Origin of the sequence: Croceibacterium salegens, from assembly GCF_009827435.1 — a bacterium.
Taxonomy (GTDB): Bacteria; Pseudomonadota; Alphaproteobacteria; order Sphingomonadales; family Sphingomonadaceae; genus Croceibacterium_B; species Croceibacterium_B salegens.
Genome location: NZ_WTYM01000031.1, coordinates 1 through 105,453 on the forward strand (window position 1 = coordinate 1; position 105,453 = coordinate 105,453).

The window sequence follows — 105,453 nt, forward strand, 5'->3', positions numbered from 1 at the left end:
TTGCCTTCGGCGCGCTTGGCGGCGGCGGCGACCGCTTCGGTCGTCGGGTTGCCGAGCGAGAGCTCGCGGCCGTCGGGGAAGCTGATTTCCGCGGCGCTGGCGCGGGTATCGCCGTCGCGGGCCTGGAAGGCCTGGACGATGATCTTGGTGCCGGCCGGCAGCGAGTTCCTGTTCCAGCCGCGACGCAGCAGAGCCGACGGGGCACCGCCCTCAACGCGCCAGACCTGGCCGTTGGGAAGCTTGATGTGGATCCACGAGTGGGGGTTGACCCACTCGAACTTCACGACCGAGCCTTCCAGCTTGATCGGCTTGTTACGGTCGAATTCAGCGGCGAACGAGTGGTGGGCAACTGCCGCGCCCGCCGCGCCGACCGCCAGCACGGCGCCGATAACGGCGTTGCGCCAGGTCTTGATACGCATGGTGTCTTGCTCCTTGTAATTCAAATGAGGTTCGGCCTTTGCCGTTCCCTTACTTTTCCAGTCCCAGCCGCTTCTTCGCCTCGTCGTCCATCGTGTCGTAGAGATCACCGTAGAGGTACATCTCGGCAAACGGGACGCACTTGAACTCGAGCAGCTGCGCGTTCTCCTCCAACCGCCTGTAAAGCGGCATCTTTATGGTCCACGGCTTGGTGTAGAGGTTCGGATCGTCGAATGTGACCGAGTAATCCAGCACGTTCGGTCCCCGCGGAGTGAACCGTTCCGTGACGGTCGTGGTCGGTGCCACGTAGTTGCCGGCCCGGTCGAGCCAGGTTTCCCCGTTCTGCGCAAGGGTCACCACGACCAGCGTGTTGCCTTCCCACTGGCCGTACGACGTGCCCATCCAGGTATCGATCGGCGGGATGCCGACTTCACCGATGTCGATCACGCGGTTGGCCGAGGCATATTCGTAGGCCATCAGGATGTCGCCGCCGCCCTGAACGATCTGGAACGGATAGCCCATGTAGGTCGCCCGCGGGATGCCCGGGAGATAGCAGGCCTTTTCCGGATCGAGACCGGCGGCGCGCTTCTCGTCACGCGCCTTGCGGGCTTCGTCGGTGTAGGGAATTGAGCCGCCCTGGACGACGCCGAGGCTGGCCGGGATCGCCGCCTGCGCACCGATCGCGCGCTCGGCATCCTTGTTCGGCTGGGTCGCGGCCGAATGCGGCTCGAGGTCCCACTTGGCTTCGTTCATCGCCTGCCAGATGCCGTTGATGTTCGGGTGGCCGTTGATCGTGGCCGGGTCCTGTGCGGACACCGCAGCCGCCGATACGAAACACGCCGCGGCAGCGGCCACCTTAAGAAACTTTCCCATCCCTTTATTTCCTCTCTGACTTCTGCCCTTCGCCTTATCAGCGAAGCGCGTAGGCGACAATCGTGCCGCCTGCGTTGATTGCGACGTATTGCTTACCGCTTTTTCCGCGATAGCTCATTGGGTTGGCGTTGGCATTGCCCGGAAGCGTGACCTCCCAAAGCTGGCTGCCGGTATCCTGGTCGAAAGCGCGGAAGCGCTTGTCGTTGGTCGCGCCGATGAACACCAGTCCACCGGCGGTTGCGGTCGGGCCGGCGCTGCCGGAGTTGCCGACCAGTTGCTTGCCTTCGGGCAGGTCCGGGTTGATGCCGAGCGGCACCTGCCACTTGATCTGCCCGGTGTTTGCATCGACCGCGGTTAGGTTCGACCACGGCGGCTTGTAGCAAGGCGCCTGCGCGCCGACCGCGCGACCTTTGTCGTCGTACTTGCCCGAAATCGGCGCGGTGAAGCTGTGGAACGGGCCGACGCCGTCGATGAAGGAGCGATCGTATTCGGGCGCGACCGCGGCATCGAAGCTGTAGGGTTTGTCGCCGACGACCTTCTCGACCCAGCCGACCAGCGAGCCGTTCTGCGCGTTGGCGAAGACCACGCCGGTGTTCGGGTTGACCGCGGTGCCGCCCCAGTTGACGCCGCCGGTGCCGCCCGGGAACTGGATCGTCGAGCGGGGCGGCGCGTCGGCAGCCTTGAACATGAACGGGGTGTAGGGCCCGACGTTGAAGAAACCGCCGGCCTTCTGCCACAGGTCGCGGCAGGCCGCGGCGTGCTCGGGCGTGGTGTCTTCGGGCGTTACCATATCCTGGTAGGTCATCTCGACGCGGCTCAGCGGCGGAGTGATGGCCGGGAATGGCTGCGTCGGGCTGTAATATTCGCCGGGGACGTCGCCCGGAGGCACCGGACGTTCCTCGACCGGCAGGACCGGCTTGCCGTCACCCGCGTCGAGCACGAAGAACATGCTGGACTTGCCGACGTTGGCGATGACCTTGTGCTTCTTGCCGTCGGGCCCGTTCACCGTGAACAGCGGCCCGGCATAGCTCATGTCGATATCCCAGAGGTCGTGGTGCACCGTCTGGAAATGCCACTTGTACTTGCCGGTCTTGAGATCGACCGCAACGACCGAATTTCCGAACACGTTCGAGCCCGGGCGGTCGCCACCGTAATAGTTGTGCGCCGGTCCGGCGATCGGCAGGTAGGCTGTGCCGGTGCTCTCGTCGACGGTTGCCTGGAAGCCCCACATGTTGGTGCCGCCGCGATCCTTCCACCCTTCGCCCCAGGTGTCGCTGAAGGGCTGGCCGGCATCGGGCGTGGTGTCGAATTCCCACAGCTTCTTGCCGGTCACGATGTCGTAGGCGCGCGGATTGCCGGCATTGCCCTGCGGGCTTTCGAGCGAGGCGGCACCAATGATCGCGACATCGCCGCCTATGGTCGGAACGCCGCCATAGGCGATCGTCACATCGATCTCGCCGCTGTTACCGAACTTGGCCACTTTCTTGCCGGTCGCCGCATCGAGTTGGATCAGGCGCGAGCCAGCCATCACCACGATGCGCGGCGCATAACCCTTCTTGCCGGGCCAGTACGCGACCCCGCGGCCGGACATGCCGCCGCCCGGTCCGGACGCCTTCGGTTCTTCGTAGACCCAGACTTCCGCGCCGGTATCGGCATCGAGCGCGACGACCTTGTTGCCGACGCTGACGTACATCGTTCCATTGATGACCAGGGGGACGGCGCTGTTGAAGCCCTTGAGCGCGTAGGACCACTTTTCGCCCAGGCCGGCGACGTTGGACTTGTTGATCTCGTCCAGCGGCGAGAAGCGATCGGAATCGAGAGTGCGGTTGATCGTCCGCCAGTCGCCGTCGGGCATCGTCGAAGCCTTGTTCGACTGGGCCCCGACCGGGGCAAGGATGCCCATGGCCGCCATGCAGGCCAAGCCGGACACCAGCCCGAATTTCGCGATCTGACGCATTTCCTACAGGCCCCCTCGAGCACCACCGATTTCGCCGAATCCGAAGCCCGGCATATCCTTTTGTTGACTTAGTCCTAATGTGGGTTAGTGACTTTGACAATGCCCTGTCGCTCAACAATGATGCGCGGCGAGGGCGGGGAGTAGAGGCGCATGAAACCAGGACTTGCCGCATTGGGCATGGGCGTCTTTGCCCTCGCCATGCCGGCATGCGTCCTGCAAGCGCAGGAGGCTTCGGCCACCTTTCAACCGCCGCGTACGGAATGGGGCGATCCGGACTTGACCGGCATGTGGCCGCTCGAAGTCGGCCAGACTCCCATGCAGCGCAACCCCCGCTACGGCGACCAGGCCTACCTGACCGACGAGGAATACGAGGCCGCGCTCAAGGCTGCGATCGAGCTCAACCAAGGCGCCGATGTCGAAGAGCGGTCGGACACCCTTGGCGCGGGTAGCTGGTTCGAGCGCGGCAGGGTTCTGCGCCAGACCTCGCTGGTGATGGAGCCGGCCAATGGCCGAATCCCGCCGCTGACCGAGGAGGGTAAGCGCCGCTCCGAGGCCTCGCGTTCGAGCTGGGACAACGACGTCTTCGAGACGATCTTCGACTTCAATTCGCTCGACCGCTGCATCACTCGCGGCCTGCCCGCGACGATGATTCCGTTCCCCTACAACAACGGCGTCGAGATCTTCCAGGCACCGGGCTATGTCGTGTTCAACCACGAGATGATCCACGAGACGCGAATCATCCCGGTGTTCGACCGCCCGCAGCTACCTGACGAAATGCGGACCTGGCTGGGCGATTCGCGGGGCCACTGGGAAGGTAACACGCTGGTCGTGGTCTCTACCAACTTCAATGGCGAGAGCCCGATGGTCATCGTCGGCCCGACCAACCAGAAGCTGATGACCAGCGACCAGCTCAAGGTCACCGAGCACTTCACGATGACCGGGTCCGACACGATCCGTTACGAAGCCTGGATCGAGGACCCCGTGATCCTGACCGCACCGTTCAAGATGGATTTCCCGTGGCGGCGCGACGAGAGCTACGAGAGTTTCGAATATGCCTGTCACGAAGGCAACACGCTGATCCCCGCCTACATCAAGGCGACGAGCCCGCGGTTCGCCGCCGAGCGTGCGGCAGGGATCGCGGCCCGCGAGGCAGCGCACAGGGATGCGGGGAAAATCACGCCGGAATAGGTCGGCAACGCAGCATGTAACTGCCGGTTACCGTAAATAACTCGGCAAGACGGACGAAGTCCGCCACTCGCGCCATGGACGAGGGTGGCCAGACAAGAGGGAAGACGCTTTCGATGAGTGACCTGTTATTCAATTTTACGGAGTGGCTGAGGACGACGTTCCTCGTCGACTTCTCGCTATGGATCTCCGACACATCGCTGAGCATGTGGCTGGTCACCCACTTCTGGGCCATCCCGATCATGCAGGTGGTCCACATCCTGTCGATCGCCGCGGCCTTCGGTGCAATCCTGATGATCAACCTGCGGATCTTCGGCATGGCCGGCATGGACCGGACCTTCGCCGAGACCGAGCGCCGCTACACGCGGTGGATCTGGTGGGCGCTGCTGACGCTGGTCATCTCCGGCCTCGGCATGATTACCGCCGAACCCATCCGCGAGCTGATCAACCCGATCTTCTGGATCAAGATGATCCTGGTGATCGTCGCGATCCTCACGAGCCTGTGGTTCCATCGCGGCGTCATGACCAAGCTTTCGACCGGTGGGGCGATTACCTCCGGCACCAAGGGCGGAGCCGTCTTCATCATTATCTTGTGGTGCGTCATCATGCTGTGCGGTCGCTGGATCGCCTACGCGCCGGTCTGAGGAGTTCTAAATGTCGCTGTATCCGGAACCGACCAACATCTGGGAATCGATCGAGTATTCGGCGCTCGGGACGACGATCGCCGAATCCACGTGGATGTTCCCGACGCTGGAGACGCTGCACGTCATTTCGTTCGTCATCGTGCTCGGCACCATCTTCGTGATGGACCTGCGCATGCTGGGGTGGACCTCGAACAAGTTCGCGGTCACCGCCACCGCCAAGGACACGCTGCCATGGACCTGGGGCGCGTTCGTCTGCGCGGCGATTACCGGCCTGCTGCTCTTCACCAGCAAGGCGAGCAGCTACATGGAGAACCCGTGGTTCATCCGGAAGCTGGTGATGATCGCCTTCGCCGGTCTGAACATGATGTACTTCCACTTCATCACCTATCGCACGGTCACGCACTGGGACCGCGACGCGTCGATGCCGTTCGCGGTCAAGGTCGCGGGCGCGCTGTCGCTGATCTCGTGGGTCGTGGTGGTGTTCTTCGGCCGCGCGATCGGCTTCACGCTCGGCATCTTCGGCTGAGCGCAAACACCATTGAAATTGCGAAGGGCCGGCCGATGCGCCGGCCCTTTTGCTATTCGTCGTCGGGCAGGGCGAAGACGTAGACCGCCGAGCTGGTGACCGGCGGCAACTGCGTCTCCGGGATCACGTCGGGAATTCCGAACGACAGCGGGTTTCCGACACCGGTGACCATCGCGACGTACTGCTTGCCGTCGATCGAATAGGTGATGGCCGAAGCGTTGGGGACGCCGGTGACGCCCGTGCTCCACAGCTGCTTGCCGGTCTTCTGGTCGTAGGCGACGAACTGACGGTCCATCCAGCCGGTGAACAGCAGGCCGCCGGCCGTGGTCAGGATGCCCATGTCGGGCGTCTGGCGGCGGCGGGTCTCCCACAGCACCTTGCCGCTCTGCGGGTCGATTGCCTGTAGCACGCCATAGTTGCCGTCACCGTTGGGCGGAGGGGCATAGACGGCCCTGACGCCGGTGCTGAGCAGGCCCGCGCCGCTGGTCGGTGTCAGGTCGGTGCAGACATCGCGCGCGTTGACGAAGAAGGTCTTGGTTTCCGGGTTCCACGAGGTCGGCGACCAGTTGCGGCCCCCGCCGCCGTGCGGGCACATGAACACCGGCCCCTTGTCGCGTCCCGGCGTCAACTCCGGTTTCACGTGCTTGTCGCCGGTGACGGGGTCGATCCGGTCGATGTAGTCCTGGATGCCCATGTCGAAGGTCTTGAGGTACTTGCCGGTCTTCGCGTCGAGCGCGTCGAACAGCCCGCTCTTGCCGCCAGTGAGCACGACCCGCTCGGTCTTGCCGCCGACCTCGAGCGTGCCGATCACACGGTCGAAGACCCAGTCGAGGTCGTACTGGTCGTTGCGGTTGTGCTGATAGTACCAGACCAGCTTGCCGGTGTGCGGATCGAACGCCAGTGTGCTCTCGGTATAGAGCGCGTCGTTGTTCATGCCCGGCTTGAGATCGCGCAGCGGCGCGGTGTCGTAAGTGTTGCCGACGCCCCACAGCGCCAGCTTGTTGACCGGGTCGTAGCTGCCCGATGTCCAGACCGAACCGCCCTTGCGCTCGTTCGAGGGCTCGCCGTTCCACGTATCGCCGCCTGGCTGGCCGTCCTTGGCCACGGTCTCGAAAGTCCATAGCCGCTTGCCGGTCGCGGCATCGAAGGCGGTGATGATGCCTCCGCCCGGTGCCTGGCTCGCCATGCCCTGCATGATGACCCCGTCGGCGGCCAGCGGCCCGCCCGGGTTGCGCATGCCGTCGCGGTCGGTCAGCGACGTTTCCCATACTAGCTTGCCGGTCTGGGCGTTGAGCGCGATCATCTTGTTGTCGGACGTCGCAGTGTAGAGATTGTCGCCGTAGAGCGCGATCGTCTTGTGCGAGGTCAGCGGCGTGCCCTCGGCCAGCTTGCGCTGGTAGCGCCACAGCATCCGCCCGCTCGCCGCGTCGAAGGCGAAGACCTGGTCGCCGTAGCCGAAGACGTAGAGCACGCCGTTGTGCACCAACGGTTCGTTCATGTTGTTGCCCGCGGGCAGGGCCTGCGCCCAGGCTACGGTCAGCTTGCCGACGTTGCTGGTGTCGATCTGCCCCAGCGGCGAATATCCGTGGCCGAGGTGGCTGCGGCGCCATGCCGGCCATTCGTCGGCCGGCGGGTCGGACAGCAACGCCTCGGTCACCGGTGTGTAACTGGCCAGCGGATTGGGGATCGGCGGTCCCGGCGGCAGCGGGTGGACGCGGGTCGACAGGCCGCCGACGGCGCTGTCCACCGTCGGGGCCGGAAGTGTCACCTCGGAAAGGTTCTCTCCGGCGCTGAGCGGCCCGTCATGCTTCGCGCCGTTCTGCTCCATGATGTATGCGATGATGTTGGTGTAGGTCTCGTCGGGCAGGATACCGCCCTGGCCCGGCGGCATGTTCTCGCGGATGTAAACGCTCAGGTCGTCGAGCGTTGCCGAGCCCGCGCCCCACTTGCCGAGGAACTCGTCGCCCTTCAGCCCCGTGGCGATCTGGCCCTGCATTTCCGCGCCGTGGCAGGCCGCGCAATTCTTCGCATAGGCGAGCTTGCCGGCTTCGGCCTGCGCGGAGAAGCTGGCGAGGTTCTGCGCCAGCCCGGCCGTGCCCAGCGCGGCGAGGGCCGAGGCGGCGAGGAGGAGCGGCACGCGCCGCCCCCGGTGCGACAGCGACATTTGCTACTCCTCCCCTCGTACCTTCGCGGGCTACTTGTCCGTCATGCCCAGCGGAGTGGCCACATCCCGCTGGAACAGCGCGCTGTAGAGTTCGACCTGCGCCGGCGTCATGGTGGGGCCCGCCGCCGACATGTCGTTCGCCTTGAGCAGGAACGCCTCGTTCTCCTTGAGCGTGCTTGCCTTTGGCCATGTCGGCAGACCGGGGCCGTTGGGATTGCCGGTCTTGGCGAAGTTTACCCAATAGCTCGACATCTGGTCGGCCAGCTTGAGGTCTTCCGCACTCCTGCTCGCCACTTCGGGCGAGCTCGGGTCCGGCACTTCGCGCGGCTTGTCGAGGTTGTTGAACATGTAGGCCAGTTCCGACGCGTGGGTCGGGCCCCCGCTCGGCTTGCCTTCGGCGGCCGGCGGGTTGTGCGCGAACTGATACAGGTATGCGCTCTTGCCGATTTTCGCCTGGTCGTCGGCATAGCGGTGCATGAACCAGGCGATTCCGTCGGTGAACGGGCGCGAGGACACTGCCCGCGCCTGTTCGTCGGTCTCCGCTGGGTAAGCCTTCAGCCCGACCTCAGCCAGGTCGCGCCAACGCTGCTCGGCACCGGATTTCCAGTTGGCTGCCGTCATCGGCGGGCCGAAGCCGAAGCTGCCGCCCTCGTTGGCGTTCGAGCCGAGCAAGACGTCGACCTTGTTCTGCCGCCCTTCGGCGAAGGTAATCGACTGGTCTTCCGGCACGATCCAGCCATCGACGATGATGCCTTGCGCGCGGCCGAGCTTGGCGGCGACTTCGTCCGCCGGCAGGGACTGGAGGTCGGCGAGGTTCTTGATCCCGGCCTTTTCCATTGCCGCCGCGGTCTGCGCTTCGGCGGCTTCGCGGGTGACCATCTTGGCGGCAGTGAGGCCGGCCCAGGCGCCGCTTTGCGAAATGGCCTTGTTGAACAGACCCTTGGCGACCGGGGAACCGACCAGTGCGGCCGAGACGCAGGCACCCGCCGACTGGCCGAAAATCGTCACGTTGTCGGGATCGCCACCGAACGCCGCGATATTGGCTTTGACCCATTCGAGCGAAGCGATCGCGTCCGACAGGGCCTGGTTGCCTGAAGCGCCGTTAGGCGAGCCTGCGGTTAGTTCGGACTGCGAGAGGAAGCCGAACGGGCCGACACGATAGTTCATCGAGACGACAATGACGCCCTTGCTGGCGAGCTTGCTGCCGTTGGCGAAGGGCATTGAGCCGCCGCCTTCGGCATAGGCGCCGCCGTAGAACCACACCATGACCGGCAGCTTTTCGCCCGAGGTCTTGGCCGGGGTCCAGACGTTAAGATTGAGGCAGTCCTCGCTTATTGCCGGTGAATCCGGCATGTCGGTCGCCTGGTTCACACCGATCGTGCGGGTCGGGGCCTTGGGCTGGATGCAGGTATCGCCCCACTTCGAACCGTCACGTACGCCATCCCACGCCTTGGGCGGCTGGGCCGGCTTGAAGCGAAGGTCGCCGACCGGGGCCGCGGCGAAGGGAATACCCTTGAACACCGTCACCCCGGCAACTTCGGCCGCGGTGCCCTTGACCATGCCCTGTGCCGTCCTGACCGGCTGGGCCATCGGCCCGTCGGCAGCGACGGCCGGGGTAGCAGAGAGGGCCATGGCGCCGGCCGCCAAGGCCAGCGCCAGGGGAGCGGCGGTAGCGGCGAAGCGCAATCGCGCTCCGCTCACTGAACGCCCCCGACCTCGTCCGTCGTTCCTTCGCCGACTCGTGCTTCGGGCTCGTGCGCCCCGACCAGGCTCGTCTTCAGGCCGCGTTCCGCACGCGAGGAATTGATGTAGTTGCGGACCTGCACGTTGCCCTCGTGGCAGGCGTATTCGAAGAACCCGTAATCGTCGTTGCGCGTCCACGGGAAGCGCGCCGTCCACGGAGCGGTGAAGACCTTCGGATCCGAATAGGTGACTTCGTAGACGATCGAGTTCTGGCCGGTCATCGTGAAGCGCTCGGTCACCTTGGCTTCTTCGCTGGTCGGGATCGTGTTGTTCGGCGGGACGCCCATGGTCGCCATGTTAAGCGGGCTCGGGCCGCGGTCGTAACCGTTGCCGACTACGCTATCGCCGGCCTTGATGTTGGTCGTTTCGACCACCAGCGTGTTCTTGTCTTCCCAGTAGCCGAGAGACTGGCCCATCCACGTGCGCACATTGGCGGGCCAGCGGGTCGCCTGCAGCTTCGCCCAATCCTTCTTGGCCACGACCGGGATGACCCGCGAATCGTGGATCATCTCGAGATCGATGACCACGGTGCCCGGACCCTGTTCGATGCGGATGCCGTTGTTATAGCGGAACGGGAACATCGAGCCCGGGAAGCCGCGCGACACGCAGCGGTCCCAGCTGTCGAAGTCCGACACCCAGTCATAGGGATGCTGGTTCCAGCTCGAGCGGCCGGCCTTGTACTTTTCCTCGCCATAGGCGGTGAATGCCGGGAGCTTGCCGTTGGCGGGCGAGACAAGGAATGCAGTCTGGCTGCCGTTGGCATCGGATTCGACCCAGTGGCCCATACCGATCTTGCCCTGCCGATCCTCTTCCTCGTAGCGCGCCTTTGAGCCTTCGGCCTGCTTGGCGCGCTCGTCGAGCTCTTCCTGATTCAGGTAGAAGCGATCGCCGTAGCGGTCGTTGCGCTGGAAGAAGATGCTAGCGATGTTGTCGATCGGCCAGACGCCGGTGAAGTCCGGATCGCCCCACGCGGTCTTCTTCGGCGTGAAGTCGTCGGGGACCGGAAGCAGCTTGGTCGGGTCGGCCACTGCCGTTTCGGCTAGGGCCGCACCGCCCATCGCGGTAGCTGCAAGGAGCGCCGCTGCGGCGGCGAAGCGGAAGGTGGTCTTGCGATTCATTGGGAGCTCTCCATTCCCTGCGCCCGTTCCTGGCGCGATACGTTGATGTAGTTGCGGATCTGTTCGTTGCCTTCGGTGCAGGCATACTCGAAAATCGAGAAGTCGTCGTCCCTCACCCAGTCGAGACGTGCGGACCATGGGGCGGTGAAGACCACCGGGTCGGTCCAGGTCATGTCGTAGACGATCGAGTCGGGGCCAGTCATCGTGAAGCGTTCCACAAGCCTGGCCTGCGGGCTCAGCGGGGTGTCATTCTCCGGCGGCGAACCGGTGGTGCCGATATTGGTGATCGACGGGCCCGGCTTGAAGTTGGTCGTTTCGACCACCAGCGTGTTGCCGTCTTCCCAATGGCCACGGCTTTCGCCCAGCCACATGTCGATCTGGCGCGGCAGCGACGGGCTGCCATCGGTCGGGATGATGCGCGTTTCGTGCACCATCTCGAGCTGGATCGCGACCACGCCGGGCGACTGGAAGATGCGGATCCCGTTGTTGTACATCACCGGGAACATCGAGGCCGGAAGACCGCGCGAGATGCAACGGTCCCAGCTGTCGAAATCGGTCGGCCAGTCGAACGCCTGCCCGCGCCGCCAGGTCGAGCGCATCTGGCCGGACAGGCGCTTGCCCTCCTCCGCGTAGGGCGGCAGGCGGCCGTCGCTCGGGCTGGTGATCCAGCTGGTGCGTCGGTTGGCCGCGGCGACTTCGGCCCAGTGGCCGATGCCCATCTTGCCCTGGCTGTCTTCGCTCTCGTAGCGCTTGGCGAGGATAGCGACCTGTTCGGTGCGCTCGGCGAATTCCTCGTCGGTGAGGTAGATGCGGTTGCCGTCCTTCGGATCGCGCATCAGCGGCGTGCGGCCGTTGAGGTGGTCGATCGGCCAGCCGCCGCTGATGTCGGGCTCGCCCCACTCGGTCTTGGTCGGCTTGTAGCCGTTCTGCGCCGGCGGCAGGACCGTGAGGTCCTGCAGAGCGTCCTGCGCGATTGCGGGCAGGGCACCGCTGGCGAGCACAGACGCAGCAAGAAGCGTCGTCAGCCTCATTTGCCGGGCAGTGCGAAGGCGACGTAGCGGTTCGGGCCGGGCTTGGACTGGCCGAGCTTGGGCGGGAACAGCCCGTCACCGCCGACCGCGAAGACGACGTATTCCTTGCCGCCTTCGGTGTAGACAGTCGGCACGCCTTCGCTCGCCGCGTCGAGCTGATGCTCCCACAGGACCTTGCCGGTCGCCGCGTCGCGCGCACGGACCTTGCGATCCGACGAGGTGCCGACGAACACGAGGCCGCCGGCGGTCGCGACCGGACCACCGCGCGGAGCGGTGCTGCCGGTGTCGCGAATGCCCTTCTCGGCCAGCATTGTGACCTCGCCGTTGGGAAGGTCCCAAATCTTCTCGCCGGTCTCCATGTTGTAGGCGGTAATCTTCGACCACGGCGGGGCGATTGCCGGCAGTCCGTTGGTCTGCAGCATGAAGTCGACGCCCGACTTGTAGGGCTTCACGTCGCCGCCGCCGTTGGGCATCGCCGCGGCCGCTTCGGGCCGTTCGTCGAGCGTGAGCTTGTCGAAGGTCGGCATCTGCTTGGAGACGACAAAAAACCGCTTCTTGACCGGGTCGACTGCCGAAGAGCCCCAGTTGGCGCCGCCGTTATGGCCGGGCAGCGAGATCGAGCCCTGGATGCTCGGCGGGGTGTAAAGCCCTTCGTTGCGCGCCGTCTTCAGCAGTTCGCGAAGCTTCGCCTGGTCTTCTTCCGAAATGTACGGGTTGATCATGTCTTCAGTAAAGACACCCTGACGTGCGAACGGTTCGGGCCAGGTCGGGAAAGGCTGCGTCGGCCAGGCCTTCTCGCCGGGGACGTCGGAGGCCGGGACCGGCTTTTCCTCGATCGGCCAGACCGGCTTGCCGGTGCGGCGATCGAGCACGAACAGGAAACCGAACTTGGTCGCCTGGATCAGGACCGGGATGTCCTTCCCGTCCTTACGAATGGTCATCAGCTTCGGCGCCTGCGGGATGTCGAAGTCCCACAGGTCGTGATGCAATGTCTGGTAGTGCCAGACGAGCTTGCCCGTCGCGGCATCGATCGCCAGGATCGTATTGGCGAACAGGTTCGCGCCTTCGCGATTGCCGCCATAGAAATCGTAGCGTGCGGTACCAGTCGGGATGAAGACCAGGCCTAGCTTCTCGTCGACGGTCGATTCCGACCAGTTGTGCACGCCGCCGAACTGGTCGTGGTCCTTCTCCGGCCAGGTTTCGTATCCCAGTTCGCCCTTTTCGGGAACGGTGTGGAAGGTCCACTTCAGCGCGCCGGTATGAACGTCGTAGGCGTGGATGTCGGCCGGGGCGGAGGCGAAGTCGTAAGCCGCCGCCGGCAGGGACATGATGATCGTGTCCTTGTAGATCCGGCCCGGATTGTTGGTCATCAGCGGCCGTTCGGGCATCTTGTTCGGCTCGAGACCGGTGCGGATGTCGACCTTCCCGTCGGTGCCGAAGCTGGTGATAGGTTCGCCGTTGTCGGCGTTGACCGCGCGCAGCATGCCATCGTTGAGGAAGTAGAACCGGCGGTCCTTGCCATCCGCGCTCTGCCAGAAGTTCATGCCGCGGCCACCGACCCGGCCACCGTAGTCCTTCGACCACTTCTGAGCGCCTGTTGTCGCATCGAGCGCGACGAGCTTGGCCCCATTCATCAGGTAGACGGTGTCGCCTATCTTTACGGGGTTAAACTGCGGCGCCTGCCCGGGCCCGGTTTCAAAGGTCCAGGCGACTTCGAGCTGCGCGACATTGCTGGTGTCGATCTGCGCCGCCGACGAGTACTGCGACGAATCCGCGCCACCGAGGTACGAATCCCACCCGGCGTAGTCGAAACTGGTCGCGGTGTCGGCGCTGGCCGAAGCCACTTCGCTCGTGCTGCCGGTCGAGGTGCAGGCCGAAGCGAGCAGGGCCGCGGCGCACGCGGCAACGAGGCTGCGCTCACGGCGCGGCGAATTGCTGTTGGTTCTCAAGAATGCCCCAGACGTCATTTGACAGGTTATCTCCCGCGCGCAGCCTAGCCGACACATGGCTCAGACAACAAGGGTGGAATCGCCCTTTCGTTGACAAAATCCGAAAAATTCGCGCGCGGTTGGGGAAAGCTCAGCTTTCGTCATCGCTCGCTGCCGGAGGCACCAGCGCGCGCGGGTATTCGCCCGCTTTGGAGAAGACCGTCGACTCCGTCATCGGTCCCGCGGCCTTGAGCATCACCGTGACATTGTCCGTTGTGCGATTCTGCCAGTACCAGCCATGGATTCCGCTGAACTGCGCGGTGTAGACGCCGCTCTGCGAGGGCGCCTTCTCGATCGAATAGCTCTCGGTCAGGTCGACGCCGCCTTCGAAGGGATGGCTGTGCATGTCGTAATCGACCGGCCCGGTGGCGGCCCATTCGAAACGCATCTTGTCGCCCTCGGCGAGGGTGTACTTGAACTCGCCCGATTCGAACGGGCCAAGCTCGAGCGTGTAGACGTCGTCGGGCCTGGCGATGTCGCCCTCGAGCGGGGCGAGCACGCCGACGCGCTTCTTGCCGCGTTCGAGATAGATGTTCTCGGGCTCCTCCGACAGGACGCTGAGGCCGAGCGCCTTGCCGAGGCCGGTCGGGTCCTTACCGAACTCTGCGGGCATGACGAAAACGACGACGATCGCCGCGGCGACGATTACGGCAACCGCGCCGCCGATGATCACTTTTTTGCGCGAGGGTGCTGCTTCGGTCATGAGGTAGCCAATCCTGACAATTGATAGAGCGTGAGTGCGAGGCCCACGGCGACCAGCAGCCAGTTGGCCAAGCGCGCGCCGCGATCGAAGCTGGGCGAGGTCCGCCACAGATTGAGAAGGAAGACGACGACGGTCAGCACCAGCACCTGCCCGACCTCGACGCCGATGTTGAAACCGATGAGGTTTATGAGCAGTCCGTTCTCGGAAATCGCCAGGTCCTGCAGCTTGGTGGCAAGGCCGAGGCCGTGGAACAGGCCGAAGACCAGCACCACCCAGCGCGGGTCGAAATTCCAGCCGAGCTTCTTGAATGCCCCGAGGTTCTCGGCCGCCTTGTAGACCACCGACAGGCCGATGATCGCGTCGATCACGTAGGGGTTGCCGCCGGTGTGGAGCAGCACACCGCCCATCAGCGTCAGCGAGTGGCCGATGGTGAACATCGACACATAGATCACCACGTCGCGCAGCCGGCGCAGGTAGAAAACCACGCCGACGAGGAAGGCGATGTGATCGTACCCGGTGACCATGTGCTTGGCCCCGAGGTAGAGGAACGGGATGAACGCCGGCCCGTCGATCCCGGCCACCGCCTTCCGGTCGGATTCCGAAACGTCGTGCGCCAGCGCCGCGTCGGCGAGCAGGATGATGGCGGCGATCAGCAGCAGCGGCTTGAGCCGCTCGAAGGTCGACTTAGCCAGTGCTGGTGGCATCGGCCCCGGTCTCCGGAGTTTCCGCAGGATAGGCTTCGTGGCAGGCCGAGCAGACCGAATACATCGTGCCGCCGACCTCGAAGACCTTGTCCGGATCCTTGGCCTTGGCGGCCGCTTCTGCATCGGCGGAGATCTTTATCAGCCCGTCGGCAAAGTCGTTCCATCCCGATCCGCGCGTGTCGCTGTAGGCGGGATCCTTAAGTTCCTTGCCGATTTCGCCGAGCCGGGCCGCGGCCTGAGCGACGTCGGCCCACTCGGCATCGGTCTGCGGCTCGATGTCGTGATCGCCGGATTCGTCGCTGATGAACTGGACCGCGTTCCAGTAAATCTCCGCCGTCGGCTGGACGTCCTGCGCCATGTAATCCTTGATCGGCTTGGCAGGCTCGCCGCTGGTGCAGGCGGCGAGAGCGGTCGACAATGCAAACATAGTCAATGTGCGGCGGATCATTCCGGTCCCCTCGTTGGCTTGCGTGAACGTTCGGGTGAGCCTTCGTTCAACTTCGCTTCATGGCCTTCGCGCTACATCGTGATTGACTTTCGGGGCAAGTGCAAGCAATGGCGGCCTCGGAAACGGACAAAATCAACAAGTGGAGTTGACCGGGGTGATTAAGCCGAATTCGAAGAAGGACGTTCTCTACGCCGTGTTGGCCGCAGTGGCCGGCATTGTCGCAGGCTGCGGCATGCTCGCGGCGAGCGCCCATGCCGAAGAGGCGCCACATCCGGCGCACGTCGACAAGGACGCGGCGCGCGACCTCTTCAACACCTATTCGTGCAGTGCCTGCCACTCGCTGACCGACGCCGGCGCGACCGGCAGCGTCGGCCCTTCGCTCGACGATCCCGCGCTGACCCGCGATTTCATCATCGGCCGGGTCACCAACGGGCAGGGCGCGATGCCGAGCTTCGGCGGCCAGCTCTCCGACGACGAGATCGCGCTGCTGGCCGACTACATCGTCGAGGTGAATCACCAGGCCCCAGCCCAATAAGGCGCGGCTGAACAAGTTGTATCCGGGAAGGGGCGGCCAGTGGCCGCCCTTTCTCGTTCTCGGGCCTAGTTGCCGGCCTGCTGCCGCGCGGTGCGGCTGTTGGGGCCGACCTGTGCGTAATAGTTGGTCACCCCGTCGGGATCGTTGAGCCATACGGTGACGAGGTCGAAACCGGCGAGCTTGTTGAGCGGCGTCTCCACCGCGATTCCGCGCGCCTTGGCCTTGGCGTCGGCCATCGGGGAATCGGTGACCACGTATTGAATCCCCGCGCTGCCGTTGTCGTGCCGCGATGTGTCGGGCGACTGATAAAGGTACAGCGTCGTCTCGCCATTGCGGAACGGGTAGAGTTCGAGCCCGGTCGTGGAGTCGGTAACCGCCGGCAGTTCGTCGAGCCCGACGAACTCGCGGTAGAACTTCCGGCTCACCGCCAGGTCGGACGCGGCGATGCCGACCCCGACGCCGTCGTTCGACCCGTCCTTGGCACCCGGCTCGATGACGATCTCGATCGGGAAGCCGCCCGGATCGTTCACCACCGCCGCTTCGGTGCCATCGGAGCGTTTCTGGAACATCGGAGCGTCGAATCCGGCGTCGCTGAAGCGCTTCATCAGCATGTGCTTGTCGGGATAGGTCAGGCGGAAGTAGCGAATGCCTGTGCCGCCCTTGATCCCGCCGCTCATGTCGTAGAGCCGGTTGCCCTGCTGACCAGCGCTGAGCTTGATCTGCGCCCTGCCGACGCCGGTCAGCAGCATCTGCTGGGTCGCGGTAAGCTGGATCGGGCTGAGCGACTTGAGCGCCAGCGCCTCGGTGTAGAACTTGACCATCTCCGCCGTTTTTTCGCGCGGATAGCGGCGGAACACGTTCATCGCCTCCATCGCCATCAGGTCGCGGGTCGAGCTCATCAGCTGTTCCTGCGTCAGTTCGCCCGGCTTGTAGGCGAGGTCGCTGGCGACGTTCATCTGCGCGCCCTCGGGCGTCCTTACGACAGTGTCCTGCGCCGATGCGGCAGCCGGGATGACGATTGCGGCGCCAAGCAGCCCGCGGACGATAGACTTCATCGCATTCTCTCCAACTGCCGTCCGAATCTTCCTTGGCCTACTTCGGCAGGGCGAAAGTGACGAGCGATTCCATGTTGGCCGGCTTGCCGTCGTCGCGCCGCGACGAGGGGGCGAGGCTCGAACCCGAGGCGAGGATCGCGACGTACTGCCGCCCGTCCTTGCCCTGATAGCTGATCGGGATCGACAGCGCCGGGTACTCGAGCTGCTTCTCCCACAGGACCTTGCCGGTCTTCGCGTCGAAGGCGCGGAAGTAGCGGTCGCCGGTCGCGCCGATGAATACCAGGCCCCCGGCGGTCGCGGTCGGCCCTCCAGAGCCGTTGTTGGCGCCGGTGTCCTGCTTGCCCTTGGGCAGTTCCTCGGTGATGCCGAGCTTGCTCGCCCAGAGGATGTCGCCGGTATTTGCGTCGACCGCGAGCAGGCGGCCCCACGGCGGCTTGAAGCACGGCAGGGTGACCTTGCGCCCGTCCTTTCCGGTGAAGGCGGCCATGAAACCCGAGTAGGCGCCGGGGCCGATCAGGCTTCCGCGGTCGTAGGGCTGGGTCGAGGTCGTGGTGCCGCGGCCATAGTCGCCCTTGGGGTCGCGCTTCTCGATCCAGCCGATCGAACCGCCCTCGCTGGTGTTGACGAAGACCACGCCCGTGCGCGGATCGGCAGCGCTGCCGCCCCACACCGAGCCGCCGTTGTGCGGCATGTTGATGGAGGAGAACGGCTTGCCGTTCACGTCCTTCTTCATGAAGAACGGGGTGAAGCTGCCGGCGTTGTAGAAGTTGCCGCCATAGCTATCGAGCAGCGCGTGGCAGGCGGCGACATGTTCGGAGTTGGTATCCGCCTCGGTGACGATATCGCTCTTGTCCCAGAACCCGCGATTGAGCTGTTCGGGCTTCACCGGCACCGGCTGGGTCGGCGAATACCACTCGCCCGGCACGTCGGCCGAGGCGACCGGGCGCTCGGTCACCCCGAACACCGGCTTCCCGGCCTCGCGGTCGAGGATGTACATGAAGCCCGGCTTGCCGGTCTCGGCCAGCGCGTGGATCGTCTTCCCGTCCTTCTCGATATCCACCAGCACCGGCGGGGCAGGAAGGTCCCAGTCCCACAGGTCGTGATGGATGGTCTGGAAGTGCCACTTGTACTTGCCGGTCGTGGCGTCGACCGCGACGATCGAATTGCCAAACAGGTTCGCGCCCGGGCGGTCGCCGCCGTAGTAGTTGGGCGAGGGGCCGCCGATGGTCATGTAGATGGTGTCGGTCGCCGGGTCGGCCGTGGTGTACCATACCCACATGTTGGTGCCCGAACGGCCCTCGGTCTCGCCGTCCAGCCAGGTCTCGTGGCCGACTTCCCCCGGGTGTGGCACTGTATGGAACTGCCACAGCTTCTTGCCGGTGCGGGCATCGTAGGCCCGGCTGTCTCCCGATGGGCCGAAGGAATCCTCCTGCACCTGGGCGCCGAGCACCATCACGTTGCCGTAGATCGAGGGCGGATAGCCGTAGGGCGTGCCGTCGATCACCGACGAGCCGCCATCGCCGTAGCTGGCATCGAGGTCGCCGGTCTTCGGGTCGAGGGCGAATATCTTGCTGCCGGTCGAATAGAATATGCGCGGTCCAATCTCGCCGTCGCCCGGCCAGTAGCTGACCGCGCGGCGCACCAGCCCGTCGGTAACCGCGTGCCGCCACAGCTCTTCGCCGGTGCTGCCGTCGAGCGCGACCACGGCGTTGCCGAGCGGCAGGTACATGATCCCGTCGACGACGATCGGCACGGTGCCGCCGAGCAGGCCGGCCCCGCCATCGGGGCGCAGGCGGAACGACCATGCCTCTTCGAGCTTGCCGACGTTCTTCGTGTCGATCTGGTCGAGCGGGGAGAACCGGGTGCCTTCGAGGTCGCGGGCGTAGCGCGGCCAGTCGCCCTCCGAGGCCACGTTGTAGGGCTCCTCGGCCCCGGCGGTGAACGGCAGCATAACGGTTGCGACAAGCAGGGCTGCCAGGCGTTTCGACATTGGTATCTCCCTCCGGACGCCGGCTCGTCCCATCCAAGGTCCCCCGGCGCCTCGTTCCTGGTAGGGCTACCGTCTCGGTCCCGAGCGCGCAACTGGATTGCAAGCTAACGATTTTCGCCGCGACGTCTGCTAACACTGCCGGGCACCGGCGCGGGGGCTGCGCGTTGCAGGGGGTGACGTGAGCGAGACGATCCGATCCGAGCAGGCGACGAAGTTCACCGAGCGCCGGCGCAGGCCGCGCTGGGGCGCGCTCGTGCTCATCGGCCTGGCGCACGTGCTGGTCCTGTTCGGGCTGGCCCGTGCCTTCGCTCCCGACTTCACCGCCGCGGTGGTCGAGCAGGCGACTTCGGGGTTCATGGTGACGGTCTATACCCCGCCCCCTGCCGAACCGAGCCCCGACGAGGGCGCGTCGGGTGAGGAGGCCAAGGAGGCCAAGGCAAAGGACGTCGCCGTCCCGCCGAAGCCCAAGCCGAAAAAAACCGATGCGCCCAAGGCGGCATCGACCGGCAAGGCCAACGATTCCGGCGCGCGCGACCAGGGCTCTGGGACCGGGGCCGGCGGGCCGGGCGATGGCACCGGCAGCGGGAATGGTGGTCAGGGATCCGGCGGCGGGATCGCGGCCGGGCCATCGGTGAGGTCCGGCGAACTCAACCAGGCCCGCGACTTCCCCGTGCCCGATGGCGGGCGGCAGGCGCGGTTCGGCAAGTCGGTGACCGTCTACTTCACCGTCACGACCGACGGCCGGGCACGCAACTGCACCGTGGCGCGCACGGAGGTCGATGCGGCAACCGCGGCGCGCGTCTGCCCGCTGGTGGAGGAAAAGATCCGCTTCAACCCTGCCACCAGGGCGGACGGGACTCCGGTCGAGGCGCGCTACGGATACCGGGTCGATTTCAGCGCCAAGTGACTGGCGTCTTGCACGAAACGCCCGAATCCCCGAGTGAGCGGTTGATGAGCAAGATCACTCCGGTCGTGCTGTGCGGCGGCAGCGGAACCCGCCTTTGGCCGCGCAGCCGCAAGGCCATGCCCAAGCCGTTCCTGCCGCTGGTCGGCGAGCAGACGATGTTCGAGGGGACGCTGTCCCGCTGTGCCGACCCCGACCAGTTTGCAACGCCGGTCATTGTTACGGGCAGCGCTCACATGGAACATGTCGAAGCGCAATCCGCAGGCAGCGGGGCGGCCGTTATCGTCGAGCCCGAGGCGAAGAACACTGCCGCCGCCATCGCGCTGGCTGCGCACCGCCTCGATCCTGATGCGGTCATGCTGGTCTGCCCCAGCGACCACCATATCGCCGATGTGCCGGCCTTTCGCGCCGCGGCTGCTGCTGCGGCGAAGCTGGCGGCGCAGGACTGGCTGGTCGCCTTCGGCATTGTCCCGACGGCGCCCGAGACCGGCTACGGCTACCTGCTGCAGGGCGAGCCGCTCGATGGCGGCCGCCGCATCGAGCGCTTCGTCGAGAAGCCCGATCTCGAACGGGCGCAGCAGTTCCTTGCCGACGGCAATTACAGCTGGAACGGCGGCATCTTCGCTTTTCGCGCCGGGTTTTTCCTCGCCGAGCTGGCCCGGCATCGCCCTGCACTGGCCGAGGCGGTCGCGGCGGCGGTCGCGGGCGGCCGCGAGGACGGCGCGCGGTTCCATCCCGATCCCGCCCCTTTTGCGGCCATCGAAGGCGAATCGGTCGACTACGCGGTGATGGAGGAGACCGACCGCTCGGCGATGGTCCCGGCCGCGATGGGTTGGTCGGACATCGGCAGCTGGGCTGCGCTGCGCGATGCGACCGATGCCGACGGCGATGGCAATTCGGTGCGCGGCCGCGCCGAACTGGTCGATTGCAGCGGCGTCTTCGTCGACAGCGACGGTCCGCGCGTCTCGGTCATCGGCCTTACCGATGTCGCCATCGTCGTCGACGGCGACGAAGTGCTGGTCACGACGATGGACGGCGCGCAGAAAGTCGGCAAACTCGGCGGCGCGGCCAACCAGTAGCGACCGCCTGGAGCAACGCCATGATCGCCCAGACTATCCAGCTCGCGCTCGCCCCGGTGTTCATGCTGGTGGCCATCGGCAACATCATGAACATCCTCTCGACCCGGCTCGGCCGGGTCGTCGACCGCTCGCGGCAGCTGCAGGATCGCCACGTCGAGACCGAGGGCCCCGAGCACGACAGGGTGGTGCGCGAAATCCGCCTGATCGACCGCCGCATCGCCTTCATCGGCAAGGCGATCCGCCTGCTGGTCTCCGCCGGCCTCTGCGTCGGGCTGGTGGTCACGCTGCTGTTCATCGAGGAATTCATCGGCGTGAACATGCAGGCGGTGGTGGCGGGCGTGTTCCTGCTCGCCATCGTGCTGATCATGTGGGCGCTGCTGCTGTTCCTGCGCGAAACCCGCGAGGCCACCGAGGCGCTGCGGATTCCCGAGACCTATCTCGAGCTGGAGCGCAAGCTCTAGGGCCGACTCGGAAGGCTCGGGAAGGGCCGGGCCAGGGTCACAAAGTTCTCAGGTGAGAACCTGACGCATTTCAAAAAAATTAAGATATCTCAATAGGTTAGATGGGAAAGGTCACAAATTGGCGGGGTCTCATCACCGGTGTGCGAAGAAAATTCCCGCGGTCCGCGCGTCCCCGCCGGGCAGGGCCTTGGCAGGGGGCGAAGAGGCGAAGGGCGTCGGCAGGATCCTAGACAGATCACCGCCGTGTAGGAAAGCGCTTTCGGCTCGACGAACGGAGAGCCGTCGTCGGCAAGCTCGATCCGACCTAGTCCTTCGGCGCGGCGATCATCTTCTGGCCCGACTGCTCGATTGCACCCCGGACCATCGGTTCCATGAAGCCGAGCGCTGCAGGCAGGTCGATCACGAACACGACCTGGCCGTCTTCGATCTGCACCTGGCCGCGGACTTGCTGGCCGAGAGCGCCGATGGCCATTTCCATCGTGTCCTCGTTGAGCCAGTTGGTGTGAACTTCGGCCACCCCGCCGGGAACGTGGTCGGCGATCTTGTGGCTGTTGTCGCGCAGTCGCTGGCGCACCGTGGCACGGTCGAGGTGGTGCGGAATGGCGACTTGCATCAATTGTTCTCCGAAACGGGTTCGTCGGTCTCGCCATAGCGATAGCCGAGATAGCGGGTGCGGATGGCGAGGTCGTCGAGCGACCCTTCGGCCAGTTGCCGGGTGACGTGATCGATCTCGCCGCTGATCTTGCCGAGGCTTTCGACCAGCTGTTCGTCGGGTGTCGAGCCGGCGCGCTTTTCGCCGCGCAGGTTCGCCGGGATGCGCCGGTAGGCGTCGACCATCTCGGGCAGGTGTTCGCCGACCAGCTTGCGCGTTTCCTGCGCCGCCGGGTGCGACTGGTCGATCGTCTCGAGCTGGAGTCCCAGCGCGTCGAGCTGGGTCCCGATCTGGTCGACCAGCGTGATCGCCAGTGGGGGCAGGGCGGGGCGCTGGTTCTCGAGCCACAGCTCGGTCCGCGCCACCATCTGCCGCACGTCACCCTTGTTGAGGTCGCCGCGCTGCGGAACCTTCATGCGCGGAAACTTGCCGAAGATGAATCCGGCCGCGAGCAAGGCCATGAACGTCAGGACGATGCCGGTGAAGCCTATCCCGTCGATGACGATCCCCGCGATAACCGAGAAGGCGAAGATGCCCGCCGCCGCATAGGCGATGTTGCGCAGCTTCTTGAGCTGGAACTCGCGCCGCATCCGCCGGCTGCCTTCGCCGATCGGCTGCAAGCGCCGGCCCCCGGCGCGGTTATGCGCCAGCGAGCGGCTGGCTGCCGCCATGATCTCCTGCGAATTTCCGGTGCTGTCGGCCATCAGCCCTCCAGCGACAGCAGCGAGGACTGGTTGGTCAGCTTCGACGCCTGGTTCTGACCCTCGGCGCGGGCGATGTAGCCTTTCGACTTCTCGACTTCCTTGCCCAGCGTTTCGACCGTCTGCTTCATGCTTTCGAGCGCGCGAACCTTGAAATTGTCGACCTCGTCCATCGTGTCGTAGATGTTCTGGAAGGCGCGCTGCAGTGTCTCGATCGGGATCGTGCTGCTCGCCGCCTGCTCGTGGATCTTGCCGGTCTGGTCGCGCAGCATCGCGCTGGTCGAATCGATGATACCGGCGGTGGTCTGGTTGAGCTGGGTAATCTGGCTCAGCACCAGCCGCTGGTTGGTCATCGCCTCGGCCACGGTCACCGCGGTGCGCAGCGCGCCGACCGTGGTCGTGCTGGCGCGGTCGACGCCCTTGACCAGTTCGACGTTGTTCTTCTTCACTAGGTCGAGCGCGAGGTAGCCCTGCACGCTGACCGCCATCTGGGTGTAGAGATCCTGCGTGCGCTGGCGCACGTAGAACAGCGCGCTTTCGCGGATCGCCTTGGCCTTGGCCGGATCGATCGCGTCGAGTTCGGCTGCCTTTTCCTCGAGCCGTTCGTCGAGCGTCTTGGAGATGTGAACCATCTGCTCGAGGTTGCCCATCGCTTCCCACAGCTTCTGCCGTTCGACGTCGATGGCGGCGTTGTCCATCAGCAGCTCGTCCTTGCCGCTCGACAGGTGGCCGAGGATCGACTGGATGTGCGTCTGCGCGCTCTGGTAGCGGCGGAAGTAGCTCGTCAGCTTGTTGCCGAACGGGATGATGCCGAGGAACTTCTTGCCCCCGCTCTGCGCCCCGTTCCTGCCCGGGTCGAGGTCTTCCACGACCTTGCGCAGTTCGGACAGGTTGGCGCCGACGCCCGAATCCTTGTCCATCGCCTTGATCGGCCGATCGAGGAAGCGGTTCGACATCCCTGCCGCGGCGGCGATTTCCTTGCGCCCCATGTTGGTGATCTGGTCGACTTTCTTGCCGAACTCGGGCGAGTTGGCGTCGAGCGCGACGAGTTCGGTGACGAACCCGTCGACCTTTTCCTCGAGCTTCGATTTCTTTTCGGCATCGACCGGCACCAGCCCGGCTGCCTTCTCGGCCGTGACGACCGGCACCGGGTCGGGCGGCGTCAGGTGCAGCGCGGTGTCGGTCTTCGTCGCAGTGGCGGTCGGTGCAGTTTCGGCCATGGCGCTCGTCATTCTCCCTCGTATCTCGTCACTGTATTAGGTGCGCAAGACACGTGTTTCAAGTCAGGGCAGTATGGCCGCAGCCCGCCCGGCGACAAAGCCCTTTTGCATGCAGTGCCGAGCGGGTAACCCATGGATATGACAAGCGGGGCAAAGAAACAGACAGCAGACGCCGTTCCGGCTCCAGGAACCGACCAGTCCTTCCGGCACGTCGTGGACACCTGGCAGCACTGGTGGCGCCGCTCGGTCGTCAGCACGGTCGACCAGGCCGGGGTCATCGCCGGCAGGCGTGAGGAATGCGAGCTTTCGGCGCGTTACCTGCTGATGCTGGCCATGAGTGCGGGCATCGCAATCCTCGGCCTGCTGCTGTCCTCACCGGCGGTTGTCATCGGCGCGATGCTGCTGTCGCCGCTGATGGGGCCGATCATCGGCCTCGGGTTTGCGCTGGCAATCGGCGATTTCCAGTGGATCAAGCAGTCGAGCAAGGCGCTCGGGGTCGGCACCGGAATCTCGATCCTGTTCTGCGCTCTGATCGTCTTGCTTTCGCCGCTGCAGACGGTCACGCCAGAGATCGCGGCCCGCACCCAGCCCAACCTGTTCGACCTGTTCGTGGCGCTGTTCTCGGCCATCGCGGGCGCCTACGCGATGATCCGCGGACGCGCCGGCACCGTCGTTGGCGTGGCAATCGCCACGGCCTTGATGCCGCCGCTGGCGGTCGTCGGTTTCGGGCTGGCGACGCTCAACGGCACGGTGTTCTGGGGGGCGCTGCTGCTGTTCTTCACCAACCTGATGACGATTGCCGGGACGGCCTTCGTCATGGCCCGGCTCTACGGCTTCAGCACGCGACTATCCGAAAAGCAGACCAACCTGCAGACGATGCTGATCTTCACCGTGTTCATCGCGCTGGCGATCCCGCTCGGGCTGTCGTTGATCGATCTCGCCAAGGATGCCGCCAACACCCGGCAGATCAACGGCGCGGTACTCTCGCCGTTCAGCAACAAGGCGCTTATCTCGAAGCTCGAAGTCGATCTTCATGGCGAGATGCCCAAGGTTGCCGCCGTCGTCCTGACACCTGAAGTGCGTTCCGAGGCGCTGGCCGAGGTCCAGGCCCGGGTCGACCGGATCGTTGGCACCAAGGTCGATCTGTCGTTGACCCAGGTTCCGGTCGGTAACAGTGCGCAGGCGGCGGAAATGGCCCAGCTGGCGCGCGCCAACGAGCGGCAGGCAGCGGAACTCGCCCATGCCCGGCAACTGGCCGACCGGCTGGCGCTCGTTGCCGGCGTTTCCAATGACCAGGTCGTGGTCGATCGGGAGCGCAAGGTCGCCACGGTCACCGCGCGCGCGCTCGAAGGGGCCAGCCTCGGCGCCTATCGCGAGCTGGAAAACCGCGTCGCCACCGACGAGCCGGGCTGGAAGATCCGCCTGCGTCCGCCGGCGCGTCCGCTCCCTGACATTACCTATGAGGACGACAAGCTGACCGAAGCCGGCGCCCAGGCCCTGGCGCTGGTCGGCTGGGCCGGCCAGCGGGTCGGGGCTCCGATCGTGCTGGGCGGACCCGAGGACAAGGTCGACCTCGTCGCCGCCACGCTCGAAAAGCAGGGTGTCGCCGCGCGCAGGCAGCCGCGTGGGCAGACAGGTCCCGTCACCGCCAGTTGGGCAGCGCCGGATCAGTAGGAAGCATGCCGATGCGCCCCGAACTCCTTGTCCTCGCACTCGCCGCGGTCCTGCTGGTCCTCCACATCCAGGTCGCGATTCGCGCCAAGACCAAGCAGTACGGCATCGACTGGAACATGGGCGCGCGCGACACGGATATGCCCGCGCCGAATCCTGTCGTCGGCCGGCTCGAACGTGCCCGCGACAACTACCTCGAGACCCTGCCGATTGTGATCATCGCACTGTTTGGCGTGGTAATCGCCGGCAAGGCGAGCACGCTGACAGCCACCGCCGGCTGGATCTGGCTCGGCGCGCGTGCAGTCTACCTGCCGCTCTACTGGACGGGCGTGCCCAAGGTGCGGACCCTCGTCTGGGCGATCGGCCTCGCGGCGATACTCACCGTCCTCGGGGTCCTGATATTCGGTTGACCGCTCAGGCGGCGAGCTTGAACGGCTCGATCTCGCCCGACAGGTAGAGCTTCTTCGCCTTGGCGCGGCTCAGCTTGCCCGAGCTGGTGCGCGGCAAGGTGCGCGGCGGGACCAGTTCGACCACGCAGTTCATGCCGGTGATCGAGCGGACCTTTTCGCGAATCTCGTTGTGCAGCTTGCGGCGTTCGTCCGGGTCGGACACGCGGCAATGGACCAGCACCGCGGGAACTTCCTCGCCGTTCTCGGTCTCGACGCTGAACGCGGCGATATCGCCCTGGTGGAAGCCGGGCAGCTGCTCGACCGCCCACTCGATATCCTGCGGCCAGTGGTTCTTGCCGTTGATGATGATCATGTCCTTCGCCCGGCCGACGATGAACAGGTAGCCGTCGGCCATGTAGCCCATGTCGCCGGTGTCGAGCCATCCGTCGACGAGGCAGGCCTTGGTCGCTTCCTCGTCGCGGTAGTAGGAGTGCATCACGCTCGGGCCCTTGCACCAGACCTTGCCGATCTGGTGATCGCCGCGCGGGTTGCCTTCTTCGCCGCGGATTTCGACTTCCATGTCGAGCACCGGCTTGCCGCAGTTGACGATCGCGCGGTAGCGGGCCGGGCGGCTGAGGTCGCGCAGGGAGCCGCTCAGGCGCTCCTCCTCGACCAGCTCGACCCGGATCCCTTCACCCGGCGGCATCAGTGTTACCGCCAGAGTCGCCTCGGCGAGGCCGTAGCTCGGGCAGAAGGCGTTGGCCTTGAACCCGGCATCGGCGAAGGCGTTGACGAAGTTCTGCATCACGTCGGGCCGGATCATGTCGGCGCCATTGCCGGCGAGCCGCCAGCGCGACAGGTCGAAACGCTCGTCGACGTGACTTTGGCTGGAAATGCGGCGGGCGCAGATGTCGTAGCCGAAGGTCGGCGAATAGGAGAGCGTCGTGCCCTGGTTGCGGCTGATCATGTCGAGCCAGGCCAGTGGGCGGCGGGCGAAATCCTCGGTGCGCAGGTAGTCGGTCGAGACCTGGTTGGCGATCGGCGACAGCAGGCAGCCGACCAGCCCCATGTCGTGATACCACGGCAGCCACGAAACGCAGCGGTCGTCGAGCACGAGCTGCATGCCCACTCCGTGCCCGCGCAGGTTGTTGAGCAGCGATCGGTGGGTCACCGCCACGCCGTGCGGGAAACGGGTCGAACCGGAGGAATACTGCAGGTAGCAGATGTCGTCGGGATCGGGGTTCGGCAGGCTGCCGGTGGCGAGCGGCAGGACCGCGAAGTCCTCGTAGCTCATGCCCTCGCAGCCCTGGCGCTCAGCGGCGGCGGCCGCCATTCCGGCAATCTCTGCCGGGTAGAGCAGCATCAAGGGGTCCGAACTCGCCAACTGGACTGCGAGCTGGTCGATGTAGCTGTCCTTGCCGCCGAAGCTCGTCGGCAACGGCAGCGGGACCGGCCAGGCCCCGGCGTATACCGCACCGCAGAACATGGCGGCGAATTCCGTCCCCGTCTGCGCAACGAGGGCGATGCGTTCGCCCGGCTTTACGCCCTTGGCAACCAGTCGCCGGGCCATCGCCAAGGCGTCTTCGCGCAGCTCGGCATAGGGATAGACGCGGGTCAGCTTGCCCCGCGCATCGTGGAAGTTGAGTCCTCTCGAACCCTGCGCGGCATAGTCCAGCGCATCGCCGAAGGTGGCGAAGTCAGAGAAGCGGCGCGGCAGCGCACAGCGGTTCGGCGTCGGCATCAGTGCGGCGTCGTTTTCCATCGTATCTCGCGATTTACCCGTCTTCGTTCTTTCCTTGGCCGGCGCAAGACGCGCAGGCGGGTGAATAGGAGATGAGCGAGCTTCTTTTCGGCCCCTCCCCCGGGACAGCCTTTCCCTCTTGAGCCGGACTGTGGCACGAATAAGGCCGATGAGCGATCATAGTGGTCCAGCCCGCGGACGCAAAAGGCCGCCAAAGCCCCTCGATTCAGCAAGATTCGAGGAATTGGCCCTATCCTACGTCGCAAGGTTCTCCACAAGCGCGGCAAAATTCGAACGCTACCTGGTTCGAAAATTACGCGAGCGGGGATGGGATGGCGAGGGCGATCCGCCGGTCGCGGCAACGGTCGAGCGCTATGTCGAACTCGGCTATATCGACGACGAGGCCTATGCGCGGATGAAGTCCGGAAGCCTGCTTCGGCGCGGCTATGGCGGGCGCAGGGTGCGGCAGGCGCTTGGGGAGGCGGGCATAGCCGAAGACCTGCGTGAACGCGCGATGCCGGGCGAGCGGGCGGCGCGCGAGGCGGCCATGGCCTATGCCACGCGCCGCCGTTTCGGACCATTCGGCCTGGAGGCGCCCGATCCCGATCGCCGCCAGAAACAAATCGCCGCAATGGTGCGCGCCGGGCATGGCTTTGATGCGGCACGCGCGCTAATCGACGCCCCGTCCGCCGCCGAAGCCGAACAATGGCTCGCCGAGGCGGGCGACGAAGAGGACAACTGACCAGACCATGCACCGCGTTGCCTATCCGTTCCTTTCGGCCCTCGGAATCTTGCTGGCGAGTTGCTCGTCGCAGGCCTCTCCTCCGGTGCAGGCGGTCGAAACGACGGGTGTCCACCCGGTTTCGGGGCTCAAAGTCATTCCCCTGACGATTGCCCAGAACGGCAAGACCCACAATTTCCGCGTCGAACTGGCCCAGAGCAGCGAAGAGCAGTCTCGCGGCCTGATGTTCCGCACCGAGCTCGGGCCGGACGAAGGCATGATATTCCCGACGCAAGGGCCGCCGCAGTTCCGCCGCTTCTGGATGCACAACACGGTCATCTCGCTCGACCTGTTGTTCATCGGCCCGGATCACCTCGTCAGCAATATCGCCGCCGACGCGGTGCCGTACTCCGATGCGCCGATTCCTTCCTCGGGCCTCGCCATCGCGGTGCTGGAAATTCCCGGCGGGCGGGCGAAGGAACTGGGCATCATGCCCGGTGCGCGGGTGACATGGTGAGGTCGCGCTTGCCAGCGCCCGCAGTCAGCCGCTAACGGCGGACACATGAGTTTCCTCGGCAAGATATTCACCTGGTGGGATGGCGCCACCTTCGGCACCATGCTGTGGTCGGCGCGCAACGGCGAGCACGTCGGCACCGACGCGCAGGGCAACAAGTACTACCGCTCGAAGAAGGCCGAGAACGGGCGCGAGCGGCGCTGGGTCATCTACGACGGCGCCAACGATGCCAGCAGGGTACCTTCCGAATGGCACGGCTGGCTGCACCATTCCTATGACGAGCTTCCCGAGAGCCACCTGGAACCGGCGAAGATCTGGGAGGCGGACTACTCGCCCAACGCCACCGGCACGCTGGGCGCCTATCGCCCGGCCGGGGCGCTCGAGCGCGGCGGCATGCGCGCAGCTGCGACCGGCGACTACGAAGCCTGGACCCCGGACGCCTGACAATGCGGGCGCTTGCGCTCCTGCCACCCATGCTGGTGCTGGCGGCCTGTTCCGGACAGGCGCCCAAGCCGCAGGCGGTCGAGACCGATGTCCCCGCCGAACTGGCGCAATCGGGTGCGCCGGCCTTTGCCGGCCAGGATTCGATCGGCACCCCGATGGCCGAAAGGGTGGCGACGCTGGGGCTGCTCAACAAGCGCAACAACATCTCGCAGGACCTGGTGATGAAGCCGGGCGAATCGAAGCGCGTCGGCAACGTCGTCGTGAGGCTGTCGGCCTGCGAGAAGACCGCGCCGTGGGAATCGGACCCCGAAGAGGGCGCCTTCGTCCAGGTGCTGGTGCGCGAGCGCAAGGACGTCAGCTCCGACTTTGCCTGGCACACGGTCTTTTCCGGCTGGCTGTTCAGGAACGCGCCGGCGGTCAACGTCGTCGAGCACCCGGTCTACGACGTTTGGATCAAGTCCTGCGCGATGCGTTTCCCGGGCGAAGACGCGCCGGTGGCGTCGCCGTCTTCGAGCAGGAGCGCGAATCCTTCGGGCAGCGAAAGCGCACCCGCGCCGACGCCGAGCCCCTCTGCCAGCCCCTCCTCGCCGACCGCCTGAGCCCAGCTCGAGCGCGAACCCTGCGCCGATCCGAGCAGGGCGAGGTAGCGTGCCTGCGAGACCTCGACCGCGCCCATCGATTCGAGGTGTTCGGTCATGAACTGGCAGTCGAGCAGGCGCATCCTGGCCTTGCGCATGGCTGCGACCAGCCAGGCCAGCGCCACTTTCGAGGCGTTGGGCACGCGGCTGAACATCGATTCGCCGCAGAACACGCCGTCGAAGCCGACGCCGTAGAGCCCGCCGACGAGATCGTCGTCCGACCAGACTTCGATTGAATGGGCATGGCCGACATTGTGCAGCATGCAGTAGCTCGCTTCGATGCGGCGGCTTATCCAGGTTTCCGGATGATCGGGGCGCGGCTCGGCACAGGCGGCGATGACGCGTTCGAACGCGAGGTCGCAGGTCACGGTGAAGCGTTCTTGCCGCAACACCTTGGCCAGCGAGCGCGAGCAATGGAACCTGTCGAGCGGCACGATCGCCCGATTGCGCGGTTCGACGTAGAAGATTTCCGGGTCCTCGCGTCCGTCGGCCATGGGGAAGATCCCGCTGCGGTAGGCCAGCAGGAGTGTCTCGGGCGGGATGGTCTGTGGACCGGGCGAGTGCATGACGCGAATTCATATCACAGCGCCGCGCCAACCGCCTTGCCAATTTGCATTCGCCGCCCTAGAGGCGCGGCTCCCGTGCAGGGGTGTAGCTCAGCTGGTAGAGCATCGGTCTCCAAAACCGAGGGCCACGGGTTCGAATCCTGTCACCCCTGCCATTTTTTCCTCTCCTGCTTTTCGAGCGCCCATCCGGGCGCTCGTCCTCGGCGCCGATCCCCTCCCGGGGCGCCTGCGGGCGGCCGTTCGGCCTTGCGTCCCGCTGGTCGCCGGTCGTTCCATCCCCGGCCAATTGTGGTTGGATGATTCCTAACTGGAAATTGCCGCGCTATTGCCCGCCAATGGCGGGGGACGCTTTAGACAAATTGCGCACGGCGGAATGGCTCGATGCCTCTCGCGTGCGTGGCTACGCGATACTGTTCGCCGTCGCCTCGCTGGTGCTGCTCGCGGTATCGTGGTGGCAGGCACAGGGGAGCGAGGCGAGCGATTTCCTTGCATTCTGGGGTGCCGGTAAAGCTCTTCTCGCGGGCGAACCAAGCTCTGCATACGACCTTTCCTGGCAAGAACGGGTGCAGACTTCCTCCGGATCGACCGGCTGGTACGCCTACGTCAATCCGCCGCCCTTCCTGTTCCTTGTCTGGCCGTTTGCCCTGCTGAGCTATCCGCTGGCGTGGATCGCATGGGTGGTGGTGACCTACGCCGTCTGGGCGCGGGTTTCGGTGAATGCTTTCGCCCGCCTCTGGTTGCTGGTGCTGGTCTTTCCCGGCGCGCTGATAGCGGCGGGGCACGCGCAGAACGGTTTCGTCACCGGGGCGCTCCTGGTCGGCGGGGTGGCGCTGCTCGACCGGCGGCCGGTCCTGTCCGGAATCCTGTTCGGCGCGCTCGTGATCAAGCCGCACCTCGCGCTGCTGGTGCCGTTCTGGCTCGCGGCGGGCGGTCGCTGGCGAACCATCGTCGCGGCTGCCTGTAGCGCGGTCGGGCTCCTGCTTGCCGCCTGGGCGGCACTCGGTACCGACACCATGCTCGCCTACACGCAGAGCTGGGAGGCCAGTTCGGCGATCATGCGCGCGGCGGACGCCGACTTCCTGCTGCGCATGGCGACGCTGTACTCGCAAGTCCGCCTGTTCGCCGGCGGGACGGTGGCGCTGGCAGTGGCCGGCGTCGTGGTGGTGGCGATGATCGCGCTGGTCATGCGTTCGTGGCGGCACATGGGACAGGATGCGATGGCGACAGGCGCCTTCATGCTGGCCGCCACGGCGATCGCATCGCTCTACCTGTTCAACTACGACCTGCCGTTCCTCATCCTGCCGCTGCTGTGGCTGGTCCGCGAAGGGCTGCGCGAGGGGTTCCGGCCGTGGGAGAAGCTGTTGCTCGTCGCCCTGTGGTTCGCGCCATATGCCACGCGAGCTGTGTCCCTGCCGCTCGGGCTCAACCTCATGCCGCTGGCCGCGATGCTCCTCGCATGGCTGGTGTGGACGCGCGGCAACACATCGGATGCATCTCGCCGCTCCTGAGGAACCGAGGTGCGCCCAAGCGGTTTTTTACTGCGACGGGGCACTGGTTCGAGGAGACAGAAATGTCGAGCTACACATTCCGGTCAAGCCGGCCCGACGGCTGGACCCAGCCGCGGCCCCATCAGGACGCATCGCTTCGGTTGATGAAGTACGGTCGCATCCAGCCGATGGAAGAACCGGGCTTCTTCGCCCGGCTGTTCGGACGCTGCTGACGGCGGGCCCCGGCCCGCAATTCCGTCCAGCCATGGCGGCGGGGACGCGCCCGCCGCTGCTTTGCTTCAACTCTCCGGCGCGCCCCTTGCCTTGACGCAGGCGCATCGCTATCTGCACAGCCGACTTCCGACATCGGAACCGCATCGCCCCTCCCGGTCAGCATGGACCGGGGCGGCGCTGAGCCAATGGCGGAAGAGAATTTTTTCAGGTTGAGAAGGCAGGCGAGAGAATGGCCAGGACCAATCCCGCGGAGTTCATCAAGCAGGTGCAGGGCGAAGCCCGCAAGGTCGTCTGGCCGAGCTGGCCGGAGACCTATCGCACGGCGATTTTCGTCGGGATCCTGATGGTGATCCTGGCGGTCTTCTTCCTCGGCATTGATTCCCTGTTCGGCGCCGCAGTGCGCTGGCTGCTGACCCTCGCCTGATCCCAACGGAATTGACGGAAAGCTGAAGCACATGGCCCGCTGGTACATCATCCACGCCTACTCGGGGTTCGAGAACAAGGTCCGCGATTCGATCATCGCCGAGGCCGAACGCATGGGCCTGTCCGAAGCGGTCGAATCGGTCGAGGTTCCGACCGAGACCGTGACCGAGGTCAAGCGCGGCAAGAAGGTGCAGGTCGAGCGCAAGTTCATGCCCGGCTACGTGCTGGCCAAGCTCAAGCTGACCGACGACGTCTATCACCTCGTCAAGAACACGCCGAAAGTGACCGGTTTCCTCGGTGCAGGCGGCAAGCCGCAGCCGATCAGCGAGAAGGACGCGGCGCGCTATTTCGGCGGTGTCGAGGAAGCGAAGAACGCTCCCAAGCGCGAGATCCACGTCGATTACGAGATCGGCGACAGCGTCAAGGTGCTCGACGGTCCCTTCGCCAGCTTCAACGGCCTGGTGGAAGAGCTCGACTTCGACAAGAACAAGGTCAAGGTCAGCGTCTCGATCTTCGGCCGCGCCACGCCAGTCGAACTCGATTTCGAGCAGGTCGAACTGGTCAGGTAGCCGGGCCTGGGGCCGCGCACACTCTATTCATCGCAGGCAACTTGCAAATGTCCGCGCTCGCGGACAAATGCAATCTGGCGCAAAAAAGTCGCAACAATATAGGGATAGCGCCTGAGTGGGGTCGTAGTGAGTGGCATCTGGTGGTTTGGTAACGTTCGATTTGATGAGTCATCGGGAAACCTTCAGGTCGGTTCCGACGACGTAGAACTCGATAGAAGCTGTCAAAGGATTCTCGGCGTGCTGCTCGCCAACGCAGGCCAGGGCGTCGACAAGGATGCCTTGCTCCGGGCCGGATGGCCGGGGCGGCTCGTGCATGAAAATTCTCTGGCCAAGGCAATCGGTCGTTTGCGTATCGCACTGGGTGAGCATGGGGAACGGCTTGGCTCGGTCTATGGGCATGGCTACAAGCTCGACGTAAGTGCGCAGTTGGTCACTCCCGAGCGAGAAGAGGGCTTGCTCGCCACCGTTGGCGCCGCGCTCAGCGATACCCCGGGCCGCAGGCCGTGGCTGGCATGGAGCGCCGGCGCGGCGGGCATGGCCGCGGTTGGCGTGATCTTGTCTTCGAGCGAAAGCGTGGCGGGTATCTTCGGGACTCCCTACCGCACTGCCGACCCGATCGTCGCCGATGCGCCGGACGCCATCGGCAAGATCCTGTGGGTCGACGATCACCCGGAAAACAACGCTTTCGAAAAGCAGTACTTCGAAAAGCGGCGAATCGCCGTGCACTCCGCCGCTAACACGGCAGATGCGATCAAGCTGCTGGCGATCTACGACTACAAGCTGGTGATCTCCGACATGGGGCGCGGCGATGACCGGCTGGCAGGGCTCAAGCTAGTGGAGCAGATGCGCCAGCGCGGTGATGCAACCCCGGTTGTGATCTACACTGTCCGCGCCGATGGCGCGAAGGCGCAAAGTGCCCAGCGTCGGCTCGTTGCCGATGCGGGGGCCCGGAGGTTGGCGGTGACGCCGCAGGAAATTCGGTCGATTGTCGTCGGCGAGTTCGGCAATCCGTCCGTGCGCTAGAAATGTCCCGGAAGGGGACTTTTCCTGCGTCAAACTTGTCACAAATTGTCGCATTCAGAATTTTTCAGAATCCCGGGAAAGATTGAACCGGGATCTGCGAACATGAGCCCCGCACGAGAGTTCGTGGGTATGGGGCGCCAGCAAACAATCTGATCCGGTCGGCTTCCAGCGCTTTTTCGCTCGGGAGACCGTGCCCCTGCCTGCAGCTCACGCAAGACTACGTGATGCACAAAGGAGTTGATCTTGAATTCTGAAGCCGTTTCCAAGGCCTTGAAGAGCCGCACATTCCGCCGCGCCATGTACTGCGGCACCGCATTGCCGCTGGTCGCATTCGCCGTGGCCGCCAACGCCAATCCGATCACCGAGCAGTTCGACAGCGACATCACGGTTACCGCCGACAGTGCGAGCGGCACGCCGATCGCGGTCGAACTCTACAGCTCTGGCGGTTCGATCGACGCCAGCGTTACCGACGTCACCGGCACGACGGTGGGTGGCGATCGCGACTACGTCATTGGCATGGAGACCGACCTCACCGGCTCCATTACCGGCACGTTCAGCACGATCACCGCAACCGGCGCAGGCGAGATTCTCGGACTCGGCGCGACCACCATCGACGGCGACATCACGCTCGACGTGGGCACGCTCGATGTGGACGGTGCCGCATCGGCCGGCATCGCCGCGATCTCGACCAACGGCGACATAGGCATCACCGCCGATACGGTCATCTCGCGCGGCACTGGCGAAGATTCGCAACAGGAATTCTACGAAGCGGTCCTGGGCAATTCGCAGAACGGCTCGGTCAATATCGCCGTCGGCACGTCCGAGACCTACGGCACCTACGGCTCGGCCATCGTCGGGCTCGCCGGCAGTAATGTGGCCATTACTGCCGACGGCGCGACCAATCACGGGGCCGGAGCTGTCACCGTCTACGCCATCGCCGCGGGTGATGTCTCCGCCGATGTCGGAACGATTACCTCGACCGCCGACGACGGACAGGGCGCTTACCTGAAGTCGAATGGCGGGAGCGTTTCGCTCAGCGCCGACACCATCACCGTGGGCGACTTTGCCCAAGGCGCGCGTATCGTTGCGGCCGACGACGTCAAGGTTGACGTCGGAACGATTACCGGTGGGCAGGGCGTGCGTGTCGACCCGACCGCTGGCGATGTCACCATCGCTATCGACAGTGTCGAAACCTATACCTCGGCGGTCAACGCCTCGACCACGTCGGGAGGTGGCCTCACGATCGATGTCGGCGATGCGACCAGTCATCTCGCCGACACAGCCACGATCATTGCCAGTGCAACGGGCGGCGGCACTCTGGCCGTCGCGGCCGACAGCGTAACCGGCGCGGGTGTGGACCACGCCGCGATCGAGGCGACGACCGACAGCGGCGACATTTCGATTGTCGCGGGCGACGTCAGCACCAGCGGCGATGGTGCCATGGGCGTGCTCGCCCAGAGCACCGACGGCAACATCGATGTCTCGGTCGACACCGTCGCGACGACGGGTCTGGGCCTGGGAGCCATCTACTCGGCGGACGGCGTGACCGCGATCTCGACCAACGGCACCGCCACGGTGACCGTGGGCAGCGGCACGACCGAAGGCAAGTATTCGTCGGTCGCTGCGGCGGTCGGTGGAGCCGGTGCCCACGTGACGGTTGGCGATGTGAGCGCCGCCGGACTGCAGGGCGCGGTGGTCTTTTCCAAGAGCTCCGGAGGCAACGCCACCGTGGATGCCGGGACGGTCACCCTGCGCGGCGACCAGCAGGCCGGCATCAACGCCCTGGCGGACGTCGGTGTGGCTACGGTCACCATCGACAGCGTGGTGGACGAGGGTACCAGCACCAAGGGCATTTTTGCCCGCGGCGGATCGGGCGCTTCGGTCACGGCGGGAAGCATCGAGGCTGACGTATACGGTGCCTGGGCCAATGTGACCGGCACCGGCAATGCCAGTGTCGTCACCACTGGCAACACTTCGGTGGGTGCTGGCTACGGCCTGCGCGGCACCGGTACCAACGTCACCATCTCGACCGCGGCCGATACGGTGACTCAAGCAAGCACCAATGCAATCTGGGGCGAGGCCACCGAATCGGTGACCATCGGCAACCAGGGCACGGCGCGGACGACCGGCGGCATGGGCAGCGCGATCTACGCCCAGTCAGGCGGATCCGTCTCGATTACTTCGGCACATGCGGAAGCGGTGGGTCCGGGTGTCGATCCGGGTGTCGGACAGGACGGGCTGCGGGTGCCGCAGGGCGGCATCGTCGCCTTTGCCGACGGCGCGATCGACATCGATGCCGACACGGTGACGGTGGCGGGTGAGTTCCGTTACGCCGTCTATGGCGAGGGCGCCGGCGGCGTGACTATCAACGCCAACGACGTCGAGCTGGCGAGCGCCGACACGGTCGCAGTTGCCGGCAAGAGCGATGCGGGCGACGTCAGCATCACCACCGGCACGGTGACCACCACCGGCGCGAGCGGCGTCGGCGTGTTCGGCCACACCGGTTCGGGCGACATTGCGATCGATGCGGGTATCACCCGGGTCGAGAACGCCGGAATGCAGGGCCAGTTCACCGGCGATGCGGTGGTGGCCACTTCGGACACCGGCAATATCTCGATCACCAGCCAGGATGCCTTCAGTGCGGCGCTTTACGGCTCGGCCATCGTCGGCATTTCCGCCGGCGATGTTGCGCTGGTCAGCGGCAATGCCGAAACGACCGGCGACGGCGGTGTCGCCGTTTACGGCCTGTCGAATAGCGGCAACGTCAGCCTGGCTGCCGAAACGGTTTCGGCAAACAGTACGGCACAGGGTGTCTTCCTCAAGGCTGCGGGCACCGTCACGGCTGAGGTCGGCAGCGTCACGGCCGGCTATGGCCTCTACGCAGTCGGAACCGGCAACGGCGCAATCTCGCTCGACGTCGGTACGGCGCAGGCCTCGAACAATCTCGGCTCGGCGATCAAGGTCACGGCTGCAGGGCCCGTCTCCATAGCCGCCGATGCGGTCGCGGTAACCGGTGCGGGCGCGGATCCCGGCGCGGGGCCGGACGGCCTGCGCAAGGACCAGGGCGGCATCGTCGTCCAGGGCGGCGGCGAGGCGATTTCGATCGATGCCGGTTCGGTTACAGTCGAGGGCGAGCATCGTTACGGCATCACGGCGCGTGGCAACGGTGCGATCACCATCAACGCCGACACAGTCGACCTCGCCAGTGCCGATGCGGTGGCGGTTGTCGCGCGCGGCGGGGCAGGCGACGTCAGCATCACCACCGGCACGGTGACCACCACCGGCGCCAGCGGCGTCGGCGTGTTCGGCAACTCGACCACGGGCAACATCACAATCGATGCCGGAACGACGCGGGTCGAGAACGCCGGAATGCAGGGCCAGTTCACCGGCGATGCGGTCGTCGGTATTTCGGGCAGCGGTTCGGTATCGATCACCAGCGACAATGCCTTCAGTGCGGCGCTCTACGGTTCGGCCGTCGTCGGCATTTCCGACGGCGACGTTTCCATCGTCAGCAATGTGGCCGAGACCACCGGCGATGGCGGGGCGGCGGTGTTCGGGCGGTCCAATTTTGGCGCCCTGACCATGGATGTCGGCTCGGTGACGATTTCCGGCGACAACGCCGGTGCTGTTGGCGCCCGGGCCAATAACGGGGTCGCCAACGTCACGATCGGAGATATTACCGCTACTGGCCTGACGTCCCTCGGACTGACGGCGACCGGACAGATCGTCAATGTGACGGTCAACGGCGATGTCTCGACAACCGGGCGCGGTATCAGTGCAACGGGCTTCGTCGAGAGCAATGTCACCGTAAATGGCTCGATCACGACCACTGAAAGCAATGCATCGGGCGTTGTAACGACGTCCGCCCATGGCGTCGTTACGATCGCCGAGGGTGCGAGCGTCAACGGTGGTGCCGCGGGCGTGGCCATGCTCGGCCAGGCGCAGGGCGGGTTCAGCGAGCTCTACAACTCGGGCACGGTTCACGGCACGGCCGGGGTCGCTGTCCGCGGTCTGCAAGCCGACCCGAACTTCGTTCCCGCGGACTATTACATCCAGAACAACGGCACGCTTTCGTCCGATACAGGCGTCGCGGTCCTGACCGGCGCGGGCGACGACGTCCTCGAACTGACCGAAAACTCGGTTATCGACGGCATTGCCGACCTTGGCGCCGGCTACGACCACCTCGTGCTCGACTTCAACGACAACGCCGCAGCCGACGCGATCGGCCAGGTGGTTTCGACCGTCAATGTCGAGATGCTTTCTGTCGAAAGGGGAAGCTGGCGCGCGGAAGGCGTGGCTTCGGACTACGATGAAGTCGAGATCGAGGAAGGCGCCACGCTGACCGTCGCGCAGGACGCCAACGGCGATTCGTCGATCGGCACCGGCTACGTCGATCTTGGCGGTACGCTGAACCTCGACTTTGCTCACGACACCGACGTGACCGGAGTGCTGATCGAAGGCGCGGGCTCGCTGCACCTCGTCGGCGGGGCAACGGTACTTGTCGAAGACGCCAGCGGCCTGCAGTTCACCGGCGGTACTTTCGTCGAGAACGGCACGCTGCTGCTGACCGATGTCTACGGCGGCGCTGTCACCACCTCGGGTGACGGCACCTTCGAGCTTGGCGACGGCGGAACCACCGGCGATTTCACCGGCGACCTCGTCAACGACGGTACTTTCGTCTTCTCGCGCAGCGACGACTACTCGCTGTCCGGCGCCTTCAGCGGCACCGGCCTGCTGGTCAAGAACGGCGACGGCACGCTGTCGTTCGGCGGGACCTACGACTTTAGCGGAACCACGACGATCAACGCCGGTGCAATCGCGCTGACGGGCCAGCTCGACGCCAACAGCGAGCTCGACCTGTCGGGCGACGGTTCGTTCGACCTGTCGCAGGTCTCCGGCGGTACGCAGGAAGTTGCCGAGCTTTCGGGCACCGGCGGCAACCTCGAGCTCGGCACCACGACGCTGACCATCAACCAGCAGACCAACACCGTCTTCTCTGGCACGATCTCGGGCGACGGGACGGTGAACAAGGAAGGGACCGGCGACCTCAAGCTCGAGGGCGACAGCACCTTCACTGGCTCGGCCAACGTCAACGGCGGCACGCTGTCGGTCAACGGCTCCTATGCCGGCGGCACCTTCACGGTGAACGACGGCGGCTTGCTGGGCGGTAACGGCACGGTCGGCGACACGACGATCCAGGGCGGCGCGCTCGGTGCGGGCAACTCGATCGGCCACCTCACCGTGGCCGGCGACCTCACCTTTACCTCGGCCTCGACGCTCGTGGTCGAAGTCGATCCGGCCGGCAACGCCGACCTGATCGAAGTGACCGGCGCCGCCACGCTCGGCGGGGCGACGGTCAACGTGCTGGCCGGAGCGGGCACTTACGCACCCGTCACCGACTACACGATCCTGACCGCCGACGGCGGCATCTCGGGAACGTTCGGCACGGTCACCACCAACCTCGCCTACCTCGTCCCGCTGCTCAGCTACACGGTCGACACCGTCTCGCTGCGTCTCAGCCGCAACGACGTCGACTTCTCGGGCTACGCCGCGAATCCGAACCAGTCTGCGATCGGCAACTTGATCGAGGATCTCGGCTTCGGCAGCACGCTCTACGATAGCACTTTGTTGCTGGCGCGTGCCGACGTTGCGGACGACTTCGAGACGCTGACCGGCGGGGTCTATCCGTCGTTCGTCGGGGCGATGGTCGAAACGGCCGACATGCTTCGCCGCCAGACGATGGACGCGCCGCGTTCGGGCTCGGGCGCCTACGGCTGGGCCACCGGCCTGCTCGGCAACGTCAAGGGTACGGCGGGCACCGGTATTGCCGGCTACAAGGCCGACAACACCGGCGTTGCCGGCGGCCTCGGCTATGCGATGGCCGGGTTCGATATCTCGGGCGGGGTCGGTTACCTGTCGCAGGATCCGAGCGGCAGCCAGGTCTCCGACAGCAAGGTGACCTTCGCGACTTTGCAGGCGGCCTATGACAGCCCGATCGGCTTCAAGGTGCGCGGCGGCGTCCAGCTCGGCTGGTTCGACGCCAAGTCGAGCCGCAGCACCTCGCTGGGCACGATCAGCAACTCGCTGAGCGGCGCGCTCAAGGGCGACTACACGCAGTACTACGGCGAAGTCGCCTTCGCGGTGCCTTCGGTCGCGGTCTCGATCGAGCCGTTTGCGGGCGTCAGCCACGTGTCGCTCAAGGTCGACAGCTTCACCGAGACCGGCGGCGCCACCGCGCTGACCGTGAACGGGATGGACCGCGACGTGACCTTCGGCGACCTCGGCCTGCGGATCTCGGCACCGTTGCCGGGCGGTGTCACGCCGTACGGCTCGGCGTCCTACCGCATGGCCTGGGGCGACCGCGCCTCGCTCGCCGGCGTTGCCTTCGCCGGCAACACGACGAGCGGCTTGGTCACCGGCCTGCCGATCGCCAAGACTGCAGCGGAGGTCGAAGCCGGCCTGCGCTACACCGCCGGCAAGATCGAACTGGGCCTCGGCTACAGCGGCAGCTTCTCGAAGACCTTCGACAGCAACACCGCGAAGCTGACGGCGACGCTCAAGTTCTGAGGCTGACCGCACGACAGCGAGGAGGGGCGTCCCGCAGGGGGCGCCCCTCTTTGCTTGTAATCGCGGCGGGTTTCGATTAGGGGCGCCGCTTCCCGGTGCTCCGGCCTCGGGAAAACCGCGCGGGAGGAGCGCCTTCGGGCCCTCCGTTATTACCGCTTACCATGAGCCCAGGTCGAGAGACCGAGGCGACAGTGAGAAAGGAGGCCATACGTGGCCAAGAAGATCGACGGCTATATCAAGCTGCAGGTTCCTGCAGGCTCGGCCACCCCAAGTCCGCCCATCGGCCCTGCGCTGGGCCAGCGCGGCGTGAACATCATGGAATTCTGCAAGGCGTTCAATGCCGCCACGCAGGATCTCGAAAAGTCCATGCCGATCCCGACCATCATCACGGTCTATGCGGATCGCAGCTTCACCTTCGTCACGAAGACGCCCCCGGCGAGCTTCCTGATCAAGAAGGCGGCGGGCCTCAAGTCGGGTTCCAAGGAACCGGGCAAGGTTTCGGCGGGCAAGATCGCCCGGTCGAAGCTGGCCGAAATCGCCGAAGTGAAGATGAAGGATCTCAACGCCAACGACATCGAAGCGGCGACGAAGATCATCGAAGGCTCCGCTCGCGCGATGGGCCTCGAAGTGGTGGAGGGCTGAACCGATGGCTAAGCTCAGCAAGAAGCAGAAGGCCGCGGCCGAACTCGACGGCGAGAAGCTGTACGGCATCGAAGAAGCGCTGAAGATGCTGCGCGACATGGCCTCGAAGAAGTTCGACGAGACCGTCGAAGTCGCTATGAACCTCGGCGTCGACCCGCGTCACGCCGACCAGATGGTTCGCGGCATGGTCTCGCTCCCGGCCGGTACCGGCAAGGAGATGAAGGTCGCCGTGTTCGCCAAGGGCGACAAGGCCGACGAGGCGCTCGCCGCCGGTGCCGACAAGGTCGGTGCCGAAGACCTGATGGAAGACATGCAGGCCGGCAACCTCAACTACGACCGCGTGATCGCGACCCCCGACATGATGGGCGTCGTCGGCCGTCTCGGTAAGGTGCTCGGCCCCAAGGGCCTGATGCCGAACCCGAAGCTCGGCACCGTCACGCCGAACGTCGCGCAGGCAGTCAAGGACGCCAAGGGCGGCCAGGTCGAATTCCGCGTCGAGAAGATGGGCATCATCCACTCGGGCATCGGCAAGCTGTCGTTCAAGGACGCCGACCTGAAGGCGAACTTCAAGGCGCTGACCGACGCGATCGTCAAGGCCAAGCCGAGCGGCGCCAAGGGCAAGTACGTCAGGAAGGTGACCGTCACCTCGACGATGGGCCCGGGCCTCAAGGTCGACCTCGCGGAAGTCGAAGGCGCGTAACCTTCTGCGCTACCGCGCTTTGCGCTCCTTGAGCGCGAGCAAGGGACAAGCAAGGGGCCGGCGGAGCGATCCGCCGGCCCCTTTCGTTTGGCGCCCGGCGCTTTGGCGGGGCGATACGTCGACTCGATGCCAAAAGGGGGGGATTCACCCGATAGCCGCGGGGGGGGAAGGGGTCGACAGTCGGGGCCTAATCCGCGTGAGAGGAACTCCCCATGGCACTCAAGGAATACAAGCCCAGTCAGGCATTCAATGGCGTGATCGGCAGGACCTTCGACGTATCCGAACCGTCCTGGCCCTCTCCGAACCGGGCGAAGGAGGGGGTGCCGAACGTCCTTTTCATTGTCATCGACGACACCGGGTACGGACATCTCGGTTGTTACGGCAGTCCGATCAACACGCCCAACATCGATGCCCTGGCGGCCGATGGGCTGCGCTACACCAACATGCATACGACATCGCTCTGCTCGCCCTCGCGCTCGTGCTTTATCAACGGGCGCAATCACCATTCGAACGGCATGAATTGCATCACCGAAGGCGCAACCGGCTTCCCCGGCGGCAACGGAATGATACCGTTCGAAAACGGCTTCATATCCGAAATCCTCCAGCAGAACGGTTACAACACCTATGCGATCGGCAAGTGGCATCTGACGCCGGCCAACCAGGTGTCCGCCGCTGGTCCCTACGACCGCTGGCCGTTGGGCCGCGGCTTCGAGCGCTATTACGGCTGGCTGGGCGGCGACACGCACCAGTATTACCCTGAGCTGGTGCGCGACAACACGCAGGTCGAGCCCGAATACGGTCCGGAGGACGGCTATCACGTCAACATCGACCTGGCTGAGAAGGCTAAGGCAATGATCGCCGACGCCAAGCAGGTCGCGCCGAACAAGCCCTTCTTCATGTACTTCTGCACCGGTGCCGCACATGCTCCGCACCATGTCCCCGCCGAATGGGCGGACAAGTACAAGGGCGTCTTCGATGACGGCTGGGACGCCTACCGCGAAAGGGTGTTCAAGAAGCAGAAGGAAATTGGTGTCATTCCCAAGAACACCAAGCTTTCGCGACACGACCCTGACGTGCAGGACTGGGAGAAGCTCTCCGCCGATGAGCGCAAGCTCTACGCCCGCATGATGGAAGTCTTTGCCGGCTTCCTCGAGCACACCGACCATTATATCGGCGAGCTGCTCGCCTTCCTGAAGGACATCGGCGAGTATGAGAACACGCTGATCATGCTCGTTTCCGACAATGGCTCAAGCGCCGAGGGCGGCGCGACCGGTTCGGTCAACGAGAACAAGTTCTTCAACAACGTCCCCGACAGCCTCGAGCAGAACCTGGCGGCGATCGAAGACATTGGCGGGCCAAAGTACTTCAACCACTTCCCCTGGGGCTGGACCCATGCCGGCAACACCCCCTATCGCCGCTGGAAGCGCGAGACATATCGTGGTGGCGTGTCCGATCCGTTCATCGTGACCTGGCCCAAGGGGATCAAGGCGAAGGGCGAGATCCGCACCCAATTCTGCCATGGTATCGACATGGTTCCGACAGTGCTCGACTGCCTGGAAATCGACCCGCCGGAAGCGATCCGCGGGATCACGCAATCACCGATCGAAGGTTTCAGCCTCAAGAGTACCTTCGACGACAAGGATGCGGAAGCTGTCCACCGGACCCAGTATTTCGAGATGTTTGGGCACCGTTCGATCTATCACGATGGCTGGCGCGCCGTTTGTCCGTGGCCGGGCGATTCCTTTACCGAAGCAGAGCACGAATTCGGCGAGATGATCTCGAATGACATGCTCACCGAACTCGATGCCAAGGGCTGGGAACTCTTCGACCTCACCGAGGACCCGGCGGAGACTACCAATGTCGCAAAGGACAATCCCGCCAAGCTGATCGAGATGATCGGTCTGTGGTACTCCGAAGCTGGGAAGTACAAGGTGTTCCCGATCGACAGCCGGACCACCATTCGCCTCGCCGAGGAACGACCGCAAATCGCAGCCGCGCGGGACAAATACGTCTACTATCCCGGAACCCAGACAGTGCCCTCATCGGTCGGTCCACGCCTGCTGAACGTGGCGCATTCGGTCAGCGTGCATGTCACGATACCCAAGGGTGGGGCCGAGGGTGCGCTGTTCACGGTCGGCGGCAATGATGGGGGCTTCTGCCTCTACATCAAGGACGGCAAGCTGACCTATGGCTACAATTATGTGGCCGACCAGCGGTTCACCATTCGATCCGACGACAAGGTGCCCGAGGGCGATCACGTTCTCAGTTTCGAATTCGAGCCGACGGGCGAAGCCGATGTTGCGAAGGGCAAGGGAACGCCCGGCAATATTTCCCTGTTCTTCGACGGCGAAGCGGCCGGGGAAGGCGAATTGCCGGTGACCATCCCGATCCAGTTCGGACTTGCCGCCAGTTCCATCGTCGGTTGCGACAATGGTTCGCCGGTCATGCTGGAGGATGAATACAAGCCGCCGTTCACCTTCACCGGCCAGATCCACAAGGTGCTGGTCGATATCACCGGCGAGAGCCTTGAAGACAAGGAACACCTGATCGAGGCCTATCTCAAGGCCGCGATGGCGAGGCAGTAGGACTGTCCATCGCTTCGGATGGACACGGGGACCGGCGGAGCAATCCGCCGGTCCTTTTCCGTTTGTGCTACCCCTCGCGCCTGCCGAGTTGCCGCGAATAGACCCAGCCGATGCCGATCAGGCTGACGCCGAGCGCGAGGAAGCTGGCGATGCGCAGCAGCCCCTCGAGGCCAGCGGCGTCGACCAGGAACACCTTGCCGACCGCGAGCAGCATCAGCACCAGCGAACCGATGCGCCAGCTGCGCTGGCCGCTGCGCGATCCCCACCACAGGAAGGCGAGCGCCAGAACTATGCCTAGCAGCGAGCGCAGCAGGTCCTCGCTCTGCCCGACAAAGCCGTCGGTCAGGACCGTCCCGGCGAACAGGTGGCGCAGTTCTGACAGCGCGAGCAGGGCGATGAGCAGCATCATCGCCCCGTCGCAAACCGGGCGCAGCGCGATGAACGCTTCGGGCAGGAGGCGGCGCGCGTCCCAGAGCGCGATCAGTGCCAGAGCATAGGCTAGCGCCAGCCAGTCGAACATCGGCGCCGGGCCGATGGCCTGGTGCGTGGTCAGCGGATTGCGCAGCAGCAGGGTGAACACCGTAAAGTGGGCGAGGAGGAGGGCGATGCCGAGCGCCTCTCCCGCCTTGGCGTGTGCCTTGCCGAACCGCGAAGCGGCAAGCGCGGCGGCTGCGAGCAGCAGGTCCCACAGCGCACGCTCCGCCATGCCAAGTTCGCGGAACCGGGCGATGTCGTCGATCGCCAGCGCGTGCTTGAAGACGATGTGCAGGCCGATCGTCGCCGCGGCGAGCCCCGCTCCGGCAAGTACACGGCGCTGCATGTCACTCGCCTCGCGCAATGACCACCAGGCGAGCAGCGCTGCCGTCGCCACTGGGGCGATGTGGAGAAGCGCGTCGCGCACCGACAGCGTGGCGACTGTCAGCATTGGCGGGCCGGTGAGCGCCTCAATGCCGCGCGACAGCCACTGCCCGACCTCCGGCATAGCCCAGATGCCAGCTACCGCGCCCACCGTCCAGCCGGCAGCGCCACGTTCACGCCACGCCAGTGCCACCCCGATGGCTCCGAGCGCCGCAGTCCATGCCAGCCAGCCGCCGGGCATGACTTGTGCGACCAGTCCATAGGCGACGAGCGCGGCGAGCGCTTCGGCGGCACGGAGGTGGCGTTTGCGAACCTCGAACCAGGCCAGCCCGGCAAAAGGCGCCATCACCGCAGCCCAGCGCAGCAGCGCACGGGCTACGTCAGTCGCAGCGGTGCCGCCGCCGAGCCGCTCGATCTCGCGTTCGCTGATTGGCAGGTCGGCCAGCAATGCAAGCAGTGCGACGATCGCGGCGACCCAGGCGAGCTCCGCCAGCGGGCGTGTGCGTCGGCGGGAGAACAGGACCAGCAAGCCACCGGCAACGATCGCAGCGGCGACAGGTGCGAACCATTCCGGGCTCAGCATCAGCAACGCCGCAAAGGCGAGCAGCGCGGTGCTGGCGAGCGGCATCGACAGCAGCCGGTCCGTCGTCCCGTCGCGCCAGCAGCGCGCCGCGGCGAGTGCGGGGAAAAGGCCGAGGCCGGCGCAGGCGGCGGCCATGCCGGGCTCGCTGTCGTTGGCGTACCACGATCCGAACAGCCAGTAGACCGCCGCAGCCAGGGCCGGGGCGGCGAGCGAGACCTGCCACAGGTCGAGCTGGCGCGCGCGGCCAAGCCACAGCGCGGCGAGCGGCACGGCAAGGAAGATCGCGGCATACCCGGCGCAGACCGCGGCGAACGGTCCGGCAGGGGGAATGTCCCAGCCGAACAGCAGCCACACGCCGAGCGCGGCGGCGACCCCGCTCCCTTCGCGCACACGCGGATCGCGCCAGCCGAGGAACGCCAGCGCAGCTCCCAGCAACAGGTAGAGGCCCCAGGTCAGCGGGGCGTTGCCGCCCTGCTCGACCAGCGCCGCCATCTGCAGGGTGCCGAGCACCGCAGCGGCGAGGCGGGTTACCCGGTGGTTGGGATCGCCGGCGATAGCCAGCGGCAGCACGACGCCGACCGCCGCTATGTAGAGCCCGAGCGAGCCAAAATCGCCGTTCCCAGCGACGCCGCCGAGCAGCATCAGCCCGCCCCAGACGAAGGCCGCGGCGAGCGCGAGGTAGCCGAGCCACGGGCGGCCCTGCCTGCCGCCGGTCCAGGTCAGCCCACCGGTTACCAGCGCGAGGTAAAGCGTGAGCACAGGCACATTGGCCTCGTCGCTCGCCACGAGCGCAGGTGCGGCGAACCCGCCGACCAGCCCGAGCACCGCGCAGGGCAGGCCGAAGCGGTAGGACAGTGCAATCGCCGCAGCGGTGATCGCAGCGAGTCCGCCGAAGGCCACCGCCGGGCCGATCAGGCCGTAGCGCGTGCCGGCGAGGTAGAAGGCGGCGTAGAGGGTCGCGAGCCCGGCCCCGGCGAGCGCCTGTCGCACCCGCGGGTCGGCAATGCGGTGTTCCTGGCGGTAGGCCAGCTCGGCGGCAGCGAGCAGCAATACGCCGAAAGCGAAACTGAAGGCGACGCGGACGGGCGGCGTGAGCAGCCCGGCCTCGATCGAGTATTTGACCAGGAAGATACCGGCGAGCGCAAGCGCGATCCCTCCGCCCCAGATTGGCAGGCGGCGTCCAAACACGTCCTCGAAGTCGAACGTCAGGCGGCGTTCGGCAAGGCGGTCGAGCAGGCTCGGCCGGGGTTCGAATGCAGGCTCCGGTTCAACCGGGGATTCGGCGGTCGTGGGCTCCGGTTCGGGCGGCGGCGTGGGAGCGGGCGTGGAGGTCGTGACCGTGCGCGCCACCTTGGGCACGGAGGGTGCCGGTACGGTAGCGGGCGAGGGTTCGGCCAACGGTGCGACACCGCGCCATTCGAGGTCGCCCAGTTGCCGCTCGAACTCGTCGATCCGCCGCTCAAGACCCTTGAACGAGGACCACAGCTGCCAGACGATGACCGCCAGGCCGAGGAATAACAGGAACTCCATCGTGACCCCCTCCCGGCGCGGATGCTAGCCGCGGCGCTGCCCGATGCAAGCGGGGTCGCATCGCCGCCGTGGATTGGCGCGGTCCGGAGTTGGGAGGCCGGAGTGCTGGCGGTCGTGGGCTGCCGCTGGTAGGCTCACTGTCCGCCGCAACGAAAGTCTGTCCGATGCGCCACCGTCTCTATCCGCTGTCCGACCTCGAGGACATTCCCGGCACCACGGTGTTCACCGCCCGGCGCAGCCGCCAGGCCTATCACCTGCACAAGTTCTGCATGTCGCTGATGGAAGCCGCCAATCGCGAGGCCTTCAAGGCCGACGAGCGCGCCTATCTCGACCGTTTCCGGATGAGCGAGGAGCAGAAGCAGGCGGTGCTCGAACGCGACTTTCCGCGCTTGATCGACCTCGGCGGCAACATCTATTTCCTCGTCAAGCTGTCGAACACCGACGGCTGGAGTGCGCAGCGTGCGGTCAGCTCGATGACCGGCATGACGCCCGACGAATACGCCGACATGATGAGCGCCGGGGGCCGTTCGCCCGAGGGGCTGAAGTCGATCCGCGAGCAGCAGCAGCGCGAATTCGGCGGGGAGGGCAAGTAATGGCCCGGATCACCGCCGGGATCGGCACCAGCCACGTCCCTGCCATCGGCGCGGCGATAGACCTCGGTCGCACCGCCGACGACTACTGGGCGCCGGTCTTTGCCGGGTACGAGTTCGTGAAGGCATGGGTGAAGGACAACACGCCCGACGTCGTCATCCTTTGCTACAACGACCATGCCAGCGCGATGATGCTCGACATCGTGCCGACCTTCGCGATCGGTTTCGCGGAAGAATTCGAGCCCGCCGACGAGGGCTGGGGCCCGCGCCCGGTGCCGACGGTAATCGGCCATCCTGACCTCGCCGGGCACATCGCCGAACAGCTGGTGATCGACGAGTTCGACATCACCATCATGAACGACATCGCGGTCGACCACGGCCTGACCGTGCCGCTCAGCCTGGTCTTCGGCCAGCCCGAGGAATGGCCGTGCAAGGTCATCCCGCTGGCCGTCAACGTCACCCAGTTCCCGACCCCTTCGGCCGAGCGCTGCTGGAAGCTCGGCGAGGCGATCCGCGACGCGGTCGAATGCTACCCCGAGGATATCGAGGTGCAGGTCTGGGGCACGGGCGGGATGAGCCACCAGCTCCAGGGCCCGCGCGCCGGGCTGATTGCGCCCGAGTTCGACAACGCCTTCCTGGAACGCCTTGCGGCTGGACCCGACGGCACGAGCGAGTTGCGCGGCATCACCCGCCTCGACTTCCTGCGCGAGGCCGGGACCGAGGGGATCGAGCTGATCATGTGGCTCATCATGCGCGCGGCGATGGGGCCAAACGTCGATGAGTTGCACCGCTTCTACCACGTTCCTGCCAGCAACACGGCGGTCGGCCACGTGGTCATGAAACCCAAGGCGCAGTTCCGCCACAAGCTCGGCGAGGTCGAGGCGCGGAAGGCGACGGCGGCCTAGGACCAGCCCGGTTTCATGCCGTAGGGACACTCGGTCATCAGCGCCTCGATGCGGGTCAGGAGCCCCTGCTCGATGCGGAAGGCCTCGGCGATCATCCAGCTGAAGGGGCGGTCGAGACCGGCGCTGACGGGAGTGCAGTCGGCCAGTTCGTACTCGCGGATCGTGCCCGAGTGGTCGAAGAAGGCGAACGAGAAGACCAGCCCGCGCTCGACATCGACCACAGGGAAGCGGCGGTCGCGGATGCGGTCGACGAAGGCAAAATATCCGGTCTCGAACTGCTCCTTCGCCGACATCGCGCGGAAGGCTTCGAGGTAGGGCGTCTTGCCGGCGCTGGGTGAAGGCTGGACGCCGGTGGTGCGAAAGCCGTTCTCGATACGGATGCAGTCGTCGGCAAAGGGATAGTGGCCCTTGCCGTCGTTGCATTCGAGGCCGGTGAAATAGGCGTCGGCAATAGCGACCAACGCATCGCGAGAAGCCCGCTCGGTGGGGTCGATTTCGGCCAGCCAGCGCGGGTCAAGGGTCGAGGCGTCGAGCGCGGCCGGTCCGTCGCCGAAGGCTCCGCCGGTGCCAAATGGGGCAGGGCGGGCAACCAGCGCCTCTATCTCCCCCTCGGCCACGCGCAACGCCATGATCGAGCGGGTGCGGCCCTCGGTCAGCGTGGCGAAGCAGGCGGCTTGTCCGGCATCCGGATCGAGGAACGTGTGGCAGTAGGGACCGATCCGGTCGGTCGTCGCCCACAGGCCCTCGCCCACGGGCAGTACCTGCCCGTTTTCGGTGTAGCGCCAGCCGGCAAAGCGGGTTGCCGCTTCGGGCGATCCCGCCAGGTCGAGCACTTGGTCGAGCAGGGCCTGCAGGTGCCCGCGTTCGCCGCTCATATCCCGCCCGGCGTCCAGTCGAAGCCGCGCTCGCCGAGTCCCTCGCACAGCGTATCGACGCAGGAATCGAGCGCATCGCGGTCGGTCGAGCGGATGACAAAGTTGGCCCCGGTCTTGCCCTCGCGGAAGAACGGGTAGCTGCCGATCTGGCACCCCTCGTGCGCCTTCTCGACTTCACTTAGCAGGTCGGCGACCTGGCTCTCCTGGATCCACCCGCCGACCGTCTCGCTGAGCAGCGGGGCACCGCCTTCCAGCGTGCCGGTCAGGGCATCGAGCATCTGAGCGGCGATCGCCGGGACGCCCGCCATCATGTGGATGTTGCCGATGCGGATGCCCGGTGCGCCGGACATGCGGTTCTCGATCAGGTCGGCGCCTTCCGGCACGCGGGCCATCCTGAGGCGCGCTTCGTTCATCCCGCCCTTGGTGACGTAGTAGGCCTCGAGGATCTCCCGGGCGCGCGGATCGATGACCACGGGCACGCCAAGGGCATGGGCGACGCCATCGACCGAGATGTCGTCGTGCGTCGGGCCGATCCCGCCGGTGGTGAAGAGGTAATCGTAGCTCGTCCGGAGCGCGTTGACCGCCTCGGCGATGCGCTCGATCACGTCCGGGACGACGCGAACTTCGGACAGGCGGATGCCCTGGACCTGCAGCCAGCTTGCCACCTGGGCAATGTTCTTGTCGTGCGTGCGGCCGGACAGGATCTCGTCGCCGATCACGATCAGCGCGGCGGTCCAGATCCGCCCGGCCCCGGCCATCACGCCGCCTCGGTCTTGGCCGGCAGTCGCTCGAACTTCAGCACCCCGTCATCGACCGGACGCTTCCTGAAGTCCTTGCAGTCCTCGAGGTAGTCCTGGTTGAGCCGCCACGGCAAAGTCGGCGCGCTCTTGGGGATGAGGTGCTTGGCCCGCTGCAGGTAGCCTGAGGAGAACGGAAACGGCTCGATTTCCTCCATCCCGTGGTCTTCGGGCAGGCGTGGAACGGCGATGACGGCGCGCTTGTCGTGCATGCGGTTGAGCACGCGGCAGATGTAGTCGGAGTTGTTGTCGGCCCGCAGCGTCCAGCTGGCGTTGAGGTAGCCGAACACGATGGCGAGGTTGGGCACGTTCGAGAACATGCAGCCCCGGTAAAACCAGCGATCGGGCCAGATCAGCGTCTCGCCGTCGAGGCTGACGTCGACCTTGCCGCCGAGCGCGAGCCGCAGGCCGGTGGCGGTGATGACGATGTCGGCTTCGAGAAGTTCGCCCGACTTGAGACGGATACCGCCGGCTTCGAAGCTCTCGATGTGGCCGGTCTTGATCGAGGCGGTGCCGGCCTTGAGCGCGGCGAACAGGTCGCTGTCGGGCACCAGGCACAGGCGCTGGTCCCACGGCGGGTAGGGCGGCTGGAAATCGTCGAGCGGGTAATCCTCGCCGAGCTCCTGCTTGAGCATCCCGGTGAGGAAGTTGGCGACCTTGTCCGGCTCGTTACGGGCGCGCTTGAACAGGTAGTCGCGCAGGCGAATGTTCTTCTGCCGGGTGATCCGGTAGGCGAGCCATTCGGGCAGGTACTTGCGCAGGTTGTTGGCGATCTTGTCGCGGCTTGGCCCGGCGGCCATCCACGTCGGCGTGCGCTGGAGCATGGTGACGTGGGCGGCCTTGTCGGTCATCGCCGGAACGATCGTCACCGCGGTCGCGCCCGATCCGATCACCACGATCTTCTTGCCCGCGTAATCGAGCCCCTCGGGCCAGAATTGCGGGTGGATCACCTGTCCGCCGAACTTGTCGATGCCCGGCAACTGCGCATCGTGCGGGTCGTCGTAATCGTAATAGCCCGAGGCAAGGTAGAGGAAGCGGGAAGTGACGTGCTGCCAGCCGCGCGGGTCCTCGACCGTAAGGTGCCACATCGCCTCGTCCGAATGCCAGTCGGCGGAGACGACCTTCGAATCGTAACGGATGTGATCCGCAATTCCGCGTTCGTGGACGATGCGGTCGAGGTATTCGCGGATCGCCGGGGCGTCGGCGATGGCCTTTTCATGGACCCACGGCTCGAACTTGAAGCCGAGGGTGTGCATGTCGCTGTCGCTGCGGATGCCGGGGTAGCGGAACAGGTCCCATGTGCCGCCGATGTTGCTGCGCCGCTCGAACATGGCGAAGCTTCGTTCGGGGCACATCAACTTCATGTGGGCGGCCATCGAGATGCCGGAAATGCCGGCGCCCACGATGGCGACATCGATATCGGGTTGGGGGTTCATCCGTTCCTCTTCCGGTTCGGATTTGAAACTAACCCTTTCGCGGGCGATTGCCACCCCCCGGCAGCGTGGATCAGCCGTTTCCGTTGCCGTTCGCGGTGGTGAACATCGAGCGGTCGGGCAGGTCGTCCCAGTCGATGGCGAAGCCGTCGGCGCTCTTGCCTTCGACCTGGTCGCGCGCGGCCTGGACGGTGTTGGCCATCAGGCAGGAGATGGTCATCGGCCCGACGCCGCCGGGCACCGGAGTGACCGCGCGGGCGTGCTGCACCTCGTCGAACTTGACGTCGCCGACCAGCTTGGTCTTGCCGTCCTCGGTCTTGCGGCGGGTGATGCCGACATCGATGATGACCGCGCCGGGCTTGACCCAGTAGCCCCTGACCAGCTCCGGCGCGCCGGCGGCGGCGATGATCACGTCGGCCTGGCGGCAGATATCGGGCAGGTCCTTGGTTTCGATGTGCGTCACGGTCACCGTCGCCTCGCGCTCGAGCATGAGCATGGCGATCGGCTTGCCGACGATGTTGGACTTGCCGATCACCACCACGTCGAGCCCGGTGAGGTCGTCGAACACGGTGTCGAGCAGCTTCATCACGCCGAAGGGGGTGCACGGGATGATCCCGCCGGTCCCGGTCGACAGGCGTCCGACGTTGACCGGGTGGAACCCGTCGACGTCCTTGGAGGGCGCGATGGCGCGCAGCACCAGCCCGGTGTCGATGTGCGCGGGCAGCGGGACCTGCACGAGGATGCCGTTGACCGCGTTGTCGGCGTTGAGCCTGGCGATCAGCGCCAGCAGCTCCTCCTGCGAGGTCTCGGCCGGCAGCCGGTGCTCGAAGCTGGTGATGCCGAGTTCCTGCGACTTCTTGATCTTGCGGCCGACGTAGACTTCGCTCGCCGGGTCGCTGCCGACCAGCACCACCGCGAGGCCCGGGCGCGGCAGGCCTGCCGCAACCATAGCGTCGATCTGCGCCTTGGTTTCTCCGTCGAGCGTTTTCGCGACGGCTTTGCCGTCGATAATGTCAGCCATCGGATCAGTGCTTCGCTTCGTAGTCGTTGATCCATTCCGCCGAAGCCTTGAGCGCCCCGAACGGATAGAGGTGCAGGCGCACGCGGCCGAGCTCGGGGGTCAGGCCCTTTTCGAGGCTGGCGACCAGCTTGTCCGGGCCCGCGCTGCCGATGAGGTTGGTCAGCGACACGCCGTACTTCTTCATCACCGAGGCCGAGGCGCCGACGCCGCAGCGCTTGGCGAAGCCGAGCAGGCGCTTGATGCCCGCCGGGCCGGGGATGCCGAGGCGCACCGGCACGTCGATCCCGCGCCCGCGCATTTCCTTGATCCATTCGACGATGGCGTCGTCGTCGAAGGCGAACTGGGTAACGACCAGCGGGACCATGCCGTGGGCACGGACTGCGGCGAGCTTCTTTTCCATCCACACCCACAGGTCGGACTTGGAGACGTTGGGGTGGCCTTCGGGATGGCCGCCGACGCCGACGATCTCGATGCCGTACTTCTCGAGCACGCCGCTCTCGATGATCTGCAGCGAATCCGAGAATGGGCCTTCGGGCTCCGGCGGATCGCCGGCGATGATGAAGACGCGCTTCACGCCGGCCTTGCTGCTGATGTCGCTGACGTACTTGTCGAGTTCCTCGAGCGAGGTCAGGCGGCGCGCCGAGAGGTGGACGATGGGTTCGAAGCCGAGCTCGCGGACAAGCACTGCCGCTTCGACCCGCTGCTCCATTTCCTCGCCGGGGAGGAAGGTCACCGCGATCTGCGTCTTGGGACGAATCAGCGGCGCCGCTTCACGCAGGCCTTCGATTTCCTTGGCGGTCATTTCCAGCGAATAGCCGTCGACCATGTTGTCGCGCGGCTTCTCCCAATTGGGGTGGATCGCGGCGTATGACATCAGGCTTTCTCCTCTCTTGCGCGCGACTCCCTAGGGCCGCACGACACTTGCGAAAAGCCCCTAGCGCAATCGCATTTCTTCGTATAGACGAAAATTTCACACCTGCGAATTCCTAGGGAGAGAGGCGAGCAAATCGCCATGTTGTTGTTCCTGCCCGGGCTGGCGTGCGACGCGCGCATCTATGAGCCGCAGCTTGCGGCCTTCGCCGATTCGCGGGCGGTGAACGGCTACGGGCTGGCCGACACCCTGCAGGACATGGCGCGCATCGTGCTCGACCAAGCCCCCGATTCGTTCGACCTGCTCGGCCATTCGATGGGCGGCCGGGTCGCGCTCGAGGTCTACCGCATGGCCCCCGAACGCGTCCGCCGACTGGCTTTGGTCAGCACCGGCATCCACCCGCTGAGGGATGGCGAACCGGCCAGCCGCCGCGCCTTGCAGCAGGTCGGCTGGGACAACGGGTTCGAGGCGCTGATCTACCAGTGGCTGCCGCCGATGGTGGCCGAGGCCAATCGCGCCGACCCGGCGATCTACGGACCGCTGCACCAGATGAACGTCGAGGCCGGACAGGAGGTGTTCGACGCGCAAATCCACGCATTGGTCAACCGGCCCGACGTGATGGACCTGCTGCCGCAGATTTCCTGCCCGACGCTGGTGATGACCGGCGAACTCGATACCTGGGCTCCCCCGGCCCAGCACGAGACTATCGCCGCGGCGATCCCGGGCGCCGAACTCGTCATCGTTCCGGGCGCCGGACACATGATCCAGCTCGAGGCGCCCGAGGGCGTCAATTCCGCCATTGCAGGCTGGCTCGCGAGGCCGGCCTGAAGTTTCGAAGTAAACCGTTACAACCCCCTTTCGATTGGAGAGGCAAAGACAATGAGTGATCAGAATCTGCAGCAGAAGCTGGATGCAGCGGGCGACGTCGTCGAACTGCTGCGCAACCAGCAGGTCGGCCCGAACCCCTACCCGGGCGTTCCGGCCGAATATTCGAACTGGCGCAACGAGCAGCGCGCCTGGTCGAAGAGCGCGGTGCTCTTCAACCAGAGCTACCACATGGTCGAGCTCTACGTGCGCGGTCCGGATGCCTTCAAGCTGCTCGAATACCTCGCCATCAACAGCTTCAAGAATTTCGCGGTCAACAAGGCCAAGCAGTTCGTTCCGGTGACCCCGGACGGCTACGTCATCGGCGACGTGATCCTGTTCTACCTCGCCGAGGAAGAGTTCAGCCTGGTCGGCCGCGTGCCCGCCATCGAGTGGGTCGAATTCCACGCCCAGTACGGCGACTGGGAAGTGACCGTTGAGCGTGACGAGCGCACCGCGATGCGTACCGATGGCGTGCGCAAGAACTATCGCTTCCAGCTCCAGGGCCCGAACGCGATGAAGATCCTCGGCATTGCCATGGGCGAGACCCCGCCGGACCTGAAATTCTTCAACATGGCGCACATCGACATCGGCGGTAAGGACGTCATCGCGCTGCGTCACGGCATGGCCGGCCAGCCGGGCTACGAACTGTTCGGTCCGTGGGAAGACTACAAGGCGGTCCACGCCGCGCTGGTCGAAGCGGGCAAGAACGACGGCCTGACCCTCGTCGGCGGCCGCGCCTATTCGTCGAACACGCTCGAATCCGGCTGGCTCCCGAGCCCGCTGCCGGCGTTCTACACCGGCGATTCGCAGATGATGAAGGACTTCCGCGCCTGGGCCGGTGCCAACTCCTATGCCGGCATGTGCTCGGTCGGCGGCAGCCACGTTCCCGACAGCGTCGAGGGCTACTACCTCACGCCGTGGGACATCGGTTACGGCCACATCGTCAAGTTCGACCACGACTTCGTGGGCCGCGAGGCGCTCGAGAAGATGGCGACCGAAACGCACAAGACCAAGGTCACCCTGGCGCTCGATCCGGAAGACGTGCTGCGGGCGATGAGCTCGATGTTCGCCAACGGCGACCGCGCCAAGTACTTCGAGTTCCCGAGTGCGGTCTACGCGATGCACCCGTTCGACCAGGTGCTGTGCGACGGCAAGCAGATCGGCGTTTCGACCTGGATCGGCTACTCGTCGAACGAAGGCTCGATGCTCTCGCTCGCGATGATCGATCCGGACTACGTCGAGTTCGGCAAGGAAGTGACGCTGGTCTGGGGCGAACCCAACGGCGGCACCAGCAAGCCGACGGTCGAGCCGCACGTGCAGACCGAGATCAAGGCGATCGTCTCGCCGGTGCCGTACTCGTCGGTGGCGCGCAACTCGTACGCCGACAGCTGGCGCCAGTCGGGCAAGGGCGTCTCGTAAGCCCCTTCGCAAGCCTGAATTAAGAGGAAGGGCGGTCTGCGAGGGCCGCCCTTATCTTTTGCATCCGGCGAAACCGCGCTAGGCAGTGCGCCATGCTTGCGCGACTGCTGTTCCTCCTCGCCCTGCTCCTGCCGCTGCCCGCCGCCGCGCAGGAGGGTCCCAGTTCGCTCGAAGGCTCGTGGGCGCTGGAGATTGCCGGAACGGTGATCTTTCGCTTCGACCTGGACCGCGACCCCAAGACCCGTGAATGGCTCGGTACCTGGCAGCGCCCCGAGAGCTTTGCCAGCGACGGCGATCGATTCGCCCAGATCGTCATGCCGGCGCGGATCCTGCGCTCTTTGGCCGGTACGGTCGAAGGCGACTCGGTCGAGGTCAGCTTCAACGACCCGCGGCCCGGCGCGGTGCCCGATGTCTTCCGCTTTCGCCTGATCGATCGCGATGCAGCCGAGATGGTCTATGTCGGCACCGGCCTCGACCCCTACATTATGCAGCGGGTCGGCCCCGATACGAAGCTCGGACCGTTCAAGGAGGGTGTCACCTACGCCCGCCGCCTCACGCGCCCCAATGGGGCGAAGAACGACCTCGGGCCCTTACCGGCTATCGAGCCCGAGCCCGAGCCCGAGCCGGAAGACCTGCCGGCCCTGCCGCCTGTGACCACGAATCCGGAGAACCTGCGAAATCCACCGGGCGCCCCGGTCGGGCGCTAGGCCGCCTAGAAGGTCTTCCTGATCCCTACCCGGACCTGCCGCGGTTCGACGATGCGGCTATTGCGGTCCTCGACACCGTCGACCGGTTCGCCGGGGAAGCGGGTCGCGTAATAGTAGTCGATGTCGTCCCGCTTGGAATCGAGCGCGTTGAGCAGCTCGGCGTAGACTTCCCAGCCGTGCCCGCGCTGCGGCGTCCACGCGGCGCGGAAGTTGAGCAGCGTGGTCGGCTCGCCGCGCTGGGAGTTGTCCTCGATGATCGGGTGCGGACCAAGGTAGCGCACGCGCATCGAGGCGTTCCAGTCGGGAAACAGCGCCGACACGCCGATCTCGCCCGAGCTTTCCAGCGCCCCGGGCACGAAGTCCTCGCCCTTGGGCAGGCCGACGTAGCGCGAGTGCGTGCCGGTCCACACGCCGTCGAGCGCGAGCCAGCCGTTGGGTTTCCAGAACGCGGTCAGTTCGTAGCCGCGGCGGCGGCCCGGATCGCTCGGTTCGACCGCGCCGGAATCGCCGACGTAGATCAGTTCGCTGGCGATGAAGCTCCACCAGTAGACCCCACTGAGGATCAGCCCGCCGCGCTCGAAGCGGCCACCGACTTCCTTGAAATGGCCCTTCACCAGGCCGGGGGCGGGCGAGACCGGGTTGGTGACGCCGCGCGCATCGTTGGAATGGAACCCCTGCCCGTAGTTGGCATAGAGCGCGATCCCCGGTGCGATCTCGTAGTTGGCGCCGACCTTGGGGGCGAACAGCGAATCCTTGACCGTGCCGCCCCACGCCCCGCCGGCCAGCGGGGTGGTCTTGAAGCGGTAGAAGTCGCCGCGCCCGCCGCCGATGACCATCAGCCCCATGACCGGGCGCCAAACGGCCTCGGCGTAGACGCCCGCGCTGGTCTCGTTCACCGAGAAGGTCGAGTAGGTGTAGTCGTAGGCCCCGGCGATGGTGTGATCGAGCCCGACCGTGCCGATGTCGTCGGCGCGCAGTTCGGTCCCGCCGCGCAGTGAAAGGGTGTCGTTCAGCGTGAAGTTGCGCTCGATGCGGCCGCCGTAGCCCCACAGATTGTCGTACTGCCGCCGCTGGTCGCCGTTGACCGGGTCGTCGAGGTAGAAGGTGAAGTTGTTGAGCAGGCTCCAGTCGTAGTGCTGGGCCCAGGCGGTCAGCTTCCAGTCGTCGTCGGTGTAGCGGACGGTGAAGGTCTCGCGTTCGGTGCGCCCGGTCAGGGTCTTGTCGAGCGAACCGTAGCGGTCCTTGATCAGCGTGCCGACGGCGCGTTCGGGGATCTGCTCGGTCGGGTCCCAGGTCGCCCAGAAGCCGTTGAAGCTGGCCTCGAGCTGGCCCATGCCGAGCGGCACCGAGTATTTTGCGAAGGCCGAGTAGCCCTTGTAGCTTTCGGGCAGCTCCCACGGGCCGTTGTTGAACTTGGCCTGCCCGGCGAAGGCGAGGTCGCCGACGCCGACCTTGAATGACCCCCCGGCGACGGCGCGGTAGTAATCGTACATCCCCGCCTCGACGAGCGCGAAGGGTTCCATCTCGTCGCGGGTGGTGATGAAGCTCGAACCGACGAAACTGAAGTCGCCGGTGTCGGCGCGGTAGGGGCCCTTGCGGTAGTCGACCCGCTCGACGATTTCCGGAATCAGTCCGTTGACGTCGAGGTAGCCCTGGCCGTGGCCGTGGGTGCGGAAGTTCATCGGCATGTCGTCGATGTACAGCGCGTAGTCGGTGCCGTGGTCGAGATTGAAGCCGCGCAGGAAGTACTGGTTGGCCTTGCCGCCGCCGGAGTGCTGCGTGGCGATCAGGCCGGGGGTGGATTCGAGGACCTCGCCCGGGCGTGATAGCGGGCGGAGCGAAATGTCGGCGCCGGTAACGCCGCCCTCGCTCGCAGCTCCCGCCGTGCCGATGCGCTGTTCGCCGCGTCCGTAGACCACGATCTCGGGCATGTCGGTGATGATGTCGGGATCGGCGGTCGTGCCGTCGCTGTCGTCCGCGTCCTGCGCAAGGGCAGGCTGTGCGAACACGGAAAAGGCCGTCGCGGCGAGGAAGGCGGCCATCCTGTTACGAGCTGTTGCGTGGCCAGAATACAGGCGGTTCAAGATGTTTTTGCTTTCGGCAATTACGGCTGGGGTGCGGTGTCCCAGCGATGCCTCGCCAAACCAAGTTAATTACGGTAATCGCCCGTAACAGGGCGTTACAGGGAAGCCGGGGTGGAGCAGGACAGCGCATTCGCCGAGGAAGTGCAGCGGATCACGGCGGCCAACGTCGTGGGCCGCAACGGGCGCCTGCGCGAGCTGTTCGACTTCCTCGCCGCGCGCGGTCCCGGGGCACCGCCCGCAAGCCAGGCGGAGATCGCGCAGGAGGTGTTCGGCCAGATGGGCGCGGAGGGCGACGATGCCACCGCCCGGGTCTACATCCACCGCCTGCGCAAGCGGCTCGAGCGGTTCTACGAGCGCGAGCCGGGTGACGGCGCGCGGCTGGTCCTGCCGGCCGGCAGCTACGGACTGGTGCTCGAACAGTCCGACGGCGTCCCGGCCCCTCCGGTCCAGCTCTGGCGCAAGTGGCGCTGGGCCCTGCCGGTCGCGGCGGTCCTCGCGCTCGCGCTGTCCTTCGCGGCGGGCCGCGAGACCAGCTCGCCCGGAACGGCGGCGGAGGGGAACGCGATCTGGCAGCCGTTCCTCGATTCCGACCGCCCGATCATGGTCGCGGTCGGCGACTACTACATGTTCGGCGAGCTCGATCCCTTCGATCCGGAAAGGAGCCGCCTGATCCGCGATTTCGCGATCGATTCGCCGACCGACCTCGCCCGCGCGCAGGAAACCGATCCGGCCCGCTACGAGAAGGCCGAGGACGTCGGCCTGACCTACCTGCCGTTCTCGACCGCTTACGGGCTGCGTTCGATCATGCCGGTGCTCGCGCGCCATCCCAAGCCGGTGCGGATCATGCCCGCCTCGCAAGTCGACAGCAGCACGCTGCGCGACTTCAACGTTGTCTACGTGGGGCTGGTCAGCGGCATGGGCCTGCTCGAGGACGTCAACTTCATGAACTCCGACCTGCAGGTCGGCCAGACCTACGACGAACTCGACGACAACAGGACCGGGAAGAAGTTCAACAGCGGCGAAGCGCTCAGCCGTGTCTCGCCCGAATACTACCAGGACTTCGCCTACATCACGCGCTTCCACGAACCGGGCGGGGCGTTGCTCGCGGTGGTCGCAGGAGCGCGCGACACCGGCCTGCGCGGCATCGCCCCGATCGCCGCCGGGCACGAGTTGCCCAGGGCGCTACGACAGGTGGCCGACGGTAACGACGACTTCGAGGCGGTGTTCCGTATCACCGGCCAGCAGGGTGCCGACCTCGGCCAGACATTGGCGTTGGCCCGCCCCCGCGAAGGCAACCGCTAGGCGCTCAATCGCCGCTGCGGACGAAGCGCAGATCCTTGAAGTCCCATGAGAAGTCGGTCTCCTTGGAAACCGGCAGCATGGTGAAGCCGGTGACCTTGCCATCCTCGACGATGAAATCGACGAAGGCGTCGGCCATCAGCCGCCGCTCCGGCCACAGCGCGGAGAAGCGCGTCCCGTCATAGGGGTTGAGCGGGCCGTCGAGCATGTCGCCATGCGGCAGGTCGAGCCACAGCTTGCCGTCGCGCTGCGATACGGTCGCTTCGCCGAACCACGGGTCGCGGAAAGTGCCGGTGAAGCCGGCCAGCGCCACCGGAGGTGCCTTGGCACCCTTGGGCGGCGCAACGCTGTCTTCGATCGCCGAGACGTTGGATTGCTGTTCGGTCCAGCGCTTGGCTGCATCGGCAATGTAGTCGTGCGAGGGCAGCGGACGGGCGACGAGCATGTCCTGCATGAGTTGCTGCGCCACGGAACTGGCGCCGCTCGAATAGGTGTTGGTCATGGCGATGGTCGCCACGCCCTCTTCCGGCGCGATCATCAGGTACGAGGTCGCCCCGAAGGAGCCGCCCGAATGGCTGGCCACGACCCGGCCGAGCATGTCGCCGACGAACCAGCCGAGCGCGTAGCCGGAGAGGTGCTTCTGCTTCGTCTCGTCGAACGGGATCGAGGTTCCGGTCGGCGTGACCAGCGTCCACAATTCCTTGACGCTTTCCTTGGAGAGCAGCTGGTGATCGGCGTCGATGGCCCCGTTGTTGAGCCACATCCTCGCCCACTTGGCCATGTCGCCGACCGGGCAGCCGATCGACCCTGCGGAATAGAACGAATCGTTGAGGATCATCTTCGGGTTGAGCACCTCGTGCCCGTCGCTGCCGGGGAAGGGGGCGTGCTCGGTGATGCGGTTGGACTTGGTCAGGCGCTCGCTGGCCATCGCCGTGCAGCGGCTCATGCCGAGCGGGGCGAACAGTTCCTGGCGGACGAAGTCTTCCCACTTGCGCCCGTCGATGCGACGGACGAGGTCGCCGGCGAGCACGTAGAGCACGTTGTCGTAGGCGTATTTCTCGCGGAAACCGGTGGCTGGCGGGATCGCCTTGAGCGAGGCGATGATGTCGGCCGGGGTCGATCCCTCGGCCGGCGAAAGCAGCAGGTCGCCCGCGCCGAGGCTCAGGCCCGAGCGGTGGGTCAGCAGGTCTCGCACGGTGAAATGCGCCGTCACCCACGGATCGCCCAAGTCGAATTCGGGCATGTACTGCACTAGCGGGTCTTCCCAGTGGACCTTGCCGCGTTCGACCAGCAGCGCCAGCGAGGCGGCGGTGAAGGCTTTGGTCAGCGATTCGATCGGCCAGAGGGTGTCGGCGTCGATTGTCTCGGGCTTGCCGAGTTCGCGCAACCCGAACTGCCGCTCGATGACGGTGCCGTCCTTGTCGACGACCGCCACGGTCAGGCCGATGAGTTCGAGTTCTCCCATGGCCCGCGCGCCGGTCGCTTCGACCTTGGCGGGATCGATTGGCGGTCCGGCCAGTGCCGGGGCAGGGAGGACGAGGGCGAGGGCGGTCAGGATGCGGAGTGTTTTCATGCTCCGCCCCTTAGCCGATCATTCGCCCGGGTCGAGGGGTCAGGTTTCGTCGAGCAGGCTTGCGGTACGTGCCAGCATGTCCTGCACCCGCTCGCGCATGGCCGCATCGCAACGGACCTTGGGAATGGCGACCGAGAGCGAACCTGCGGGCTCGCCGGAAATCGTCACCATGCGGCCGATGCCGATGATCCCGAGACTGAATTCCTCGTCGGTGCTGGAAAAGCCGGTCTTGCGGATCTCTGCCAGCTCGCGGCGCAGGGCCTTCTCTTCGGTGATCGTCGACGAGGTGAACTTCTGGCGCTCGGTCTCGGCGAAATAGCGGTCGAGTTCGGCGTCGCTAAGCCCGGCGAGCAGCGCCTTGCCGCTGGCCAGCGCATGCATCGGCAGGCGATCACCGGTCGGTACGGCATAGCGCAACGCCTGGTGGCTCGATTCGGTCACCAGCGCCTCGACCTCCCAGCCATCGCGAACAAAGAAGCTGGAAGTCTCGTTCAATTGCTGGCGCAGCGTGCGGACCACAGGCGCGGCGCGGTCGGCGAGCGAGAAGCTCGTGCCGTGCAACTGCAGCTTCTCGAGCCCCTTGCCCGGCGAATAGCGCCGTCCCTCGCGCACGAGGTAGTCGCGCTCGACCAGCGTCGCGAGCAGGTACGACAGGCTCGACACCGGAATGCCGAGCGCGGTGGCGATTTCCTGCGCCACCAGCGGGCGCGGGTGCGCGACCACGTACTCGATGATGTCGAGCGTGCGGGTAGCCGACTTGACCTGGCTGGCAGTGGGGGACGTCGTCGCCATCAGGCGCGCGCCCCGGATCGGCCGGATGCGATGGTGCTGATCACAATCAGACTATCCTCTCAAGAAGGTAGCCCGTTGTTTCATATATGCGAAATTACCGCAAGAGCGAAAACATTGCACGTCCAAGGCGGTGAAGGAGATCTTACGCGCTTCTCAGACTAGGGCGCAACCCACGCTTTCTATCTTCCCGTACTTAAGGTGGTAGTGGATGTACTGCCGCATCTCCTGCACCTCGCCTTTGGCGATGGGGAAGAACTGCTGCATCCCGCGCGCGTCGAGGATTTCGCGGGTCAGGTCGGCGGTCGCCTCGATCCGCACGATCGCTTCGACCGCGGCCAGTTCCTCGCTCCCGGCGAAGCGCTCGATCTCGACGGTCTCTCGCACGTAGCTGTGCATGAAGCCGTAGAAATCCTTGAGCTGGTCGCGCGTGGTGATCTCGATCCCGAAGAACGCCATGCGCGGGTTTTCGGCGTAGAAGTCGAACACCGCGTCATAATCGCGCGCGTTGAAGGCGGCGGCGTAGCGCTCGTAGTCGTCGCGAGTCATCTTCCTCTCCTTGCGCGCAATAGTAACGAGCGTTAGCAAGGCTACAAGGTACCCCGCGAGGGCCACAGGAGAGGGCATTGCCAGACAGTTTCGATTACATCGTCGTGGGCGCGGGCAGCTCGGGCTGCGTCGTCGCCGCGCGCCTGAGCGAGGATCCGGGCACGCAGGTGCTGTTGCTCGAAGCGGGCGGGCGCGACGACCATCCGTACATCCGCATGCCGCTGGGTTTCCTCAGGGCGATGACCAAGCCGCAGTTCAACTGGACCTACTGGACCGAGCCCGAGCCCAACCTCGGCGGCCGCAGGATGCCGTTGCCGCGCGGGCGGGTTATTGGCGGCTCCGGCTCGATCAACGGCATGTTCGCGATGCGCGGTCACCCCGGCGACTACGACCAGTGGGCGCAGATGGGCGCGCGCGGCTGGTCCTACGCCGACGTGCTGCCCTACTTCCGGCGGCTCGAGGATTCCTGGCGCGGCGAGGGCACCTATCACGGTGAGGGCGGGCCGGTGCGGATCAAGTCGATCGACCTGCCGGTGCTGCACCACGAACGGATGATGGAGACCGGGCGCAATCTCGGCTTCCCGCTCAGCGAGGACCTTGGCGGGGCCGATCCCGTCGGCTTCGCGCGCGGCGAGATGACCGCCGACAAGCGCGGCCGCCGGGTCAGCGCGGCGACCGCCTACATCCGCCCGGCGCTGGGCCGGCAGAACCTCGACGTGCGCTCGGGCGTGCTGGTCCGCCGCGTGGTGTTCGAGGGCAAGCGCGCGGTCGGCGTCGAGATCGAGGGGCCCGTCGGCCCTCAGGTCGTGAGAGCGCGGCGCGAAGTGATCCTCTCGGGCGGCACCTACAACTCGCCGCACCTGCTCATGCTATCGGGCATCGGCCCGGCAGCGCACCTGAAGGAGCACGGCATCGACGTGCTGCACGACAGCCCGGGCGTCGGGCGCAACCTGCAGGAGCATCCGACCGCGAGCCTCGAATGGCATGCGACGCAGCCGGTCACTTTCCTGAGCGAGCTGCGCTGGGACAAGCTGGCGTTCAACACGCTGCGCTGGGCGGTCCTCGGCACCGGGACCAACACCTACCAGGTCAATTCGTGCAACGTCGTGATCAAGACGCGGCCCGAGCTCGACCGGCCCGACATGCAGATCATGGTCAACCCGATCCGCTTCGACGCGCAGACCTGGTTCCCCGGCCTGAAGAAGCGGCAGGACGACGTGTGGTGGGCCGGGGTGGTCCAGCTCCATCCCGAAAGCCGCGGCTGGGTCGAACTGAAAAGCGCCGACCCGCGTGAAGTCGCTGCGGTCACGCTCAACATCCTCGACACCGAGAACGACCGCCGGCAATTGCGCGATGCGATCCGGCTGACGCGCACAATCTACAACACCGAACCGATGGCCGAACTGGTCGGCGAGGAGAAGACGCCGGGCATCAACGTCCAGTCCGACGACGAACTCGACGCCTACCTCACCGCCGCCTGCTACGTCGGCCAGCACCCGACCAGTTCCTGCTCGATGGGCATGGGCGACAAGTCGGTGGTCGACAGCGATTTGAAGGTCATCGGCGTCGAAGGCCTGCGCGTCGCGGACGCCTCGGTTATGCCGACGGTGCCGGGCGGCAACACGATGATCCCCTCGATCATGGTCGGCGAGAAGGCGGCCGACCTCATTCGCGGCCAGTCGCTGCCCGCCGCCGAGTTGCCCCAATGAGCCGGACCGAGCAGGAGCAGGCGAACCTCGATTTCGTGCTGGCGATGTTCGAACAGGTGCTCAATCCGATGGATTCGAGCGCCGTCGAGCGCTTCATCGGCAAGGATTACATCCAGCACAACCAGATGGCCGAGCCGGGCCGCGAGGGGCTCAAGGCCTTCCTCGACATGATCAAGGCGCAGACGCCCGAGGCGGTCCACGACGTCAGGCGCGCCTTCGTCGACGGCGACCACGTGACGGTGCATTACCACGTGCGCCGCTGGCCGGGCGACATGGGCTGGGCGGTGATGGATATCTTCCGGCTCGAAGATGGCATGATCGCCGAACATTGGGACGTGATGCAGGACGTTGTCGAAGGCGGTCCGAACCCGCTCGGGCCGTTCTGATGTTAGGAATTTCGTCATTGCGAGGAGCCGAAGGCGACGCGGCAATCCAGAGCGTCGCGCGCAACCGCGCTGGATTGCTTCGCTCCGCTCGCAATGACGAACCGAGGGAAATGAAATGAGATTCGAAGACAAGGTCGTTCTCGTCCTCGGCGGCAATTCGGGGATGGGACTTGCCGCCGTGCAGGCCTTCGCGGCCGAGGGAGCCAAGGTCCATTTCACCGGCCGCAACCCCGATACGATCGCCGAGGCCGAAGCTTCGATCCCCGGCGGGAAGGGCTACCAATCCGACATCGCCGACATCACCGCCACAGAGGCGGTTGTGGCGCAGATCGAGGCATCCGACGGGCGGATCGACGTGCTCTACATCAATGCCGGCGTCGGCGGCTTCGCCCCGCTCGAAGGGATCACCGAGGCGGACTGGGATCACGTCCACTCGATCAATCTCAAGGGCTGCGTCTTCGCCTTGCAGAAGGCCGTGCGGATCATGGGCGAGGGCGGCTCCATCGTCGTCACCGGCTCGATCGGCGCGCACGGCCCACTCGAGGGCAACGGCACGTATGCCGCGGCCAAGGCGGGCCTCGCCATGGCGATGAAGGTCTTCGCCAAGGAGCTGTTGCCGAGGAAGATCCGCCTCAACATGGTCTCGCCCGGACCGATCGATACCCCGCTCCTGCACCGCAATCCGGGTATGGGGCCGGAGGACGTCGCGCGGCTCAAGGAGATGATGATCGCCAATATCCCGATGCACCGCATGGGCGAGAGCGACGAGGTCGCCAAGGCGGTCCTGTTCCTCGCCAGCGACGATGCAAGCTTCATTACCGGCGCCGACCTGCTGGTCGATGGCGGCCTTATCGAGTTGAGCTGACATGCCCGAATTCAACGACACGACCCCGTTCCAGCCGCCATTTTCGGACATCGATAACCCGCGGCTCGAATTCGTCATGGAAGTGCGCCTCACCTTCCCTGAGGTCTACACCATGGCGCCGCACCCGTTCGGCGGGATGCGCAGTGCGGTATTGGTACAAGGCGGCACGTTCGAAGGTCCGCAACTCAAGGGAAGGGCGGTGCCCGGATCGGGCGGCGACTACGCTTATTTCCGGCCCGACGACGTGGCGGTGTTCGACGCCCGGTACCTGCTGCAGGAAGACGACGGAACGATCATCCTGCTGCACAACAAGGGCTACCTCTGGGGCCGCAAGCCTGACACCATGGCGCGCCTGCGCGACTGGGCCTTCAACAACGGTACGCCGGTACCGCACGACGAATATTACCTTCGCGGCAACCCGACGTTCGAATGCCCCGTCGGCAAGCACGATTGGCTGACCAAGCACGTGTTCATCGGCGTCGGCGAGCGCAAGGCGGACGGCAACCTGCTGCGGTACTACGCGCTGGTTTGACAGGCGGGGCGGAGCAAGCGCTCCAGGCCTTAGGACCGAGGTAGTTCCGCCAGTTCCGGCAGGGGCAGGTTCGCCAGTTCCCTCGCCTTGTCGAATGGCAAGCCCAGCGCAGACAGCACATGTCCTGAAATCAGTTCCGGATAGTCTTCGGGAGTCTTCTCGTGGAGCATGTTCGACATCGCTGCCAGGCAGGTTCCAAGAACGAGGTCCCGGCCCAGCGCGCTGTTCCTGAGCTTGAACTGTCCGGCTTCCATGCCCTCCATGATCGTCACTTCGGCCTGACGATAGGTCTCGGCGCCAAAGATGATTCCGTTGGCACTGATGTTGATCAGGGACTTGGCCCAGGAGGGATTGCTCCTGGCCCGGCGCAAGTAGAAACGGATCGCGCAGCTTGCCCGCTCGGCCGGATTCTCGAGCTTGCTGATCGTGAGAATGGTTCGGTTGAGGAAATCGTGCGTCAACTCATAGGAGATGGCTTCGCGCAGTTCGGCTGTGCCACCGAAGTGATTGTAGAACGTCGCCCGCGTTACCTTGGCCGCGCGCGCAATGTCTTCGACCCGCAGTTGCGTGCCGGGCTCTTTCCCGAGCAGATCGAATCCCGCGGCGAGGATCGCCGACCGGGTCCTGGCGCGACGTTCTTCGCCTGCCTGTGCCCGGCGTCCATTATTGGACACGTTGTCAATTTTCGTGCGACCCATGGATGAGACTTTATCACTCCGGAGCGGACATCACAAATCAAAATCGTTCATATATGCGAACTTTCATTGTTGCGGATTGATGTCAAATTTTACAGTTTTGTTGCGAATTACAGTTCCATAGAACGAATCGCCTTGCCTGGACTTTGTTCACAGTCCTGAATTTCGATACTGAAAACTGCATGGAGCGTTGAGAACGTTCGGGTTTTACATCTTGTAAAAATGCCTGCGGTTGTCTAGTTCTTTCCATGCGACCCGAAGGGCGGCCCGGCAATTGCCTTCCGCTCTGACTTAGGGGCCCCCGACTTGGGCGGGGGCCCTTTTTCTTGTCTTGCCCGATGACAGCCGGTCACTTCGCGTCGAAGCTGAAGTCCTTCCGCGGCGTGTAAGTGGCATTCATGCTCGGCGGCAGGCCGCTGTCCGCGACGACGACGCGGTGCTTGATTAGCCACTTGCCATCGACCTTGACGAGCTTGTCGTATTCGCGGCCCTGTTCGACGAAGGTCGGCGGGGCGGATATGTCCTTGTTCTGGATTCCCGTCCACAGGACCTTGGCGGTTGCCGTGTCCCCGTCGACGTCGATCACCGGGTTGGAAATGACCATGTGAAAGGTGCCGACGTTGGTCGGCGCTTCGCCATCCTCGTCCAGACCGGCGTAGATCGCCTCGATCTCCTTCTTCCCGTTGGCGACGATGCCGTTGACGTCGAACACTGCATCGTCGGTGTAGAAGTCGTTGAACGCGGCCGCGTTGTCGGTGCCGAAGCCTTCGTAATAGCGGTTGAGCAGGTCGGCGATCGCCATCTTGTCGAGCAGCACCTGCTCGGCGGCATCCTCCGCTGTTTCTCCCGTGCCTTCGCTGCATCCCGCCAGCAGCAGGGCTGCGGTGGCGATTACAAATCCTGCTTTCATGTCTCTCTCCCTTCACGGCGATCATTGCAGGATGGTGGGTAAACACAAGCAGGGCAGTGGACCTTCGCGCGTCCCCGGATTAGCCTGCCAAGTTCCGAGGGAAGGAGAGCCCTCGTTAAAAGAAAGAAGCGACTGCGGTCGTTCTGGGGGAGAGAAACTGATGCCTGCATTGATTGCACTTGCCGTTTCCGTCGGCCTTCTTGCCGTTGTCGATACCTGGTTGTTCGTCGGACCGCTCGCCAGCTTCCTGCCGGGGCTGGTGTGGATTTCGTTCATCGCCTGGGGCTGCCATTTCCACTCCGGCGGCGGGGTCAAGGGCAGCACGACGGCGATCGTCGGCATGAGCTTCGGCGCCCTCGTCGGCATGGTCGCGGTGATCCTCGCCGGCGGAGCGCTGGCCGGACTCGGTGACCTTGCCGCGCCGGTCGCGGTCGGCCTTGGCGCCGCGGTAATCTGCCTCGCCAGCGCCATTCCGCTGCTGGCGACCATCCCGGCGAGCGTCTACGGCTTTGCCTCCGTCGCCGGCCCGATCCTGCTCGCCAACATGTCCGCGACAGACGCCATCGTGCCGACGATCGTGTCGGTGATCATCGGCACGGCCTTCGGCTACGTGTCGGAAATGCTCGCCAACGCCCTGACAAAAAAGGAAGGCGCTTCTGCTGAAGCGACCGCCGACCCGGCCTGATCCGGTAATCAGGCCAGGGACTGGCCCCGCCGGACACGATCCGGCGGGGCTTTTTCATGCCTATTCCTGCCCGGTCAGGTCGGTCCAGTTGGGCGACTTGTAGGGCGCGGTCCAGCCGACCGCCTCGATCTCGTGGATCTGTCCGCCCCAGACCTTGTAGATGTGCACCGCGGGCATATCGAACGGGTTGAACTCCATGTGCCGCACCGGCGTGCCGGGGACGCCGATCAGTTCGAAGTCCTTCTTGGTGAAGTCGTGCTGGAAGTGGCTCTGGCCCCAGACCAGCCCGGTCACCGGATCGGCGATCTCCACCCTGCGATGATGTATCGCGGAGATGTATTCCCACATGTTGGTGTCCATCTGCGCCGCGCAGCCGAGCCCGCCGAGGTAGGCGAAGGCCGGGTCGGCCTGGCCGTTTCCGGTCACCAGCGGGCGGCTCATCGGGTTGCGCGCGGTCTGGAAGCCGTTCTCGCGCCGCTCGCAATCGTCGGCCATCGCCGAATGCTTCGAGTTGTTGTTGTCGAGCGCGTTGTAATAGCTCTTGCCGAGCCAGATCATCCGCCCGCGCGAATCCGCGTATTCGTAGGGCACCGGGCGCAGCAGGGCCGGGCGCGGGGCTTGCAGGTTGGCGAGTTGGCCAGGGGAGAGCGCGTTGCCGATGATGTGCTCGGCTTCGACGATCCTGCCGCCGTCGCGCTTGAGCCTGACGGAAAACATGACCGGCTTGCCGTCTGCTCCGGGTGCGACGGTCATGACGCCGACTTCCTGGCTGATCGGGTCGGCGACGGGGATCTTGTAGTCGCCCGGCGCGCCGGTCAGGCTGGCCCACAGCCCTTCGCCGGGTGCGATCCGCTTGAGGTTCTCTACCATGACCACGTCGCTGGCGAGCGGCGCCTTCGAGGGATCGTGCGCGACCATCGCCGAAAGGTAGGTGTCGGCCATGTCGAGCAGGCACTGCCGGTCGCAGTTGCCGTCGTCCTGCGCGGCGGAGGGGGCGGCGAACAGCGCGGCAGTAGCGGCAAGCAGCCAGGTCTTGGACTTCATGAAAGGCTCTCCGGTATCTTGGGATCGAGCGAGTAGTCGGGGCGACCCCGCCAGACGAACAGCGGCCAGAAATAGGCGCGCCAGGGCCACGCAAGGATGGCGTTGAAGACGATCGTGAGGATCCCGAAGGTGTATTCGACCACGCCGGGGTCGAGCACGAAATTCCAGTAGCAGATCACCACGTTGATCGGCACCAGCGCGACGATGGTCGCCGGCATCCAGCGGTTGGCGAGGATCGTCACGCCGAGCACGACCTCGATCACCTTGATCCAGGTGAACAGCCCGCTGTCGATCAGCGCCTGGGTGAAGTCGATCGCCGGCTGGTGGCTGCCCATCGGCTGCCAGCCCTCGATGAGGAAGTGGGCAAGGCCTGAAAAGAGAAACCAGCCGCCGAAGATCACGCGGCTGGCGTGGTAGACGTACCTGAACATGCCCCCTCCCGCGCAGCGTCAGGCGCCGCCGGACCTTACTTGTGAACCGACAGCGTGATGCCTTCTTCCGTATGCATGATTTCGCCGGCGTCGCGTTGCTCGGCCCGGGCCTCGCGCTTGGCGGCGAGGAAGGGGCTGGTGCCTTCGATATAGCCGCGGGTCTGCTCGTTGCCCTCGATGCAGGCGTATTCGTACTGCACGTAGTCCGAATTGCGGGTCCACGGGAAATCGTACTTGAACGGCGCGGTCAGCGTGACCGGATCGCTCACCCATGCTTCGTAGTGGATGTGATCCGGATTGGTCAGCGTGAGCTTTTCGACCATCTTCATCTGGTCGCTGCTGGGGATCGAACGCCCGTTCACCCCGCTGCCGCCGATCGGCTGGCCGGGAAGGAAGTTGGTGGTCTCGATGACCAGCGTGTCTCCTTCCCAGTGCCCGACCGAATAGCCCATCCAGCTCTTCACCGGCGCGGGCGGCGGGCCCTTGCCTGCCAGCGGGATGATGCGCGCGTCGTGGATCATCTCGAGCCGGATCACCGCGTAGCCGGGAGACTGCCAGACCTCGATCCCGCTGTTGTAGGCGCCGGGGGTCATCGCCCCGGGCAGGCCGCGGGCGATGCAGCGGTCGTAGGGGCTGAAGTCGGTGACCCAGATGAAGGTGTCCTCGCTCCAGCTGCTCTTCATGTTCTTGGAGCCTTCGAGACCCGCAGCCGTCGGGGGCGGCACGCGGCCGTCGGCCGGCTCCATGATCAGCGAGGTCTGGCGCATCGGCTGGCCGCGCTCGGTCCAGTGGCCCATCCCCATGCGGTTGGCCTTGACCTCCATGTTGTAGAGCTTGAGCTGCTCGTCGGCAGCCTTCTGCGCGGCAGCGTATTCCTCGTCGGTGAGCCAGGCCTTGGTCCCGAGCGGGGCTGGGCGCTGCGCCGGCGTGCCGCTGAGATTGTCGATCGGCCACTTTCCGGTCAGGTCGGGATCGCCCCACTCGGTGCGTGGGACGCTCCACCCCGGCGGCGACTGGTATATCGGATCCATCGCCGTGGCATTGACTTGATCCTCGGCAGCGACAGGCGCCACCGCCACAATGGTGAGGGGCAGCGCCAGCGCGATACCGACCATTCGCAGACTCATCGAAACTCTCCCCAGTTTTGCCGGAGAGTATGCACCGCTGGTCTGGCGATGCAACTTCGTTGATTCGGTCCGCTCAGCCCTGAAGGACGGAATTGTCGAGCTTTTCCCGGCTCACCCATGTCCCGTGGACCTGACTGCGCAGCGCGAGGCCCGTCTTGATCCTGGCGATCGGCCCGGCCTCGACGTTGTCGGCCTCCATGATCCAGAGCTCGGAGAGATATTCTCCCGGAATCTGCTGCGATGGGTCGGGGTTCAGTGGGATATCGATCACGCTCATCACCCAGCCGCCGTGGCCGGTTTCGCACGAGGGGACGTAGGCCGGCTCGCTGATCGCGGCGCCGGGGGGCAGGCCCATCAGGCTGACGCGGCCGTTGCCCGGTTCGAAGCGGATCAGCGCGTTGAAGTTCGCGCCGACCGGGCCGCCCGGCATCGGCGGCCCGCCCTGCGGGTTCATCGTCAGGTACCAGCAGCGATTGTAGGGTCGTCCCTGGTCGGCGTCGGCGAGGCGGCAGAGGTCGCCCGGCGGGCCGATTTCCTTGGTCTCGAGCGTCGGAGTGGCCTTGCTAATGTCTACCGTCCAGCGCGTGACCGCGCCGTGGATCGTCTGCTGTTCGCGCTGGATTCCGCCGGCCTCGCGCATGAAGGCGAAGGCGTTGGTGTCGGTCAGGCACAGGTCGATGTGGATGAGGTCTCCGTCCTCGTAGGCGTTGACCTCGTGGAAGCACGAGACGCCGACCGGCCCCTCGATCCACTGGATGTCCTTCACGTCTCCATAGCGCTTCATGATCCCGAGATAGCTGGGCAGGTCCTGGTGGTGCGCCCAGTGCGCCCCTCCGGCCTTCAGGCGGTCGAGGTCGGCCAGCGTCGGGAAGATCGGGAAGACGGCGTAGTTTTCGGTGATCACGAAATCGTGGATGGTGGAGCAATAGGGCTGCTGGAACCACTGTTCCGAGACGAGATTGCCGTCTTCATCGGCGATGCAATAGGCGACATCGAGGCTGCACAAACCGCCGGCCTCGTAGCCGAAGAAGAACAACTCGCCGGTGACCGGGTCGATCCGCGGGTGGGCGGTGAAGGTCTCGGATTTGAGCTTGCCGCCGTAGTCCCAGCGCCCGGCGGTCTCCAGTGTGTGCGGGTTGATCTCGTAGCCGAGCCCGTCCTCCTTGGTCATCAGCAGGCGTCCGCCGTGGAACACCGGGGTGGTGTTGGCAACGGTGCGGTCCTTGCCCGCGACGCTGGGATCGTCGGTGAAGGGGTTGCGATAGCGCCCGAACAGCGCTTTGCGCGCGTCCTTTTCGGCCAGGTAGCGCTCGGTCTCGACATACTTGATGTCGAAGTCGACCGCGCCGTGATCGAAGTTGAAGCGCGCCACCATGCCGTCGTGATTGAGCGCGATGTCGTCCTCGAACATTGGTGCGTGGGCGTTATCGGGCACGGCCCGGAAGAACGCGCCTTCGATCTCGGCGGGGATTTCGCCCTCGACGACGAGGTTGCGCCGGGAAATCTCCATGCGGCGCGGGGTGTTGCTGCCGATGAAGTGGATCGTCTGCGGATCTGCAGCCATGGCTGATAACTCTCCCAATGATTCTTGGCTTATGACCGTAACGCCTGTTACAGTCTGCGCAAAGCTTCGGCATTGACCGGGCGCAAAATGAGGGGGTGGACCTTGGTCGAGGCTGATACCGACGATCGCCGCTTGGTTTTGAGCGAGCCTGAGGGGCGCGTGGGCACGCTGCACAGGCTGCTCAAGCTCAACAATCGCCTGCTGGCACCGTTCTCGACCCACCTCGCGCACCGCTATGCGATCAGCCTCAACGAATTTCGATTATTGATGGCGATCGGTCGGCTCGGCGCCAGCGCCAGCCACGAGCTGGCCGAGCACACCGGGGTGAACGCGATGAGCGTCAGCCGCGCGGTCAGCACGCTGGAACGCCACGGCCGCATCACGGTCGAAACCGACCCGGCCAACCGCCGCCGCAAGGTCCTGCGTCTGACCGGGGAGGGCGAGCGGCTCTACGAGGTGATGCTGCCGCACACCCAGGTCGTCGCAGACTACCTGCTACGCGGCATGGCCGACGAAGACCTGGCGACGCTCGACGCGATCCTCGGCAAGCTCATCGCCCGCCTAGAGGCGACCGACACCGAGGGGCGTTCGCAGTTCATCGAAGAAACCAAGCCCGCCGGCGAGGGCTAGTAGCCGAAACCCTTGATCAGCGCGTCCAGCCCGGCCTCGAACGTCTCGTCGATGTCGGCCAGCCCAGTCGTCCTGACGGGGCCGCTGCGGCTGGTCGCAAAGCTGTTCCAGCCGATCACCAAAGCTTGGATCGAACGCTGTGCCTTCAGTCCGCGCTCGTCGCCGATCCCGGCCTCGTCGAGCAGGCCGAGGAACTTTGCCTGCATTTCCTGGTCGAGGTTGGAGACTGACGGACGTGCGCCGATGAGGGCGAGCACGTCGCGCGTCGATCGCTGCATCCGCCACAGGATCAGTCCGAAGGCGTGGAGCCAGTCGCGTCCCTTGAGACCGGGCGGGATCTCGTCGAGCGCGCCCATGAACAGATGGTGGCTCATCAGCGCCAGCAGGTGGCCCTTGTCGCCGACGTGGCGGGTTAGCGCCGGGGCGGTGGCGTTGAAGCGCCGGGCGATCTTGCGCAGGCTGACCTCGGCGAGGCCTTCCTCGCACATCACGGCCACCGCCTCGCGCACGATCGTATACCGGTCCAGTTTCATGCCGCCCCTCATAACGGCGAAAGCGGGCATGCCAAATTTTCCCGCACCGGATTTGTGGCGCCCAGGCTCGCACGGTGGCAAGTTCGGCTATCGAGGAGAGCCGCATGAACCACGATGAGCGCCGCGCGATCGAAGCCGACTGCACGCGGCTGATCAACCACTACGTCAATCTCAACGATGCGCAGGACTGGGAAGGCTGCGCCGCGCTCTACACCGAAGACGCGGTGTTCCGCCGCCCGAGCGGGGGCGATCCGGTGCATGGGCGCGAGGCGATCCTCGCCAGCTTCCGCGCCCGCCCGGCGCGCGCCCAGCGCCACGTAATCGCCAATGTCGTCGTCGATGTCGAAGGCCCGGCGACCGCGCGCGCCTTCAGCGTGATCGTGCTGTACATGGGGCAGCCTGCGGAGGGGGACGAACTGCCTGTGCAGGACGCGAACAGCCCGCTGATCGGCTGGTTCCGCGACCGCATCGTTCTCACACCTCACGGCTGGCGTTTCGCCGAGCGGACCGGCGGGCTCGACTTCCGGCCCTGACCGGGCGGTACCAATGTACATTTGACGAAGGCGCGCAACCGCTTATCGTCGGCTGAAATCGGCGACGGGAGACGCTGGAAGTTACAAAGGATTCTTACACTGGCAGCAGGCCTCGCGGTCCTGATCGCGAGCGCCGCGCCGGCGCACCATTCCGGCGCCATGTACGACCAACTGAAGACCACGACCCTCACCGGTACGGTCCGGCAGTTCCAATGGACCAACCCGCACTGTTTCATCCAGCTCGTCGCCAAGGACGACAAAGGGCAGGACGTGGAGTGGAGCCTGGAAATGACCGCGCCGGTTCACCTGCAGCGGCTTGGCTGGCGCAAGTCCTCGCTCAAGCCGGGCGACAGGATCACGGTCAAGTTCCACCCTCTGCGCAACGGTGAGCCGGGTGGGAACGTGCTGGAGGCCTTCACGGCGGATGGCAAGCCGGTCGGCAAGCCGGCATGAGCGTTCGGCTCGTCCCTTTCGGCGCAGGTGCCGCGCTGTTGGCGTTGCAGCCTGCTTTCGCGGCCTCGGAAGGCGCGTCCTGCAAGGCAAAGGACCCCGCCGCGTTTGAGGCCTGGCAGGGCGTCTGGGCGGTCGAGGGGATCGATGCCGCCGATCAGGGACTCAGCGGCCGGAGCGGCCAGGCCGATTACAAGCTGATCGGCCTCAATGCTCCTTGGAACGACGAAGGCTGGGGCCGCATGGCGGCGGTGCTCAGGGAAGCCAGCAAGGGCAACATCAAGCAGGGCGGCTGGGGTTTCCCGATGATGATGGATTCCTTCTCGGAATTCACCTTCGTGATTTCGCCGTCGCAGACCGCCATCATCAACCAGTACCGCGAGGTCCGCTCGATCTACACCGACGGGCGCGGGCACGTGCCCGAAGAGGATGCCTGGGCAACCAACTGGGGCGATTCCACCGGTTGCTGGGAGGGGGATACGCTTGTTGTCGACACGGTCAGCGTGCGCTTCGATCCGGCGTTCAATTATGCCGCTCCGCCCCTGTCCGAGCAGGCCCATTTCGTCGAACGCATCCGCATGGTGGCGCCGGACCGCATGGAAGACGTGATGACGATCACCGATCCGCTCTATCTCGAAAAGCCGTGGACGGTTTCGCTTACTTTCATTCCGGCGGGCCTCGACCGGCTGACCCTCGATGCCTACGACGATCGCAACGACACCGAAGCGCAGACGATCACGTCCTCGACGCGTACGGAGTTCACTGGCGTGCCGCTGCCGAGCGGAATTACGCTCAGTCACACGCAACTGGATGCGGTGGCAGGCACCTACACCCTCGACGGCACACCACTCGAAGTGGTGTTCGAACGGCACGACGAACGGCTCTACCTGAAGCCTCCAGGTGCCGACGTGTGGATTCCGATGTTTGCCAAGGGTCCGCAAAATTTCGTCTCGCTCGACGGCGGAGACGTGAATTTCACCCTCGACGCGAACGGTAAGGTAGCCGGCTTTACCGGCAAGAGTCCGACCGGAGAACCGACCACCGCGACGCGCAAGGCGCCCTGATCAGGCGACCGCGGCTTCGACCTTGGGCTTGACCCTCAGGGCCGCCGGCAGGGCGAGGCACACCAGCGCGCCGAGGATGGCAGGTCCCGCCGCGGCGAGCAGGAATTCGCGGGGTTCAGCGCCAGTGGTCAGCAGGAACTGTCCGATCATCGGACCGGCAATCGCCCCGGCGCGCGCGACGAGGACGCCAACCCCGAGCGCGGATGACAGGAGGTGGCTCGGCATGAGGAACGCGGCCAGCGCCGGCAGCGCCATGGCGGCCCCCGTCACGCCGCCCATCGCCAGCAGGATGAACGGGGTCCAATCCTCGGGAGCAACGACGCCAAGACCTATTGCGAGCAGCGCGGCGGCCATCATCAGGTAGGTCCCAACCATGACCCAGCCGGGTCGCCAACGGTCGATCAGGAAGCTCATCGCCAGACCCATCACGAAGCCCGCGCCCTGCATCAGACCCGAGATCCTCGCCGCCGCGTCGATTGTGTAGCCGGCCCTGGGCAGGATCGTGGGGATCCAGTTGGAGAGCAGGTAAAGGTTCACGGCATTGAGCGTGAGAGCGACGGCAAAGACCGCGAACGGGAATGTCCACGGGTGCTTGAAGAGTTGCAGCTGGGGAACCTTCGCGGCCTTTTCCGGCACCGCTTCGGTCGCAGCGACGTTGCCGCCGAGGACGAAACCCAATGCCACGGCCAGTGCTGCCGCGAACAGCCCGGGAATGACGAACAGGCCTTCCCAGCCGCCCATGCGCACGACCTCGGGTGCGGTCAGGCCTGCCCCCATCGCGCCGAGCGTGATCCCGGCCGAGACCAAAGCCATGACGAAGGCCTTGCGGCCCGCGGGCGCCAGCTCGGCGGAAAGCGCGGTGCAGTTGGGCAATGTCGCGCCGAGCGAGAGCCCGGTCAGGAAGCGCCAGAATGCAAAGGCGGTAATCGATCCGGCGGTCGCCGTACCGAGCGTCGAAACAGCGGCCAGCACACAACCGAAGACGATCATCGGTTTGCGCCCGAACCTGTCGCCCAGCGGCGCAAAGATTGCAGATCCCGCTCCCATGCCGACCAGCACAGCGGAAAACACCACGCCGAACAGCGCCGGCGACATGCCGAGCGAGGTCTCGAGGTGTGGAACCGCCAGCGGCATGGCGTTGAGGTCGTAACCGTCCATCACAAAGACGCCGGCCAGCAGGACCTGGGCTAGGATGCGCCTTGCCCCGCTCATGCGCGCGAATCCCACGGCGAGGGCATGTGATAGGGCACCGTGATGAAATTCGCCTCGATCTGTTCGATCGCACCCTCCCTGATCTTGAACGCTTCGGACAGGTAGAACGTATGCGGCCGGCGGATCGGGCTGGTTACCTTCGTCCCGTCGGTCAGCTCGTATTCGCCCAGCTTGCCGCAGTGATCAATGAACCCGTGCGCCAGGACGATGCCGCGCTCTTCGTCGACCAGCGGAAAACGTCGGCCGCGCAGGCGGTCGTCGTAACGGTAGTTGCCCTGCGCGAACTGCTCCTCGCAGCCGAGGTGCGCGACGGGGACGAAGAAGTCGGGGTTGTTGGTGGTCTGCACGCCGTTCTCGATCCGGTTGCAGCCGGGATGGAACCTCGTGCGGATCGTGCCGTCGTTGAGTTGCAGCGTCGAGAAATAGCCGTCGGCCAGTGCGATCATTTCGTCGCGTCTCGAACGCTCGGCTTCGGGGACCGGGGTTTCCATCACCGGCTTCGTTTCGAACTTCGGGTCGGGGAAGACCAGCGCCTCGTCCTTCTGCCGCACGACGATGGTTTCAACTTCTGCGAATGAAGCGCTTGAATAACGGATTCGAATGCATGCACCGGACGTATCGTTCGTCTCGGTAACGGTGGTGAACAGCGCGACCTGCCCGGTCTGCTCGTCGGCAAAGCGCAAATCGTAAGGTCCGATGCCGGTCACCGTCTGCCATAGCCCGTCACCCTGTTCGAGCGCGACGTTGTTTTCGGTGGTCAACGCCCCGTCTGCCCAGTCGAGCCGAGTGTGATCCTGCGCCAGCAAGGCGGCAAGATAGCGGTCGAGCGCCCCGTAGAGCTCGTGACGTGTTGCCAATCCCTCTCTCCTTTCGCACCCCGTTTTGGCAGGGGTCGCTTGACTCCATGCCCTGCTAGCTGAAAAGTAACGACCGTTAAAGTCGCATGCAAAGCGGCAGGGAGAGAGAATGGATCCGCAAGGCAAGATCGCCGTGGTCAGCGGGGGCAATTCCGGGCTGGGCGAGGGCGGGGTGAAGCGCCTGCTCGAAGCCGGCGCGACAGTCGTTTCGCTCGACGTCGCGGGCACGGCGCCGGACGGCGCCGACTTCGTCCATTGCGACGTCGGCGACGAGCAATCGGTCGCCGCCGCCGTGGCGGAAGTGCTCGCGAAGCACGGCCGGATCGACATCCTGCTCAACAACGCCGGGATCGGCGGCCTCGGCCAGGTGGCAAGCGCGGAAGGGCCCGGCGACATGGCCAACTTCCGCAAGATCATCGGCGTGAACCTCGTCGGCGCGGCGCAGGTCGTCGCCCACGTCGGTCATGCGATGACGAAGAACGAACCCTCCGGCCCGGACGGCGAGCGCGGGGTGATCGTCAACACCTGCTCGATCGCCAGCTTCGAAGGGCAGGAGGGGATGGGCGCCTACACTGCGACCAAATCCGCGCTCCACGCGCTGACGCTGGTCTGGGCGCGCGACCTCGGCAAGTTCGGCATCCGCGTCAACGGGGTCGCGCCGGGCTTCATGGACACGCCGATGGTGGCCATGCTGCCCGAGGCGATGGTCACCGAACTGCTCGCCGACAACGAATTCCCCAAGCGCGCCGGACGCGCCGACGAATATGCCGCAGTGGTCGATTTCCTGATCCGCACCCCGCTGGTCAACGGCGAGGTGATCCGCCTCGACGGCGGCGCCCGTCCTCCGGCGCGGACCAAGTGGGCATCGAGCTAGTAGAGAAGGCCTAGATGGAAGAACTCCCCCTCCCGCCGGGCTTCACCGCCCGGAAACTCGACCAGGTGCGCAAGGCCTTCGAGGCCGCGCTGGGGGCCGACAAGGTCTTCTTCGAGGACCTCGACCGGCTGACCTACCAGGACAAGTTCGCGATCGACGAGGATGCGCACCATCCTTCGGGTGCGGTCGGCCCGACCACGGTCGAGGAAGTCCAGGCGATCGTTAAGATCGCCAACCAGTTCGCCATGCCGCTGTGGCCGATCAGCCGGGGCAAGAACTTCGGCTACGGCACTTCGGCGCCGGAACTGGCCGGATCGGTCGTGGTCGACCTGTCGGGCATGAAGAAGATCGAGTTCGACGCCGCCAACGGCGTCGCCACGATCGAACCGGGCGTCGGCTTCTACGACCTCTACGACTACCTGCAGGCGAACGGGCTGCCGTTCTGGCTCTCGACCCCGGGCAACTCGTGGGGTTCGGTGATCGGCAACGCGCTCGATCGCGGCGTCGGCTACACGCCCTATGGCGAGAACACCAAGTTCCTCTGCGGGCTGGAGGTCGTCTTGCCCAACGGCGAGCTGGTGCGCACCGGGATGGGCGCGTTCGACGGCGCCGATACCTGGGGCCTCTACCCGTTCGGCTTCGGCCCCGGCTGGGACCAGATGTTCGTCCAGTCGAACTTCGGCATCGTCACCAAGGCAAATGTCTGGCTGATGGAGGAGCCGGAAAGCCTGATGGGCATGGACGTCGAATTCGACCGTCCCGAGGACCTCAAGGCAATGGTCGACTGCATCGGTCCGCTGCGACGGGAGGGCCTGCTGCGGCAGAGCCCGAGCATCGGCAACTGGTTGCGCGCCGCCTCGATCCTGACCACGCGCGACGAGTGGACCGACCAGCCCGGCGCGCTGTCGGACGACGTGATCGACGCGATCCGCAAGCGCTTCAACATCGGCTGGTGGGGCGTTTCGTTGCGGCTCTACGGCCGCGAGGAAATGAACAAGGCGGCCTACAAGGTGCTCGAAAGCGAGATCGGCAAGATCAAGCCGATGCTGGTCAAGCCGACGAGCTGGGTGAAGGGCCAGCCGATGGAGCGTTCCGGCTTCACCGGCACGCCGATGACCTTCCCGCTGCAGAACGTGAACTGGTACGGCGGGCGCGGCGGGCACATCGGCTTCTCGCCGATCCTGCCGCAGGACGGCGACAAGGCGCTCGCCCAGTTCCAGCGGACCTACGCCCGCTACAAGGAATACGGGATGGACTACCAGGGCAGCTTCGCCTTCGGCGAGCGCCACCTGATCAACGTCAACGCGATGATCATCGACAAGGATGACGACGCGAAGATGGCCAAGATCGACACCTTCTTCCGCGCGCTGGTGGCCGACGCCAAGGCCAACGGGTACGGCGAATACCGCACCCACCTCGATTACATGGACCTAGTCGCGGGCAGCTACGGCTGGAACAACAACGCGCTGCGCAGACTCAACGAGACTGTAAAGAACGCGCTCGATCCCAATGGAATCATTGCCCCGGGCAAGAGCGGGATCTGGCCCAGCAGGCTGGCAGGGGAGCGCAAATCATGAACCTCAAGATAACTTCAGGTGTCTTTGCCGGGGCCATTTTGCTGCTCTGCGCGACGCAGGCGAACTCGCAGGCCGGGGCCGATGCCGTGTCCGCCCAACCCGCGCAGCGGGGCGGGGCCGCGCCGATGCCCAAGCCGCTCACCGTGTCCTCTCGGCCCAACGCAACGGGCGGCGAGAGGGCTTATCTCGAGAAGTGCGCCATGTGCCACTCGGCGCCGGGCATGGGCGTCGGCCTGATCGGCCGGCGCAGCGACACGCCCGACCTCGAGAAGCGCGACAACCTGACGGTCGACCTCGTCACCACCTTCGCGCGGCGCGGGATCGGCAACATGCCGGCAATCACTCGCGGCGAAGTCTCGGACGAGGAACTCGTCGCAATCGCCCAATATCTTGCCGCCGGCCCGCACGAGGCCTCGCAATGATCCGCACCACGCGCCGCACCGCGCTGATGGGCGCGCTCGCCGTGCCGACCGTCGCCGGCCTCGCGCAATGGCGCTGGCGGCATGGCGAGCGCTCGCTGCTGCTCTACGACGACAGCCTGGCCGCGGGCCGCCGCTTCGCCGCCGCCGGTAACGAGCGCGGCGGGCAGGTCATGGCGATCGAAGGCGACCGCGTGCGCCTCGCCCGTGAGGTTCTGGCCGCGAAACCGGCACTCGTCGCCGGGGTCAGCCGCCACGCCGATTTCATCCTGCTTGCCGATGTCGCCCGCGAACACGGCTACCGCCCCGCCGCCACAGTCTACGGCCGCGCCCGCCAGTGCGCCGGCCACGAATGCCAGCCCGGCTGGCAAGCCGTCGGCCGCATGGCGCGCATGGCCGGCGGATCGTGGATCGAGGCGCTGGCCGACTACGCCGCGAAACCGGGTGAGGCGGCGGGAAGGGCGCTTGGAGGGCTTGTGGCTGGGCCGGTCGATGCGGGACTGGTGTTGGGCTGGGTGCTGGCGCCGCGTTGAAGTTTGAGGTGCTGCACTTCGACGCACTGGTTTGCTTCGCTACGCTCGCAATCACGAACGGGTTTTCGTCGTTGCGAGGAGCGAAGCGACGAAGCAATCCAGAGCGGTGAAGCGCGAATTCCAGCCGGCTGTCTACATCGTAGCCAATCGCCGCAACGGCGCGATCTACACCGGCGTGACGTCCGACCTCGTTCAACGCATCTGGCAGCACCGCGAGGGCGTGGCTGACGGATTCACAAAGCAATATGGCTGCAAGATGCTCGTCTGGTACGAGTCACATTCCACGATGGAATACGCGATCCTGCGCGAGAAGCAGATCAAGGGCGGTCCACGGCGCAGGAAGCTGGAACTGATCGAGCAGGCGAACCTGAAGTGGCGTGGCTTGTATGCGGAGATTTGTGCCTGACCGCCCTGGATTGCTTCGCTTCGCTCGCAATGACGAGACAACCTATGATCGTCATTGCGAGGAGCGCAGCGACGAAGCAATCCAGAGCGGATCGCGCTACCGCCGAATAATCAGCGACTCAGGCCGCTTCCTCGCCACCCAATGCCCGCGTCCCGGGAAGTTCTTCAGCACCTCGCCGTCCCACAGCCGCACGGTGCGGCGTTTGAAGCGCCATTCGCCGTCGGCTTCCTTGACCGCGTGGTCGTCGTACCAGCCGGTGAAGCGCAGGAGGTAGGGCGGTTCGCCCTCGCATTCGGTGACGAAGGCAAAGCCGCGCATTTTCACGCTGCCGTCATCCTGCGGCATGTACTGGACCTGCGTTACATGGTGCTGGCGGCCGGGGAAGCCCGGCGCGTTGGCGTAGTGCTTCATCAGCCCGCGGATGCCCTCGTGGCCTTCCCAGATGTCGGGATCCTCGAACACTTCCTCGCTCATCACGCAGTCCGCGGTAAAACAGGCGACGAGACCTTCGGCGTCTCCCGTGTCGAGCGCCCACGAATAGGCGGCGATCAGGTCCTGCAGGCCGAGGCGGTCCTCGACGGATAGCTTGCTCAAGATGACTCTCCCGGTTGTTGAATCAATCGTAACACCCGTTATGATCGCCGCCAAGTAAGGAGAGGATTCTTGGGCAAAGTGATCGTGTCCGGCGCGTCCGGGCAATTCGGCATGGCGGCGGCGCGGATGCTGCTGGAGCAGATTCCGGCGGAGGACCTGATCGTGTTCAGCCGCTCGCCCGACAAGCTGGCGGAATTCGCCGAGGCCGGGGCCAGCGTGCGCGCGGGCGATTTCGACGACCCTACCTCGCTCGTCGGGGCGATGCAGGGCGGCGAGAAGCTGCTGCTGATTTCGACCGTGCGTGTCGGCAGCCGGGTCGAGCAGCACACCGCCGCGGTCGAGGCGGCGAAGGCGGCCGGCGTGAAGCACGTCGTCTACACCTCGCTGCTCGGGGTGCGCACGCCGGGCAATCCTTCGGTCGAAGGCTTCGACCACATCGCCACCGAAAAGATGATCGAAGCCTCGGGCCTCGCGTTCACGCACTTGCGCGACAGCCTCTATGCCGAGGCCGTGGCCACCGCGATGGCGATCCCGGCGCTGGCCGCCGGTCACAAGCCCGAGAACTCGGGCGCGGGCCGCGTGCCGATCGTCAGCCGCGACGACTGCGTGGCGACTGCGGTCGGCGTGCTGACGCAGGACGGGCACGCCAACACGGCCGTCGACGTCACCGGACCGGAGATGTGGACCCTGCCCGACGCGATGGCGCTGGTCTCCGAAATGGCCGGCAAGCCGATCGTGGTCGAGCCTGTCGATGACGAGGGCATGTTCCGGTACTTCGACTCGCTCGGCGTTGCCCGCAAGGCCTCCGACGTCGTGCCCGACGGGCCGATCCCGTGGGCAAGCGAGGGCATGGTGACCTTCGGCCAGTCGATCCGCGAAGGCTTCATGGACGTCGAGTCCAACGACGTCGAACGCATCACCGGCCGCAAGCCGCGCACGCTGCGCTCGGTGATGGAGCAGTATCGCGGGGCGTGGCCGCAGTGAGGGCACTCGTTGCGCTTGCCGCGCTGGCGCTCGCCGCCTGCGATACCAACTCGGTCGATACTTCGACCTATGGCGCGGGCGACAACTGGGACAACCCGGGCGGCGACTGGGCGGAGAGCCATTTCTCACGGCTGACCGACATCTCGGCCGACAATGTCGGCCAGCTCGGCCTCGCGTGGGAATTCGACCTCGGCACCAACCGCGTGCAGGAATCGACCCCGATCGTCATCGACGGGGTGATGTACGCCAGCGGCAATCTCGGCCGCGCCTATGCGCTCAATGCCGCGACCGGCGAGGAATTGTGGAGCTTCACCCCGGAGGTCGACATGCAGGCCAACCGTGCCGCGTGCTGCGACCAGGCCAATCGCGGCCTGGCGGTGGCGGGCGGCAAGGTCTTCACCGCGGCGCTCGACGGCATGCTTTACGCGCTCGACGCCAAGACCGGCGAGGTGTTGTGGAAGGTCGACACCATCGTCGACCACGAACGCGCCTACACTAGCACCGGCGCGCCCGAGCTTGCCGGCGATCTGGTCGTCATCGGCAACGGCGGGGCGGAATACGACACGCGGGGCTACGTTACCGCCTACAATGTCTCCGACGGCACGCAGGCATGGCGTTTCTGGACCATCCCGCACGATCCCAGGGACGGCCCGCAGGAATCGCCCGAGCTCGAGGCGGCGCTCGAGACCTGGAGCAAGGACACGCGCTGGGATATCGGCGGCGGCGGCACGGCGTGGGACGCGATCACCTACGATCCGCAGTTCGACCAGGTCATCGTCGGTGTCGGCAACGGCGGTCCCTACCCGATGAAGATCCGCAGCCCCGGCGGCGGCGACAATCTCTATCTCGACAGCCTCGTCGCGCTCGACCGCAAGACGGGGGCGATGAAGTGGCATTTCCAGGAAACCCCGCAGGACCAATGGGACCTGACCGCGACCCAGCCAATGATCCTCGCGCAGTTGGACGTCGGCGGCGAACAACGCCCGGTCATCCTGCACACGCCCAAGAACGGTTTCTTCTTCGTGGTCGACCGCGAGACCGGCAAGCCGCTCGCCGCCAACCCGATCGTGCGGACGAGCTGGGCCGACACGTGGGACCTTGCGACCGGCAAGCCGCATCTGACGCCGGAGACGAGCGACTACAGCAACGGGCCGCAGATCATCTTTCCGGCCAGCCCGGGCGCGCGCAACTGGTATCCGGCGGCCTATGACCCGGGCCGCAACATCTATTTCGCCCACGTCATCGACATGGGGAACCTGTTCTGGGTACCCGGTCCCGATCGGCCCGAGCGGATCAAGGGCGGGATGAACGCCGGCGTCGCGGCGATCTTCGGTGCCGACCTGCCCAGTGTACTCGCCACTCTGCCTCCGCTGATCCAGGAGCAGGTCAAGGCACTTCCGACCTACAAGACGGCGATGGATCTGCCGCAGTCGAACGAGGTGCGGGCGATCGATCCTCTGACCGGCAAGACCAGGTGGTCGATCCCCGGCGACGGCTACCAGGATCGCCACGGCGTGCTCGTCACGGCCTCCGGCCTCGTCTTCTACGGCGACCTCGCGGGCAAGCTCCACGCGGTGGATGCGGAGACCGGCAAGGAGCTGTGGAGCGTCGATACCGGCAGTTCGATCATGGCCGCACCGATGACCTACCGCGTCGACGGGGTGCAATACGTCGCCGTGCAGACCGGTTTCGGCGGCGGCGGCTGGGGCTTCGTACCGCCCTATTCGGCCGCCTACCAGCGCGGCAACGCCAACCGGCTGCTGGTGTTCAAGGTCGGCGGCGGCGCAGTCCCGCTTCCGGCAAAGCTCCCACCGCTCGAGCCCGCGCCGGCTCCGCCGCCGCAGCTTTCCGGCGTGACCCCGGCGATGATCGCTGAAGGGCAGGCGACGTTCACCGCCAACTGCGCCGCATGCCATTCGAACCAGCCGCGCGCCGGCCTTCCCGACTTGCGGCGCATGTCCGGCAACATTCACGATGCCTTCGATACGATAGTGCTCGACGGCGCGCTGGTTGCGAACGGCATGCCGGCATGGGACGACCGCCTGAGCAAGGACCAGGTCAAGGCAATTCACGCCTGGCTGATCGACACGCAGGGCAAGCTCCGCGCGCGCGAACTCGAACTGCAGAAACGCGGCGAGCCATTGGATTCGCCCAGCGCCGCGATCCTGAGTAACTTCTGACACAAAGACCCGAGTCTCTCGGGCGAGAGGAGATTTGTGATGACCCCCCAAGGCGTAATGATCCGCAATCCGGACAAGCTCTTCATCGGCGGCGAATGGGTCGCCCCGCTGTCGGGCGAGAGCATCGAGGTCGAAAGCCCGGTGACCGAGGAAATCGTGGCCCGCGTCGGCGCTGCCGGCAATGCCGACATGGACCGCGCGGTCGCCGCCGCTCGCAAGGCGTTCGACGAGGGCCCCTGGCCGACGATGCCGCCGGCCGAGCGCGGCGCGATGCTGATGAAGATGGCGGACGTGCTCGAACGCCGCGTGCCCGAGATCGCCGCCGCCTGGTGCGCGCAGATCGGCGGGCTCGAGCAGCGTTCGGTGATGATGCAGATGGGCTCGGTCATGGGCATGCGCGGGATTGCCGCGCTTGGCGAGAGCTTCCCGTGGACCGAGAAGCGCAAGGGCCTGATGGTCGATACCGCGGTGATCGCGCGTGAGCCGGTCGGAGTCGTCGTCGGCATCGCCCCGTGGAACGCACCGTTCGGCATCATGCTCAACAAGGTCGCCTATTCGCTGATCGCCGGCTGCACGATCGTCATGAAGCCCTCGCCGGAAACCCCGCTCGAGGCTTACATCATCGCCGAGGCGGCGGAGGAAGCAGGCATCCCGGCAGGCGTGGTCAACCTCGTCCCGGCCGACCGCGAGGCCTCGGACCACCTGATCCACTCGAACGACATCGACAAGGTCAGCTTCACGGGCTCCTCGGCGGCAGGCATGCACATCGCCAGCGTCTGCGGCTCCAAGATGACCCGCGCGACCTTCGAACTCGGCGGCAAGTCCGCGGCCATCGTCCGCGACGACTTCCCGATCGAGGACGCGGCCAACATCCTCGGCAACACCATCACCATGATGAGCGGCCAGATCTGCGCCATGCTCAGCCGCGCGATCGTCACCAAGGACCGCCACGACGAACTGGCCGAAGCGATCGCCAAAGTCATGAAGGGCGTGAAGATCGGCGATCCCTCGGACCCCGAGACCCAGCTCGGCCCGCTGGCGATGAAGCGGCAGCTCGACCGGGTCGAAATGTACATCGAGGAAGGCCGCAAGTCGGGTGCCGATCTCGTCACCGGCGGCCACCGTCCGCCGCACATGAACAAGGGCTACTACATCGAGCCCACGCTGTTCGCGAACGTCGACAACAAGAGCCGCATCGCCCAGGAAGAGATCTTCGGCCCCGTGCTGTGCCTGATCCCGGCCGAGGACGAGGAAGACGCGATCCGCATCGCCAACGAGAGCAACTTCGGCCTCAACGGCTCGGTCATGACCACCGACGCCCAGGCCGCCTACGACATCGCCCGCAAGGTGCGGACCGGCGTCGTCGGCCAGAACGGCATGCGGATGGAATTCGGCCAGCCGTTCGGCGGCTTCAAGCAGTCGGGCATCGGGCGCGAGGGCGGCGAGGAGGGCCTCTGGGCCTACCTCGAAACCAAGACCATCCTGCTCGACGCCGAACCCGCGCTTTGATTTCCCCCTCCGGTCCGGCATAAGTCGGACCGGAGAGTTGGGGGAGGGCACTGATGAAACGGATTCTGCTCGCGCTGGCAGCCGCGGCGGCGCTTGGGTCATGCGTAGCCGATGCCCCTCCAGAGCAGGTCGCAGCCGTCCGCCATGATCGCCCCAACATCCTGCTGATCATCGCCGACGACATCGGCATGGACGGCATGACCGGCATGTATCCCGGCCTGATCGACGAGTTGACCGAGCGTTACGGCCCTTCGGGCTTCAACAACCCCGAGTATCGCCGGATCGCGGGACATCCCGCCTCGACCCCGGTGATGGACGCCTTCGCGCGGCAGTCGATGACCTTCAGCCAGGCTTGGGCCGAACCGTTCTGCTCGCCGACGCGCGCTTCGCTGCTGACCGGGCTCAACGCCTCGCGCCACCGGGTGCAGACATACGCCGACGCGCTCGACCAGCATCACGACAGCTTCGTGCGCATGCTCCATGACGCGGGCTACCGTACCGGGGTGTTCGGCAAGTGGCACATGGCCGGGCTGCCGGCCGCTCCGAACAGCGGCGGCAAGGACTATCCGGGCATGAAGCCCAAGGAGGCCGGGTTCGAGCGGTTCGAAGGCAACATGCACGCCGCGCTGAGGACATACTGGGACTACGAAATCCACGAGCAGGACGATGCCACCGCGCCGGACGAGTTCCGCACCACCGGTGAGCGGACCGCCTCGCTGCCCGGTATCGCGCCGACTACCTTCGCCGGGGTGGTCAAGACCGCCGACGCGATCGACTGGATCAGGGCGCAGGAAAAGGCCGACCCGAACCGGCCATGGTTTGCCTGGGTCGCTTTCAACCTCAGCCATGCGACGATCGTCCAGCGCCCCAGCGCGATGATGATCCCCAATGCCGACACGCTCGACGCAAAGACCCGCGCCGAGGTTGAGGCATGCGGCGGCAAGTTCGGCACGATGGAAACCGGCGACTGTTCGGGCGAGACCCAGTTCCGGGCCATGACCAACGCGATGGACACGCTGATCGGCCACTTGCTCAGCGCGATCGACGATCCCGACACCTATGTGATCTTCGTCGGTGACAACGGCACGCCGATGTACGGGCGCCCCATGCTCGACTTCATCGACAACATGTACATCACCCGCAAGGATCGCGGGAAGGGCAGCGCCTACCAGGGCGGCGCGCTGGTGCCGATGGCCATTCGCGGGCCAGGCGTGAAGTCCGGGACGAGCAGCGGGCAGATCACCCACGTCGTCGACCTGTTCTCGACCATCCTCGACATGGCCGGCCTGCCGGTGCCGCAAAAGGTCGCCGACGAGACCGGGGCGCGGACAATGGCGCTCGACGGACGTTCGCTGTTCCCGATCCTCACCGGCAAGGCGAGCGCCAACCGCGATCCGTGGAGCGATTTCGTGGTCACGGAATCGACCAACCTGATGGTGGATTCCATCAAGGTCGTCGGCATCCGCAACGCGAAGTACAAGCTGACCTGCACCAAAGAGGCGGCGGCCTGCGAGTTCTACGACATCGCCGGCGACCCGCTCGAGCAGTACCCGCTCAGGAAGCCGGCGAGCTGCACCGCCTACACGGCGCTGCCCAAGAGCGATCCGGCGTGGAACTACTGCCGGATGATGGACGAGGTGCGCGGTGGCTCTATCCTCGGGCAGGACGCCTAGCCGGCGTTTTGGGCAGAGAAGGCGGCGCGCACGCTGCCCTTCACCCTCCGCCCGCGCAGCCACATCATCACGCCGGTGACGGCCAGCCCGGCAGGAATCAGCCCGCCGAGGAAGACCAGCACCTGCCACCACACCGGCATGCCGTTGCCGTCGTGGATTCGGCGCATCAGGCGGGCGGTCGATTCCGGTTCGGCGGGAGGAGGCGGAGTGGCTTCGCCGCTGGCGTCGGACACCGTCACGGGAGCGTCGAGCCCTTCGTAGCGCAGCGACCACGCCGCGTCGGGCTCGGTCGGCCACGACAGCGAAAGCAGCGGGCCTTCGCCCAGCGGCTTTGCGGCGGCAATGACGGCGTCGGGGCTCATCATCACCTGTTCGATCGGCGCGGCGCCGAAGCCGCGGGGGCCGCGCGGCGGGCCGCCGGGATCGCCCGACAGCGCGCCGAAGAACGCCGGAAAGCTGATCCACGCGCCGGTGAAGCTGAGGATGGCGAGCGGGATGGTGATCCAGAATCCGCCCTGGTGGTGCAGGTTGCCGCTGGTCGTCGGCATGCGCTTCCAGCGCAGGCCCCGGGTGAATCCGCCCTTGAACGGCCACCACAGCCACAGGCCGGTGAGCGAGGAAATCAGCATGGCGACGCCGATCCAGCCGACGACCTTGCGGCCGACCTCGGGGATCATCAGCGAACCGTGGATGACATGCATCACTCGCACAGCGCCTTCTCCGCTGTTGGCCTTGTCAAGCACGCGCCCGTCGACCGGGTCGAGCCAGAGCTGCGTGCGCACCGGGCGTCCGCGCTGCGGGCCGGGTTGGGCTGCGGTGGCCATGACCGCACCGGCGCCTTCGGGCCAGCTCAGGCTGAGCAGCGTTTCGCCCGACTCGAGCGCCTGGCGCGCCGCGGCGGCGTAGAATTCGGCGTTCTGCTGCGGCACGGCCGCCGACGAGCGCTGCGGGTTGAGCGCATCGTTGACCCACTCGTCCCACACCAGTGCCGAGCCGGTCAGGCACAGCGGGATGATGACGATTGCGAGCAGCAGCCCGATCCACTTGTGTACCTGGAACCACGCCCTGCGCAGCCGCACCGTCGCCGAATTCGCACTCGCCACTTGAGAACCCCTCGCAATAGAGCGTCCCTCCAAGCAGACCTGAGAACGATTCGCAAGAACTACCGGAAAGTCCCGGGCATAGCGCGGCGGCGGAGCTTCCGGGCCGGGCGAGGCGGGCGTATCCTGTGCGCCATGGAGATAGCGAGGGCACTCCGGGCATCAGGCGTCGCAGCCGCGCTGCTGGCGCTTTCGGCCTGCGGTGGCGGCACCAAGTTCCGTCCGGTCAGCGATGTGCCGGTGCGCATCGGCCCGCCTTACACGGTGCGCGGGGTGACCTACACGCCGCGCGCCGAGAGCAACTACGACCGGCTCGGCTATGCCACATGGTACGGCCCCGAATCCGGCAACCAGACCTCCAACGGCGAGCGCTACCAGCCCGACTGGATCAGCGCCGCGCACACCACGCTGCCGCTGCCGAGCTACGTCGAAGTGACCGACCTCGACACCGGCAAGCGGATCATCGTGCGGGTCAACGACCGCGGGCCGTTCTCCGGGCGCGGGCGGATCATCGACCTGTCGCGTGGTGCGGCGGAAGAATTGGGTATGTTGCGCAAAGGCGTCGCCCCGGTCCGCGTCCGCGCGGTCGAGCCGTCGAAGAAGGACCGCGAGCGACTGCGCGAAGGCAAGCCGGCGAAAGAGCCGGGCCGTATTTCCGAAGGCGAACTGAGAAAACTCAGGGAGCGGCTGGCCGCGGGGGCAACTAGTCCCTAACGTGTCCTCGCAAGCCGGGCTGGGGGGTTCGGCACGGGGGGCACACAATGCACGGCAGCAGCGCAGAGCCTGAGCGGGATACGTGGCGGCCGAACGCGGGGTGGCTCGCGCTTGCCGCCTTCGTCCTTTTCAATTCGCTTGCCACAAACCTTTTCGAGATCGCGAACTCCATACTTCACTTCGAGGAACAGGCCCTCGCTGTGCCGAACCCCCTCGATCGCGCGATCGACGATGCGGCACGCATGCTGATGTACGGTGTCGGGGTAGTCATCCTGTGGCGGATGGCGGACCGTCGGAGCGTGTTCCTGCTCGGACTGGGTCTGGTCAGCCTGACCCCATTCCCGCTCTTCACAGCACCATTGGAACCACTCAGCAGGGATGTGATCGCCGCTGCCTTCAATTTCATGATCGTGCTTTCCTACGCGTTTCCAGCGTTTGCTATGGCTTTCCTCGAAGAATCCGGAATCCGCCTGCCCGCAATACTGAAGTGGATCGTGCGCCTCGGCATGGTGCTGGCTTCGCTGCTTTGGATGATGAACGTACTCGCCGGCGCGACCACGCTGTTGGATGCGGTCCCGCGGACCTGGCTGGCGTTCCCGCAGCGGCTCTCGACGCTGCCCTATGTGCTGACCATGGGCACCCTCTTGTACGGCTGGATCAAGGCCGACAGTCAGGCCGGGCAACGCATGTTCCTGCTGTTTGTCGCAGTCAGCATGAGCATCCTTGGCAACCTGCTTTTTGCCTACTTCGACAAGGGAACGAACGTCTTTCCCCGCGCGGTAATAAACATATCGAGCGTCACCCGCGTGGCCGGCTCGCTGCTGTTCGCCTACGCCATCCTCAAGCACCGCGTGATCGACCTCGGCTTCGCTATCAACCGCACGCTGGTCTACGGCGCGGTGGCCTTCACGATCCTCGTGGCGTTCGGACTGGTCGAATACCTCGCCAAGATTACCATCCCGCACGCCTGGCCGCAGGCCGGGTCGGTGTTCACCGCGATCATCGCAGTGCTGCTGTTCCTCAGCTTCCACCACCTGCACCACTGGTTCGAGCACCACATCGAGCGGCTGTTCTTCCACAAGTGGCACGTTTCCGAGGGCGAATTGAAGCGCTTCATCGGCAGTGCAGGGCAGTTCACGAAGGCGGAAGCGCTGTGCCGCGAATTCGTCGCCGAACTGCGCCGCTATGCGCAGACTTCCGAAGTGGCGCTCTACCTGCGCCGCGATGACGGGGACTTCTGCCTCGAGACCGGCGCGCTTCCTTCAGCGGCAGAATGCTACCCCGAGGAAGCCCGCGCCTTCGCGCTTATGCGCACCGAACGCGAACCGATCGAGCTGGCCCACGCGCACAGCGGCCTGCCCGGCGAACTGGCGGTGCCTATGCTCGACCAGCAGGGCCTCGCCGGGTTCGTTCTCTTTGGCGCCAAGCCCGACGGCTCGCACTTCCGGCCCGACGAGGAAGAGAACATCGGCTGGGCCGCGCACCAGGTCGGCCTCGACCTGCAGGCCTTGCGGGCGAAAATGCTCGACGGCAAGATCGTCAACCTGCGCGACCGCCTGACAGCGACCGAGGCGGAGCGCGACAGGCTGCTGGCCTCGCTCGCGACAAGCAAGGCCTGAGAGTCAGAGCTTCTTGTCGTTGGGGTCGATCGGCGGGTCGCTCTTGAGCATCGGGTCCCAGTGCTCGGCAATCTTGCCGTTTTCGATGCGGTAGAGGTCGAACCAGGTCGAGTAATAGGTCTCGCCGTCCTTGTCCTTCTCGGGCCTCACGAAGCTGGTCGTCACATAGTCACCCTCTGCGATCAGCTGGATCAGCGGCAGTTCGAGCGTGTCGGCAATCGGCCGCTCGGGGCGGGTCTTGCGGATGTAGTCCTGCACGCCCGCCAGCCCCTGCCCGGCGTTGGGATTATGCTGGACGTAGTCATCGGCGATGAACTCGCCGGCGCGGTCGGCGAGGCCGGCCTGCAGCACGATGCGGTACATGTCGTAGACCAGCCTCTTGTTGGCGGCGAGCTTCGGATCGGGGCTGGCGAGCAGCGCCGCGTGGTCCTCGGCGACCGTGGGCGGGGTGGCGGTCATCTTCGTAGATTCCTCTCCGGAGGCGGCAGTGGCGAAGGGCAGGGCACAGGCCGCCATCAGCAGGGCCAAACAAAAGCTTTTTCGCATCGGCGGCGGTCTCCCTTTAACAGCGGCAATGCCAAAGGCGGGATGACAGGGCAAGCAAGCTCCGCTACATCGCCCGGACAAAGTCAACGAGGGAGGGACTCGGATGCCGCGCAAATTGAGGATGCTGTTGGCCGCACCGGTGCTGCTGGCGGCGGTTCCGGCTTTCGCGCAGGACACCACTGGCGACGGCACAATCGACGGCACGCCGATCATCGTCACCGGCAAGGGCCTGGCGGTAACGCCGGCCACGCCCGCCTACGACGTGCAGGACATCGACCGCGAGGAAATCGTCGCCACCGGATCGGGCCGGCTCGAGGATGCGTTGTCGAACGTCGCCGGGTTCCAGCAGTTCCGCCGCTCGGACAGCCGCTCATCGAACCCCAGCGCGCAAGGCGTGACGCTGCGCGCCATCGGCGGCAACGCCACTAGCCGCGCGCAGGTGCTGCTCGACGGCGTGCCACTGTCGGATCCGTTCTTCGGCTACATCCCTTTCAACGCTGTCGATCCCAACCGGCTTGGCAACATCCGCGTGACCCGCGGCGGCGGCACTGGGCCGTTCGGTGCGGGCGCGCTGGCGGGGACGATCGAGCTCGACAGCGCCGATGCTGGCGAACTCGGGTTGGTGCAGGCCTCCGCGCTGATCAACGACCGTTCGGAAACCGAGCTGTCGGCGACGATCGCGCCCGAACTCGGCAACGGTTACGCTTCGCTCGGCGGGCGCTGGGACCGCGGCAAGGGCTTCTGGACCACACCCGACGACCAGCGCGTCCCGGCCAGCGTGCGGGCCAAGTACGACAGTTGGTCGGTCGGCGGCCGGGTGGTGCAATCGCTCGGCAGCGACGTGACCGTGCAGCTGCGCGGCGCGGCGTGGGACGACGACCGGGTGCTGCGTTTCGACGGGGCCAATACCGGCAGCGAGGGGCAGGACGTCAGCCTGCGCCTGGTCGGGCGCGGCGACTGGCAGTTCGACGTCATCGGTTACGCCCAGTGGCGCAACTTCTACAACGTCGTGGTATCCTCGACCCGCTTCGTGCCGGTGCTCGACCAGAAGGACACCCCGGCCGAAGGACAGGGCGGCAAGATCGAGATCCGCCCGCCGGTCGGTGATGCGCACACCCTGCGCCTCGGTGGCGACTTCCGGCGCAGCGCGGGCGACCTGTTCGAGGACGCCTATTCGGCCTTCTCCGGCCTGCGCACCGAACAGCGCTTCGCCGGGGGAGTGAACACCGATTTCGGGCTGTTTGCCGAGGACGACTGGGAACTCGGACCGGTGACCCTGACCGGCGGCGTGCGCGCCGACCGTTACTCGATCCGCGACGGATACTACAGCACCGCGAACGACGCCGGGACGCCGACCGGCTCGACCACCTTTGCGAACCGCTCCGACTGGGAATTCTCCTGGCGCGGCGGGGCAGTGCTCGAGATCGCCGAGAACCTCAAGCTGCGCGGTGCCGCCTACAGCGGATTGCGCCTGCCGACGCTAAACGAGCTGTACCGTCCCTTCGTGGTCTTCCCCGTCACCACGCTGTCCAACGAGAACCTGACGCCCGAGAAGCTGGAAGGCTGGGACGTCGGCTTCGACTGGCGCCCGCTGCCCGAAGTGCGCCTGACCGCTACCGTGTTCGACAACAAACTGAAGGACGCGATCACCAACGTCACCATCGCCACAAACTTGCGCCAGCGGCAGAACATCGATGCCATCGATGCCTCGGGCGTCGAGTTTGACGCAGCGCTGAAGTTTGGCGATTTCGGCTTCGACGGATCGCTCGCCTATACCGAGGCGACCCAGCGCGGCAGCGGTTTCGCAGCGGCACTCGACGGTTTCCGCCCCTCGCAGACTCCGCGCTGGGCGGCCAGTGCGACGGCAAGCTGGCGTCCGATGGACGGTCCCACCGTCGCGCTCACGCTGCGCTATGTCGGCAAGCAGTTCGAAGACGACCAGCAGACCGACGCACTGCCATCGGCGACCACGCTCAACGCATTCGTCGAAGTGCCGCTGTTCGATCAGGTGAGCTTCGTTGCCCGCGCAGAGAACCTGTTCGATGCCACGATCATCACCCGCAACCAGGGCGGATCGATGGACCTCGGCGCGCCCCGCACCGTTTGGGGCGGTTTCCGCTTCGGATTCTAGGCCCGGACGAAACAAGGGCCGCCAGTGGCGGCCCTTGCGTGGCTGGTTCGCTGAAAGCGGCTATTCGTCGGGCTGGCGCGGCGGGTTGCCCTGCTGCTCTGCCTGGCGGCGCTTTTCGGCGTCCTGCTGCTGCTGCTGCTGCTGCTCCTGCTGCAAGTCGTGCTGGCCGGAATCGCCCGGCTGCTTGGCGGGCTTGTTCTTGCCCTGCTCCTGCTGCTGGTTCTTGCGATCGTTCATTTTCAGTACTCCTGATACGGCACGCCGAAGGGGGGTGGCGACCTGTCAGAACAACGGCTTGCGCAGGCCCGGTATCCCCTTCCGGCCGGGGTTTGCGCTGGAACGCCCGTCAATCGCGGCGAGATTGGCGGTCTTCCGAGAGGGTGCATTTGAGAATTGCAAACTCGGCGCTTGCGCCGGTGGCGAGGGGCAGTAACTCTGCCGCCGCAAGGAGAGACGATGGCTGACACACAGGTGCTCGAAGTGCGCAATCCGCGCACCGGGAAGGCTGATCACACTATCGCGGTGGCAAGCCGCGAAGAAGTGGCGGCCAAGGCCGCGCGTCTGCGCGCCAACCAGCCGGTGTGGGAAGCGATGGGCGTGGGTGCGCGCTGCGGGGTGATGGCGCGCTGGCTCGGCGCGGTGAAGGCGCGGGCGATGGACATCGGGGAGGCCGACGCGGTCGACACTGGCGGCTGCCACACCAGCTACATCCAGGGCTTCATCACCATGGGCAACATCGGCGGCTGGCTTGAGGATGCGCCCAAGGCCTTCACCGATCTCGAATGGCAGGGCATGAGCACCTCGATGCCGACCGTGGAGATCGAAAGCCAGGTTGTCGCCTATCCGATCACCGGCGTCATCAGCCCGTGGAACGCGCCGTTGATGCTCGCGCTTCTCGATGCGATCCCGGCGCTGTTCGCGGGCAGCGCGGTCCTGCTCAAGCCGAGCGAGGTCACCCCGCGAGTGATCGAGACTCTGTTCGAGACGGTGCGTGAAGTGCCCGAGCTGGCGGCGGTGTTCGACTACGTCACCGGCCCGGGCGATGTCGGCCAGGCGGTGATCGCCGAGGCCGACACGATCTGCTTCACCGGCTCGGTTCTGACGGGCCGCAAGGTCGCGGTTGCCTGCGCCGAGCGGCTCATTCCGTGCAACCTCGAACTCGGCGGCAAGGACCCGTGCATCGTCACCGCCACCGCCGACCTCGACCGCGCGGCGACAGCGGTGCTGCGCGGCGCGGTCTATGCGACCGGGCAGGTCTGCTATTCGGTCGAGCGGGTCTACGTCCACGAAAGCGTGCACGACGCCTTCGTCGAAAAGCTCGTGGCGCTGGCGAAGGAGGTCCGGCTCAACGCCGACAACCCGCGCGCCGGGCACATCGGCCCGTTCACCTTCGCCCCGCAGGCCGCCATCGTCATGCGGCACCTCGAGGATGCCAGGGCCAAGGGCGCGACGGTCCTGACCGGCGGCGAGATCGAGGATATCGGCGGCGGGCTCTACCTGCGCCCGACGGTGCTGACCGGCGTGACGCACGAGATGGAGATCATGCAGGACGAGACCTTCGGCCCGTGCATCCCGGTAATGGCCTACAGCGACACCGAAGAGGCGATCCGTCTCGCCAACGACACGCACTTCGGCCTTACCGCCAGCGTCATTGCCGGTGATGCCGAGGAGGCCAAGGCGATCGGCAAGCGGATCAACGCGGGGGGCATCTTCCTGCAGGACACCTTTCTGACCTTTGCGAAGCTGCGCACCTTCGGTTCGGACAGCTTCGGCTGGTCGGGCTACGGCGCGCCGCGCATCGGGCCGGAAAGCCTGCGCCGCTTCCTGCGCCGCAAGAGCCTGTTGACCCAGACGGGCAAGGTGGCGGACATCCAGGACGATCATCACCTCGGAAAGCCGGGCGCATGAAGATCACCGCCGCTGTCAGCCGCGATCCGGAGAGCCACGCGCCCTCGCTCGAAGAGCTCGAACTCGAGGCCCCACGTCCGGGTGAAATGCGCATCCGGCTCGTCGCCACGGGCATCTGCCACACCGACCTGCACGAACACCCCGGCCGCCATGCGCCGCACCCGATCGTGCTCGGGCACGAAGGCGCGGGCGTGGTCGAGGAACTGGGCGAGGGGGTGACCGGCTTCGCGGTCGGCGACCATGTCATTCTCAGCGGCAACTCGTGCGGCAAGTGCCCGAGTTGCCTCGGCAACCGCCCGACCTATTGCGACCTCGCCATGCCGCTGTGTTTCGGTGGGCAGCGGCTCGACGGCTCGACCTCGCTTGCTAAAGAAGGTGGGGGCGGAAAGGTCCATTCGCACTTCTTCGGCCAGTCGAGCTTCGCCACCCACTGCCTCGTGCCGCAGCGCACGGCGGTGAAGATGGACAAGGACCTGCCGCTCGAAAAGCTCGGTCCGCTCGGCTGCGGCGTCGTCACCGGCGCGGGGGCGGTGATCGAAGCGCTCAAGGTGGGCTACGGCGACACCATCGCAATCTTCGGGGTCGGCGGCGTGGGCCTCAGCGCAGTCATGGCGGCAAAGCTGGTCGGGGCGAAGCGCATCGTCGCCATCGACCTCAACCGCGAACGGCTCGTCCTCGCACGCGAACTCGGCGCGACCGACTGCATCGCGGCGGACGAGGACGGCGTGGTCGAGAAGATCCGCGCCGTCACGGGCCGCGGCGTGCGCTTCACTTTCAACACCACCACCGTCCCCGAGGTCCACACCTGGGCGCTCGAGGCGCTGGCGATGAACGGCACCGCCGGGTTCGTCGCTGCACCGCGTGGGGAGTGGTCGCCAAAGATGTTCGCCATGCTGGCGGGCGGGCGTCAGCTGCGCGGCATCCTCGGCGGCGATGCGCATCCGGGCCTGTTCCTGCCGCAGCTCGCCGAATACTGGCGCCAGGGCCGCTTCCCCTTCGACCGCCTTCTGACCTTCTACCCCTTCGCCGAAATCGACCGTGCCTTTGCCGACGCCGAGAGCGGCAAGGCGATCAAGCCGGTCCTGCTGATAGGAGACGCCGCATGATGCCGCCCGACCTGCGCACGAAGATCGCCGCCTTCGGCTACGAGCTGACGCCCGAACTGCTCGGCGGAACGAGCATGATGTTCAGTCAGCTTTTCAAGGGCATGGACAGCGCCACGATGGAAGAGGCCGACTACGCCTACGGCCCGCACGAGCGCAACAGGCTCGACATCTACCGCCGCGAGGGCGTGAGCGGGGCGCCGGTCTTCGTCTTCGTCCACGGCGGCGGCTTCATCATGGGCGACAAGCGCAACGAGGCGAGCCCGTTCTACCGCAACGTCGGCGATTTCGCCGCGCGACAGGGCTGGATCGGAGTGACCATCACCTATCGCCTCGCGCCCGAACACATGTGGCCTAGCGGTCCGGAGGACCTCGGCCTGCTGGTCGGCTGGCTGCGCGAGAACATCGCCAGGTACGGCGGCGACCCGGAGAAGATCGTCCTGTCGGGCCAGAGCGCCGGCGCGGTGCACGTCGCCAGCTACGTCGCGCACCCGGCGCACCATGCTGTGCCCGGAGGCGGTATTGCCGGGGCGGTCCTGATGAGCGGCATCTACGACACCGTCGGGACCGAGCCGAACGACATGCACCGCGCCTACTACGGCACCGATCCGGCCAGGTACCCTGCGGCGAACTGCGTACCGGGCCTGCTCGATACCGAGATCCCGCTGTGCCTGACGGTCAGTGAGTTCGATCCCGAGGCCTTCCGGCTCGAGGCGGCGCGCCTCGTTGGCGCTTGGGGCGAGGCCAAGGCCGGATACCCGGAGATGCACTACCTCGCCGGGCACAATCACCTGAGCCCGGCTCAGAGCCTCGGCTCGCCCGTGACCGACACCGAAGCGCTGCTCGCGGATTTCGTCGGCCGCGTGACGGCCTGACGTCACGCGGCGGAAACAATCGCGGCACATGGCGCATCGATGCTGAACGTCCTCGTCCTGTGCACCGGCAATTCCGCTCGCAGCATTCTCGGCGAAGCCTTGCTCGACCGACTTGGCGAGGGGCGGGTGCAGGCCTTCAGCGCCGGGAGCCGCCCGGCCGGGCAGGTCAATCCCGGCGCGCTGCGGCTGCTGCAGCGCGAGGGGTTCGATACCGATGATTTTCGCTCGAAATCGTGGGGCGAGTTTACCGGACCCGACGCGCCCGACATCGATCTCGCGATCACCGTGTGCGGCAACGCCGCGGGCGAGGCCTGTCCGGTGTTCCCGGGCTCCCCTTTGCGCGCGCATTGGGGGCTGGCCGATCCTGCTGCGGTCGAGGGCAACGAGGCGCAAGTCGATGCCGCGTTCTGGGCGACCTGGCGGCTGTTGAGGTTGCGCGTCGAGGCCTTCCTCGCCCTGCCGCTCGAAACGATTGACCGCAGTGCGCTGCAGATTGCGCTGGCGGATATCGGCGCGATGGAGGGCGCCGCGTGAACCAACTGGCGCGCAAGCTAGCGGCGGAGGGGCTGGCGAGCTTCTTCCTCTTCTCCGGCGTGATCGGTTCCGGCGTGATGGCCGAGGCGCTGGCGGGCGGCAACATCGCCGTGGCCCTGCTCGGCAACACGCTGGCGACCGGCGCGATCCTGTTCGTTCTGATCGTCGTCTTCGGCCCGGTATCGGGCGCGCACATGAACCCGGCGGTTTCGCTGGTCATGGCCCTGCGCGGGGAGATGTCGTGGCGCGATTGCCTGCTCTACGTGCTGGTACAGCTGGCCTTCGGGATGCTCGGCGCCTTCGCCGTCCACCTGATGTTCGACCTGCCGATCCTGCAGTACTCGGCAAAGGCGCGCAGCGGCATCGGCCAATGGACGGGCGAACTGATCGCCACCTTCGGCCTGATTTTGACCATCCTCGGCACGCTGCGCTACCGCCCCGAATGGATCGCACCCGCGGTCGCACTCTACATCACCGCCGCCTACTGGTTCACCTCTTCGACCAGCTTCGCCAACCCGGCGATTACCGTCGTCCGTTCGCTCAGCGACAGCTTCGCCGGGATCGCCCCGGCGCACGTGCCGCTGTTCGTGGTGGCGCAACTTAGCGGGGCGGCCCTCGCCGCCGGGGTCGGCCGCCTGCTGTTCGATCCCGACTAGTCGCCGAGCGGGAACGGGCTGTCCGCGGGCAGCGGGTCGGTGGTCGTCCAGTTGCGGCGCGCCTCGTGCGGCAGGAACGAGAAGAAGGCGTTGATCGCGTGGATCTGGCCGCCCCAGATCTTGAACGCCTCCAGCGTTACCAGTGCATTTCCGGGGCCGTAGCTGTTGGTGTCGCCGAAGTTCATCCAGAGCAGGACCGTGCCGGCCTCTTCGTCGACCGCAGCGACGCTGGCGGCAATGTCGGGGTGCAGCATCAGCGGCGTTGCGTACATCCCGCAGTCGTAGAACGGGCAGCCCGCGCCCGAAGTGATGACGCCGTTCTCCACGCGGTAGGTTTCGCTGGCGAAGCCCGTGCCGGACGTGGTGAAGTTCCCGATTCTCAGCCCCTCGGTATAGGACAGCGCCGCCTGCACCATGTCGGCACGGCTCATCGCCGCGCCCGGCGGGACGGTGGTATCCATGCCGCGCACCGGTTCACCCAGCACCTTGGGCTGGAAGCGGTCGCCGGGCTGGACCTTGTGGACGATCGCCTCGACCCCGGCGATGCGGCTGTCCTTCACGTGGAGCACGACCGAATAGAGCACCGGGATCGCGCCTTCGAGCAGGTGGACGTGCGCCGCGGCGACTTGCGCCCCGGTGTCGAGATAGTCGTGGCGGAAGGTGCCGATGCCGGTGACGGTCTGCCATTCGCCCTCACCAAACGGGACCTCTCGCGTGTTCTCGGTCATCCGCACGTCGGGAGTGGTCGGCACGCGGCCGGGCTCGTGCGCGACCAGCGCTTCGATGTAGCCGTCGAGCAACCCCTTGAGGCAGGCGCGGTCGCAGTCCTGTGCGCTAGCCGGGGTGGCGAGGACGAAAGCGGCGAGCGCGGCGAGCAGGCGGAGCGGCCGCAAGGTCAGTTCCCGCTCGCGCAATTGATGCACAGGGCAGCCTCGGGCCGGGCAGCCAGCCGGTTTTCCGAGATCTCCTCGCCGCATTTGACGCAGGTGCCGTAGTCGCCGTCCTCGACCCGGTCGAGCGCGCGGCGGACCGAGGCGATTTCCTGCGCCGCCAGCGCCGCCTGCGCTTCGAGCGTCTCGTCGTCCTCCATCTGCACTGCACGTTCGGAGCTGTCGGGATCGTGCGGCTCGTCGAGGTCGCGCTGGATGTTGTCGAGCCGCTCCTCCAGCTCCGCGAGCCGGGCCTCGAGCATGGCTTTCGCTTTCGCCAGGTCGGTCATGCCGCCGCCACCCAGCTGCCGTGGAAGCTCATCGGCAGCGCGAAGGGCAGCTTGATCGTGGCGATTGGCGGGCGGCTGACGTCGTTGCCGTCGAGGATCATGAGGTCGGTGCGCTTTTCGATGAAGCGGTCGACGACGGTCAGGACATAGCCGTCGCCCTCGGGCGAGTCCGGGGTGCGCGGCACGAAGACCGGCTCCTGCGCGGCGGCAGCTTCGAGGTCGTGGTAGACGATCTCGCCCGTATCCCAGTCGATCTGCGCGATGCCCATGCGCGGCGGGTCGCGGAAGGCGAAGTAGCCGATGCGGTACTTTTCCATCGCATAGCGGTCGTCGATCTTGGGCATGTCGCCATAGGCGCCCTGCAGCGGCTCCATGGTCACCGCCTCGTCGCCGTCCTTCGAAAGGTCGAAGGTAATGCGGGTGATCTGCGTCACCGTCTCGGCCATGGTCGGGAAGTTGCCGTTCTTGTCCCTGAAGAAGCAGAAGCAGTTGCCCGGGCTGACGGGGGTGTCGACGATCACCCTATCGCCGTCGGTGTAGGCGTTCATGATATGGCCCATCACGATGCCCGGGATGTCGAACCAGCGCATCTGCTCGACCGAGCCATTGCGCGGCATGATCCCCCACTTGCTCGGCAGGTCGGGGTCGTACTGGTAATACTGGTCGCCCGCGCGCAGCCGCTTCTCGTCGGCGACCAGCGGCATGATCGGGAACACGACATGCTCGCGCGTCACCGCGAAATCGTGGCTCAGGCCGGGGTATGGGGTGTGGAACAGTTCCTCGCGGATGAGCGTGCCGTCCTTGTCGAAGACGTGGAGACTGGCTTCGGTGGTCGGGCCTCCCGCGGCGAACACGCCATAGCTCCACCATTCGCCGGTGTGCGGGTCGATCTTCGGGTGCGCGGTCAGCGCGGTCGACTTGAGATCGCCGAAGTCGGGAATGTCGAGCGTGTCGAGCGTTTCGGGGTCGAGCCGGTAGGGTCGCGAATCCTCGCGCAGCGCAAAGACCTCGCCGTGGTGGGCGAAGGCATAGGTGTTGCCGGTGTTGTCGCGCTCGGGGAGGTTGGAGACGCTTTCGTCGTCGGTATACTTGTTGCGGTAGTGCCCATAGAGGCGCCGCCGCGCCGCGCGCTCGGCCTTCAGCCGCTCGGTCTGGACGTAGCGGCTCTTGAAGCTGACGTGGCCGTTCTCGAACCTGAACATGGAGAACATCCCGTCGCCCGCCAGGATGATGTCGTCCTCCAGGCTCGGATACTGCCGGTCGGCCCCGGTACGGTAATAGGCGCCCTCAAGTTCGGGCGGGATCTCGCCCTCGATCTCGCACTCGAACACGTCGGCCTCGAAGCGCATCGGCATGCGGTTCTGGAAGCCGAAGCTCGCATAGGGGTGAAAAATCTCGGGCATGGTCCTCTCCGTTATCTCGACGTACCGTATCGTCATTGCGAGGCGCCGCAAGGGCCCGCGGCAATCCAGGGCGTCAAGCACCGCGCTGGATTGCTTCGTCGCTTCGCTCCTCGCAATGACGAAATTTGTGATTAGTATCGCCTCCGAAATTGAGAGGGAAATTGCGAATGCCTGAAAATCCGTGGCCCGATGGCGTGCCCAAGGTCATGCCGGCGCAGGACCGGGGCGAGATCGAGGAACTGTTCGCCCGCTATGCCTGGGGCATCGACCTCGCCGACGAGGAACAGGCCATCGCCACCTTCGCCCGCGAGGCGGAATTCGACCACCTGTGGCAAGGCAAGGTCAAGGGCCACGAGGCGATCCGCAAGAACCTGCGCAGCCTGTGGTACGACCGCCAGCACTGGTGGTACGGCCGCCAGCACCTGATGAGCCACTTCATCATGGACCCGATGGAGCAGGGCGCGCGGGTGCGCTGCTTCTTCCAGATCATCCAGTGGAACGCCGACTACAACACCAACTTCGTGTTCGGCATCGGCACGCGTGACGACCGCCTGATCAAGGAAGACGGCCGCTGGGTGTTCTACCGGCTAAAGGTCAACGCCTGGACCGCAGTCGACCAGATCCCGTGGAAGGGCGACCGAACCCTGCCGATGCGCCCGCCCTACAAGAGCGAACCCGCCGACACCCGCCCGTTCGACGAGCAGACGAACGACGGGTGGTGATCCTGACGCAATCGGACCACGCAAAGTGCGAAGCCCAAGAAGGCAATGCAATAATAACTGGCTTGATCAGCCATATTCCGGACTGCTTGTCAAACCCGCCAATCCGTTGCAGGGTTATAGACAAGGACAAAAAGGGGGATTCGCAGTCCCTGCAGAGGGGATGATCGTCATGCGCAATCTGCGTGGCCTGTTCGTATTTGCCTTGCTGCTTCCTGCGTCGCTAGGGTCCGGCGCGGTCGCACAGGAGAGCCACGACCATAATGAAGTGTCTGCGGGGGCTCCCGTAACGCTTGGCAAGGCCACCCGCTGGTCCGATCCCAAGACTTGGCCCAACGGCAAGGTCCCGGCCAAGGGCGATGCGGTCACGATCGACCGCGGCATGAATGTCATCCTCGACGTAAATCCGCCGGAACTGCGCAGCCTGACCATCGACGGCAAGCTCAGCTTCGCGGACGATCTCGACATCGGGCTTGAGACCGAGTGGATCTACCTGCGCCGCGGCGAGCTGCAGATCGGCAGCGAGGCCAAGCCCTTCCGGCACAAGGCCACGATCACGCTGACGGACAACGTGCCGAACGAAGACATCAACACGATGGGCGACCGCGGCATCTTGAACATGGGCGGCACCCTGAACCTTCATGGTGACCGGAAGAACGCCTGGACAAAGCTCGCGAACACGGCCGACGCCGGCAGCAATAAGATCGAGGTCCTGGATGCCAGCGAGTGGCGCAAGGGCGACCGGATCGTACTTGCCTCTACCGACTTCAATCCCCGGCAGGCCGAAGAGCGGACAATTATCGCCATCAGCGGCAATGCCATCACGCTCGACCGCCCGCTGGAGTACATGCACTTTGGCAAGATCACCTACGGTGTCGACGAGCGCGGCGAAGTCGGCCTGCTGACGCGCAACATCAAGGTCCAGGCTTCGGACGACGCCGAGAAGACCTACTTCGGCGGGCACATCATGGCGATGGCCGGCGCGAAAATGTACGTCTCTGGTGTCGAGCTCTATCGAATGGGGCAGAACATGCACCTCGCCCGCTATCCGATCCACTGGCACATCATCGGCAAGGCCTCCGGGCAATACATCGAGAACGCCTCGATCCACGACACCTACAGCCGTTGCGTTACGGTGCATGGAACCGACGATGTTCGTGTCGAGAATAATGTGACGTTCAACACCGT

General features: G+C 65.7%; 99 protein-coding genes, 1 tRNA gene and 1 pseudogene. 57 read left to right on the plus strand and 44 right to left on the minus strand.

Annotated elements, in window-relative coordinates:
* The 3 genes from GRI89_RS05080 to GRI89_RS05090 all read right to left on the minus strand — a co-directional run.
* A partial coding sequence (locus tag GRI89_RS05080; RefSeq protein ID WP_159792858.1) for a DUF6152 family protein occupies nt 1-419 on the minus strand: 419 nt, incomplete at its 3' end.
* Nucleotides 420-468: 49 nt separating this feature from the next.
* Nucleotides 469-1,290 (minus strand): hypothetical protein, encoded by an 822-nt coding sequence (locus GRI89_RS05085; protein WP_201290868.1) that lies wholly within the window; start codon nt 1,288-1,290, stop codon nt 469-471.
* Nucleotides 1,291-1,327: 37 nt separating this feature from the next.
* On the minus strand, nt 1,328-3,247 hold the full coding sequence (locus GRI89_RS05090) for an outer membrane protein assembly factor BamB family protein (RefSeq protein ID WP_159792860.1): 1,920 nt from the start codon (nt 3,245-3,247) through the stop codon (nt 1,328-1,330).
* Between the two features lie 150 nt (nt 3,248-3,397).
* Here GRI89_RS05090 and GRI89_RS05095 point away from each other — a divergent pair, with 150 nt between their 5' ends.
* From GRI89_RS05095 to GRI89_RS05105, 3 genes are all read left to right on the plus strand, one after another.
* Nucleotides 3,398-4,435 (plus strand): hypothetical protein, encoded by a 1,038-nt coding sequence (locus tag GRI89_RS05095; protein ID WP_159792862.1) that lies wholly within the window; start codon nt 3,398-3,400, stop codon nt 4,433-4,435.
* Nucleotides 4,436-4,548: 113 nt separating this feature from the next.
* Nucleotides 4,549-5,076 (plus strand): DUF6644 family protein, encoded by a 528-nt coding sequence (locus GRI89_RS05100; protein ID WP_159792864.1) that lies wholly within the window; start codon nt 4,549-4,551, stop codon nt 5,074-5,076.
* Between the two features lie 10 nt (nt 5,077-5,086).
* Nucleotides 5,087-5,602: a hypothetical protein gene (locus tag GRI89_RS05105; protein ID WP_159792866.1), complete on the plus strand. Its 516-nt coding sequence runs from the start codon at nt 5,087-5,089 to the stop codon at nt 5,600-5,602.
* A gap of 52 nt (nt 5,603-5,654) precedes the next feature.
* Here the strand turns inward: GRI89_RS05105 and GRI89_RS05110 are convergent, their stop codons facing one another.
* The 8 genes from GRI89_RS05110 to GRI89_RS05145 all read right to left on the minus strand — a co-directional run bounded on the left by GRI89_RS05110 (nt 5,655) and on the right by GRI89_RS05145 (nt 15,501).
* The gene (locus tag GRI89_RS05110; RefSeq protein ID WP_159792868.1) at nt 5,655-7,766 is read right to left on the minus strand and encodes an outer membrane protein assembly factor BamB family protein; all 2,112 of its coding nucleotides are present in this window, start codon (nt 7,764-7,766) and stop codon (nt 5,655-5,657) included.
* Nucleotides 7,767-7,796: 30 nt separating this feature from the next.
* Nucleotides 7,797-9,467, minus strand: a complete 1,671-nt coding sequence (locus GRI89_RS05115) for a carboxylesterase/lipase family protein (RefSeq protein ID WP_159792870.1) — start codon at nt 9,465-9,467, stop codon at nt 7,797-7,799.
* Nucleotides 9,464-10,627 (minus strand): hypothetical protein, encoded by a 1,164-nt coding sequence (locus tag GRI89_RS05120; protein ID WP_159792872.1) that lies wholly within the window; start codon nt 10,625-10,627, stop codon nt 9,464-9,466. The genes GRI89_RS05115 and GRI89_RS05120 overlap by 4 nt, the downstream gene beginning before the upstream one ends.
* Nucleotides 10,624-11,658, minus strand: coding sequence for a hypothetical protein (locus GRI89_RS05125; protein WP_159792874.1), 1,035 nt, complete (start codon nt 11,656-11,658; stop codon nt 10,624-10,626). Before GRI89_RS05125 ends, GRI89_RS05120 begins: the two co-directional genes overlap by 4 nt.
* Entirely contained in the window at nt 11,655-13,607 is a 1,953-nt protein-coding gene (locus GRI89_RS05130; RefSeq protein WP_159792876.1) for a pyrroloquinoline quinone-dependent dehydrogenase, read from the minus strand. Before GRI89_RS05130 ends, GRI89_RS05125 begins: the two co-directional genes overlap by 4 nt.
* 130 nt (nt 13,608-13,737) lie before the next feature.
* A complete protein-coding gene (locus tag GRI89_RS05135; RefSeq protein WP_159792878.1) occupies nt 13,738-14,349 on the minus strand; it encodes a hypothetical protein in 612 nt (203 codons plus the stop codon).
* On the minus strand, nt 14,346-15,053 hold the full coding sequence (locus GRI89_RS05140) for a HupE/UreJ family protein (protein WP_159792880.1): 708 nt from the start codon (nt 15,051-15,053) through the stop codon (nt 14,346-14,348). The genes GRI89_RS05135 and GRI89_RS05140 overlap by 4 nt, the downstream gene beginning before the upstream one ends.
* Nucleotides 15,034-15,501, minus strand: a complete 468-nt coding sequence (locus GRI89_RS05145) for a hypothetical protein (RefSeq protein ID WP_159792882.1) — start codon at nt 15,499-15,501, stop codon at nt 15,034-15,036. Before GRI89_RS05145 ends, GRI89_RS05140 begins: the two co-directional genes overlap by 20 nt.
* A 154-nt stretch (nt 15,502-15,655) precedes the next feature.
* On the opposite strand from GRI89_RS05145, the gene GRI89_RS05150 reads away from it, so the two are divergent.
* A complete protein-coding gene (locus GRI89_RS05150; RefSeq protein ID WP_328598105.1) occupies nt 15,656-16,036 on the plus strand; it encodes a c-type cytochrome in 381 nt (126 codons plus the stop codon).
* 65 nt (nt 16,037-16,101) lie between these two features.
* Here the strand turns inward: GRI89_RS05150 and GRI89_RS05155 are convergent, their stop codons facing one another.
* Together GRI89_RS05155 and GRI89_RS05160 are read right to left on the minus strand one after the other, a co-directional pair.
* Nucleotides 16,102-17,091, minus strand: a complete 990-nt coding sequence (locus GRI89_RS05155; RefSeq protein WP_159792886.1) for a VOC family protein — start codon at nt 17,089-17,091, stop codon at nt 16,102-16,104.
* A gap of 37 nt (nt 17,092-17,128) precedes the next feature.
* Nucleotides 17,129-19,081, minus strand: a complete 1,953-nt coding sequence (locus tag GRI89_RS05160; protein ID WP_159792888.1) for an outer membrane protein assembly factor BamB family protein — start codon at nt 19,079-19,081, stop codon at nt 17,129-17,131.
* Nucleotides 19,082-19,259: 178 nt separating this feature from the next.
* Between GRI89_RS05160 and GRI89_RS05165 the strand changes: the two genes are divergently transcribed.
* Genes GRI89_RS05165 through GRI89_RS05175 form a run of 3 tightly spaced genes read left to right on the plus strand, consistent with a single transcriptional unit; the run spans nt 19,260 to nt 21,525 of the window.
* Nucleotides 19,260-19,988, plus strand: a complete 729-nt coding sequence (locus tag GRI89_RS05165) for an energy transducer TonB (RefSeq protein WP_159792890.1) — start codon at nt 19,260-19,262, stop codon at nt 19,986-19,988.
* Between the two features lie 44 nt (nt 19,989-20,032).
* Entirely contained in the window at nt 20,033-21,064 is a 1,032-nt protein-coding gene (locus GRI89_RS05170; RefSeq protein WP_159792892.1) for a mannose-1-phosphate guanylyltransferase, read from the plus strand.
* A gap of 20 nt (nt 21,065-21,084) precedes the next feature.
* Nucleotides 21,085-21,525 (plus strand): DUF2721 domain-containing protein, encoded by a 441-nt coding sequence (locus GRI89_RS05175; RefSeq protein WP_159792894.1) that lies wholly within the window; start codon nt 21,085-21,087, stop codon nt 21,523-21,525.
* A gap of 304 nt (nt 21,526-21,829) precedes the next feature.
* Here GRI89_RS05175 and GRI89_RS05180 read toward each other — a convergent pair whose 3' ends face one another.
* The 3 genes from GRI89_RS05180 to GRI89_RS05190 are packed head-to-tail and all read right to left on the minus strand — an operon-like array spanning nt 21,830 to nt 24,098.
* Entirely contained in the window at nt 21,830-22,138 is a 309-nt protein-coding gene (locus GRI89_RS05180; RefSeq protein WP_159792914.1) for a polyhydroxyalkanoic acid system family protein, read from the minus strand.
* On the minus strand, nt 22,138-22,881 hold the full coding sequence (locus tag GRI89_RS05185) for a hypothetical protein (RefSeq protein WP_159792916.1): 744 nt from the start codon (nt 22,879-22,881) through the stop codon (nt 22,138-22,140). The genes GRI89_RS05180 and GRI89_RS05185 overlap by 1 nt, the downstream gene beginning before the upstream one ends.
* Nucleotides 22,881-24,098, minus strand: coding sequence for a toxic anion resistance protein (locus GRI89_RS05190; RefSeq protein ID WP_159792918.1), 1,218 nt, complete (start codon nt 24,096-24,098; stop codon nt 22,881-22,883). The genes GRI89_RS05185 and GRI89_RS05190 overlap by 1 nt, the downstream gene beginning before the upstream one ends.
* A gap of 132 nt (nt 24,099-24,230) precedes the next feature.
* Here GRI89_RS05190 and GRI89_RS05195 point away from each other — a divergent pair, with 132 nt between their 5' ends.
* Complete coding sequence (locus GRI89_RS05195) at nt 24,231-25,772, plus strand: DUF389 domain-containing protein (protein WP_235912811.1); 1,542 nt, start codon at nt 24,231-24,233, stop codon at nt 25,770-25,772.
* An 11-nt stretch (nt 25,773-25,783) separates the two neighbouring features.
* The gene (locus GRI89_RS05200; protein ID WP_159792922.1) at nt 25,784-26,179 is read left to right on the plus strand and encodes an MAPEG family protein; all 396 of its coding nucleotides are present in this window, start codon (nt 25,784-25,786) and stop codon (nt 26,177-26,179) included.
* Between the two features lie 4 nt (nt 26,180-26,183).
* Here GRI89_RS05200 and GRI89_RS05205 read toward each other — a convergent pair whose 3' ends face one another.
* Nucleotides 26,184-27,920, minus strand: a complete 1,737-nt coding sequence (locus GRI89_RS05205) for a fatty acyl-AMP ligase (RefSeq protein ID WP_159792924.1) — start codon at nt 27,918-27,920, stop codon at nt 26,184-26,186.
* A 223-nt stretch (nt 27,921-28,143) separates the two neighbouring features.
* Here GRI89_RS05205 and GRI89_RS05210 point away from each other — a divergent pair, with 223 nt between their 5' ends.
* The 4 genes and pseudogenes from GRI89_RS05210 to GRI89_RS17940 form a co-directional block, all read left to right on the plus strand.
* Nucleotides 28,144-28,641: a regulatory protein RecX gene (locus GRI89_RS05210; protein ID WP_235912812.1), complete on the plus strand. Its 498-nt coding sequence runs from the start codon at nt 28,144-28,146 to the stop codon at nt 28,639-28,641.
* Nucleotides 28,642-28,648: 7 nt separating this feature from the next.
* The gene (locus GRI89_RS05215) at nt 28,649-29,137 is read left to right on the plus strand and encodes a DUF192 domain-containing protein (protein WP_159792928.1); all 489 of its coding nucleotides are present in this window, start codon (nt 28,649-28,651) and stop codon (nt 29,135-29,137) included.
* 45 nt (nt 29,138-29,182) lie between these two features.
* Nucleotides 29,183-29,578 carry an NADH:ubiquinone oxidoreductase subunit NDUFA12 gene (locus tag GRI89_RS05220; RefSeq protein ID WP_159792930.1) on the plus strand — a complete coding sequence of 132 codons (396 nt, stop codon included), beginning with the start codon at nt 29,183-29,185 and terminating at the stop codon, nt 29,576-29,578.
* Nucleotides 29,579-29,799: 221 nt separating this feature from the next.
* A pseudogene (locus tag GRI89_RS17940) lies at nt 29,800-29,982 on the plus strand (DUF2155 domain-containing protein); the annotation flags it as partial.
* 35 nt (nt 29,983-30,017) lie between these two features.
* On the opposite strand, the gene aat reads toward GRI89_RS17940, so the two are convergent.
* Complete coding sequence (gene aat / locus GRI89_RS05230; protein WP_159792932.1) at nt 30,018-30,782, minus strand: leucyl/phenylalanyl-tRNA--protein transferase; 765 nt, start codon at nt 30,780-30,782, stop codon at nt 30,018-30,020.
* Between the two features lie 79 nt (nt 30,783-30,861).
* Between aat and GRI89_RS05235 the strand changes: the two genes are divergently transcribed.
* From GRI89_RS05235 to GRI89_RS05275, 10 genes are all read left to right on the plus strand, one after another.
* Nucleotides 30,862-30,937, plus strand: a tRNA-Trp gene (locus GRI89_RS05235).
* A 237-nt stretch (nt 30,938-31,174) separates the two neighbouring features.
* A complete protein-coding gene (locus GRI89_RS05240) occupies nt 31,175-32,290 on the plus strand; it encodes a glycosyltransferase family 87 protein (RefSeq protein ID WP_328598098.1) in 1,116 nt (371 codons plus the stop codon).
* Between the two features lie 62 nt (nt 32,291-32,352).
* Complete coding sequence (locus tag GRI89_RS17780) at nt 32,353-32,502, plus strand: hypothetical protein (RefSeq protein WP_201290869.1); 150 nt, start codon at nt 32,353-32,355, stop codon at nt 32,500-32,502.
* Nucleotides 32,503-32,732: 230 nt separating this feature from the next.
* Nucleotides 32,733-32,927 carry a preprotein translocase subunit SecE gene (gene secE, locus GRI89_RS05245; protein ID WP_159792936.1) on the plus strand — a complete coding sequence of 65 codons (195 nt, stop codon included), beginning with the start codon at nt 32,733-32,735 and terminating at the stop codon, nt 32,925-32,927.
* Nucleotides 32,928-32,958: 31 nt separating this feature from the next.
* Nucleotides 32,959-33,495, plus strand: a complete 537-nt coding sequence (nusG, locus tag GRI89_RS05250; RefSeq protein ID WP_159792938.1) for a transcription termination/antitermination protein NusG — start codon at nt 32,959-32,961, stop codon at nt 33,493-33,495.
* 126 nt (nt 33,496-33,621) lie between these two features.
* Complete coding sequence (locus tag GRI89_RS05255) at nt 33,622-34,518, plus strand: response regulator (protein ID WP_159792940.1); 897 nt, start codon at nt 33,622-33,624, stop codon at nt 34,516-34,518.
* A gap of 243 nt (nt 34,519-34,761) precedes the next feature.
* Nucleotides 34,762-41,085 carry an autotransporter-associated beta strand repeat-containing protein gene (locus tag GRI89_RS05260; protein ID WP_159792942.1) on the plus strand — a complete coding sequence of 2,108 codons (6,324 nt, stop codon included), beginning with the start codon at nt 34,762-34,764 and terminating at the stop codon, nt 41,083-41,085.
* 210 nt (nt 41,086-41,295) lie between these two features.
* Nucleotides 41,296-41,727, plus strand: coding sequence for a 50S ribosomal protein L11 (gene rplK, locus GRI89_RS05265; protein WP_328598099.1), 432 nt, complete (start codon nt 41,296-41,298; stop codon nt 41,725-41,727).
* A gap of 4 nt (nt 41,728-41,731) precedes the next feature.
* Nucleotides 41,732-42,427 carry a 50S ribosomal protein L1 gene (rplA, locus tag GRI89_RS05270; protein WP_159792944.1) on the plus strand — a complete coding sequence of 232 codons (696 nt, stop codon included), beginning with the start codon at nt 41,732-41,734 and terminating at the stop codon, nt 42,425-42,427.
* Nucleotides 42,428-42,639: 212 nt separating this feature from the next.
* Entirely contained in the window at nt 42,640-45,012 is a 2,373-nt protein-coding gene (locus GRI89_RS05275) for an arylsulfatase (protein WP_159792946.1), read from the plus strand.
* Nucleotides 45,013-45,079: 67 nt separating this feature from the next.
* On the opposite strand, the gene GRI89_RS05280 is transcribed toward GRI89_RS05275, so the two are convergent.
* On the minus strand, nt 45,080-47,983 hold the full coding sequence (locus tag GRI89_RS05280; protein WP_159792948.1) for a DUF2339 domain-containing protein: 2,904 nt from the start codon (nt 47,981-47,983) through the stop codon (nt 45,080-45,082).
* Between the two features lie 164 nt (nt 47,984-48,147).
* On the opposite strand from GRI89_RS05280, the gene ligA reads away from it, so the two are divergent.
* Both ligA and GRI89_RS05290 read left to right on the plus strand, forming a co-directional pair.
* The gene (gene ligA, locus GRI89_RS05285; protein ID WP_159792950.1) at nt 48,148-48,576 is read left to right on the plus strand and encodes a protocatechuate 4,5-dioxygenase subunit alpha; all 429 of its coding nucleotides are present in this window, start codon (nt 48,148-48,150) and stop codon (nt 48,574-48,576) included.
* A complete protein-coding gene (locus GRI89_RS05290; protein ID WP_159792952.1) occupies nt 48,576-49,478 on the plus strand; it encodes a class III extradiol dioxygenase subunit beta in 903 nt (300 codons plus the stop codon). The genes ligA and GRI89_RS05290 overlap by 1 nt, the downstream gene beginning before the upstream one ends.
* On the opposite strand, the gene GRI89_RS05295 is transcribed toward GRI89_RS05290, so the two are convergent.
* The 5 genes from GRI89_RS05295 to GRI89_RS05315 form a co-directional block, all read right to left on the minus strand.
* Nucleotides 49,475-50,353: a hypothetical protein gene (locus GRI89_RS05295; RefSeq protein ID WP_159792954.1), complete on the minus strand. Its 879-nt coding sequence runs from the start codon at nt 50,351-50,353 to the stop codon at nt 49,475-49,477. The two genes, GRI89_RS05290 and GRI89_RS05295, sit on opposite strands and share 4 nt — an antisense overlap.
* A complete protein-coding gene (locus GRI89_RS05300) occupies nt 50,350-51,111 on the minus strand; it encodes a competence/damage-inducible protein A (protein WP_159792956.1) in 762 nt (253 codons plus the stop codon). The genes GRI89_RS05295 and GRI89_RS05300 overlap by 4 nt, the downstream gene beginning before the upstream one ends.
* Entirely contained in the window at nt 51,111-52,586 is a 1,476-nt protein-coding gene (locus GRI89_RS05305; RefSeq protein ID WP_159792958.1) for a flavin-containing monooxygenase, read from the minus strand. The genes GRI89_RS05300 and GRI89_RS05305 overlap by 1 nt, the downstream gene beginning before the upstream one ends.
* A 70-nt stretch (nt 52,587-52,656) precedes the next feature.
* Nucleotides 52,657-53,604, minus strand: a complete 948-nt coding sequence (gene folD / locus GRI89_RS05310) for a bifunctional methylenetetrahydrofolate dehydrogenase/methenyltetrahydrofolate cyclohydrolase FolD (protein WP_159792960.1) — start codon at nt 53,602-53,604, stop codon at nt 52,657-52,659.
* A 4-nt stretch (nt 53,605-53,608) separates the two neighbouring features.
* Nucleotides 53,609-54,478: a methylenetetrahydrofolate reductase gene (locus GRI89_RS05315; RefSeq protein WP_159792962.1), complete on the minus strand. Its 870-nt coding sequence runs from the start codon at nt 54,476-54,478 to the stop codon at nt 53,609-53,611.
* A 138-nt stretch (nt 54,479-54,616) separates the two neighbouring features.
* Between GRI89_RS05315 and GRI89_RS05320 the strand changes: the two genes are divergently transcribed.
* From GRI89_RS05320 to GRI89_RS05330, 3 genes are all read left to right on the plus strand, one after another.
* Nucleotides 54,617-55,303 carry an alpha/beta fold hydrolase gene (locus tag GRI89_RS05320; protein ID WP_159792964.1) on the plus strand — a complete coding sequence of 229 codons (687 nt, stop codon included), beginning with the start codon at nt 54,617-54,619 and terminating at the stop codon, nt 55,301-55,303.
* A gap of 51 nt (nt 55,304-55,354) precedes the next feature.
* Nucleotides 55,355-56,761 (plus strand): syringate O-demethylase, encoded by a 1,407-nt coding sequence (gene desA, locus GRI89_RS05325; protein WP_159792966.1) that lies wholly within the window; start codon nt 55,355-55,357, stop codon nt 56,759-56,761.
* A 92-nt stretch (nt 56,762-56,853) separates the two neighbouring features.
* Complete coding sequence (locus GRI89_RS05330) at nt 56,854-57,468, plus strand: hypothetical protein (RefSeq protein WP_159792968.1); 615 nt, start codon at nt 56,854-56,856, stop codon at nt 57,466-57,468.
* A gap of 5 nt (nt 57,469-57,473) precedes the next feature.
* Here GRI89_RS05330 and GRI89_RS05335 read toward each other — a convergent pair whose 3' ends face one another.
* Entirely contained in the window at nt 57,474-59,510 is a 2,037-nt protein-coding gene (locus tag GRI89_RS05335; protein ID WP_235912814.1) for a TonB-dependent receptor, read from the minus strand.
* A 153-nt stretch (nt 59,511-59,663) separates the two neighbouring features.
* On the opposite strand from GRI89_RS05335, the gene GRI89_RS05340 reads away from it, so the two are divergent.
* Entirely contained in the window at nt 59,664-60,854 is a 1,191-nt protein-coding gene (locus GRI89_RS05340; protein ID WP_159792972.1) for a helix-turn-helix domain-containing protein, read from the plus strand.
* Nucleotides 60,855-60,858: 4 nt separating this feature from the next.
* Here the strand turns inward: GRI89_RS05340 and GRI89_RS05345 are convergent, their stop codons facing one another.
* The 3 genes from GRI89_RS05345 to GRI89_RS05355 form a co-directional block, all read right to left on the minus strand.
* A complete protein-coding gene (locus GRI89_RS05345) occupies nt 60,859-62,424 on the minus strand; it encodes a serine hydrolase (RefSeq protein ID WP_159792974.1) in 1,566 nt (521 codons plus the stop codon).
* Between the two features lie 39 nt (nt 62,425-62,463).
* Nucleotides 62,464-63,216: an IclR family transcriptional regulator gene (locus GRI89_RS05350; RefSeq protein WP_159792976.1), complete on the minus strand. Its 753-nt coding sequence runs from the start codon at nt 63,214-63,216 to the stop codon at nt 62,464-62,466.
* 153 nt (nt 63,217-63,369) lie between these two features.
* A complete protein-coding gene (locus tag GRI89_RS05355) occupies nt 63,370-63,762 on the minus strand; it encodes a nuclear transport factor 2 family protein (RefSeq protein WP_159792978.1) in 393 nt (130 codons plus the stop codon).
* A 77-nt stretch (nt 63,763-63,839) separates the two neighbouring features.
* Between GRI89_RS05355 and GRI89_RS05360 the strand changes: the two genes are divergently transcribed.
* The 4 genes from GRI89_RS05360 (at nt 63,840) to GRI89_RS05375 (ending at nt 67,254) form a co-directional block, all read left to right on the plus strand.
* Nucleotides 63,840-65,471, plus strand: a complete 1,632-nt coding sequence (locus tag GRI89_RS05360; RefSeq protein ID WP_159792980.1) for a GMC family oxidoreductase — start codon at nt 63,840-63,842, stop codon at nt 65,469-65,471.
* Nucleotides 65,468-65,857 (plus strand): nuclear transport factor 2 family protein, encoded by a 390-nt coding sequence (locus GRI89_RS05365; RefSeq protein WP_159792982.1) that lies wholly within the window; start codon nt 65,468-65,470, stop codon nt 65,855-65,857. Before GRI89_RS05360 ends, GRI89_RS05365 begins: the two co-directional genes overlap by 4 nt.
* Nucleotides 65,858-65,972: 115 nt before the next feature.
* Nucleotides 65,973-66,722: an SDR family oxidoreductase gene (locus GRI89_RS05370; RefSeq protein WP_159792984.1), complete on the plus strand. Its 750-nt coding sequence runs from the start codon at nt 65,973-65,975 to the stop codon at nt 66,720-66,722.
* A gap of 1 nt (nt 66,723) precedes the next feature.
* Entirely contained in the window at nt 66,724-67,254 is a 531-nt protein-coding gene (locus GRI89_RS05375; protein ID WP_159792986.1) for a DUF3237 domain-containing protein, read from the plus strand.
* 29 nt (nt 67,255-67,283) lie between these two features.
* Here the strand turns inward: GRI89_RS05375 and GRI89_RS05380 are convergent, their stop codons facing one another.
* Both GRI89_RS05380 and GRI89_RS05385 read right to left on the minus strand, forming a co-directional pair.
* Entirely contained in the window at nt 67,284-67,952 is a 669-nt protein-coding gene (locus GRI89_RS05380) for a TetR/AcrR family transcriptional regulator (protein ID WP_159792988.1), read from the minus strand.
* Nucleotides 67,953-68,298: 346 nt separating this feature from the next.
* A complete protein-coding gene (locus GRI89_RS05385) occupies nt 68,299-68,859 on the minus strand; it encodes a nuclear transport factor 2 family protein (protein WP_159792990.1) in 561 nt (186 codons plus the stop codon).
* Nucleotides 68,860-69,019: 160 nt separating this feature from the next.
* Here GRI89_RS05385 and GRI89_RS05390 point away from each other — a divergent pair, with 160 nt between their 5' ends.
* Complete coding sequence (locus GRI89_RS05390; RefSeq protein ID WP_159792992.1) at nt 69,020-69,544, plus strand: DUF1097 domain-containing protein; 525 nt, start codon at nt 69,020-69,022, stop codon at nt 69,542-69,544.
* 60 nt (nt 69,545-69,604) lie between these two features.
* On the opposite strand, the gene GRI89_RS05395 is transcribed toward GRI89_RS05390, so the two are convergent.
* From GRI89_RS05395 to GRI89_RS05410, 4 genes are all read right to left on the minus strand, one after another.
* Nucleotides 69,605-70,588: a hypothetical protein gene (locus GRI89_RS05395; protein WP_159792994.1), complete on the minus strand. Its 984-nt coding sequence runs from the start codon at nt 70,586-70,588 to the stop codon at nt 69,605-69,607.
* The gene (locus GRI89_RS05400; protein ID WP_201290870.1) at nt 70,585-71,019 is read right to left on the minus strand and encodes a hypothetical protein; all 435 of its coding nucleotides are present in this window, start codon (nt 71,017-71,019) and stop codon (nt 70,585-70,587) included. Before GRI89_RS05400 ends, GRI89_RS05395 begins: the two co-directional genes overlap by 4 nt.
* A 35-nt stretch (nt 71,020-71,054) precedes the next feature.
* Nucleotides 71,055-72,146, minus strand: a complete 1,092-nt coding sequence (locus GRI89_RS05405) for a hypothetical protein (protein ID WP_159792996.1) — start codon at nt 72,144-72,146, stop codon at nt 71,055-71,057.
* Between the two features lie 73 nt (nt 72,147-72,219).
* A complete protein-coding gene (locus tag GRI89_RS05410) occupies nt 72,220-73,710 on the minus strand; it encodes a carotenoid oxygenase family protein (protein ID WP_159792998.1) in 1,491 nt (496 codons plus the stop codon).
* An 87-nt stretch (nt 73,711-73,797) separates the two neighbouring features.
* On the opposite strand from GRI89_RS05410, the gene GRI89_RS05415 reads away from it, so the two are divergent.
* Nucleotides 73,798-74,340: a MarR family winged helix-turn-helix transcriptional regulator gene (locus GRI89_RS05415; RefSeq protein WP_159793000.1), complete on the plus strand. Its 543-nt coding sequence runs from the start codon at nt 73,798-73,800 to the stop codon at nt 74,338-74,340.
* Here the strand turns inward: GRI89_RS05415 and GRI89_RS05420 are convergent.
* A complete protein-coding gene (locus GRI89_RS05420) occupies nt 74,337-74,873 on the minus strand; it encodes a TetR/AcrR family transcriptional regulator (protein WP_159793002.1) in 537 nt (178 codons plus the stop codon). The two genes, GRI89_RS05415 and GRI89_RS05420, sit on opposite strands and share 4 nt — an antisense overlap.
* 74 nt (nt 74,874-74,947) lie before the next feature.
* Between GRI89_RS05420 and GRI89_RS05425 the strand changes: the two genes are divergently transcribed.
* From GRI89_RS05425 to GRI89_RS05435, 3 genes are read left to right on the plus strand one after another with little or no spacing between them, the layout of a single operon-like run.
* A complete protein-coding gene (locus GRI89_RS05425; protein WP_328598100.1) occupies nt 74,948-75,406 on the plus strand; it encodes a nuclear transport factor 2 family protein in 459 nt (152 codons plus the stop codon).
* A gap of 21 nt (nt 75,407-75,427) precedes the next feature.
* The gene (locus GRI89_RS05430; RefSeq protein ID WP_268891735.1) at nt 75,428-75,859 is read left to right on the plus strand and encodes a DUF6152 family protein; all 432 of its coding nucleotides are present in this window, start codon (nt 75,428-75,430) and stop codon (nt 75,857-75,859) included.
* Nucleotides 75,856-76,920, plus strand: a complete 1,065-nt coding sequence (locus GRI89_RS05435) for a hypothetical protein (protein ID WP_159793006.1) — start codon at nt 75,856-75,858, stop codon at nt 76,918-76,920. Before GRI89_RS05430 ends, GRI89_RS05435 begins: the two co-directional genes overlap by 4 nt.
* On the opposite strand, the gene GRI89_RS05440 is transcribed toward GRI89_RS05435, so the two are convergent.
* Entirely contained in the window at nt 76,921-78,132 is a 1,212-nt protein-coding gene (locus GRI89_RS05440; protein WP_159793008.1) for an MFS transporter, read from the minus strand.
* Nucleotides 78,129-78,989, minus strand: coding sequence for a hypothetical protein (locus GRI89_RS05445; protein WP_159793010.1), 861 nt, complete (start codon nt 78,987-78,989; stop codon nt 78,129-78,131). The genes GRI89_RS05440 and GRI89_RS05445 overlap by 4 nt, the downstream gene beginning before the upstream one ends.
* A 109-nt stretch (nt 78,990-79,098) precedes the next feature.
* Here GRI89_RS05445 and GRI89_RS05450 point away from each other — a divergent pair, with 109 nt between their 5' ends.
* The 5 genes from GRI89_RS05450 to GRI89_RS05470 all read left to right on the plus strand — a co-directional run bounded on the left by GRI89_RS05450 (nt 79,099) and on the right by GRI89_RS05470 (nt 82,798).
* Nucleotides 79,099-79,863 carry an SDR family oxidoreductase gene (locus GRI89_RS05450; RefSeq protein ID WP_159793012.1) on the plus strand — a complete coding sequence of 255 codons (765 nt, stop codon included), beginning with the start codon at nt 79,099-79,101 and terminating at the stop codon, nt 79,861-79,863.
* A gap of 14 nt (nt 79,864-79,877) precedes the next feature.
* On the plus strand, nt 79,878-81,440 hold the full coding sequence (locus GRI89_RS05455; RefSeq protein WP_159793014.1) for an FAD-binding oxidoreductase: 1,563 nt from the start codon (nt 79,878-79,880) through the stop codon (nt 81,438-81,440).
* Nucleotides 81,437-81,862 (plus strand): c-type cytochrome, encoded by a 426-nt coding sequence (locus GRI89_RS05460; protein WP_159793016.1) that lies wholly within the window; start codon nt 81,437-81,439, stop codon nt 81,860-81,862. Before GRI89_RS05455 ends, GRI89_RS05460 begins: the two co-directional genes overlap by 4 nt.
* Nucleotides 81,859-82,392: a hypothetical protein gene (locus GRI89_RS05465; RefSeq protein ID WP_159793018.1), complete on the plus strand. Its 534-nt coding sequence runs from the start codon at nt 81,859-81,861 to the stop codon at nt 82,390-82,392. Before GRI89_RS05460 ends, GRI89_RS05465 begins: the two co-directional genes overlap by 4 nt.
* A gap of 106 nt (nt 82,393-82,498) precedes the next feature.
* Nucleotides 82,499-82,798: a GIY-YIG nuclease family protein gene (locus GRI89_RS05470; protein WP_328598101.1), complete on the plus strand. Its 300-nt coding sequence runs from the start codon at nt 82,499-82,501 to the stop codon at nt 82,796-82,798.
* Between the two features lie 96 nt (nt 82,799-82,894).
* Here GRI89_RS05470 and GRI89_RS05475 read toward each other — a convergent pair whose 3' ends face one another.
* Nucleotides 82,895-83,392, minus strand: a complete 498-nt coding sequence (locus tag GRI89_RS05475; RefSeq protein ID WP_159793022.1) for a nuclear transport factor 2 family protein — start codon at nt 83,390-83,392, stop codon at nt 82,895-82,897.
* A 78-nt stretch (nt 83,393-83,470) separates the two neighbouring features.
* Between GRI89_RS05475 and GRI89_RS05480 the strand changes: the two genes are divergently transcribed.
* The 4 genes from GRI89_RS05480 to GRI89_RS05495 are packed head-to-tail and all read left to right on the plus strand — an operon-like array spanning nt 83,471 to nt 89,738.
* Nucleotides 83,471-84,376, plus strand: coding sequence for an NAD(P)H-binding protein (locus GRI89_RS05480; RefSeq protein ID WP_328598106.1), 906 nt, complete (start codon nt 83,471-83,473; stop codon nt 84,374-84,376).
* On the plus strand, nt 84,373-86,556 hold the full coding sequence (locus GRI89_RS05485) for a PQQ-dependent dehydrogenase, methanol/ethanol family (RefSeq protein WP_328598102.1): 2,184 nt from the start codon (nt 84,373-84,375) through the stop codon (nt 86,554-86,556). Before GRI89_RS05480 ends, GRI89_RS05485 begins: the two co-directional genes overlap by 4 nt.
* Before the next feature lie 39 nt (nt 86,557-86,595).
* Nucleotides 86,596-88,065, plus strand: a complete 1,470-nt coding sequence (locus tag GRI89_RS05490; RefSeq protein ID WP_159793026.1) for an aldehyde dehydrogenase — start codon at nt 86,596-86,598, stop codon at nt 88,063-88,065.
* A 53-nt stretch (nt 88,066-88,118) separates the two neighbouring features.
* Nucleotides 88,119-89,738: a sulfatase family protein gene (locus tag GRI89_RS05495; RefSeq protein ID WP_159793028.1), complete on the plus strand. Its 1,620-nt coding sequence runs from the start codon at nt 88,119-88,121 to the stop codon at nt 89,736-89,738.
* On the opposite strand, the gene GRI89_RS05500 is transcribed toward GRI89_RS05495, so the two are convergent.
* Nucleotides 89,735-90,841 (minus strand): PepSY-associated TM helix domain-containing protein, encoded by a 1,107-nt coding sequence (locus GRI89_RS05500; protein WP_328598103.1) that lies wholly within the window; start codon nt 90,839-90,841, stop codon nt 89,735-89,737. The genes GRI89_RS05495 and GRI89_RS05500 overlap by 4 nt on opposite strands.
* A gap of 132 nt (nt 90,842-90,973) precedes the next feature.
* Between GRI89_RS05500 and GRI89_RS05505 the strand changes: the two genes are divergently transcribed.
* Both GRI89_RS05505 and GRI89_RS05510 read left to right on the plus strand, forming a co-directional pair.
* Entirely contained in the window at nt 90,974-91,552 is a 579-nt protein-coding gene (locus GRI89_RS05505; protein ID WP_159793032.1) for a septal ring lytic transglycosylase RlpA family protein, read from the plus strand.
* A 47-nt stretch (nt 91,553-91,599) separates the two neighbouring features.
* Complete coding sequence (locus tag GRI89_RS05510) at nt 91,600-93,171, plus strand: GAF domain-containing protein (RefSeq protein ID WP_159793034.1); 1,572 nt, start codon at nt 91,600-91,602, stop codon at nt 93,169-93,171.
* A gap of 3 nt (nt 93,172-93,174) precedes the next feature.
* Here GRI89_RS05510 and GRI89_RS05515 read toward each other — a convergent pair whose 3' ends face one another.
* A complete protein-coding gene (locus GRI89_RS05515; RefSeq protein ID WP_159793036.1) occupies nt 93,175-93,630 on the minus strand; it encodes a nuclear transport factor 2 family protein in 456 nt (151 codons plus the stop codon).
* 190 nt (nt 93,631-93,820) lie between these two features.
* Here GRI89_RS05515 and GRI89_RS05520 point away from each other — a divergent pair, with 190 nt between their 5' ends.
* Nucleotides 93,821-95,848: a TonB-dependent receptor gene (locus GRI89_RS05520; RefSeq protein ID WP_159793038.1), complete on the plus strand. Its 2,028-nt coding sequence runs from the start codon at nt 93,821-93,823 to the stop codon at nt 95,846-95,848.
* Nucleotides 95,849-95,908: 60 nt separating this feature from the next.
* On the opposite strand, the gene GRI89_RS17785 is transcribed toward GRI89_RS05520, so the two are convergent.
* Nucleotides 95,909-96,085, minus strand: a complete 177-nt coding sequence (locus GRI89_RS17785; RefSeq protein ID WP_201290871.1) for a hypothetical protein — start codon at nt 96,083-96,085, stop codon at nt 95,909-95,911.
* Nucleotides 96,086-96,304: 219 nt separating this feature from the next.
* On the opposite strand from GRI89_RS17785, the gene GRI89_RS05525 reads away from it, so the two are divergent.
* Genes GRI89_RS05525 through GRI89_RS05545 form a run of 5 tightly spaced genes read left to right on the plus strand, consistent with a single transcriptional unit; the run spans nt 96,305 to nt 100,924 of the window.
* A complete protein-coding gene (locus tag GRI89_RS05525; protein WP_159793040.1) occupies nt 96,305-97,756 on the plus strand; it encodes an aldehyde dehydrogenase family protein in 1,452 nt (483 codons plus the stop codon).
* Entirely contained in the window at nt 97,753-98,862 is a 1,110-nt protein-coding gene (locus GRI89_RS05530; RefSeq protein WP_159793042.1) for an NAD(P)-dependent alcohol dehydrogenase, read from the plus strand. The genes GRI89_RS05525 and GRI89_RS05530 overlap by 4 nt, the downstream gene beginning before the upstream one ends.
* Nucleotides 98,859-99,734 (plus strand): alpha/beta hydrolase, encoded by an 876-nt coding sequence (locus GRI89_RS05535; RefSeq protein WP_159793044.1) that lies wholly within the window; start codon nt 98,859-98,861, stop codon nt 99,732-99,734. Before GRI89_RS05530 ends, GRI89_RS05535 begins: the two co-directional genes overlap by 4 nt.
* Nucleotides 99,735-99,773: 39 nt before the next feature.
* Nucleotides 99,774-100,268, plus strand: a complete 495-nt coding sequence (locus GRI89_RS05540) for an arsenate reductase ArsC (RefSeq protein ID WP_159793046.1) — start codon at nt 99,774-99,776, stop codon at nt 100,266-100,268.
* 5 nt (nt 100,269-100,273) lie between these two features.
* Nucleotides 100,274-100,924 carry an aquaporin gene (locus GRI89_RS05545; RefSeq protein ID WP_159793061.1) on the plus strand — a complete coding sequence of 217 codons (651 nt, stop codon included), beginning with the start codon at nt 100,274-100,276 and terminating at the stop codon, nt 100,922-100,924.
* Here GRI89_RS05545 and GRI89_RS05550 read toward each other — a convergent pair.
* The 3 genes from GRI89_RS05550 to GRI89_RS05560 are packed head-to-tail and all read right to left on the minus strand — an operon-like array spanning nt 100,921 to nt 103,546.
* Nucleotides 100,921-101,817, minus strand: coding sequence for a hypothetical protein (locus GRI89_RS05550; RefSeq protein WP_159793048.1), 897 nt, complete (start codon nt 101,815-101,817; stop codon nt 100,921-100,923). The two genes, GRI89_RS05545 and GRI89_RS05550, sit on opposite strands and share 4 nt — an antisense overlap.
* A gap of 2 nt (nt 101,818-101,819) precedes the next feature.
* The gene (locus GRI89_RS05555; RefSeq protein WP_159793050.1) at nt 101,820-102,143 is read right to left on the minus strand and encodes a TraR/DksA family transcriptional regulator; all 324 of its coding nucleotides are present in this window, start codon (nt 102,141-102,143) and stop codon (nt 101,820-101,822) included.
* Complete coding sequence (locus GRI89_RS05560; protein WP_159793052.1) at nt 102,140-103,546, minus strand: carotenoid oxygenase family protein; 1,407 nt, start codon at nt 103,544-103,546, stop codon at nt 102,140-102,142. The genes GRI89_RS05555 and GRI89_RS05560 overlap by 4 nt, the downstream gene beginning before the upstream one ends.
* 167 nt (nt 103,547-103,713) lie before the next feature.
* Here GRI89_RS05560 and GRI89_RS05565 point away from each other — a divergent pair, with 167 nt between their 5' ends.
* Nucleotides 103,714-104,268, plus strand: coding sequence for a nuclear transport factor 2 family protein (locus tag GRI89_RS05565; RefSeq protein ID WP_159793054.1), 555 nt, complete (start codon nt 103,714-103,716; stop codon nt 104,266-104,268).
* A 169-nt stretch (nt 104,269-104,437) separates the two neighbouring features.
* A partial coding sequence (locus tag GRI89_RS05570) for a G8 domain-containing protein (RefSeq protein WP_201290872.1) occupies nt 104,438-105,453 on the plus strand: 1,016 nt, incomplete at its 3' end.

What these genes read in the sequence shown, in the direction of transcription:
- GRI89_RS05085 (WP_201290868.1), bottom strand. Translation starts at nt 1,290, where the DNA reads ATGGGAAAGTTTCTTAAGGTGGCCGCTGCCGCGGCGTGTTTCGTATCG.
- GRI89_RS05090 (WP_159792860.1), bottom strand. Translation starts at nt 3,247, where the DNA reads ATGCGTCAGATCGCGAAATTCGGGCTGGTGTCCGGCTTGGCCTGCATG.
- GRI89_RS05095 (WP_159792862.1), top strand. Translation starts at nt 3,398, where the DNA reads ATGAAACCAGGACTTGCCGCATTGGGCATGGGCGTCTTTGCCCTCGCC.
- GRI89_RS05100 (WP_159792864.1), top strand. Translation starts at nt 4,549, where the DNA reads ATGAGTGACCTGTTATTCAATTTTACGGAGTGGCTGAGGACGACGTTC.
- GRI89_RS05105 (WP_159792866.1), top strand. Translation starts at nt 5,087, where the DNA reads ATGTCGCTGTATCCGGAACCGACCAACATCTGGGAATCGATCGAGTAT.
- GRI89_RS05110 (WP_159792868.1), bottom strand. Translation starts at nt 7,766, where the DNA reads ATGTCGCTGTCGCACCGGGGGCGGCGCGTGCCGCTCCTCCTCGCCGCC.
- GRI89_RS05120 (WP_159792872.1), bottom strand. Translation starts at nt 10,627, where the DNA reads ATGAATCGCAAGACCACCTTCCGCTTCGCCGCCGCAGCGGCGCTCCTT.
- GRI89_RS05125 (WP_159792874.1), bottom strand. Translation starts at nt 11,658, where the DNA reads ATGAGGCTGACGACGCTTCTTGCTGCGTCTGTGCTCGCCAGCGGTGCC.
- GRI89_RS05135 (WP_159792878.1), bottom strand. Translation starts at nt 14,349, where the DNA reads ATGACCGAAGCAGCACCCTCGCGCAAAAAAGTGATCATCGGCGGCGCG.
- GRI89_RS05140 (WP_159792880.1), bottom strand. Translation starts at nt 15,053, where the DNA reads ATGCCACCAGCACTGGCTAAGTCGACCTTCGAGCGGCTCAAGCCGCTG.
- GRI89_RS05145 (WP_159792882.1), bottom strand. Translation starts at nt 15,501, where the DNA reads ATGATCCGCCGCACATTGACTATGTTTGCATTGTCGACCGCTCTCGCC.
- GRI89_RS05155 (WP_159792886.1), bottom strand. Translation starts at nt 17,091, where the DNA reads ATGAAGTCTATCGTCCGCGGGCTGCTTGGCGCCGCAATCGTCATCCCG.
- GRI89_RS05160 (WP_159792888.1), bottom strand. Translation starts at nt 19,081, where the DNA reads ATGTCGAAACGCCTGGCAGCCCTGCTTGTCGCAACCGTTATGCTGCCG.
- GRI89_RS05170 (WP_159792892.1), top strand. Translation starts at nt 20,033, where the DNA reads ATGAGCAAGATCACTCCGGTCGTGCTGTGCGGCGGCAGCGGAACCCGC.
- GRI89_RS05175 (WP_159792894.1), top strand. Translation starts at nt 21,085, where the DNA reads ATGATCGCCCAGACTATCCAGCTCGCGCTCGCCCCGGTGTTCATGCTG.
- GRI89_RS05180 (WP_159792914.1), bottom strand. Translation starts at nt 22,138, where the DNA reads ATGCAAGTCGCCATTCCGCACCACCTCGACCGTGCCACGGTGCGCCAG.
- GRI89_RS05185 (WP_159792916.1), bottom strand. Translation starts at nt 22,881, where the DNA reads ATGGCCGACAGCACCGGAAATTCGCAGGAGATCATGGCGGCAGCCAGC.
- GRI89_RS05190 (WP_159792918.1), bottom strand. Translation starts at nt 24,098, where the DNA reads ATGGCCGAAACTGCACCGACCGCCACTGCGACGAAGACCGACACCGCG.
- GRI89_RS05195 (WP_235912811.1), top strand. Translation starts at nt 24,231, where the DNA reads ATGGATATGACAAGCGGGGCAAAGAAACAGACAGCAGACGCCGTTCCG.
- GRI89_RS05200 (WP_159792922.1), top strand. Translation starts at nt 25,784, where the DNA reads ATGCGCCCCGAACTCCTTGTCCTCGCACTCGCCGCGGTCCTGCTGGTC.
- GRI89_RS05205 (WP_159792924.1), bottom strand. Translation starts at nt 27,920, where the DNA reads ATGGAAAACGACGCCGCACTGATGCCGACGCCGAACCGCTGTGCGCTG.
- GRI89_RS05215 (WP_159792928.1), top strand. Translation starts at nt 28,649, where the DNA reads ATGCACCGCGTTGCCTATCCGTTCCTTTCGGCCCTCGGAATCTTGCTG.
- GRI89_RS05220 (WP_159792930.1), top strand. Translation starts at nt 29,183, where the DNA reads ATGAGTTTCCTCGGCAAGATATTCACCTGGTGGGATGGCGCCACCTTC.
- aat (WP_159792932.1), bottom strand. Translation starts at nt 30,782, where the DNA reads ATGCACTCGCCCGGTCCACAGACCATCCCGCCCGAGACACTCCTGCTG.
- GRI89_RS17780 (WP_201290869.1), top strand. Translation starts at nt 32,353, where the DNA reads ATGTCGAGCTACACATTCCGGTCAAGCCGGCCCGACGGCTGGACCCAG.
- secE (WP_159792936.1), top strand. Translation starts at nt 32,733, where the DNA reads ATGGCCAGGACCAATCCCGCGGAGTTCATCAAGCAGGTGCAGGGCGAA.
- nusG (WP_159792938.1), top strand. Translation starts at nt 32,959, where the DNA reads ATGGCCCGCTGGTACATCATCCACGCCTACTCGGGGTTCGAGAACAAG.
- rplA (WP_159792944.1), top strand. Translation starts at nt 41,732, where the DNA reads ATGGCTAAGCTCAGCAAGAAGCAGAAGGCCGCGGCCGAACTCGACGGC.
- GRI89_RS05275 (WP_159792946.1), top strand. Translation starts at nt 42,640, where the DNA reads ATGGCACTCAAGGAATACAAGCCCAGTCAGGCATTCAATGGCGTGATC.
- GRI89_RS05280 (WP_159792948.1), bottom strand. Translation starts at nt 47,983, where the DNA reads ATGGAGTTCCTGTTATTCCTCGGCCTGGCGGTCATCGTCTGGCAGCTG.
- ligA (WP_159792950.1), top strand. Translation starts at nt 48,148, where the DNA reads ATGCGCCACCGTCTCTATCCGCTGTCCGACCTCGAGGACATTCCCGGC.
- GRI89_RS05290 (WP_159792952.1), top strand. Translation starts at nt 48,576, where the DNA reads ATGGCCCGGATCACCGCCGGGATCGGCACCAGCCACGTCCCTGCCATC.
- GRI89_RS05295 (WP_159792954.1), bottom strand. Translation starts at nt 50,353, where the DNA reads ATGAGCGGCGAACGCGGGCACCTGCAGGCCCTGCTCGACCAAGTGCTC.
- GRI89_RS05300 (WP_159792956.1), bottom strand. Translation starts at nt 51,111, where the DNA reads ATGGCCGGGGCCGGGCGGATCTGGACCGCCGCGCTGATCGTGATCGGC.
- GRI89_RS05305 (WP_159792958.1), bottom strand. Translation starts at nt 52,586, where the DNA reads ATGAACCCCCAACCCGATATCGATGTCGCCATCGTGGGCGCCGGCATT.
- folD (WP_159792960.1), bottom strand. Translation starts at nt 53,604, where the DNA reads ATGGCTGACATTATCGACGGCAAAGCCGTCGCGAAAACGCTCGACGGA.
- GRI89_RS05315 (WP_159792962.1), bottom strand. Translation starts at nt 54,478, where the DNA reads ATGTCATACGCCGCGATCCACCCCAATTGGGAGAAGCCGCGCGACAAC.
- GRI89_RS05320 (WP_159792964.1), top strand. Translation starts at nt 54,617, where the DNA reads ATGTTGTTGTTCCTGCCCGGGCTGGCGTGCGACGCGCGCATCTATGAG.
- desA (WP_159792966.1), top strand. Translation starts at nt 55,355, where the DNA reads ATGAGTGATCAGAATCTGCAGCAGAAGCTGGATGCAGCGGGCGACGTC.
- GRI89_RS05330 (WP_159792968.1), top strand. Translation starts at nt 56,854, where the DNA reads ATGCTTGCGCGACTGCTGTTCCTCCTCGCCCTGCTCCTGCCGCTGCCC.
- GRI89_RS05335 (WP_235912814.1), bottom strand. Translation starts at nt 59,510, where the DNA reads ATGGCCGCCTTCCTCGCCGCGACGGCCTTTTCCGTGTTCGCACAGCCT.
- GRI89_RS05345 (WP_159792974.1), bottom strand. Translation starts at nt 62,424, where the DNA reads ATGAAAACACTCCGCATCCTGACCGCCCTCGCCCTCGTCCTCCCTGCC.
- GRI89_RS05350 (WP_159792976.1), bottom strand. Translation starts at nt 63,216, where the DNA reads ATGGCGACGACGTCCCCCACTGCCAGCCAGGTCAAGTCGGCTACCCGC.
- GRI89_RS05355 (WP_159792978.1), bottom strand. Translation starts at nt 63,762, where the DNA reads ATGACTCGCGACGACTACGAGCGCTACGCCGCCGCCTTCAACGCGCGC.
- GRI89_RS05365 (WP_159792982.1), top strand. Translation starts at nt 65,468, where the DNA reads ATGAGCCGGACCGAGCAGGAGCAGGCGAACCTCGATTTCGTGCTGGCG.
- GRI89_RS05370 (WP_159792984.1), top strand. Translation starts at nt 65,973, where the DNA reads ATGAGATTCGAAGACAAGGTCGTTCTCGTCCTCGGCGGCAATTCGGGG.
- GRI89_RS05375 (WP_159792986.1), top strand. Translation starts at nt 66,724, where the DNA reads ATGCCCGAATTCAACGACACGACCCCGTTCCAGCCGCCATTTTCGGAC.
- GRI89_RS05380 (WP_159792988.1), bottom strand. Translation starts at nt 67,952, where the DNA reads ATGGGTCGCACGAAAATTGACAACGTGTCCAATAATGGACGCCGGGCA.
- GRI89_RS05385 (WP_159792990.1), bottom strand. Translation starts at nt 68,859, where the DNA reads ATGAAAGCAGGATTTGTAATCGCCACCGCAGCCCTGCTGCTGGCGGGA.
- GRI89_RS05390 (WP_159792992.1), top strand. Translation starts at nt 69,020, where the DNA reads ATGCCTGCATTGATTGCACTTGCCGTTTCCGTCGGCCTTCTTGCCGTT.
- GRI89_RS05395 (WP_159792994.1), bottom strand. Translation starts at nt 70,588, where the DNA reads ATGAAGTCCAAGACCTGGCTGCTTGCCGCTACTGCCGCGCTGTTCGCC.
- GRI89_RS05400 (WP_201290870.1), bottom strand. Translation starts at nt 71,019, where the DNA reads ATGTTCAGGTACGTCTACCACGCCAGCCGCGTGATCTTCGGCGGCTGG.
- GRI89_RS05405 (WP_159792996.1), bottom strand. Translation starts at nt 72,146, where the DNA reads ATGAGTCTGCGAATGGTCGGTATCGCGCTGGCGCTGCCCCTCACCATT.
- GRI89_RS05410 (WP_159792998.1), bottom strand. Translation starts at nt 73,710, where the DNA reads ATGGCTGCAGATCCGCAGACGATCCACTTCATCGGCAGCAACACCCCG.
- GRI89_RS05415 (WP_159793000.1), top strand. Translation starts at nt 73,798, where the DNA reads ATGAGGGGGTGGACCTTGGTCGAGGCTGATACCGACGATCGCCGCTTG.
- GRI89_RS05420 (WP_159793002.1), bottom strand. Translation starts at nt 74,873, where the DNA reads ATGAAACTGGACCGGTATACGATCGTGCGCGAGGCGGTGGCCGTGATG.
- GRI89_RS05435 (WP_159793006.1), top strand. Translation starts at nt 75,856, where the DNA reads ATGAGCGTTCGGCTCGTCCCTTTCGGCGCAGGTGCCGCGCTGTTGGCG.
- GRI89_RS05440 (WP_159793008.1), bottom strand. Translation starts at nt 78,132, where the DNA reads ATGAGCGGGGCAAGGCGCATCCTAGCCCAGGTCCTGCTGGCCGGCGTC.
- GRI89_RS05450 (WP_159793012.1), top strand. Translation starts at nt 79,099, where the DNA reads ATGGATCCGCAAGGCAAGATCGCCGTGGTCAGCGGGGGCAATTCCGGG.
- GRI89_RS05455 (WP_159793014.1), top strand. Translation starts at nt 79,878, where the DNA reads ATGGAAGAACTCCCCCTCCCGCCGGGCTTCACCGCCCGGAAACTCGAC.
- GRI89_RS05460 (WP_159793016.1), top strand. Translation starts at nt 81,437, where the DNA reads ATGAACCTCAAGATAACTTCAGGTGTCTTTGCCGGGGCCATTTTGCTG.
- GRI89_RS05465 (WP_159793018.1), top strand. Translation starts at nt 81,859, where the DNA reads ATGATCCGCACCACGCGCCGCACCGCGCTGATGGGCGCGCTCGCCGTG.
- GRI89_RS05490 (WP_159793026.1), top strand. Translation starts at nt 86,596, where the DNA reads ATGACCCCCCAAGGCGTAATGATCCGCAATCCGGACAAGCTCTTCATC.
- GRI89_RS05495 (WP_159793028.1), top strand. Translation starts at nt 88,119, where the DNA reads ATGAAACGGATTCTGCTCGCGCTGGCAGCCGCGGCGGCGCTTGGGTCA.
- GRI89_RS05505 (WP_159793032.1), top strand. Translation starts at nt 90,974, where the DNA reads ATGGAGATAGCGAGGGCACTCCGGGCATCAGGCGTCGCAGCCGCGCTG.
- GRI89_RS05510 (WP_159793034.1), top strand. Translation starts at nt 91,600, where the DNA reads ATGCACGGCAGCAGCGCAGAGCCTGAGCGGGATACGTGGCGGCCGAAC.
- GRI89_RS05515 (WP_159793036.1), bottom strand. Translation starts at nt 93,630, where the DNA reads ATGACCGCCACCCCGCCCACGGTCGCCGAGGACCACGCGGCGCTGCTC.
- GRI89_RS05520 (WP_159793038.1), top strand. Translation starts at nt 93,821, where the DNA reads ATGCCGCGCAAATTGAGGATGCTGTTGGCCGCACCGGTGCTGCTGGCG.
- GRI89_RS17785 (WP_201290871.1), bottom strand. Translation starts at nt 96,085, where the DNA reads ATGAACGATCGCAAGAACCAGCAGCAGGAGCAGGGCAAGAACAAGCCC.
- GRI89_RS05525 (WP_159793040.1), top strand. Translation starts at nt 96,305, where the DNA reads ATGGCTGACACACAGGTGCTCGAAGTGCGCAATCCGCGCACCGGGAAG.
- GRI89_RS05530 (WP_159793042.1), top strand. Translation starts at nt 97,753, where the DNA reads ATGAAGATCACCGCCGCTGTCAGCCGCGATCCGGAGAGCCACGCGCCC.
- GRI89_RS05535 (WP_159793044.1), top strand. Translation starts at nt 98,859, where the DNA reads ATGATGCCGCCCGACCTGCGCACGAAGATCGCCGCCTTCGGCTACGAG.
- GRI89_RS05540 (WP_159793046.1), top strand. Translation starts at nt 99,774, where the DNA reads ATGCTGAACGTCCTCGTCCTGTGCACCGGCAATTCCGCTCGCAGCATT.
- GRI89_RS05555 (WP_159793050.1), bottom strand. Translation starts at nt 102,143, where the DNA reads ATGACCGACCTGGCGAAAGCGAAAGCCATGCTCGAGGCCCGGCTCGCG.
- GRI89_RS05560 (WP_159793052.1), bottom strand. Translation starts at nt 103,546, where the DNA reads ATGCCCGAGATTTTTCACCCCTATGCGAGCTTCGGCTTCCAGAACCGC.
- GRI89_RS05565 (WP_159793054.1), top strand. Translation starts at nt 103,714, where the DNA reads ATGCCTGAAAATCCGTGGCCCGATGGCGTGCCCAAGGTCATGCCGGCG.